Annotated in this window: 102 protein-coding genes, 1 tRNA gene and 2 pseudogenes (1 of these 105 only partly in view); 49 read left to right on the top strand and 56 right to left on the bottom strand. The window is 64.4% G+C overall.

Annotated features, from left to right (window positions below; genetic code table 11):
• Together argB and FJ979_RS19045 are read right to left on the bottom strand one after the other, a co-directional pair.
• On the bottom strand, positions 1 to 866 hold the 5' portion of the coding sequence (argB, locus tag FJ979_RS19050) for an acetylglutamate kinase (RefSeq protein ID WP_140582804.1). The gene continues 28 nt to the left of window position 1, outside the view; the window shows 866 of its 894 coding nt (coding positions 1-866); its start codon is at positions 864 to 866; its stop codon lies off the left edge, out of view.
• 166 nt (positions 867 to 1,032) lie between these two features.
• Positions 1,033 to 2,526 carry an amidase gene (locus FJ979_RS19045; protein WP_140524235.1) on the bottom strand — a complete coding sequence of 498 codons (1,494 nt, stop codon included), beginning with the start codon at positions 2,524 to 2,526 and terminating at the stop codon, positions 1,033 to 1,035.
• Positions 2,527 to 2,672: 146 nt separating this feature from the next.
• Between FJ979_RS19045 and FJ979_RS19040 the strand changes: the two genes are divergently transcribed.
• From FJ979_RS19040 to msrB, 4 genes are all read left to right on the top strand, one after another.
• Complete coding sequence (locus tag FJ979_RS19040; RefSeq protein WP_140491478.1) at positions 2,673 to 3,212, top strand: sigma-70 family RNA polymerase sigma factor; 540 nt, start codon at positions 2,673 to 2,675, stop codon at positions 3,210 to 3,212.
• A complete protein-coding gene (locus FJ979_RS19035; protein ID WP_140582802.1) occupies positions 3,209 to 3,907 on the top strand; it encodes an anti-sigma factor in 699 nt (232 codons plus the stop codon). The genes FJ979_RS19040 and FJ979_RS19035 overlap by 4 nt, the downstream gene beginning before the upstream one ends.
• A gap of 222 nt (positions 3,908 to 4,129) precedes the next feature.
• Positions 4,130 to 4,687: a fasciclin domain-containing protein gene (locus tag FJ979_RS19030; RefSeq protein ID WP_140551640.1), complete on the top strand. Its 558-nt coding sequence runs from the start codon at positions 4,130 to 4,132 to the stop codon at positions 4,685 to 4,687.
• 198 nt (positions 4,688 to 4,885) lie between these two features.
• Complete coding sequence (msrB, locus tag FJ979_RS19025; RefSeq protein WP_140491485.1) at positions 4,886 to 5,389, top strand: peptide-methionine (R)-S-oxide reductase MsrB; 504 nt, start codon at positions 4,886 to 4,888, stop codon at positions 5,387 to 5,389.
• Positions 5,390 to 5,556: 167 nt separating this feature from the next.
• Here msrB and FJ979_RS19020 read toward each other — a convergent pair whose 3' ends face one another.
• Entirely contained in the window at positions 5,557 to 7,149 is a 1,593-nt protein-coding gene (locus FJ979_RS19020; RefSeq protein WP_140582799.1) for a DHA2 family efflux MFS transporter permease subunit, read from the bottom strand.
• Positions 7,150 to 7,171: 22 nt separating this feature from the next.
• Entirely contained in the window at positions 7,172 to 8,356 is a 1,185-nt protein-coding gene (locus tag FJ979_RS19015) for an HlyD family secretion protein (protein ID WP_140582796.1), read from the bottom strand.
• Positions 8,357 to 8,483: 127 nt separating this feature from the next.
• Here FJ979_RS19015 and FJ979_RS19010 point away from each other — a divergent pair, with 127 nt between their 5' ends.
• Positions 8,484 to 9,218 carry a TetR/AcrR family transcriptional regulator gene (locus FJ979_RS19010; protein ID WP_140514299.1) on the top strand — a complete coding sequence of 245 codons (735 nt, stop codon included), beginning with the start codon at positions 8,484 to 8,486 and terminating at the stop codon, positions 9,216 to 9,218.
• Between the two features lie 17 nt (positions 9,219 to 9,235).
• Here FJ979_RS19010 and yihA read toward each other — a convergent pair whose 3' ends face one another.
• The 5 genes from yihA to rpmH all read right to left on the bottom strand — a co-directional run bounded on the left by yihA (position 9,236) and on the right by rpmH (position 13,116).
• A complete protein-coding gene (yihA, locus tag FJ979_RS19005) occupies positions 9,236 to 9,895 on the bottom strand; it encodes a ribosome biogenesis GTP-binding protein YihA/YsxC (protein ID WP_140491494.1) in 660 nt (219 codons plus the stop codon).
• Positions 9,892 to 10,530 carry a CatB-related O-acetyltransferase gene (locus FJ979_RS19000; protein WP_140582794.1) on the bottom strand — a complete coding sequence of 213 codons (639 nt, stop codon included), beginning with the start codon at positions 10,528 to 10,530 and terminating at the stop codon, positions 9,892 to 9,894. Before FJ979_RS19000 ends, yihA begins: the two co-directional genes overlap by 4 nt.
• A gap of 248 nt (positions 10,531 to 10,778) precedes the next feature.
• Positions 10,779 to 12,599 (bottom strand): membrane protein insertase YidC, encoded by a 1,821-nt coding sequence (gene yidC, locus FJ979_RS18995; RefSeq protein ID WP_140582791.1) that lies wholly within the window; start codon positions 12,597 to 12,599, stop codon positions 10,779 to 10,781.
• A gap of 14 nt (positions 12,600 to 12,613) precedes the next feature.
• Positions 12,614 to 12,967, bottom strand: a complete 354-nt coding sequence (gene rnpA, locus FJ979_RS18990; protein WP_140491500.1) for a ribonuclease P protein component — start codon at positions 12,965 to 12,967, stop codon at positions 12,614 to 12,616.
• 14 nt (positions 12,968 to 12,981) lie between these two features.
• Positions 12,982 to 13,116 carry a 50S ribosomal protein L34 gene (gene rpmH / locus FJ979_RS18985; protein ID WP_008833937.1) on the bottom strand — a complete coding sequence of 45 codons (135 nt, stop codon included), beginning with the start codon at positions 13,114 to 13,116 and terminating at the stop codon, positions 12,982 to 12,984.
• A gap of 301 nt (positions 13,117 to 13,417) precedes the next feature.
• Here rpmH and FJ979_RS18975 point away from each other — a divergent pair, with 301 nt between their 5' ends.
• Together FJ979_RS18975 and FJ979_RS18970 are read left to right on the top strand one after the other, a co-directional pair.
• Positions 13,418 to 14,905 (top strand): HAMP domain-containing sensor histidine kinase, encoded by a 1,488-nt coding sequence (locus FJ979_RS18975; RefSeq protein WP_140551653.1) that lies wholly within the window; start codon positions 13,418 to 13,420, stop codon positions 14,903 to 14,905.
• Between the two features lie 225 nt (positions 14,906 to 15,130).
• A tRNA-Arg gene (locus FJ979_RS18970) sits at positions 15,131 to 15,207 on the top strand.
• Between the two features lie 270 nt (positions 15,208 to 15,477).
• Here the strand turns inward: FJ979_RS18970 and FJ979_RS18965 are convergent.
• Both FJ979_RS18965 and FJ979_RS18960 read right to left on the bottom strand, forming a co-directional pair.
• On the bottom strand, positions 15,478 to 17,061 hold the full coding sequence (locus tag FJ979_RS18965) for an MDR family MFS transporter (RefSeq protein ID WP_140583047.1): 1,584 nt from the start codon (positions 17,059 to 17,061) through the stop codon (positions 15,478 to 15,480).
• Between the two features lie 131 nt (positions 17,062 to 17,192).
• Entirely contained in the window at positions 17,193 to 18,347 is a 1,155-nt protein-coding gene (locus FJ979_RS18960) for an HlyD family secretion protein (protein ID WP_140582789.1), read from the bottom strand.
• 121 nt (positions 18,348 to 18,468) lie between these two features.
• On the opposite strand from FJ979_RS18960, the gene FJ979_RS18955 reads away from it, so the two are divergent.
• From FJ979_RS18955 to FJ979_RS18935, 4 genes are all read left to right on the top strand, one after another.
• Positions 18,469 to 19,380 (top strand): LysR family transcriptional regulator, encoded by a 912-nt coding sequence (locus FJ979_RS18955; protein ID WP_140524242.1) that lies wholly within the window; start codon positions 18,469 to 18,471, stop codon positions 19,378 to 19,380.
• Positions 19,381 to 19,670: 290 nt separating this feature from the next.
• Positions 19,671 to 19,910 carry a hypothetical protein gene (locus FJ979_RS18945; RefSeq protein WP_140582786.1) on the top strand — a complete coding sequence of 80 codons (240 nt, stop codon included), beginning with the start codon at positions 19,671 to 19,673 and terminating at the stop codon, positions 19,908 to 19,910.
• Positions 19,911 to 20,004: 94 nt separating this feature from the next.
• Positions 20,005 to 20,277 carry a DUF1127 domain-containing protein gene (locus tag FJ979_RS18940; protein ID WP_224684808.1) on the top strand — a complete coding sequence of 91 codons (273 nt, stop codon included), beginning with the start codon at positions 20,005 to 20,007 and terminating at the stop codon, positions 20,275 to 20,277.
• A gap of 73 nt (positions 20,278 to 20,350) precedes the next feature.
• Positions 20,351 to 20,644, top strand: a complete 294-nt coding sequence (locus FJ979_RS18935) for a muconolactone Delta-isomerase family protein (protein ID WP_140514283.1) — start codon at positions 20,351 to 20,353, stop codon at positions 20,642 to 20,644.
• Positions 20,645 to 20,741: 97 nt separating this feature from the next.
• Here FJ979_RS18935 and FJ979_RS18930 read toward each other — a convergent pair whose 3' ends face one another.
• From FJ979_RS18930 to FJ979_RS18890, 9 genes and pseudogenes are all read right to left on the bottom strand, one after another.
• Positions 20,742 to 21,359 (bottom strand): hypothetical protein, encoded by a 618-nt coding sequence (locus tag FJ979_RS18930; protein ID WP_224684807.1) that lies wholly within the window; start codon positions 21,357 to 21,359, stop codon positions 20,742 to 20,744.
• Between the two features lie 138 nt (positions 21,360 to 21,497).
• Complete coding sequence (locus FJ979_RS18925; protein WP_140514279.1) at positions 21,498 to 21,872, bottom strand: avidin/streptavidin family protein; 375 nt, start codon at positions 21,870 to 21,872, stop codon at positions 21,498 to 21,500.
• Positions 21,873 to 22,026: 154 nt separating this feature from the next.
• Positions 22,027 to 23,940: a DUF4396 domain-containing protein gene (locus tag FJ979_RS18920; RefSeq protein WP_140559080.1), complete on the bottom strand. Its 1,914-nt coding sequence runs from the start codon at positions 23,938 to 23,940 to the stop codon at positions 22,027 to 22,029.
• Positions 23,941 to 24,177: 237 nt separating this feature from the next.
• Positions 24,178 to 24,759 carry a DUF308 domain-containing protein gene (locus FJ979_RS18915; RefSeq protein WP_140582783.1) on the bottom strand — a complete coding sequence of 194 codons (582 nt, stop codon included), beginning with the start codon at positions 24,757 to 24,759 and terminating at the stop codon, positions 24,178 to 24,180.
• A gap of 311 nt (positions 24,760 to 25,070) precedes the next feature.
• Entirely contained in the window at positions 25,071 to 25,694 is a 624-nt protein-coding gene (locus tag FJ979_RS18910; RefSeq protein WP_140582781.1) for a hypothetical protein, read from the bottom strand.
• 95 nt (positions 25,695 to 25,789) lie between these two features.
• Complete coding sequence (locus FJ979_RS18905) at positions 25,790 to 26,371, bottom strand: TetR/AcrR family transcriptional regulator (protein ID WP_140559083.1); 582 nt, start codon at positions 26,369 to 26,371, stop codon at positions 25,790 to 25,792.
• A gap of 160 nt (positions 26,372 to 26,531) precedes the next feature.
• Positions 26,532 to 27,596, bottom strand: a complete 1,065-nt coding sequence (gene arsB / locus FJ979_RS18900; protein WP_181168539.1) for an ACR3 family arsenite efflux transporter — start codon at positions 27,594 to 27,596, stop codon at positions 26,532 to 26,534.
• Between the two features lie 65 nt (positions 27,597 to 27,661).
• Positions 27,662 to 27,739 (bottom strand): annotated as a pseudogene (locus FJ979_RS33125) (arsenate reductase ArsC); the annotation flags it as partial.
• Positions 27,740 to 27,753: 14 nt separating this feature from the next.
• On the bottom strand, positions 27,754 to 28,086 hold the full coding sequence (locus tag FJ979_RS18890; protein WP_140524254.1) for a metalloregulator ArsR/SmtB family transcription factor: 333 nt from the start codon (positions 28,084 to 28,086) through the stop codon (positions 27,754 to 27,756).
• Between the two features lie 287 nt (positions 28,087 to 28,373).
• Between FJ979_RS18890 and FJ979_RS18885 the strand changes: the two genes are divergently transcribed.
• Positions 28,374 to 29,351, top strand: a complete 978-nt coding sequence (locus FJ979_RS18885; RefSeq protein ID WP_140582778.1) for an alpha/beta hydrolase — start codon at positions 28,374 to 28,376, stop codon at positions 29,349 to 29,351.
• 27 nt (positions 29,352 to 29,378) lie between these two features.
• On the top strand, positions 29,379 to 29,810 hold the full coding sequence (locus FJ979_RS18880; RefSeq protein WP_140514275.1) for a nuclear transport factor 2 family protein: 432 nt from the start codon (positions 29,379 to 29,381) through the stop codon (positions 29,808 to 29,810).
• A 61-nt stretch (positions 29,811 to 29,871) separates the two neighbouring features.
• Here the strand turns inward: FJ979_RS18880 and FJ979_RS18875 are convergent, their stop codons facing one another.
• Positions 29,872 to 30,765 (bottom strand): LysR family transcriptional regulator, encoded by an 894-nt coding sequence (locus FJ979_RS18875; protein ID WP_140524258.1) that lies wholly within the window; start codon positions 30,763 to 30,765, stop codon positions 29,872 to 29,874.
• Positions 30,766 to 30,932: 167 nt separating this feature from the next.
• Between FJ979_RS18875 and FJ979_RS18870 the strand changes: the two genes are divergently transcribed.
• From FJ979_RS18870 to FJ979_RS18850, 5 genes are all read left to right on the top strand, one after another.
• Positions 30,933 to 32,123, top strand: a complete 1,191-nt coding sequence (locus tag FJ979_RS18870) for an MFS transporter (RefSeq protein WP_140582776.1) — start codon at positions 30,933 to 30,935, stop codon at positions 32,121 to 32,123.
• A 113-nt stretch (positions 32,124 to 32,236) separates the two neighbouring features.
• Positions 32,237 to 32,587: a cyclophilin-like fold protein gene (locus tag FJ979_RS18865; RefSeq protein ID WP_318013179.1), complete on the top strand. Its 351-nt coding sequence runs from the start codon at positions 32,237 to 32,239 to the stop codon at positions 32,585 to 32,587.
• A 16-nt stretch (positions 32,588 to 32,603) separates the two neighbouring features.
• On the top strand, positions 32,604 to 33,620 hold the full coding sequence (locus FJ979_RS18860; RefSeq protein WP_140582774.1) for a zinc-dependent alcohol dehydrogenase family protein: 1,017 nt from the start codon (positions 32,604 to 32,606) through the stop codon (positions 33,618 to 33,620).
• A 56-nt stretch (positions 33,621 to 33,676) separates the two neighbouring features.
• Positions 33,677 to 34,123 carry a cupin domain-containing protein gene (locus FJ979_RS18855; protein ID WP_140554655.1) on the top strand — a complete coding sequence of 149 codons (447 nt, stop codon included), beginning with the start codon at positions 33,677 to 33,679 and terminating at the stop codon, positions 34,121 to 34,123.
• Positions 34,124 to 34,186: 63 nt separating this feature from the next.
• Positions 34,187 to 34,927: a carboxymuconolactone decarboxylase family protein gene (locus FJ979_RS18850; protein ID WP_347439604.1), complete on the top strand. Its 741-nt coding sequence runs from the start codon at positions 34,187 to 34,189 to the stop codon at positions 34,925 to 34,927.
• Between the two features lie 146 nt (positions 34,928 to 35,073).
• Here FJ979_RS18850 and FJ979_RS18845 read toward each other — a convergent pair whose 3' ends face one another.
• Entirely contained in the window at positions 35,074 to 35,631 is a 558-nt protein-coding gene (locus tag FJ979_RS18845) for a TMEM175 family protein (RefSeq protein ID WP_246675692.1), read from the bottom strand.
• 141 nt (positions 35,632 to 35,772) lie between these two features.
• Complete coding sequence (locus FJ979_RS18840; RefSeq protein WP_181168535.1) at positions 35,773 to 36,474, bottom strand: GntR family transcriptional regulator; 702 nt, start codon at positions 36,472 to 36,474, stop codon at positions 35,773 to 35,775.
• 218 nt (positions 36,475 to 36,692) lie between these two features.
• Here FJ979_RS18840 and FJ979_RS18835 point away from each other — a divergent pair, with 218 nt between their 5' ends.
• From FJ979_RS18835 to ggt, 5 genes are all read left to right on the top strand, one after another.
• Positions 36,693 to 37,733 carry an ABC transporter substrate-binding protein gene (locus FJ979_RS18835; protein ID WP_140582765.1) on the top strand — a complete coding sequence of 347 codons (1,041 nt, stop codon included), beginning with the start codon at positions 36,693 to 36,695 and terminating at the stop codon, positions 37,731 to 37,733.
• 69 nt (positions 37,734 to 37,802) lie between these two features.
• Complete coding sequence (locus FJ979_RS18830; protein ID WP_140582762.1) at positions 37,803 to 38,885, top strand: ABC transporter ATP-binding protein; 1,083 nt, start codon at positions 37,803 to 37,805, stop codon at positions 38,883 to 38,885.
• Complete coding sequence (locus tag FJ979_RS18825; RefSeq protein ID WP_140582759.1) at positions 38,885 to 39,811, top strand: ABC transporter permease; 927 nt, start codon at positions 38,885 to 38,887, stop codon at positions 39,809 to 39,811. The genes FJ979_RS18830 and FJ979_RS18825 overlap by 1 nt, the downstream gene beginning before the upstream one ends.
• Complete coding sequence (locus tag FJ979_RS18820; RefSeq protein WP_140559092.1) at positions 39,808 to 40,608, top strand: ABC transporter permease; 801 nt, start codon at positions 39,808 to 39,810, stop codon at positions 40,606 to 40,608. The genes FJ979_RS18825 and FJ979_RS18820 overlap by 4 nt, the downstream gene beginning before the upstream one ends.
• A 48-nt stretch (positions 40,609 to 40,656) precedes the next feature.
• Positions 40,657 to 42,243 (top strand): gamma-glutamyltransferase, encoded by a 1,587-nt coding sequence (gene ggt, locus FJ979_RS18815; protein ID WP_140563703.1) that lies wholly within the window; start codon positions 40,657 to 40,659, stop codon positions 42,241 to 42,243.
• 85 nt (positions 42,244 to 42,328) lie between these two features.
• Here ggt and FJ979_RS18810 read toward each other — a convergent pair whose 3' ends face one another.
• The 7 genes from FJ979_RS18810 to FJ979_RS18780 form a co-directional block, all read right to left on the bottom strand.
• Entirely contained in the window at positions 42,329 to 44,104 is a 1,776-nt protein-coding gene (locus tag FJ979_RS18810; protein WP_140491551.1) for an ABC transporter ATP-binding protein, read from the bottom strand.
• Between the two features lie 163 nt (positions 44,105 to 44,267).
• Positions 44,268 to 45,212 carry an acetamidase/formamidase family protein gene (locus FJ979_RS18805; protein ID WP_140491553.1) on the bottom strand — a complete coding sequence of 315 codons (945 nt, stop codon included), beginning with the start codon at positions 45,210 to 45,212 and terminating at the stop codon, positions 44,268 to 44,270.
• Positions 45,202 to 46,845 (bottom strand): ABC transporter substrate-binding protein, encoded by a 1,644-nt coding sequence (locus FJ979_RS18800; protein ID WP_140524279.1) that lies wholly within the window; start codon positions 46,843 to 46,845, stop codon positions 45,202 to 45,204. Before FJ979_RS18800 ends, FJ979_RS18805 begins: the two co-directional genes overlap by 11 nt.
• A 34-nt stretch (positions 46,846 to 46,879) precedes the next feature.
• A complete protein-coding gene (locus tag FJ979_RS18795; protein ID WP_140491557.1) occupies positions 46,880 to 47,800 on the bottom strand; it encodes an ABC transporter permease in 921 nt (306 codons plus the stop codon).
• Entirely contained in the window at positions 47,797 to 48,663 is an 867-nt protein-coding gene (locus FJ979_RS18790) for an ABC transporter permease (RefSeq protein WP_210241474.1), read from the bottom strand. The genes FJ979_RS18795 and FJ979_RS18790 overlap by 4 nt, the downstream gene beginning before the upstream one ends.
• Positions 48,664 to 48,682: 19 nt before the next feature.
• Positions 48,683 to 49,300 (bottom strand): ANTAR domain-containing protein, encoded by a 618-nt coding sequence (locus tag FJ979_RS18785; RefSeq protein WP_140582754.1) that lies wholly within the window; start codon positions 49,298 to 49,300, stop codon positions 48,683 to 48,685.
• Positions 49,297 to 50,391, bottom strand: a complete 1,095-nt coding sequence (locus tag FJ979_RS18780; RefSeq protein ID WP_140582751.1) for a transporter substrate-binding protein — start codon at positions 50,389 to 50,391, stop codon at positions 49,297 to 49,299. Before FJ979_RS18780 ends, FJ979_RS18785 begins: the two co-directional genes overlap by 4 nt.
• A 348-nt stretch (positions 50,392 to 50,739) precedes the next feature.
• On the opposite strand from FJ979_RS18780, the gene FJ979_RS18775 reads away from it, so the two are divergent.
• The 3 genes and pseudogenes from FJ979_RS18775 (at position 50,740) to FJ979_RS18765 (ending at position 53,392) form a co-directional block, all read left to right on the top strand.
• On the top strand, positions 50,740 to 51,594 hold the full coding sequence (locus tag FJ979_RS18775) for a MetQ/NlpA family lipoprotein (RefSeq protein WP_140491565.1): 855 nt from the start codon (positions 50,740 to 50,742) through the stop codon (positions 51,592 to 51,594).
• 73 nt (positions 51,595 to 51,667) lie between these two features.
• Positions 51,668 to 52,756: a methionine ABC transporter ATP-binding protein gene (locus FJ979_RS18770; protein ID WP_140491567.1), complete on the top strand. Its 1,089-nt coding sequence runs from the start codon at positions 51,668 to 51,670 to the stop codon at positions 52,754 to 52,756.
• Positions 52,737 to 53,392 (top strand): annotated as a pseudogene (locus FJ979_RS18765) (methionine ABC transporter permease). The gene FJ979_RS18770 and the pseudogene FJ979_RS18765 overlap by 20 nt, the downstream one beginning before the upstream one ends.
• Before the next feature lie 9 nt (positions 53,393 to 53,401).
• Here the strand turns inward: FJ979_RS18765 and FJ979_RS18760 are convergent.
• From FJ979_RS18760 to FJ979_RS18745, 4 genes are all read right to left on the bottom strand, one after another.
• Positions 53,402 to 53,977, bottom strand: coding sequence for a Fic family protein (locus FJ979_RS18760; RefSeq protein WP_246679338.1), 576 nt, complete (start codon positions 53,975 to 53,977; stop codon positions 53,402 to 53,404).
• A 4-nt stretch (positions 53,978 to 53,981) separates the two neighbouring features.
• A complete protein-coding gene (locus FJ979_RS18755) occupies positions 53,982 to 54,188 on the bottom strand; it encodes a hypothetical protein (RefSeq protein ID WP_140491571.1) in 207 nt (68 codons plus the stop codon).
• Positions 54,189 to 54,293: 105 nt separating this feature from the next.
• Positions 54,294 to 55,979, bottom strand: a complete 1,686-nt coding sequence (locus FJ979_RS18750; protein WP_140559095.1) for a hydantoinase B/oxoprolinase family protein — start codon at positions 55,977 to 55,979, stop codon at positions 54,294 to 54,296.
• A 1-nt stretch (position 55,980) separates the two neighbouring features.
• Positions 55,981 to 58,065, bottom strand: a complete 2,085-nt coding sequence (locus tag FJ979_RS18745) for a hydantoinase/oxoprolinase family protein (protein WP_140524293.1) — start codon at positions 58,063 to 58,065, stop codon at positions 55,981 to 55,983.
• Positions 58,066 to 58,287: 222 nt separating this feature from the next.
• Between FJ979_RS18745 and FJ979_RS18740 the strand changes: the two genes are divergently transcribed.
• The 5 genes from FJ979_RS18740 to FJ979_RS18715 all read left to right on the top strand — a co-directional run bounded on the left by FJ979_RS18740 (position 58,288) and on the right by FJ979_RS18715 (position 64,886).
• Positions 58,288 to 59,115: a ferredoxin--NADP reductase gene (locus FJ979_RS18740; protein WP_140563719.1), complete on the top strand. Its 828-nt coding sequence runs from the start codon at positions 58,288 to 58,290 to the stop codon at positions 59,113 to 59,115.
• Positions 59,116 to 59,322: 207 nt separating this feature from the next.
• The gene (deoC, locus tag FJ979_RS18735) at positions 59,323 to 60,363 is read left to right on the top strand and encodes a deoxyribose-phosphate aldolase (protein ID WP_140563721.1); all 1,041 of its coding nucleotides are present in this window, start codon (positions 59,323 to 59,325) and stop codon (positions 60,361 to 60,363) included.
• 223 nt (positions 60,364 to 60,586) lie between these two features.
• Entirely contained in the window at positions 60,587 to 62,959 is a 2,373-nt protein-coding gene (locus FJ979_RS18725; protein WP_140524297.1) for an aldehyde dehydrogenase family protein, read from the top strand.
• 179 nt (positions 62,960 to 63,138) lie between these two features.
• On the top strand, positions 63,139 to 63,870 hold the full coding sequence (locus FJ979_RS18720; protein ID WP_140514227.1) for an SDR family oxidoreductase: 732 nt from the start codon (positions 63,139 to 63,141) through the stop codon (positions 63,868 to 63,870).
• Positions 63,871 to 64,040: 170 nt separating this feature from the next.
• Positions 64,041 to 64,886 carry a fumarylacetoacetate hydrolase family protein gene (locus FJ979_RS18715; RefSeq protein WP_140514225.1) on the top strand — a complete coding sequence of 282 codons (846 nt, stop codon included), beginning with the start codon at positions 64,041 to 64,043 and terminating at the stop codon, positions 64,884 to 64,886.
• 186 nt (positions 64,887 to 65,072) lie between these two features.
• Here FJ979_RS18715 and FJ979_RS18710 read toward each other — a convergent pair whose 3' ends face one another.
• From FJ979_RS18710 to FJ979_RS18675, 6 genes are all read right to left on the bottom strand, one after another.
• Positions 65,073 to 66,071 carry an ABC transporter ATP-binding protein gene (locus tag FJ979_RS18710; RefSeq protein WP_140514224.1) on the bottom strand — a complete coding sequence of 333 codons (999 nt, stop codon included), beginning with the start codon at positions 66,069 to 66,071 and terminating at the stop codon, positions 65,073 to 65,075.
• Positions 66,072 to 66,297: 226 nt separating this feature from the next.
• Entirely contained in the window at positions 66,298 to 67,359 is a 1,062-nt protein-coding gene (locus tag FJ979_RS18700; protein WP_140524301.1) for a Gfo/Idh/MocA family oxidoreductase, read from the bottom strand.
• 241 nt (positions 67,360 to 67,600) lie between these two features.
• Complete coding sequence (locus FJ979_RS18695) at positions 67,601 to 68,440, bottom strand: carbohydrate ABC transporter permease (RefSeq protein ID WP_140524303.1); 840 nt, start codon at positions 68,438 to 68,440, stop codon at positions 67,601 to 67,603.
• Positions 68,441 to 68,666: 226 nt separating this feature from the next.
• Positions 68,667 to 69,596, bottom strand: a complete 930-nt coding sequence (locus FJ979_RS18685) for a sugar ABC transporter permease (protein WP_140524307.1) — start codon at positions 69,594 to 69,596, stop codon at positions 68,667 to 68,669.
• Between the two features lie 249 nt (positions 69,597 to 69,845).
• Entirely contained in the window at positions 69,846 to 71,105 is a 1,260-nt protein-coding gene (locus tag FJ979_RS18680) for an ABC transporter substrate-binding protein (RefSeq protein ID WP_140491603.1), read from the bottom strand.
• A gap of 117 nt (positions 71,106 to 71,222) precedes the next feature.
• The gene (locus tag FJ979_RS18675; RefSeq protein ID WP_140582749.1) at positions 71,223 to 72,173 is read right to left on the bottom strand and encodes an N-acetylmuramic acid 6-phosphate etherase; all 951 of its coding nucleotides are present in this window, start codon (positions 72,171 to 72,173) and stop codon (positions 71,223 to 71,225) included.
• Between the two features lie 200 nt (positions 72,174 to 72,373).
• On the opposite strand from FJ979_RS18675, the gene FJ979_RS18670 reads away from it, so the two are divergent.
• Genes FJ979_RS18670 through FJ979_RS18650 form a run of 5 tightly spaced genes read left to right on the top strand, consistent with a single transcriptional unit; the run spans position 72,374 to position 77,377 of the window.
• On the top strand, positions 72,374 to 73,252 hold the full coding sequence (locus FJ979_RS18670) for an N-acetylglucosamine kinase (protein WP_140582746.1): 879 nt from the start codon (positions 72,374 to 72,376) through the stop codon (positions 73,250 to 73,252).
• Complete coding sequence (locus FJ979_RS18665; RefSeq protein ID WP_140491609.1) at positions 73,249 to 74,031, top strand: GntR family transcriptional regulator; 783 nt, start codon at positions 73,249 to 73,251, stop codon at positions 74,029 to 74,031. Before FJ979_RS18670 ends, FJ979_RS18665 begins: the two co-directional genes overlap by 4 nt.
• Positions 74,028 to 75,080: an SIS domain-containing protein gene (locus FJ979_RS18660; RefSeq protein WP_140582743.1), complete on the top strand. Its 1,053-nt coding sequence runs from the start codon at positions 74,028 to 74,030 to the stop codon at positions 75,078 to 75,080. Before FJ979_RS18665 ends, FJ979_RS18660 begins: the two co-directional genes overlap by 4 nt.
• Complete coding sequence (gene nagA / locus FJ979_RS18655) at positions 75,077 to 76,255, top strand: N-acetylglucosamine-6-phosphate deacetylase (protein ID WP_140559106.1); 1,179 nt, start codon at positions 75,077 to 75,079, stop codon at positions 76,253 to 76,255. The genes FJ979_RS18660 and nagA overlap by 4 nt, the downstream gene beginning before the upstream one ends.
• 9 nt (positions 76,256 to 76,264) lie before the next feature.
• Positions 76,265 to 77,377 (top strand): NAD(P)/FAD-dependent oxidoreductase, encoded by a 1,113-nt coding sequence (locus tag FJ979_RS18650; RefSeq protein ID WP_140582740.1) that lies wholly within the window; start codon positions 76,265 to 76,267, stop codon positions 77,375 to 77,377.
• Positions 77,378 to 77,455: 78 nt separating this feature from the next.
• Here FJ979_RS18650 and FJ979_RS18645 read toward each other — a convergent pair whose 3' ends face one another.
• The 5 genes from FJ979_RS18645 to FJ979_RS18625 form a co-directional block, all read right to left on the bottom strand.
• Entirely contained in the window at positions 77,456 to 78,985 is a 1,530-nt protein-coding gene (locus FJ979_RS18645; RefSeq protein WP_140582738.1) for a malonyl-CoA synthase, read from the bottom strand.
• A gap of 224 nt (positions 78,986 to 79,209) precedes the next feature.
• A complete protein-coding gene (locus FJ979_RS18640; RefSeq protein WP_140514205.1) occupies positions 79,210 to 79,956 on the bottom strand; it encodes a GntR family transcriptional regulator in 747 nt (248 codons plus the stop codon).
• 417 nt (positions 79,957 to 80,373) lie between these two features.
• The gene (gene rpe / locus FJ979_RS18635) at positions 80,374 to 81,051 is read right to left on the bottom strand and encodes a ribulose-phosphate 3-epimerase (protein ID WP_140582735.1); all 678 of its coding nucleotides are present in this window, start codon (positions 81,049 to 81,051) and stop codon (positions 80,374 to 80,376) included.
• Between the two features lie 201 nt (positions 81,052 to 81,252).
• Entirely contained in the window at positions 81,253 to 85,014 is a 3,762-nt protein-coding gene (locus FJ979_RS18630; RefSeq protein WP_140582733.1) for a hypothetical protein, read from the bottom strand.
• 10 nt (positions 85,015 to 85,024) lie between these two features.
• The gene (locus FJ979_RS18625) at positions 85,025 to 87,253 is read right to left on the bottom strand and encodes a hypothetical protein (protein WP_140582730.1); all 2,229 of its coding nucleotides are present in this window, start codon (positions 87,251 to 87,253) and stop codon (positions 85,025 to 85,027) included.
• A 342-nt stretch (positions 87,254 to 87,595) separates the two neighbouring features.
• Between FJ979_RS18625 and dnaK the strand changes: the two genes are divergently transcribed.
• The 9 genes from dnaK (at position 87,596) to FJ979_RS18580 (ending at position 95,022) form a co-directional block, all read left to right on the top strand.
• Entirely contained in the window at positions 87,596 to 89,512 is a 1,917-nt protein-coding gene (gene dnaK / locus FJ979_RS18620) for a molecular chaperone DnaK (protein WP_140514198.1), read from the top strand.
• Between the two features lie 213 nt (positions 89,513 to 89,725).
• Entirely contained in the window at positions 89,726 to 90,856 is a 1,131-nt protein-coding gene (gene dnaJ / locus FJ979_RS18615; RefSeq protein ID WP_140491627.1) for a molecular chaperone DnaJ, read from the top strand.
• Positions 90,857 to 91,066: 210 nt separating this feature from the next.
• Positions 91,067 to 91,672: a phospholipid N-methyltransferase PmtA gene (pmtA, locus tag FJ979_RS18610; protein ID WP_140582727.1), complete on the top strand. Its 606-nt coding sequence runs from the start codon at positions 91,067 to 91,069 to the stop codon at positions 91,670 to 91,672.
• Positions 91,673 to 91,894: 222 nt separating this feature from the next.
• Positions 91,895 to 92,491: an NADPH-dependent FMN reductase gene (locus tag FJ979_RS18605; protein WP_140582725.1), complete on the top strand. Its 597-nt coding sequence runs from the start codon at positions 91,895 to 91,897 to the stop codon at positions 92,489 to 92,491.
• A complete protein-coding gene (pyrF, locus tag FJ979_RS18600) occupies positions 92,488 to 93,201 on the top strand; it encodes an orotidine-5'-phosphate decarboxylase (RefSeq protein ID WP_181165186.1) in 714 nt (237 codons plus the stop codon). The genes FJ979_RS18605 and pyrF overlap by 4 nt, the downstream gene beginning before the upstream one ends.
• Before the next feature lie 29 nt (positions 93,202 to 93,230).
• Positions 93,231 to 93,518, top strand: coding sequence for a DUF1330 domain-containing protein (locus FJ979_RS18595; protein WP_140582722.1), 288 nt, complete (start codon positions 93,231 to 93,233; stop codon positions 93,516 to 93,518).
• A gap of 276 nt (positions 93,519 to 93,794) precedes the next feature.
• On the top strand, positions 93,795 to 94,115 hold the full coding sequence (locus FJ979_RS18590; RefSeq protein ID WP_140491640.1) for a helix-turn-helix domain-containing protein: 321 nt from the start codon (positions 93,795 to 93,797) through the stop codon (positions 94,113 to 94,115).
• Positions 94,112 to 94,576, top strand: a complete 465-nt coding sequence (locus FJ979_RS18585) for an SRPBCC family protein (RefSeq protein WP_140582720.1) — start codon at positions 94,112 to 94,114, stop codon at positions 94,574 to 94,576. The genes FJ979_RS18590 and FJ979_RS18585 overlap by 4 nt, the downstream gene beginning before the upstream one ends.
• A gap of 29 nt (positions 94,577 to 94,605) precedes the next feature.
• Positions 94,606 to 95,022, top strand: a complete 417-nt coding sequence (locus FJ979_RS18580; protein WP_140563752.1) for a GFA family protein — start codon at positions 94,606 to 94,608, stop codon at positions 95,020 to 95,022.
• 178 nt (positions 95,023 to 95,200) lie between these two features.
• On the opposite strand, the gene FJ979_RS18575 is transcribed toward FJ979_RS18580, so the two are convergent.
• From FJ979_RS18575 to FJ979_RS18545, 7 genes are all read right to left on the bottom strand, one after another.
• Complete coding sequence (locus tag FJ979_RS18575) at positions 95,201 to 96,268, bottom strand: D-alanine:D-lactate ligase-like protein (RefSeq protein WP_140524323.1); 1,068 nt, start codon at positions 96,266 to 96,268, stop codon at positions 95,201 to 95,203.
• A 189-nt stretch (positions 96,269 to 96,457) separates the two neighbouring features.
• Positions 96,458 to 97,339, bottom strand: coding sequence for an SMP-30/gluconolactonase/LRE family protein (locus FJ979_RS18570; RefSeq protein WP_140491648.1), 882 nt, complete (start codon positions 97,337 to 97,339; stop codon positions 96,458 to 96,460).
• Positions 97,336 to 97,980, bottom strand: a complete 645-nt coding sequence (locus tag FJ979_RS18565) for a 2-dehydro-3-deoxy-6-phosphogalactonate aldolase (RefSeq protein ID WP_140582718.1) — start codon at positions 97,978 to 97,980, stop codon at positions 97,336 to 97,338. The genes FJ979_RS18570 and FJ979_RS18565 overlap by 4 nt, the downstream gene beginning before the upstream one ends.
• Positions 97,980 to 98,951, bottom strand: a complete 972-nt coding sequence (locus FJ979_RS18560) for a 2-dehydro-3-deoxygalactonokinase (RefSeq protein ID WP_140491651.1) — start codon at positions 98,949 to 98,951, stop codon at positions 97,980 to 97,982. The genes FJ979_RS18565 and FJ979_RS18560 overlap by 1 nt, the downstream gene beginning before the upstream one ends.
• A complete protein-coding gene (locus FJ979_RS18555) occupies positions 98,948 to 99,715 on the bottom strand; it encodes an SDR family oxidoreductase (protein ID WP_140491653.1) in 768 nt (255 codons plus the stop codon). Before FJ979_RS18555 ends, FJ979_RS18560 begins: the two co-directional genes overlap by 4 nt.
• A 157-nt stretch (positions 99,716 to 99,872) precedes the next feature.
• Entirely contained in the window at positions 99,873 to 101,222 is a 1,350-nt protein-coding gene (locus FJ979_RS18550; RefSeq protein ID WP_140491655.1) for an EAL domain-containing protein, read from the bottom strand.
• Between the two features lie 153 nt (positions 101,223 to 101,375).
• Positions 101,376 to 103,172 (bottom strand): GtrA family protein, encoded by a 1,797-nt coding sequence (locus FJ979_RS18545; RefSeq protein WP_140582715.1) that lies wholly within the window; start codon positions 103,170 to 103,172, stop codon positions 101,376 to 101,378.
• A 162-nt stretch (positions 103,173 to 103,334) separates the two neighbouring features.
• Between FJ979_RS18545 and FJ979_RS18540 the strand changes: the two genes are divergently transcribed.
• The 4 genes from FJ979_RS18540 to FJ979_RS18525 all read left to right on the top strand — a co-directional run bounded on the left by FJ979_RS18540 (position 103,335) and on the right by FJ979_RS18525 (position 107,457).
• Positions 103,335 to 104,345 carry a glycosyltransferase gene (locus FJ979_RS18540; RefSeq protein ID WP_140563762.1) on the top strand — a complete coding sequence of 337 codons (1,011 nt, stop codon included), beginning with the start codon at positions 103,335 to 103,337 and terminating at the stop codon, positions 104,343 to 104,345.
• 4 nt (positions 104,346 to 104,349) lie between these two features.
• On the top strand, positions 104,350 to 104,724 hold the full coding sequence (locus tag FJ979_RS18535; protein WP_140563764.1) for a GtrA family protein: 375 nt from the start codon (positions 104,350 to 104,352) through the stop codon (positions 104,722 to 104,724).
• Positions 104,725 to 104,797: 73 nt separating this feature from the next.
• Positions 104,798 to 105,739: a glutathione synthase gene (gene gshB / locus FJ979_RS18530; RefSeq protein ID WP_140582713.1), complete on the top strand. Its 942-nt coding sequence runs from the start codon at positions 104,798 to 104,800 to the stop codon at positions 105,737 to 105,739.
• A 185-nt stretch (positions 105,740 to 105,924) separates the two neighbouring features.
• Positions 105,925 to 107,457, top strand: coding sequence for a YifB family Mg chelatase-like AAA ATPase (locus tag FJ979_RS18525; RefSeq protein WP_140582710.1), 1,533 nt, complete (start codon positions 105,925 to 105,927; stop codon positions 107,455 to 107,457).
• Between the two features lie 55 nt (positions 107,458 to 107,512).
• On the opposite strand, the gene FJ979_RS18520 is transcribed toward FJ979_RS18525, so the two are convergent.
• The 4 genes from FJ979_RS18520 to FJ979_RS18500 form a co-directional block, all read right to left on the bottom strand.
• Positions 107,513 to 109,684: a malate synthase G gene (locus FJ979_RS18520; protein ID WP_140582708.1), complete on the bottom strand. Its 2,172-nt coding sequence runs from the start codon at positions 109,682 to 109,684 to the stop codon at positions 107,513 to 107,515.
• Positions 109,685 to 110,010: 326 nt separating this feature from the next.
• Complete coding sequence (locus FJ979_RS18510) at positions 110,011 to 112,050, bottom strand: hydantoinase/oxoprolinase family protein (RefSeq protein ID WP_140582705.1); 2,040 nt, start codon at positions 112,048 to 112,050, stop codon at positions 110,011 to 110,013.
• 147 nt (positions 112,051 to 112,197) lie between these two features.
• Positions 112,198 to 112,824, bottom strand: a complete 627-nt coding sequence (locus FJ979_RS18505) for a CDGSH iron-sulfur domain-containing protein (RefSeq protein WP_140491673.1) — start codon at positions 112,822 to 112,824, stop codon at positions 112,198 to 112,200.
• 107 nt (positions 112,825 to 112,931) lie between these two features.
• Entirely contained in the window at positions 112,932 to 113,303 is a 372-nt protein-coding gene (locus FJ979_RS18500) for a hypothetical protein (protein ID WP_140559118.1), read from the bottom strand.
• Positions 113,304 to 113,445 lie beyond the last annotated feature (142 nt).

Below are 113,445 nucleotides of genomic sequence, written 5' to 3'. Positions count from 1 at the left end.
TGCTCGGTGAACAGTTCAAGCAGCACCGAATGCGGCGTCTTGCCGTTGAGGATGACGACGCCTTCGACGCCGCGCTCGATCGCCTCAATGCAGGTCTCGACCTTCGGGATCATGCCGCCCGACACCGTGCCGTCCTTGATCAGCGCCTTGGCCTCGGCGACCGTCAGCTCGTCGATCAGCTTCTTGTCCTTGTCGAGCACGCCCGGCACATCGGTGAGGAACAGAAGACGCGAGGCCTTGCAGGCGCCGGCGATGGCGCCGGCGAAGGTATCGGCATTGATGTTGTAGGTGTGACCATCGCGGCCGGGCGCCACAGGTGCCAGCACCGGGATCATCTCGGAGCGCGCCAGAAGGTCGAGCAGCGTGCGGTCGACCTCGACCGGCTCGCCGACGAAGCCGAGATCGAGCACGCGCTCGATGTTGGAGTCCGGGTCGATCATGGTCTTGCGCGCCTTTTCGGCGAACACCATGTTGCCGTCCTTGCCGCACAGGCCGATCGCCCATTCGCCCTCGGCGTTGATGAGCGCGACGATCTCCTTGTTGATAGAGCCCGCCAGCACCATCTCGACGATCTCGACCGTCTTCTGGTCGGTGACGCGCAGGCCGCCCTCGAATTTGGATTCAATGCCCATCTTGTTGAGCATGGCGCCGATCTGCGGCCCGCCGCCATGGACGACGATCGGGTTGACGCCGGACTGTTTCAACAGCGCGATGTCGCGCGCGAAGGCTTTGCCGAGTTCGCTGTCGCCCATGGCGTGGCCGCCATATTTCACCACCACCGTCTTGTTCTCGTAGCGCTGCATGTAGGGCAGCGCCCGCGACAGCAGGGCGGCCTGCATTTCGGCGGTGGCGGCGATGTCCGTCATCGGCGTGGTTCCCTGGCTTTTGATTTCATGCCTGTCGTTGCCCCAAAACCGCTGCGCATTTTTGGCGACATGCATCAGGTAAAGACGGCGGCGTCTTAGCGGGAATTGACGCGGGCCGCAAACGGCTTTGCTGTCATATTCGGGCGGCTCACGACCTCGTCATCACTTAAGGCACCATAAGCGGCGCCCTGCGGCCAAGCCAACCGGAGATCTTCTCCATCTGCGCGGCCAGGGACAAAAGCGTCTCCTCGTCACCGGGGCGGCCCGCGGCCTGGACGCCGAGCGGCAGGCCGGCTTCGGTGACGTAAACAGGGAGCGCGATGGAAGGCTGGCCGCTGACATTCTGGATCGCCGGCCAGTGAGTGAACCACAGGCTCTTGTCCATCAACTGGCCGAACAGCGGTTCGATCCTGAGCAGCGCCGTGAGGCGAAGCTTGTCGAGCATATTCTCGATGAGCTCGTCGGCACCCTTCGGGTCCATCGCGCCGCAAGCGAGCGGCGGGTGGGCGATAACAGGCATCAGCACGGCGTCGTAACGCGCCGTCTCCGCAATCAGTTGCCGCGAGGCGGCATGCAGCCGCTGCAAGCCGGCATAGGTCTCGCCGGCCGAGACCATTTCGCCCAGTCGGCCGAGCACCCGCGTCGCGCGCTCGATGTCGCCGGTGACGGTGCGGCCGACGCGCACCGCCTCGGCCCGCAACATGCCTGCGACAGCCGAGGCAACCGTTCTGCAGAAATCGGCGAAGAAGTCGCGACCGATGGAGGGCAAATCGATTTCCTCGACGCTGTGGCCGCCCTCGCGGGCGAGCGCCACCGCGGTATCGAGCGCTTTCAGCGTCTCGGCCGAAATCGGCAGGCCAAGCGGAGAGTTCCGGTACATTGCGAGCTTGAGCTTGCCGGGATCGCGGGCGGCAGCCGCGGCGAACGCACCCTTTGGCGGCGGCGCGACATAGGGTGCGAGCGGGTCGGGGCCATGGGTGAGGTCAAGCAGCAGGGCGCAATCGCGCACCGAGCGGGTGACGGCATGGTCGACCACCATGCCGTACCAGCTTTCGCTCACCAATGGCGACAGCGGGACGCGGCCGCGCGAGGTCTTGAGACCGACCAGCCCGGTGCAGGCAGAAGGCACGCGGATCGAGCCGCCGCCATCTGAGGCATGCGCCACCGGCACAACGCCGGCGGCGACCAGTGCCGCAGCGCCGCCGGACGAGCCGCCGCTGGTGTGGCCGGTGTTCCAGGGATTGCGGGTGATGCCGAAGGCTTTTGATTCGGTCATCAGCCGCAGCCCGTGTTCGGGCGATGTCGAGGTGACGATGGGTGTCAGTCCGGCGGCGAGATAGCGTTCGGTCAGCACCGAACTGACCTCGGGCATCCAGGCGGGGATGCGGCTGCCGCCATGCGACGGCACGCCCTTGATGGCGATGCCGAGATCCTTGATGGCGAAGGGCACGCCGGCCAGCGGTAGGGAACGATCGATGCCCTTCGCCCGGCTGCGCGCCGCATCGTAGAGTGTCTCGGCCGTGGCATTGATTTCAGGCCGGCTGGCCTCGGCGCGCGCGATCGCCGCGTCGACCAGTTCGACCGGCGAAACCTCGCCCTTGCGCACCAACGTGGCAAGGCCGGTGGCGTCTTCTTCCCACAGCACTCGTTCGACCGACATGCGCGCTCCCCCGATCCAGGCAAGGTAACCAGCGGCCAATCCGTTGGCAATCGAGCGATGGAACGAGTGCGGCGCGGTGCGGAAAGCTTTGGGTGTACGGAAATTTGCGCCGTTGCAAATACATCGCAATCCCCTAATTTGCCGACATGACGCCACAGGAGATCAGCAATCTGATTGTCCGGACTTCGATGAAGGACCGGGCTTCGTTCGATCTGCTGTACCGGCAGACCAGCGCGAAACTTTTCGGTGTCTGCCTTCGTGTATTGAAGGACCGGGGAGATGCCGAAGAGGCGCTTCAGGAGGTCTTCGTCAAGATATGGACGAAGGCGGACCGTTTCGCCGTCTCGGATCTAAGCCCGATTTCCTGGCTGGTGGCCATCGCGCGCAACCATGCGATCGATCGTATCAGGGCGCGGCGGGAACCTGCCGCCTATATCGATGCCGCGCTCGATGTGGCCGATCCGGCGCCGGGACCGGAGGCCATGACCGTGGCAGGTGGCGAGTCCGAGCGCATCTACCATTGTCTCGAGGAATTGGAGAAGGGCCGGGCAGCGGCTGTCCGGGGCGCCTATCTGAACGGCGAGAGCTATGCCGAACTGGCGGAGCGCCATGGCGTGCCGCTGAACACGATGCGAACCTGGCTGCGGCGCAGCCTGCTGAAGCTCAGAGAGTGTCTGGAAAGATGACGCTGGTAGACGACGACGGACCGGAACGTGGAGGCGACGACCTGTTCGCCGCCGAATACGTTCTTGGCGTCCTGACAGCGGAAGAACGCCAGATTGCGTCCCGCCGCATCGATGGCGACGCCGCATTCGCTCGGCTTGTCGATGCCTGGGAGGCCCATTTTTCGCCCTTGGCCGTCGCCTATCCCGGGACAGAACCTCCGATCAGGGTCAAGGAGGCGATCGATCGCCGGCTGTTCGCCTCGCAGCCTCGCGCCGGCCTATGGTCGAGCCTTGCCTTCTGGCGCGGCCTTGCCGCCGCCGCCATCGCGGCGCTGGCGATCTACATCGCCTTGCCTTTCATCAACCCACCGCTCCAACAACCACAGCTTGTCGCCTCGCTGGCCGCCGAAGGCAGCGACGTCAGATACCTCGTCGTCTATGACGCGGCGCATCATGAAGTCGGCCTGTCGCACGTTTCCGGTGAGCGGGCCTCCGGCAAGGACTTCGAACTGTGGGTGATCGTGGGCAAGAACGCGCCGGTTTCGATGGGCGTCATCCCGGCCGGGAAGGCTGCGCATGTGACGGTTTCGCCGGTCGTGCAGCAGAAACTTGCGCGGGGCGCCGTGCTGGCGGTCAGCCTCGAGCCTTCAGGCGGTTCGCCGACCGGCCAGCCGACGGGACCGGTGGTCGCGGCAGGCGACCTGAAGGGCATCTGATGGCTCCCCGCCCGGACCGTCGCCTTACAAAATAGTGAAGTCTATTTTTGCATGGATAACCGCGGACCAAATTCCCGCAGTTGGATCAGCCTATCCACTGAAATCACCGGGCGTCATTCGGAATAAAAGAATTCTTTCATAGAAAGCGAAACTAAGTTTTGCATGGCCCGTATCTCCTCGCGTTCCCAATGATGGGGAAAACAACCCGAGGAGACTTACATCATGCGTAAACTCGCCACCCTTTTGCTCGCCGGTACGATCGGCCTCTCAGCGCTCGGCACCATCGCCTATGCCGCCAATCCGATGGTCGGGGGCGCACCCATGTACGCCAAGAAGAACATCATCGAGAACGCCGTCAATTCGAAGGACCACACGACGCTGGTCGCTGCCGTCAAAGCAGCGGGCCTGGTCGACACGCTGCAGGGCGCCGGACCCTTTACTGTTTTCGCTCCCACCAACGAGGCCTTTGCAGCACTTCCGGCCGGCACGGTCGAAACGCTGCTCAAGCCCGAGAACAAGGACAAGCTGACCAAGGTCCTGACCTGCCATGTGATCGCGGCGAAAGCGATGGCCGCCGACGTCGCCAAGATGGCCAAGGCCGATGGCGGCGCGCATGTAGTCAAGACCGCCGGCGGCTGCGAGCTGACGCTCAAGGCCGATAAGGGCAAGGTCACCGTCACGGACGAGAACGGCAATGTCGCCCATGTGACGATTGCCGACGTCAGGCAGTCCAATGGCGTCATCCACGTCATCGACAAGGTTCTTTTGCCGAAGATGTAACATACGGCTCGCTGCCGGCGAACAGGCAGCAAGGCTCTCCTGCCGGTGCGCGACTTCGTACACGCGTTGCGCCGGCAGGCGTCCGCTCCGCACTGTGGCTCCATCCAGGAGGCTGGTGCGGGTAACGTTCGGCCCTCAACGGCTTTTGATTTTCAGCCGAGCGTTGAATGTGGCAAACAGATAGCAGGAGGATTGGCCATGAACCGTCGCGACTTTCTCTTGAGCGGCGCCGCCGCCATCGGCGTGGTGGCCGGCACGGCATCTCTGCTGCGCATGGGCGGATCGCAGGATGCACGTGCGGCGGAGACCTTCGAAGTCACCAAGACCGATGCCGAATGGCGCGCGATCCTGTCTCCCGCGGCCTTCGACGTGCTGCGCAAGGAAGGCACCGAATATCCCGGCACCAGCCCATTGCTCAACGAGCACCGCAAGGGCGTCTTCGCCTGCGCCGGCTGCGACCTGCCGGTTTACTCCTCCGAGACGAAGTTCGATTCCGGCACCGGCTGGCCGAGTTTCTGGCAGGAGATCGCCAACGCCGTCGGCAAGACGCAGGACCGGTCGCTCGGCATGACTCGCACCGAAGTCCACTGCCGCCGCTGCGGCGGCCATCTGGGCCATGTCTTCGACGACGGCCCGCCGCCGACCGGGCTGCGTCACTGCATCAACGGCGTGGCGCTGAGCTTCAAGCCCGCCACCGCCTGAGACCATGCGGCCGCGATATGAAAAAACTCCGGGCTTGCGACCCGGAGTTTTTTAGCGGTCAGTCATTTCGGGCGTGGACTGGAGGAGCTTCCCGAAACGGCTGCCCGTGTTTCCTTGCTTCCAGCGCGATTCAGGACGCAAATCGTTTCTCCGGTATTGCCCTGGTGTCAGTGCCCGCCGCCACCACCGCCGGCGGCCGCCGGTTTGCGGATCATCATGGTGAACAGGCCAAGCGTCGCGAACAGCACCGTCAGCATGTAGAACACGTCCATGAAGGACAGCAGCGCCGCCTGCTGCTGGACCATGCCCGACAATTTCGAGATCGCCGCGCTGGCCGCATCCAGGCCGGCGGTCTGCTCGAAATTGAGCGTCATGTTCTGAAGCTTCTGCTGCGCGGCCGCACTTCCCCACTGCACGTGCTCGGAGAGCCTTGCATAGTGGAAGGCGTTGCGGTCGATCAGCACCGTGTTGATCAGGGCGAGGCCGACGGCACCGCCGAGATTGCGGGTCAGGTTGAACAGGCCCGATGCATTCTTCAGCCGCTCGGGCGGCAGCGTGCCGAGCGCGATGTTGTTGATCGGCACCATGCACAGCATCATCGAACAGCCGCGCAGGATCTGCGGGATGAGCAGCTCGTAGAAATCCCAGTCGGCGGTCAAATGCGTCATCCACCATGTTCCGGTGGCAAAGCCGAAGAAGCCGATCATCATCATCAGGCGCGGGTCCATCTTGTTCGACAGGATGCCCGAGACCGGTGCGGTGAAGAACATCGCCAGGCCGCTGACGAACAGCGCCTCGCCGATCATCATGGAATCGTAGCCGCGGATGCGTCCGAGGAACACGGGGTAGAGATAGGTGAGACCGTAAAGCCCGATGCCGATGACGAAGGAGAACAGCGAGCCGAAGGCGAAGTTGATATTGCTGAACGCCTTGAGATCGACGATCGGCTCCTCGGCGGTGAACACCCGCCAGAAGAACAGCACCGCGCCGAAGGTCATGACGACGGCACAGATGAACACCGCCTGATCCTGCAGCCAATCATTGTTCGGGCCTTCCTCGAGCACATATTCCATGCAGCCGAGGAACGCCGCCATGCCGGCAAGGCCCCACCAGTCGAACTTCGAGAACAGCTTGAGGTTGGGCTTGTCGAAATCGATCAGCGACCAGGCCGCCGTCGTCACCAGGATGCCGGGCACGACATTGACGAGGAACAGCCAGTGCCAGGACATTGCGTGGCTGATATAGCCGCCGACGGTCGGGCCGATTGTCGGCGCCAGGGTGGCCACCAGGCCGATCATCGGCGACACGACGGCACGGCGCGACGGCGGGAAGATGGTGAAGGCGGCCGCGAAGACGCTGGGGATCATGCCGCCGCCGATAAAACCCTGGATGGCGCGGTAAACGATCATCTGGTCGATGTTGGTGGCGGTCGCGGCGAGCGCGCTTGCGGCGGTAAAACCCGCCGCCGAAATTGTGAACAGAACGCGCGTCGACAGCATCCGGCTGAGAAAGCCGGATAGGGGGATCATGACCACCTCGGCGATCAGATAGGCCGTCTGCACCCAGGGGATCTCGTCGGAACTGGCGCTCAGGCCAGCCTGGATCTCGGCCAGCGAGGCCGAGACGATCTGGATGTCCAGGATGGCCATGAACATGCCGAACACCATCGCCAGGAAGGCTATGACGCGCCGCGTCGAGATGGTGTCAGGCACAGCCGGCCTCGCCGGCAGCGCTCCTGCGGTCAGGGTTGCGGTAGCCATGGCGTTGCTCCCCGGAGCGCGCTCAGTTGATCGCGGCCGGCGCGGTGCGGCTGTCGACGGCGACAACGACGCTCAAGCCGGCGCGTAATCTGCCGCTCTTCAGCGCATCGGCCGGCACGTCGATGCGGACCGGGACGCGCTGCACCACTTTGGTGAAGTTGCCGGTGGCGTTTTCCGGCGGCAGCAGCGAGAACACGGCACCCGAGGCCGGCGCCAGCGAGGAGACAGTGCCCTCGATGGGCTCGCCGTCGATGGCATCGACCGAAATCCTGACCTTTTCGCCGGGCACCAGCCGGGCAAGCTGGGTCTCCTTGAAGTTGGCGACGATGTAGAGCTTGTTCATCGGCACGATGACGGCGAGCTTCTGGCCGGGGCTCACGAGGTCGCCCTGCTCGACGGAACGGTTGCCGACGACGCCGTCATAGGGCGCCTTGAGCACAGTGAAGGAAAGGTCGCGCGCGGCCTTGTCGCGGTTGAGCTGCAAGGATGCCAGCGTGCTTGCCGATTCAGCGCGCTGCGCCTCCAGCACGCCGATATTGGCTTGTGCTGCGGCGATCTGCGCGTCGGCGCCGACGAGAGCGGCGTTGGCCTGGTCGAGCGCCGTCTGGGCGTCGTCGAGTTGCGCCTGCGTACCGACATGGGTCTTGAGCAGTTGCGCGGCGCGCTGCTGGGCGCGCGCGGCATTGGCCGCCGCGGCCTGGTCGGCGGTCTTGGCGGCCTGCGCCTGCTGCAAGGAGGCCTGCGCCGCCTTGGTCTGCGCATCGATGCGATCGAGCATCCTGGCCAGCGTGGCGATCTGCGCCTCGGCCTGGGCGACCGCTATTTTGTAATCACCGTCATCGACCGTCAGCAGCGGATCGCCGGCCTTGACCTGCTGGTTCTCGCTGACCTTGACCTGATCGACATAGCCGGAGATCTTGGGCGAAATGAAAGCCATGTCGGCCTGGACATAGGCGTCGTCGGTCGAAATCATGAAACGGCCGGTGGTCCAGTAATCATAGCCGTACCAGGCGCCGGCGCCGAGCAGGGCGACGCCGATGATCGGCAGCAGGAAGGAGCGCACGGAACGCTTTTTCTTCGGCGGAGTTTCCGCCAGAGGCGGCGCGGCGACTGGCTGGACGGGAACTTCCGGTGCTTCCGTCGCCGGAGCAACCTTAGCGTTGGGGAAAGGACGGACTTCGGCGGTGGACGGCGCGTTCGAGGACATGACATCTCTCTAAGTTATAATACTGAACCGTTCGGTTCGATCCGGCCGTTGACATAGCGCCTAAAGAGGACCATATCAAGAGGCAATCGAACCGCTTGGTTCGAATTATTTTCGAGGTGTGACTTTAATGGCCGACACAACGCCCGACGTCGAAAACGACAATTGCGGCGACCTGCTGGACGGCTTGCGCCGCGGCCGCCCGGCAGCCGGACAGGATCCGGTCAAGCGCAGCCAGATCATCGATGGCGCCCGCCGGGTCTTTATCGACAAGGGCTTTGAGGCGGCCTCGATGAACGACATCACGCGGGAAGCCGGCGTTTCGAAAGGCACCATCTATGTCTACTTCGCCAACAAGGAAGAGCTGTTCGAGGCGCTGATCGAGGAAGAGCGCGGCACGATCTTCAAGAACATGTATGACGTGCTCGACCGTGCCGACGACCTGCGCGAGACGCTGGTGAAATTCGGCAAGGTCCTGTCCATGAAGATCACCTCGGCCAAGGTCATCCAGGCCCAGCGCACGGTGATCGGCGCCTCCGACAGGATACCCGACATGGGCGCGCGGTTTTACGAACGCGGCCCCAAACGCGGCCACGACAAGGTCGTGACCTTCCTCAATGCCGCCATCGACCGTGGCCTGCTCAAGATCGACGATGTCGACCTTGCCGCCTATCAGTTCACAGAACTCTGCCTGGCCGGTCTTTTCCGGCAGTGCATCTTCGCCTATCGCGCCAAGGCTCCGAACCAGGACGAAATCGACCATATCGTCAGGTCGGGCGTCGACATGTTCCTGAAGGCCTATGGCACCGAAATGCTTGCCGCGGAGGAAAGCCACAAGATGATCGCCCTGGAGGCGAAGGCTTAACCCGGCTTTTTGTGCCGCTAGCCGCCATTGGCCGCGAGCACGATCGCGGCGCGCAGTTCCTCCAGGCCCTCGGCCTTTTCCGATGACGTCGCCAGCACGAAAGGAAACGCCGCCGGTCGCTTCTTGATCTTGGCAAGCGTCTCCTCAATCAGCCGCGGAACGCCGGCGGCCTTGATCTTGTCGGTCTTGGTCAGCACGACCTGGTACGAAACCGCCGCCTTGTCGAGCAGCGACAGCACCTCGTCGTCCTTGGCCTTGATGCCGTGGCGGGCGTCGATCAGCACATAAACCCGCTTCAGCGTGACACGGCCCTTGAGATAGTCGAAGACCAGCTTCGTCCAATCGTCGACCTTTTCCTTGGGCGCGGTGGCATAGCCGTAGCCCGGCATGTCGACCAGCGCCATTGGCGGCAGGTCGGCGCCCTCCCCCGAAAATCCGTCCGGCACGAAATAATTGAGTTCCTGCGTGCGCCCCGGCGTGTTGGAGGTGCGCGCCAGGCCCTTCTGGTTGACCAGAGCGTTGATCAGCGACGACTTGCCGACGTTGGAGCGGCCGGCAAAGGCGATTTCCGGCGGCCCTTCCGGCGGCAGGAACTTCATGGCGGGCACGCCGCGGATGAAGATCCACCCGCGGGTAAACAGGTCCGTGCCGATCGTGGTGCTGTATTGAGCGTTCAAGCTGCTGTCTCCAGAAGAGAAATATCGGCGCCCCTGATGGCATCGAGGTTGCGGCTGATCTTGTCCACCGGCCAGTCCCACCAGGCCACCGCCAGCAGCCGCCGGACCGTCCTGTCGTCGAAACGCATCTTGACGACCTTGGCCGCGTTGCCGGCGACGATGGCATAGGGACGCACGTCGTGCGTGACCACGGACTTCGCCGCGACGATGGCGCCATGGCCGATTTGCACCCCCGGCAGGATCACTGCCTCCATGCCGATCCAGACATCGTTGCCGACCACCGTGTCGCCGCGCACCTCCTTCGACCATGTGGCGGGGTCGAAACCCTTTTCCCAGCCATGGCCGAAAATGTTGAACGGATAGGTCGAAAAACCGGACATGGCGTGGTTGGCGCCGTTCATGATGAAGCGGGCACCTTCGGCGATGGCGCAGAACTTACCGATGATCAGCCTGTCGCCGATGAAGGAATAGTGGTGCAGTACGCATTTCTCGGCGAATTTATCCGGCCCTTCCGGATCGTCATAATAGGTGAAGTCGCCGATCTCGATGTTGGGCGCGCTCACCAGTGCCTTGAGGAAGCCGACGCGCGTGTGCATCGGGATCGGGTGCTTGATGTCGGGATTGGGTCCGGTCATGGCGGTTCGTCCGGGAATTGGCTGGCGGACGCGTCCCGCGTCGGCGCACACCTCGTCAAAGTAGCGTAGTCCGCCGTATAGCACCAATCGCCCCGGGAGCGAGTCTTCGATGGTGGACAAGCGCATTTGCCGGATCGGACGGTGCCGCGCGTTTGCAGTTTCGCCCATCGCGGACGGACGTGGACCGATGCCGGCGCACAAGAAAAAACCCGGACGAGCCGGGTTTTTTGAATCGTGAGCCGGCGCCTCTATTCCGCTGGCGACGGTTTCTTGCGGAACAGCGCTAGCAGATTGTCCCACAGTTCGATCTTGGCGCCCTGGCGCTTCATGATCACGCCTTGCTGGAGGATCGACAGCGTGTTGTTCCAGGCCCAGTAGATGACCAGGCCTGCCGGGAACCCAGCCATCATGAAGGTGAAGATGACGGGCATCCAGGTGAAGATGGCTGCCTGCGTCGGATCCGGCGGCGTCGGGTTCATGCGCATCTGCAGGAACATGGTGACGCCCATGATCAGCGGCCAGACGCCGATCATCAGCATGTGGGGAAGCGTGATCGGGATCAGCCCGAACAGGTTGAAGATCGAGGTCGGATCGGGCGCGGCCAGATCCTGGATCCAGCCGAAGAACGGCGCATGGCGCATCTCGATGGTGATGTAGAGCACCTTGTAGAGCGAGAAGAAGACCGGGATCTGCAGCGCCACCGGCCAGCAGCCGGCGAGCGGATTGATCTTCTCGGTCTTGTACAGCTCCATCATCGCCTGCTGCTGCTTCATCTTGTCGTCCGCGTATTTCTCGCGGATCTCGAGCATCTTGGGCTGCACCTTCTTCATGTTCGCCATTGACGCGTAAGACTTGTTGGCGAGCGGGAAGAAGATGGCCTTGACGATGACGGTGGTGGCGAGGATCGCCAGGCCGAAATTGCCGAGGAATTTGTAGAGCGTGTCGATAAGCCAGAACATCGGCTTGGTGATGAAGTGGAACCAGCCCCAGTCGATCAGCAGGTCGAACCGCTTGATATGGCGGTCTTCGGCATAGGCATTGATCTTGGCGACTTCCTTGGCGCCGGCGAAGACCTCGGTCTCGACGGTTGCCGACTGGCCGGCCTCGACATTGATCGGGTCGGTGAGGAAGTCGGACTGGTAGCGGTGGCGGCCGTCCACGAAATAGCCGAAGCGCGGCTGAAACGGCTGCTTCTCGCTCGGAACCACCGTCACCGCCCAATATTTGTCGGTAATGCCAAGCCAGCCGTCCGTCGACTTGCCCGGCTTGACTTCCTTGTCCTTCTCGATGGACGCGTATTTGTGTTCCTGGAGGCCTTCCGCACCGGTGAAGCCGATCAGGCCTTCATGCAGCACGTAGGTGCTGGCGACTGCCGGCTTGTCGTAGCGCGTGACGCGGCCGTAATTCGACAGCGTAACCGGGGCCGAACCCGAATTGCGCACCTCGTCGGAAACGGTGAACATGTAGTCGCTGTCCACAGAGAAGGTGCGCTTGAAGGTCAGCCCCTTGTCACTGGTGTAAGTCAGCGTCACCGGCGTCGACGGGGTCAGCGTCGGATTGCCTTCGACGTTCCACACCGTATCCGCGCCCGGTACCGTACCCGTCTTGTCGTTGCCGACGAAGCCGATCTCGGCGAAGTAGCCGCTGGGCAACTCCGAAGGGTTGAGCAGTTCGATCTCGGGCGAATTCTTGTCGACGGTTTCGGTGTAGTGCTTGAGCTTGAGGTCGTCGAGACGGGCGCCGGTCAGGTTGATCGAGCCTTCGAGGCTCGGCGTATCGATCTTGACGCGCTTCGAAGCCGCCAGCGCCTGGTCGCGGCTGGCCGCGGTGACGGTGTCTCCGCCGGGCGCGTTGGGGATGGCACCGGGAGCGGTGCCGGCCGGTGCCGGCGTTGCCGCGCCCGGATTGGCTGTCTCTGCCGCCTTCTTCTGCTCTTCCACGCGCTGCTGCTCGACGCGCGCCGCCTCGCGCTGCTGTTCGACGCGCGGGTTCATGTAGAAGACCTGCCACAGGGTCAGGATCAGCACCGACAGCGCGATGGTGATGAAGAAGTTTCGGTTGTTTTCCATCGAGAGCCCTTGGCCTATCGTGTTCCGCGAAGTCGGCGGGAGAGTTCGACCTTCAACTGGCCGAACGGGGCGCGGAGCGCATCATCGCGCCCGACGATGACATAATCATTGCCGGGCATCATGTCATCGGCCGCATGGGTGCGCACGGCCTCTTTCAGCCGCCGCCTGACGCGGTTGCGCACGACCGCGTTGCCGACCTTCTTGGTGACGGTGTAGCCGACGCGCGGCGCGCCGCCGTCGCCGCGGTCGAGGACCTCGACGAGGAAAAACCGCCCGCGACGTTTTTCACCACGGCGGACGGCCAGGAATTCCGCGCGTTTCAGAAGCCGCTTGGGATTTTGTCCCACTGGCTTGCCGGTTGCGGGCAACGATCTTGTCTCGCTCAGGCGCTGAGCCGCTTGCGGCCGCGGTTGCGGCGAGCTGCGACGACGCCGCGACCACCCTTGGTGGCCATGCGGGCACGGAAACCGTGCCGGCGTTTGCGGACGAGTTTTGACGGTTGGTAGGTACGCTTCATTTGTTTTAATACCGCGGGGTGCGGCCCTTCTTGATTCTGTCACTCTGTAACAGGAGCTTTGCCGGGCCGGCTTTGGCGCGATCGAAACCGCGCCGGGACGAATGGCCCGAGCGTGAGCGGGCTTATAGAAAGAAGGGTTTTGGAAGTCAATCCGGTGCCGGGCCGGTGCCGGGCCGGTGTCGCCGGGCCCGGGATGCGCACTTTCGGCGGCAATTATATCTCTCCGACCAAGGGGGAAATTGGCAAAAAAGCCGCAATCGCCTAATCTGGGCTGATCAAGCGATTGTGAAGACAGGACCGCATGAGCGAAACCACGCACGCCGAGGAAGGGACAGGACCAGCGCCAGCCGCCGTCCGCAGCGTACCCTTGTCGCGCGGCCTGTCGACAAAACTGCTGCTGTTGACCATCGTTTTCGTGCTTTTGGCCGAGGTGCTCATCTTCCTGCCCTGGATCGCCAGCTACCGGCTGGCCTGGCTCAAGGAGCGGCTGAGTACCGCCGCGGCCGTATCGATCGTGCTGGTGCAGGGCGAACCGACCTCGCTGTCGCGCACGGCGCAGAACGACGTGCTTATGGCGATCGGCGCCAAGGCGATCGCGGTGCGCGACGGCGGCGTGTCGCGGCTGCTTGTGGTGGCCGATATGCCGCCGCAGGTCGACGAGCACATCGACCTCGCCAGCGTCGGCATGGTCAAGGGCATGACCGGCGCGCTCGACACGCTGTTTTTCGGCGGCAACCGGATGCTGCGCGTCTTCGGGCCGGTCGGCGACAGCGACAAGGAGTTCGAGCTGATCATGCCGGACTACAGCCTGCGCAAGGCGATGCTTATCTATTCGCGCAACGTCGCCTTCGTCTCGCTGCTGATCTCGCTGTTCACGGCCATGCTGGTCTATGCCGCGATCGACCTGATCATGATCGGACCGATCCGCAACATGACTCGCTCCATGCTGTCCTTCTCGCAGGCCCCCGACGACCCCAGCCGGATCATTCATCCCGCCGCTCGCGCCGATGAGATCGGGGTGGCCGAGCGCGAGCTGTCGCAGATGCAGGAGCGGTTACAGAAGATGCTGACCGAGCAGAAGCACCTGGCCGACCTCGGCCTCGCCGTGTCGAAGATCAACCACGACATGCGCAACATCCTGGCCTCGGCGCAGCTCATTTCGGACCGCCTGCGCCAGGTCAAGGATCCGACCGTGCAGGCCTTCGCGCCGAAGCTCCTGCGTGCGCTCGACCGTGCGGTCTCCTACTCGGAAGGCGTGCTTCATTACGGCCGTACGCAGGAGCCGCCGCCTTCGCGCCGGCGCGTGCGGCTGCGCCAGCTGGTCGAGGACGTGCACGGCCTGCTCGACATCGAGGAAGGCATCGAGTTCATCAACGCGGTCGAAAAGGCGTTCGAGGTGGACGCCGATTCCGACCAGTTGTTCCGCGTGCTCACCAATCTGTGCCGCAACGCCGTGCAGGCGATGGCAGCGGACACGGAGAGCGCCGTGGTGCGCCGGCTGGCGGTTTCGGCCGAGCGCATGGGCAGCGTCAGCCGCATCGTCGTGACCGACACCGGTCCCGGCCTGCCGCCGAAGGCGCGTGAGAACCTGTTCGCGGCGTTCCGCGGCTCTGCGCGCAGCGGCGGCACCGGGCTTGGCCTGGCGATCGCGCATGAACTGATCCGCGCGCATGGCGGCACGGTGGAGCTGGTCGAATCGATTGGCGGGCGCACCACCTTCGCCGTCACCATTCCCGACCAGCCGGTGCGGCTCGACCAGGCCCGCAACGGGCTGCGCCGCCCGGCCTGACAGGCTTGGACGCTGTTTCGCCCGCAAACCGGTCCGGCCCCCTTCGCCCTGAATGCCGCTTCGAACAACCCGATTTCCGGCCGGATCCAGCGGATGACGCATCGACGACAAAACTTTTGCCGGATCGGCTTGCTTTTCGCGAATTCAGTCGCTAGGGAACTGCACACATTCGCGGCCGGTCCTCGAGGATCGGATCGCGGGGTCATGGAAAGCATGACCTGATGCGCGCCCGTAGCTCAGCTGGATAGAGCACCAGACTACGAATCTGGGGGTCAGGAGTTCGAATCTCTTCGGGCGCGCCATTTAATCCTATTGAAATCAATAGACTTCCAGGCGTTTCCAGCGCGACGCCACTGGCTTGATTTTCGGAATTCAGCCGGTTTTGGCAAGACGGCGGCAGCCGGTGCCAAAATCGCACTATGGGCTAAAGTGCCCTACTTGGAACGGCACAGTCTCTGCCAAGCATTCGAAATTTGCTGAGTTTCCTGGCGGTGCACGTGACAGACTCACATTCCGGGGCCGCGCTGGCGTAGTTCGGGATTGAAATCATTGTAGTTCTTCTTTCCGATCTTTCAGTGCGCGCCACCCGCCTCGACATGGCCCGGGTTGCGCAACAGCAGCGTGGCGAAGAACGCGACGACAAGGGCTGCTCCGAGTAGATAGAACGCGTCGCTGAAAGCCATGATGAAAGCCTGCTTGCGCACCATCTGTCCGATGGCGATGACGGCCTTGTGCATCGCGGCTGCGCGATCGCCGGCGCCATGCGCCAGGAAGTACCGGGTCAGATGCTCGATGCGCGCGCGAGTGCTCTCTTCGAACAGCGACACCGACCGCACCAGCACGTTGGAGTGGAACTGCTCGCGCTTGGTCAGAAAAGTCTGCAGCATGGCGATGCCGACGGCGCCGCCGAGATTCCGGATCATGTTGAACAATGCGGAGGCAGAGCCGGCGTTCTCCTGTTCGATGCCGGCCGTAGCGACCGCAGCCAGGGGTACCATGACCAGGGCCTGACCGACGGCACGGACGACATTCGGCCAAAAGAACTGCTCCGACGCGTAGGTCGCCGTCATTTCGATGTTCATGAAATTGCTCGCCGCGAACAGCGCAAAGCCGAAGGCGACGATAATGCGCATGTCGAAACGCTTCATCAACTGCGGCACCAGCGGGATTAGCACCAGTTGCGGCAGGCCTGTCCAGGCCAGCACCATGCCGATCTGCTGGGCGTTGTAGCCCTGGATACGCGCGAGATAGACGGGCAGGATGAACACCGCCCCGTAGAGCGCAATTCCGAGCAGGAAGCTGGCCAGGATGGAGAAACCGAAATTCCAGCGGGCGAACAGTCTGAGGTTAAGCAAGGGCCTTTCGCTTCTCAACTCGATCCACAGGAAAAGCGAGAGGCTGACGAGGGCGATCAAGGACAGCCGCACGATGAACGGCGAGCCGAACCAATCGTCCTTGTTGCCCTCCTCGAGCACGGTCTGCAAGGTGCCGAGCCCGATCGCCATGGTGATGATCCCGGCCCAGTCGCCCTGGCGCAGCAGCGAAAGCTGCATCGGCGCCCTTTCGAGGGACATCCACAGCATGCCGACCATCAGCGCGCCGGGGACCAAGTTGACATAGAAGATGAACTGCCAGCCCCAGTTCTCGGTGAGATAGCCACCGATTGTCGGTCCGATGGCCGGTGCGAAGGTCGCCGACAGCGCGAACAGGGCGAATCCGATCGGCTGCTTCGCCTTGGGCAGGAGGGTTATGGTGATGGTGAAGGCGACCGGGATCAGCACGCCGCCGCAAAAGCCCTGCAAAGCACGCAGAACAATCATCTGCTGAAGGTTTTGCGCGAAGGCGCAGGCAACCGAGAAGGCGAGAAACAGGATTGCATTGGCCAGAAGATAAAGGCGGATGGAAAAGACCCGCGACAGCCAGCCAGTGAGAGGAATGACGACGATCTCGGCCACCAGGTAGGCGGTCGATATCCAGCCGCCGTCATCGATGCCCGCGCCGATGGCGCCCTGAATGTCGGCTAGCGATGCGTTGACGATCTGGATGTTGAGGACCGCCATGAAGGCGCCGAGCGTCGAGCCAATGACGGCGATCCAGGTCTTGAGCGGGGCGGAAGAGGCATCGGTCGGCGCCAGGCTCGATGCTTTGGCTGCCATCGGCGCAGGCGTGGGGTTGGCGGTGAAGATCGCGGGCACGGCTGAATTCCTTGTTTGACGAAGCGCGCGTGAGACACTGGCGTGGCGGCCACCATGCGAGGTCTCGGAGAACCTCGCGCAGCCGCTACGAGTTACCAGCCGGCGATGATTCGGCGGCCGCTGTCCGGTTCACCCCGTTCGGCCAGGATGGTTGCCTTCGTGTCGATCGTCGGTTCCGCCGACATGCCGGCGCGCAGCTTGCCGGCGAGCCTGCCGTCGTTGATCGCGATCTTCACCGGGATGCGCTGCACGATCTTGGTGAAATTGCCGGTGGCGTTATCCGGGGGCAGCAGCGCGAACTCGAGACCGCTGGCCGGCGACACACTGTCGACACGGCCCTTGAGTGCCACGCCGGGAAAGCCGTCGACGGCGATCTCGACCGGCTGTCCGCTCTGCACATGAGTGAGCTGTGTTTCCTTGAAATTGGCCACGACATAGACCGCATTCAGCGGCACCACCGCCATGAGCAGCGTGCCGGCCTGCACATACTGGCCGACGCGAAGCGAACGGGCCCCGACAGTGCCGTCGACGGGCGCTGTGATCGTGGTGTAGGAGAGATTGAGTTTCGCCTGACGCAGGGCGGCCTGGCTGCTGTCGCGCTCGGCCTCCGCCTTGCCGCGCTCAGTCGTGAGCACGTCGATTGCTTTGCGGGCAGCAACCAGTGCGGCGCGATCCCTCTGCAGTTGGGCTTCGTTTTCGCCAAGGGACGCCGCGGCCTGCTGGGCGCGTTGGCTGGTGCCGTAGCCGCTTTTCAGCAGGGTTTTATAGCGGTCACCCTCCTGCTGCGCGAATTTGAGCTTCGCCTCGGTTGCGGCGACGTTGGCCTTTTGCTGTTCGACCACCGAATGCTGCAGGCCGATCTGGGCGTCGAGGTTATGCAGCGTCGCTTCGGCTGCTTCGACATTGGCTTGCGCTTGGTCTAGCGCGGTCCTGAAATCGCGATCGTCGATGCGGGCCAGAACCTGGCCCGCCTTGACGTGAGTGTTGTCCTCGACCAGCACCTCGGCGATGTGGCCCGAGATCTTCGGCGCGACAGCCGTATAGTCGGCCTTGACATAGGCATCGTCGGTCGATTGCAGATACTGCCCGACCGTCCAATAGTCATAGCCGTAGAGCGCAGCCGCGGTCAGGCCGGCCACCAGACCCAACCCGATAACGGTGCGTTTGATCATCGTCTTGCGGGACCGCCGCGCGGGTTTTACCTCAACCGGGTATTCCAAGGTGGCGGGGTTGACGCTTACGGTCATCGTAATCTCCTCTCACGGTCGGGCCGAGTGGCCGATTGGTGCAAGGACGATGCAACGGCAATCTTGATGTGATAATCGAGAAAAGAACGGAAGGATCATCCATTAAGAGCGGATAATCGAAATGGACAGGCTCACGAGCTTGACGGTGTTTGGCCGCGTTGTGGAATGCGGAGGCTTTTCCGCGGCGGCCCGACGCCTCAACATGTCGACGACGATGGTCAGCAACCACGTCCAGGCGCTGGAGGAAAGGCTCGGCGTTCGGCTTCTCAATCGCACCACCCGCAAGGTGAGCCTGACCGAGATCGGCCAGGCTTACTATCAGCGTTCCTCGCAGATCCTCGCCGATCTGGAGGAGGCGGACCGCGTCGCGGGAGCACTTCAGGCGACGCCGCAAGGCACGCTTCGCCTTCATTCCAGCATGAGCGTCATCCGTTTTCTGGCGCCGATCGTTTCCGAATTCGTCAACCTTTATCCGGCTGTTTCGGTCGATCTCACCGTCGGCGAAAGAATGGTCGACATGGTGGAGGAGGGCTTCGACCTTGACGTGCGTTCGCTGCCGCTTCCCGATTCAAGCCTGATCGTCCGGCGGCTGACCTCATGGCGCAACATCGTCTGCGGTTCGCCCGGCTATTTCGAACGCCATGGAACACCGCGTCGGCCCGATGACCTCGCACGCCACAATTGCATGCGCCATGCGTCATATCCTTTCGGTAACGAGTGGCGTTTCGAGGACCCCGACGGCGAGCCCGTTTCCGTCCGCGTCGATGGCAACTTATTGACCAACAGCCAGGAGACGCTCAGACGCCTTGCTCTCGACGGCCGCGGTCTGTTCATACCGCCGCCCTTCCTCGTGGCCGACGACCTGAGCGCCGGGCGCCTTGTCCGGGTGCTGGAGGAATATTCAGGAGTCGAGTTCGCGATCAACGCGTTCTATCCGCATCGTCACCATGTCTCGGCCAAGGTCAGGACTTTCATCGATCTGTTGGCCGAGCGCTTTGCCGAACACCGCAGATGGATGGAATTGAAGTACTGAACAGCAGTCCACCGTCCGCGCCGGAAAGTCGGGCTGATACGCCGTCTATGGCCGGCCCACATGCCGGCAAGGGCCGGAGCGATTGCCAGCACCGACATGGCAAAACCCTCGATCCGGGAGGGCCAGCGCTGAGGCCGCGCGCCCGCTCATGATCCTATTATCCGCTCTTGGCGGATGATCCTTTCCAATATTCGAAGATTATCATGAGTGGGTCCAAGATGCATCTTCTTGGCGAACGGGCAAGGACCTGTTCTTGAACCAAGTCCAGAACTCAACCTTAGGAGATTTCCATGAAAAAGATCGCTCTTGCCGCCGCCGCGTTCCTGGCCATCACTGACGCCGCACTCGCCGAGAACCCGAAGGTCGGCGGCTCCGACATCAATGCGATTGCCCGGGAACAGCTCGACAGCACCCACACGTCCTCGATCGCGCATAGTGCAGTCTACGAACTGCTCAATGCGGGCTCCAATGCGGCCATCGCGCGGGATCAGGCGGTCGAGCGTCGCCGGGACCTTTTCGGCAACCGTTAGACACCGGCTCCGGCCGCCGAACCCCCAAAGCAGCGGGCTCATTCGCCGCCTTCGCCTCGGGGTTCGACCGGTCGCGAAAAAAAGGAGAAATGCGATGGACGCAGTCGTCAACGGCGCCGCCTTGGAGCGGGCCGAAACATGGAGTGCACCGCAGCGGCGTGGAGTCGAGGCTCTACAGATTCTGATGGCGCGCGTCGCGGCGGTCTTGGTCTGGGTCGAAGCCGGTATGGAAAGGCGCCGGAGCCGCCGCATGCTGATGGAACTCACGGACTCGCAATTGCAAGACATCGGTCTTTCTCGCGCCGACGTTGCCGGCCGAGACTGGAAAACCGATCCTTTCCGCCCTGTTCCAGCCGATGGTCGCTAAATAACCATGACAGGCATCAAGCACCCGGCGGGACAAACCGGAAAGCCTTACCTTCATCAACAGGAGAAAGAACATGCAGTTCATGGTCTTGACACGTCGGCGGACGGAAAGCTTCAACGACGCGGACTACACGCCCGAGAGACTGGAAGCCGAAGCCGAAGGCGTTCGCCGACTTTTCATGGCGAGCACCGTGCGACAAATCTGGAACCGCGGCGACATGGGCGGCGCTTGTCTTCTCATGGAGGCCGAAACGGAGGAAGAGGTTCGCTCGGTGCTCAATGCCCTTCCGCTGTTCAAAAGCGGCATGCAGGAAACGACCTCCATTGTTCCGCTACGGCCATATAGAGGCTTTGGGCCGCGGCAATAGAAGATGTCACAAGGCATGCATGGCATATGGGACCTCGGCCAAGCGATCCCTGGCTCCGCAGAGCTTCATTCCCCGCGCGTGCCTGGGAAAAGAACCGTCAGTCGTTGCTCGGCCGCCGCCCAAGCCCGCAGGTGGTAGCTGCGCAGCGCGAACACGCTTGCAGCGAAGGCGAGCATCCCGGCTGCCACACCGAGAGCCCGGCGCCGGCTGCCGCTGTGGCGGCTATGCCCGTAAAGACACCTGCAATGGCGCTGCTGATCACGCTCACCATTCCGGCCGTGGTCATGAAATACTGCAACGGCGATGGGCTGAGCCCCTTGTCCACGAGCACCGCCGAGCGATCGTCATGCGTGGAATGAACGAGGTAGCTTTGCATGGCGGGCGCGACTTCGACGTAGTAGTGCCGGATCCGCGCCATTCCACGGGCGTGCACCATGTCCTCGATGGCGACCTGCACGGCGCGGACGAAGGTGACCAGGCCGATGAAGAAAACGCAGGGCAGCAAGATCAGGCTGAACAGCACGAACGGCGTACCCATTTTCGTGACTTGCGCCACGAATGACAGCGCGATCGCCGCGCTTGAGACCGACGTGAGGAACAGATTGGCGCGCTGATTTGCCTCCTGAATGGTGGCCGCGCGGGCGGTCTGCAGCACAAAGTGCTCGGTTGTCATGCATTGCAGGACTACCCGCGCGTCGTTGCCTTCTTCCGCCATCCCATCCGTCCTCCGGTCGGCTCGACCACAGCGCCGCCGAAATCGCTCAGGATCGGCAGGCCGCCTTCAGTCGCGCATATGCGGGCCTGGCGGCCTTCCGTAGCCGCCGATGGAGCCACGCCGGCCCGAGAGGCTGGGTCATTCCACGCGCTCGAACACATCCAGGCTGGTCCCGAAGGCGCGCCATGCCCCAACTCTGACCATCCTGGCAGGCGCCCCTTCCGCCGATGCGGTAAGGGTCTGCCCTGCAACGGTATGCCAAAGCATCTCGAGCTTACTTTCCCGCAGAATACCGGTGTAGCTCACGGCCGCAGGCCCGGCCTTGCCCTGTCCCGCAGCCGTGAAGCCGATTACGTCGCCGCAAGCAGCGCCATGGATCGGAAGTTCCTGACCAAAGAAACTGCTGTCTTCCAACGCCGTCCTGAACGTGCCGCGGATGACGCCTTCCGCATCGTCCTCGATGATGACGGTCGAGCCGTATTGGTTTCGCCAAGTCCCGATCCAATCTGGCATGGTGCACTCCACGAGCGGTTCGGGATCAACGTGCAGGGCCCGCCCGTGTTCCGAGGCTGCCTGCGCCGCTCGGCGTCGAGGCCAACCTCTGGGCAGCCGTCGCCGGGCCGAGTGCGGCGCTGATGCCGCAACAGCGCCAATTCCGGCGCCCGCGTCAGCTGACGTCGATGACGACCATCAGCCCGCCGCCGCCCTTTTGCTCGACATTGTTGTTCGTCGTGTGGTGCGGAATGTGGCAGTGGATGAGCCATTTGCCGGGTCGCCGCGCCGTCCAGACGACATCATAGCGCTGGCCCGGACCGACATTGATGGTGTCGGCGAGGAAGCGGGCCGAAGGGGGAATGGTCTCGCCGTCGCGCGCGACGACCTCGAATGGTCCGCCATGAATGTGCATCGGATGGATGAAGCCGTTGTTGGTGCCGATGAAGCGAACCTTCAGGGTCTCGCCGACCTTCATGCGGATCGTCTCGGTGGAGGGATAGGCCTTGCCGTTGATGGTGAAGAAGTTCGGCATGCCGCCGTCCATCGGCATCGAGGGATAGGTCAGCCCCTCTCGCACCAGCCATTCCTGCAACTCGATGACGTAGTCATGGTCGGCGGCGACCTCATCGGCGGGGTTGGCGGGATCGATGATCAGGGCGCCATAGAGGCCGAGTGCCTGGGTGCGGTCGGGCTTGGCGTGCGGATGGTAGAAATAGGTGCCGTGCTGGGTGGCCGTGAATTCGTAAGAATAGGTCTGCCCCGGCTCGATCGGGGCCTGCGTGATCTCGGCCGGCCCGTCCATCTGGTTGGGCAGGATCAGGCCATGCCAGTGCACGGTCGTTTCCTCAGGCAGATCGTTTGTCACGTTGACCCTGATGCGGTCACCCTGCCGGATGTGGATGCGCGGGCCGGGAATCTGGCCGTTATAGGCATAGGCATCGACCGCGACGTCCGGCAGGATCTGCCAGCGGATCACCGAGGGCCTCAGCTCGAACACCTTCACGCCGTTCTCCATTCGGAACGGCAGATCCTGGTCGCCCTTGGTGGCGAGGTCGTATGAAGCGGTGACGAGGCGCGGATCGGCCGCCGCCATGTCGCGCATGGCGTCGGCCGGGGTGTCGCGGTCCATGATCATGCCCTGCGGCATGATCACCCCGCCGACGTCGCGGGCCGAAAGCCTGAGGTTCAGCCAGTTCGCCGGAGCGGCCATGCCAACACCAAGCGCAATCAGCGACACCACGCCGAGCGCGGCGATCTGCGGCGTGGTCGCGTCCGACCGCGTCTGATGGCCGCCCTTGCTTTTGTGGGAACCCGTGTCGTGGCCATGCTCGCGATGACCATGGCCACCGGCCTGCCGCATTTGCGTCTGCGCATGCTGCCTTCTGGCAGCGGGCTCCTGGTTGTCTTTCCCGGCCTCCGGCGGGCGCTCGGTCATCAGGCCGTGCTTCAACTCGCGCGCAACCAGCCAGACATTGGCGGGGTAGGCAAGCGCGAAACCGGCGATGACGCCGAGCGACATCACGCCCCAGAACAGCAGCTCGGTCGGCTCCATGGCGCGCATGTCGCGGCCCATCATCAGGAAGCTCATGACCGGCGCCATGCCGGCCATCATGAAGTTCATCGAAATGAACTCGGGCAGGAAGCTCTTGCGCACGTTTTCCCAATAGCTGCCGCCCATCATCGATTTCATGAACAGCGACTGGAAGATGAAAAGGCCGAACGCGAAGCCGGCGAGATATTCGACGATGAGATCGAGCCACATCGGCAGGCCGAGCGTGGCGGTGACGACCGCGGCAAGGATGATGCCCGTCGCATCGCCGGCGACACAGTGGATGGTCGAGCCGACGCCCTGCTTCCAGAGCGGACTGGTGAAGGCTTCATGCTCGCCCGGGCGCGGCTCCTTGTCGGCGAGCACGTAAAGCAGCAGCCCGAGCGGGCCCATATAGAGCGTCACCAGGATGAAGCCCCATTTCATCACCACCGGCTCAGGATTGTTGCGGTACTGGTCAACGCCGACATAGAGCGTCGAGGCCAGGGCGAGCACGAACCAGGCGACCAGAAAATAGTCGATCGGTTGGATAAGCATGGATTCGGCCTCTTGCGCCGTCAGATAAAACGGCAGGTTGTGCCCTCCTGCGGATGAACGCGGCCGTGGCCGATACGATCCCGTCTGTTCCTCTCATACGCCGACTGCTCGATCCCGCCGACTTCGAGCCGAGTTGTACTGACCTGACCGGCCCCGATGCGCTGCGGTTCATCTGCTGATCAGGACAACCGTCGATCGCCGGCCACGATCGGATACGCCGTAGGCCGACAATGTGGATCATGCCTGTACGGATGCCACTTTCCGGCGCCGCGAATGCGAGACGGTGAGCCAAAGGGCTGACACGAGGAAATAGAAGGCGCCGAAGCCTGCGATGTTGGCGATCGAGGGCGCTGCGGACATCTGCGCTTGCGCGATGAAGAATGCGCCGGCGACAGCCGATTGGCCTCCGCTCAAGATCATGGCCCATTGGCCTCCGGCGGTTTTCCAGCGCCGGATTGCGGTTCCAAGCTGCAGCAGACCGGAGAAGATTGCCCACACGCCGAAAACGCCGAGAACCCAATTCATGTTCATCGCCAGCGCCATGATGACTGCAAGGGCGACCACCGAACTGATTGCAACGTTGAACGCTTGCGTACGATTGACGGCAAGCCCGCCGTTGCGGGAAGCATCGACATAATTGGCGGCTGCATCCCAGGCAGGATAGGCAACAAGCAAGACAGCCGCGATGGACGCCGACTGCCGGCCGACCGTCAAAGCGGCCACGACCCAGACGACGGAAAAGGCCGCACGGGCGAGGTAATACAGCTTGAGCCACTTGTCCTGGTCATTTGAAACAACTTCACCGCGATCGCGTCTCATTGGATATCCTTCGGGTATGGTTCAATGTGTGTCTGGTGATCTCGGCCACCACAGGTGGCCGAGGCGCTTGTCAAAGAGGGCTGTTTCACCCTCGTAGCCTTCATTTATCCGCCAATTTCGCCCGAGAGCCGGCGCCGAGGTTCAGGCCACAGCCGTCGGCGAATGCGCCGCTTCCGGTGCATGGGAAATGCTGCCGGCGTTTCGGACGAGCGGTAGGCCTTCACTGTCGCGTTCGTCCGCGCCGAACCGCTCAGCGTATCTTTCGCCAGCGCCGTGATGGCCGACAGCCTGCGAACGAGCGGCGACCTGGCTCACATGGGTGGGACCACGCCATTTTTGCCAACGACGACCTGATGACCGATCGTTTCGCTTGCGGCCTTCTCGCCTGCTATGAAGACGACGGCACCCGGGACCAGATCATCCTGAGTTGCCGGAGCGAGGGTCACGACGGGGGTGCCATCCGGGATCGCGATCTTCTTTTCCTTGCCTTGGTAGGACACGGTCACGGTGCGCCCGTCGACGTCCTTGACGGCATCGGCGACTGTTGCGTTGGTCATGCTGCTGTCAGGCCTCAGATCCCACCCGTAGTTTCCCTCACCTGCGCCTTTCAGCGCGGGCGGGAAGATCAGGACTTCCAGCGCGCCGTCACCGCCCTTGTCCTTCGGCAGCGAGGCAATTCCGACGAAGTCGCCTGGCTTGATATCGGCCACCTTCGCAGCAGCGACGGCGGATATCTTCCAGCCATCAGCCAGGACAACGTCAACAGTCTCGCCTTCCCGCGTGGTGACCTTCAGCGTCGAAGCGCTGAAGGTCACCACGCTGCCCCTGATGTGGATCTGCTCGGCCTCCCGGCTTTGAGCCTGAGCGGGCGCCGTGATGGCGAAGGTCGCCGGGATACCGATGACCAAGAGAGCCGAGAGGAGTTTGTGAAACATGGGGAATTCCTTACCTACTAGTTGGTAGTTTACTGCGGCGCATTTGTGGATGCTCTTGTCGGGGCGACCCGTCGCTTAGCCGCCCGGCACTGATATCATTCGGGCTTCAGCCTCCGCAGGGTCGGGTCGAGAATTGTAGCGAAGACGCCAGGCTTTCCGTATGCCCGAGCCGATAGCATCGCGCCATGAACGGTGGCCATGAGCGCCTCTGCCTCCACCCGCGCCGGACCAGAGATTTTCAGGGAGCCTTGCTGTTCGCCGCGTTCGATGACCGACGTCAGCCACGCCGAGAGAAACTGAAAATACGCCCGTACCTCCGAGACGACCTCGTTCGGAAGCGCTGGAAGTTCGCTTGCCAGCAGCGCACATACGCAGAACGGGATGCTTGCATCCTCGATGCATCTGGCCCAATAACCCGCGTAGGCCTGAACGAGTTCGAGCGGTTCAGGCACGCTGCGCTCGAGATCGGCCATGCCGGCTTCGGCGTTCTCGCGGTAACGCGACACAAGCGTACGCACCAGATCGACCTTGCTGGGGAAGTGGTGGTGGATGCTCGCCTTGCGTATGCCGACCACGGCCGCGATGTCTGCGTAGCTGAATCCATTATAACCGCCGGCGATGATCAGCTTTTGTGCGGAGGCCAAAATCTCGTCAGATGTCGTTGAAAAGTTGCTCATGCACCCTGTCTACCTTCTAGTAGGCAGACTGTCAAGCGGACGGATACCCGCGCAATTAACGGGAGTGCGTCGCGCGGCCATCCCGAGCTTTTCCTGCAAAGCAGTCCACCAGCAGGCTGCCCGGCCGGCTGAGGATCAACGGCTATTTCGCATTTTTCGATCAGGGTCGAGCATTAATGTTTTCGGCAACACGGGACACTGCCCGGCCGCCCTCGTACCAGTCTTTGGAGCGGTTCACGATCCAGACCACGGTGAGCATGACCGGCACTTCGATCAGCACGCCGACGACGGTGGCGAGCGCCGCCCCCGACTGAAAGCCGAACAGGCTGATGGCGGCGGCGACCGCCAGTTCGAAGAAATTCGAAGCGCCGATCAGGGCCGAGGGGCCGGCGACGCAATGCTGTTCGCCCGAGACACGGTTGAGTAGGTAAGCGAGCCCTGAATTGAAATAGACCTGGATCAGGATCGGCACGGCCAGCAGCGCGATGATCAGCGGCTGCGCCAGGATCTGCACGCCCTGAAATCCGAACAGCAGCACGAGCGTGGCAAGCAGGGCTATGAGCGAGAGCGGCTGAAGCCGCTCGAGAAATCGCTTCAAGGCGGCTTCGCGGCCCGCGGCGAGCAGCCGCCGACGCAGGAATTGGGCGCCGATGACCGGCACGACGATGTAGAGCGCGACGGAGAGGACGAGGGTATTCCAGGGTACGGTGATGGCCGAGAGGCCGAGCAGCAAGCCGACGATCGGCGCGAAGGCGAAGATCATGATGGTGTCGTTAAGCGCGACCTGGCTCAGCGTGAAATGCGGTTCGCCTTTCGTTAGGTTCGACCACACGAAGACCATCGCCGTGCAGGGCGCGGCCGCCAAGATGATAAGGCCGGCGATATAGCTGTCGATCTGGTCGGCCGGCAGATAAGGCCGAAAGAGATACCCTATGAACAGCCAGCCGAGCGCCGCCATCGAGAACGGCTTCACCGCCCAATTGACGAACAGTGTCACACCGATTCCGCGCCAATGCTCCTTCACGTGGCCGAGCGCGGCGAAGTCGATCTTGACCAGCATCGGCACGATCATCAGCCAGATCAGTGCCGCGACCGGCAGGTTGACCTTGGCAATCTCGGCCTCGCCGACGGCGTGGAAGACGCCTGGCATGAGATGGCCGAGAGCGATGCCGGCGACGATGCACAGCGCCACCCACACGGTCAGGTATTTCTCGACGAAACCAATGCCGCCGCCCGCGCTCAAAGCGTGATCGTTCATGATACTTTCCTTGCTCAGCCGGCTTTCGGAAGGTTGAGTATCGCCTCGGCGATGATCGACCTTGCCGAATTGCCCGTGCAGAGGAAAAGAACGTTGCATGGCTCGCTCATGGCGGATGCCTCTTCTAACACTTGCAGGTGACCGCCTGGATCACGGGCCGACAGAGTTCTGGCGCGCCATTGCAGCAGTCTTCCATGAGGTAGGCGAGCAGATCGCGGAATCCCGTCATGTCGGCAACATAGCGGATTGTGCGACCATCGCGCTCGGCGCGGACGAGGCCGGCATGGTCAAGAACCTTGAGGTGCGCCGACATCGTGTTCTGCACGATGTCGAGGCGGGAAGCGATCTCGCCGGCGGGGGTCCCCCCGGCGCCCGCCTGGACAAGCAGGCGAAAGACCTCGAGCCTTGTATCCTGGCCGAGTGCCGCCAAAGCGAGGAGAGCTGATTTTTTATCCACGTATCCATAAATCCAGAACTAAGGCTTCGTAGTGCCGACATATGACAGCCGGGTGACAATAGGCAAGCGCGCTCATCGCGTTTGAAGCTGGGGCAGAAGTTCGGGAACCGCAAAGCGGGCGCCGACCAAATCTCGGATATTCATTGCCGCGATCACTCCTGAGACTGGCGACAAAAGATGCGTGACCTTCGGGACAGGCATTCGGTTCGCTCAACCCACTCGTTGCGGCGTCCGCCGCCAGCCGTTAAACTTAAACAGAGACTGACACACGAGCGTGAGAAGCAGCCGTGAGCGAGCCGACGCAGCGAGTGGTCGAGACCAACGGCATCCGCCTCAACGTCGCGGAGCAGGGCGATGGCCCTTTGGTGCTCTTGTGCCACGGCTTTCCCGAATCCTGGTATTCCTGGCGCCATCAATTGAGTGCGCTCGCGGCGGCGGGCTTTCACGCCGTCGCCCCCGACATGCGGGGCTATGGCAAGAGCGATCGGCCGGAGGCGGTCGAACAGTATACGCTCTTCCATCTGGTCGGCGACATGGTGGGCCTTCTCGACGCCCTCGAAGCGCCGACCGCCATCATCGCCGGCCACGACTGGGGCGCCGTCGTCGCCTGGCACGCGGCGCTGATGCGCCCGGATCGGTTTCAAGCCGTCATCGGTCTCAGCGTGCCGTTCCGGCCGCGGGCCAAGGTGCGCCCAACCAGCGTGATGCCGCGAACGACGGACTCCCAATTCTACCAGCTCTATTTCCAGCAACCCGGCATTGCAGAAGCCGAGCTGGAGCGGGACCCCCGGACCACGGTGCGGGCCATGCTTTACGCCGCATCGGGGGATGCCTCGGGCACGAGCGGGGGTGGAATCGGCATGGTTCCACATGATGGAGGTTTCCTGCAAGCCGTCGAGGCACCGCCGGGCCTACCGCCCTGGCTCAGCCAAGGCGACCTCGATTTCTACGCCGGCGAGTTCCAGCGCACCGGTTTCGCGGGAGGTCTCAACTGGTACCGCAACATCGACCGGAACTGGGAGCTGATGGCGCCCTTTGCGGGCGCGCGGATCAAGGTTCCCGCCCTCTATATAGCGGGCGACCGCGATCTGGTTGTCGCCTTCCCCGGAATGGATCAGCTGCTGGCCAATCTCGGAAATTTCGTCCCGCAACTCCGCGACAAGTTGATGCTGCCCGGCTGCGGGCACTGGACCCAGCAGGAACGCCCGGACGAGGTCAACGCCGCGATGATCCATTTCCTCCGGAGCTTGCCGGAACGGCGCTGATCCGAGGACACGACCGGAGCGGAAATCATGGAGATGAGCGTAAAGAGATTTTTTGAACGCTATCAGCGGTTTTTCAAGGAGTCGCTTGGCGGCGGCATGGATATGGATGAGGCCGCGTCGCTCTACACGTCGGAGTTCATAGCCGCCTCGCCTGCCGGCGTCGTGACCGGAAAGAACGACGATCAACTCAAGCAAGTCATGGCTCAGGGCTATGCTCACTACCGGGCAATCGGAACGAAAGAGATGCGGATACGCGACATCGGCATCTCGCCGATCGACGAGCATCATTGCGTTGCCCATGTTGCGTGGACCGCGACCTATGCCCGCGAGGGCCAAGCGGACGTCGGGATAGATTTCGACGTTCACTACCTTGTCCGGAAACTCGACGGGGAGCCGAAGATATTCGGATGGGTGGCGGGCGATGAGCAGGCGCTGTTAAGGAAGCACGGCATCATCTGAGGTCCGCCGCTCCCATTCCCGGTTGTGCTCAGCCCCCTCCTCGGCTTCTGTGTGGTGGCCATCATTGGCTGTGTTTTCGAAGCGCGTCGACAATGACCTTGAAGGCCGGCGAGTTCTGGCGACTGCTTGGATAGTATAGGTAATAGCCGGCGAATTTCGGCGCCCAATCGTCGAGCACGAGTTGCAGCCGGCCGGCGGCAACATGCGCCGTGACCAGATCCTCGGGCACATAGGCAAGCCCGTAGCCGGCAATGGCGGCGTCGACCATCGGCAGGGTCGAGTTGAACACGAGTTGGCCATCGACGCGCACACGCAGAGCCTGGCGGGCCTTCTGGAATTCCCAGGCATAGAGGCCACCGGCGCTGGTCATGCGCAGGTTGATGCAATTGTGGCCGATCAGGTCTTGCGGCGCCTTCGGCACGCCACGTCCGGCGATGTAGGCCGGCGAGCCTACGGCAACAAGTCGCCAGTCCGGCCCGATGCGCACGGCGATCATGTCCTTCTCCACGCTTTCGCCAAGCCGCACGCCAGCATCGAAACCATCCTCGACAATGTTGCGCAATCCGTTGTCCCGGCTGAATTCGAGCTTGATGTCGGGATAGTCGGCAAGGACAGGCCGCAGTTTCGGCCAGACCAGCTGCTCGAGCGCATGATCGGAGACGGTGATGCGCACGGTCCCCGAGGGTTTGTCGCGATAGGCCGTCAGCGCCGCGATGTCGGTTTCGATATCGACGATGCGCGGTGCCAGGGATTGACGCAACCGCTCCCCCGCCTCGGTCGTCGAGACACTGCGCGTCGTTCGCGCCAGCAGCCGCAGGCCCAGGCGCGTTTCGAGCCGCTTGATGGTGTGGCTGAGGGTCGATTGAGTAATACCGATCTTGGCGGCGGCCTTGGTGAAACTGCGCTCCTCGGCCACCATCAGGAACCACAGAAGATCGTTGAAGTTTTCGCGCATGGCCTTCTGCCCCGCTGAATACGGCCCGACGTTATTTATGGCCTGCATCGATAAGTTCAAGCGACTTTCAGCCGCTAATCATTCCAATAGTCCGGCGCTATCTCCTGTCGCGAACAGGCCGCCGATGCGTTTTCCGGCGGCCGGCTTTTTGTGCGTGGTGACGGCTGATGGAAACGACTTACGACGACAGGCTGGTGAAGCCTCGGGCAGCATGGGGTGCGGTGTTCTCGATGACGCTTTGCGTCGCCGTCCTCATCGCTTCCGAGTTCATGCCGGTCAGCTTGCTGACGCCGATCGCCGACGGGCTCGGCATCACCGAAGGCCGGGCGGGACAGGCGATCTCGGTCTCCGGCATCTTCGCGGTCGTCACCAGCCTGTTCATCGCCGGCCTGACGCGGCATATCGACCGCAAGCTGGTGCTGACGTCGTTCTCGCTGCTGCTCGCCGTGTCCGGCTTGGTGGTGACCTTTGCGCCCAACTATGCCGTGCTGATGATCGGCCGCGTCTTGCTCGGCATTGCCATCGGCGGTTTCTGGTCGATGTCCACCGCGATCGTGATGCGCCTCGTGCCGGAGGACTCCGTGTCCGAGGGCTTGGCGATGATCAACGCCGGCAACGCCATCGCGGCAACCATATCGGCGCCGCTCGGAAGCCTGCTCGGCGATTATGTCGGCTGGCGCGGCGCGTTCTTCCTCGTGGTGCCGCTGGCCCTCTTTGCCCTTGTCTGGCAAAGCCTCAGCCTGCCTGCGCTGCCGCCACGCGGCCGCAAGGCGTCGGGCAATGTCCTCCGGCTACTGCTGCGCCGTCAGGTCGCGCTCGGCATGGCCTCGATCCTGTTGCTCTTCATGGGCCAGTTCGCGCTCTTCACCTATCTCAGGCCTTTCCTGGAAACCGTGACCGGTGTCGGCGTTTCGGCGCTCTCGGCGATCCTGCTCGTGATGGGACTTGCAGGCGTCGCCGGCACCTGGACCATAGGCCGGCTGCTCAAGACGCGGCTCTACAGCATCGTCATCATCATTCCGCTGGCCATGGCGCTGTTGGCGGTCGCATTGATCATGCTTGGATCGATGCCGGTAGCCGTCACCGCGCTGCTCGTCGGCTGGGGCTTTTTCGGAACTGCGGCGCCGGTCGGCTGGGGCACCTGGCTGAGCCGCGCGCTGCGCGACGATGCCGAAGCCGGCGGCGGCTTGCAGGTCGCCGTCATCCAGTTCGCCATCACGCTCGGCGCGGCGGGCGGCGGCCTGCTGCTGGACACGCTCGGCTGGCGAAGCCCCTTCGCACTCGGTGCGGTGCTGCTTGTGGGATCCGCGCTGGCCGCGGCGGCAGCCGCCCATGATCATGGCAAGGGCGCGCCATGACACGCAGCCACATGACGCGCCGCACCGCGGTTGCCGCCGCACTGGCAGCCGCGTTCGCGCCCTCCGCCGCACCAAGCCAAGCCCGCGGAACGGACGGACAGGAGAAACCGTTGATGAGGATTGCTATTGAAGTGGACGCAATGCGCCTGACGGCATCCCTGTTCGACAATCCGAGCGCGCAGGATTTCGCCGCGATGCTGCCGCTCGACCTGACACTGGAAGACTACGCATCCGTCGAGAAGATCGGCTACCTGCCGCGCAAATTGCGGATCGAGGGCAGCGGCCCGTTCGACAATGAGGCCATCGGCGACATCGCCTACTACGCGCCCTGGGGCAATCTCATCTTCTTTTATGGCCCCTACCGGTATTCGCGCGGCCTGATCCGGCTCGGCCGGCTCGACAGCGGTATCGCACCGCTGCTGCGCGGCGGACGCTTCAACATACGCATAGAACGCCTGACATAGGCTCAAGGAGAAAACCATGCTCGGAACAGTTCTTTACGGTGCCGGCGACATCCGCTGCGAGGAAGTGGCGGAGCCCGAAATCCTTCATCCCACCGACGCCATCCTCAAGCTCTCGGCCACCTGCATCTGCGGCTCCGACCTGTGGCCCTATCGCGGGCTCCAGCCGCTGAACGAACCGATGCATATGGGCCACGAATATTGCGGCGTGGTGGTGGAATTGGGCAGCGCGGTGAGAACGGTGAAGCCCGGCCAGTTCGTCGTCGGCTCGTTCTGCACCTCCGACAACACCTGCCCGCATTGCCGCTTCGGCTTCCCCTCGTCCTGCGAGCAGCGCGAGTTCATGAGCCGGGCGCAGGCGCCGATGCTGCGCGTGCCGCTTGCCGACGGCACGCTGGTCGCCACCCCCGGCATGCCCGAGGACGACCTGATCCCGGGCCTGCTGGCGGCATCGGATGTGCTTGGCACCGGCTGGTATGCCGCCGACGCCGCGCGCGTCGAGCCCGGCGCGACCGCGGTCGTCGTGGGTGACGGCGCGGTCGGGCTGATGGGCGTGCTCGCGGCCAAGCAGATGGGCGCTGAGCGCATCATCGCCATGAGCCGCCACAAGACGCGCCAGGATCTCGCGCTCGAATTCGGCGCCACCGATATCATTTCGGAGCGCGGCGATGACGGCGTGGCGCGGATCAAGGATCTGACCCGCGGCGTCGGCGCGGAATCCGTGCTGGAATGCGTCGGTACGCAGGAATCCATGATGCAGGCGATCAACTGCGCCCGCCCCGGCGGCTCGATCGGCTTCGTCGGCGTGCCGCATGGCGTCCAGCTCGACGGCCAGGGCCTCTTCTTCGCCCAGAAGAGCCTGCTCGGCGGCCCCGCGCCTGTGCGCCGTTTTCTTCCGCATCTGATGGATCTGGTGCTGGAGCGCAAGATCAATCCCGGCAGGGTCTTCGACCTGACCCTGCCACTGGCCGATGTCGCCGAGGGCTATCGCGCCATGGATGAGAGGCGGGCGATCAAGACGCTGCTTCGTCTGTAAGCGCCGCACTGCGTTCAGCCCACAAATGCAGGGGAGCAAATCTTAAGGAGACCAAAATGAAGAAAATCCTGACAGCAGCGGCGGGAATCATGCCCGTGCAAGCGCAGGGCATCGAAATCCGGACAAACGGCAGCACGCCGGCGATGATCGGAGCGGCAGAAAACTTTACCGGGCAAGCGGTCATCACTGCGCTGTTTCCCGCCACCGAGATAACGCGCGCAAGCACAGGGCTGGTGAATTTTGCTCCCGGAGCGCGCACCGTCTGGCACACCCATCCTGCCGGTCAGTTGCTGATCGTCACATCAGGCCAAGGCTGGATTCGCGAAGACGGCAAGGAGGCCCGCGTCATCAATCCAGGCGACGTCGTCTGGATTCCCGCCGGGGTCAAGCACTGGCATGGCGCAACCGCCACCAGCCCGATGGCCCATATCGCGTTGAGCTACATGCATGACGGCAAGAATGTCGACTGGCTGGAGCCTGTCTCCGACGAGCAATACCGCTGACCGTACGCAGGAACGAAAGGCATCATCATGAAACCTTCAACCATTCTCGCACTCGCTTTGTCGATGGGGGCTGCCGACGCTGCGGCGCAGACGGGGTCGCAGACCGGCAGCCTGCCTCCAGAGGATTTGCAGGCCGTCTCGCCCGCCCTTGCGCGCTATGCGACGGACAAGCTTGCCAATGACGTTTGGAAGCGCCCCGGCCTGTCGACGCGCGATCGCAGCATCGTCACCATCGCGGCGGTGGTCACCCGCAACCAGGGCATACTCCTGCCGGAGCAGTTGAGCCTCGCCCTCGACAGTGGCGTGAAGCCGGCCGAGATCTCGGAGATGATCACGCATCTTGCCTTCTATGCCGGGTGGGGCAACGCGATGGCAGCCACGGCGATCGCCAAAGCGGTGTTCGAGGCACGCGGCATCGGGCCGGACCAGCTCCCCAAGGCTGTCGTCGATTTGCTGCCGCTCGACGAAAAGGCGGAGGCCGATCGTGCCGCACGGGTCGAGCAAGGCACGGGACCGGCGTCGCCGGGCCTGGTGCGCGACACGACGGAAGTGCTGTTTCGCGACTTGTGGCTGCGTCCCGACCTCGCGCCGCGCGACCGCAGCCTGGTGACGGTCAGCGCACTGGTCGCCGCCGGGCAGGTGGAGCAGATTCCCTACCATCTCAACAGGGCCATGGATAATGGACTGACGCGCGCCGAGGCCTCGGAGGTGATCAGTCATCTCGCCTATTACGCGGGATGGCCAAACGCTTTCTCGGCAGCCCCGGTCGCACGCTCCGTATTCGAGAAGCGCTCCGCCGACTGACCGTTTTCGGCCGTGACGGCTTCTCCGTTCGAGCAGCGCGAAGTAGCAATGCGGCGAGCATCTGGAGAACTGCCCAGGGCAAATTCAGTGCGGTCTGGCGGATCGAGGCCGAAAGCCGACGCGGGCGGTATGACCTGACATTGCGCTCAGCCGGCGCGCGATCCCGGCGCTTCCGGCCGGAGATAGACCGTCAGGCAGCAGCAACAGATCGCCAGTCCGGCGATCGGGTATTTCAGGGCGACGACCGCCGCCAAGCCGAAAAGGCACAGCGTCACGATCGAGCGGATGCGCATGACCTTGCGCACCTTGAGCGGAACGGTGTCGGCCGGCATCGGGTCGATGAGTTCCCGGATCAGGAGAATGTAGGTCAGGTTCACCAGGAAGAAGACGACCGCGTAGAACGCCACCGGCTGCGGGGCCAGCTCGCTGACCGCCATCCACGCGGTTGCCAGCGGCAGCAGCGACACCGAGAACAGGTGCGCGAAATTGTACCACATCAGGCTGGTCGTCGCCGCCGTGGCATGGCGCAGGAGATGATGGTGGTTCGCCCAGACGATGGCGATGAAGAGATAGCTCACGCCGTAGCTCAGCCATGTCGGCCACAAGGCCAGCAACGCAGTGAAGGTCGGCACCTCCGGTGGGCGCAGGTCAAGCACGAGCACGGTGATAAGGACGGCGAACACGCCATCCGAAAATGCGCTCAATCGCTCAAGCCCTGTTGAGGGAAGCACCTGGAGTGTCCTTGTCGAGGTTCGTCCGGCCTATGGTAGCATCGCCACCCGCAATATCCATGGCTGCCCAGTTGAGATCGCTAACGCGTTGCTTCGCGCCAAGTCCAACCCCGCTCACGACGCCTTGGCCAGAAAGCTCTGGTAATCCGATTTGGCCTGGAGCAGGCGCAGCACGTTCTCGCGCGAGCCGCGCACATGGGCGCGCGCCAGGGCGCCGGCGCGCTTGGCGTCGCCGGCGCAGATCGCCTCAACAATCTCGGCATGCTCGTCGCGGGCGATCTTCCATTCGTCGAGCCACAGCAGTTCCGTCCAGACATAGTGCTGGCACTTGTCGAGGATGCCGCACAGCATGCCGTGCAGCATGGCATTGCCGCTGATTTCGGCGATGACGCGGTGCAGGTCGATGCCGACTTCAAGCTCCTGGAATTTTTCCCTTGTGGTTCGATCCGCAATGGCGGCCAGCCTCTCGCATTCGGCCAGCATGACGCGCAGCCGCGCCTTGTCTTTCTCGGTGGCCGCAGCCGCCGCCAGTTCGGTGGCGTGGCCGTCGAGCAGTTCGCGGATGTCGAAGGCCTCGCGGAACATGTTTATGTCGAACTCGGTGACGGCGTAGCCCTGCCGCGGCCGGCCGGTGACCAACCCGTCGCGCTCGAGGCGGTTGAAGGCCTCGCGCACGGGCGTGCGGCTGACATTCAGCTTTGCCGCAATGTCGCTCTCGGTGACGCGCGCGCCCGGCGGGATCTGGCCGGTCACGATCATTGCCTTGAGCGCGGAATAGACCGAGTCGCGCAGCGTGTTTTTTGTTTCCTTGGCCAAGTTCCGTATCCAGTCTCCGGTCCGTGCCGAAAATCGATGTGTTTCGCGCGTAGCTGTATTCAAAATCGGCGCGTTTTGCCATTCCCCGGCCCCGGGTCGGTGGCCCCAAGGCCCCGCCGAGCGGTGTTGACTTCGCTGATCCCCGAGCTACACTCAAAATTGTATACAAAATCGCATGCGAAATCAAAAACAATGGGAACACCGGTTGGAGAACCGAAATGAACAGCACGAAAAGGATTAGCGTCGTTGCCATAGCGGGCCTCATGGCAGCGGTCACGGCGCCCGCCGTGGCAGGCGACGCCATCACCGTCGCCTCATGGGGCGGCACCTATCAGGAGGCGCAGGCCAAGGCCTTCTTCAAGCCGACCGCCGATGCGCTCGGCATCACCATCAAGGAAGACACCACCAACGGCCTCGACGACGTGCGCCTGCAGGTGACAGGCAACGCGGTGAAGTGGGACATCACCGAGCTCGGCGCCGACGAATGCGCGCGCGGCTCGAAGGAAGGGCTTTTCGAAAAGCTCGACTACAACCTCATCGACAAGAGCGGCATCGATCCCAAGCTCGTGCATGACGACTGGGTCGGCATCTCCTACACCTCCGTGGTACTCGTCTACCGGACCGACGTGTTCGGTGACAAAGGCCCCAAGACCTGGGCCGATTTCTGGAATGTGGAGAAGTTTCCCGGACGGCGCGCACTGAGCAGCAGTCAGGCGACGGAGACGCTTAGCGTTGCAGCCCTCGCCGACGGCATTCCGATCGACAAGGTCTATCCTGTCGACATCGACGGCGCGCTGAAATCGGTCGACAAGATCCGTGGCCATGTCGATGCCTGGTGGACTTCCGGCGCGCAGGCCATGCAACTGGTGAAGGACGGCGAGGTCGACATGGCAAGCATCTGGAACGGCCGCGCCGGCACCTTGAAGAAGGAAGGCGCGCCGGTCAGCTTCTCCTTCGACCAGGGCGTACTCACCGCCGACTGCATGGTCATTCCCAAGGGCGCCAAGAACAAGGAGGTCGCGATGAAGGCGCTGGCGATGTTCGTCAGTCCGCAATTACAGGCCAATCTGCCGCTTTATGTCGACAACGGACCGGTCAACGAGAAGGCGTTCGAGACCGGGAAGATCCCGCCGGAGCGGATCAAGGACATCAACTCGTCGCCTGAGAACGTCAAGAAGCAGGTGCTGCAGGACGCCGAGTTCTGGCGCGACAACCTCGTCGAGGCGACGGAGAAGTTCAACAATCTGATCCAGCAATAGACCGGAAACCCTGACATTGCGGGGCCGCCTGGCCCTGCTTCTTGGAGTCCTGCCCAGGAGAAAACAATCTTGTCCATTGCGCCATCCGCGCTGCCGATCGGCATGCGCGCGATAGAGAAACGTTTTGGCTCCGTATCGGTGCTGCGCGACCTCAATCTCGACGTCGCGGCCGGCGAATTCCTGACGTTGCTCGGCCCTTCCGGCTCCGGAAAGACGACGCTGCTGATGATCCTGGCGGGATTCGTCAGGGCCAATGCCGGCTCAATCAAGGTCGGCGACGAGGAGATCATCACCACGCCGCCGCACAGGCGCAATATCGGCATGGTGTTCCAGAACTATGCCCTGTTCCCGCATATGAACGTCTTCCACAACATCGCCTTTCCGCTGAAGCAGCGCCGCGTTCCGGCCGCCGAGACGGTGGAACGCCTCGAGAAAGCGCTGGAGCTGGTGAAGTTGCAGGGCCTCGGCGAACGGCGCGTCGACCAGCTCTCCGGTGGCCAGCGCCAGCGCGTGGCGCTGGCGCGCGCCATCGTGTTCGAGCCGCGCATCGTGCTGATGGACGAGCCGCTGTCGGCGTTGGACAAGGGCTTGCGCGAGCACATGCAGATCGAACTGCGCGCCCTGCATCGGCGGCTTGGCATGACGACTGTCTATGTCACGCACGACCAGCGCGAGGCGATCACCATGTCGGATCGTATCGCCGTCATGAATGCCGGGCGCATCGAGCAGCTCGACAAGCCCGAAATTCTCTACGCCGCGCCGCGCACCCGGTTCGTCGCCGGCTTCATCGGGGAATCGAATTTCATTCCCGTCGAATGCCGCAGCGGTTCGGTCTGGTACGAGGACAGGCAAATCCACACCGCGGCGCCGGCGCCGGCATCGGGCCAGCAGCTGATGGTGGTGCGGCCGGAAAAGCTGCGGCTGCTGTCAAATGCAGAGCCGGCCAAGGGCGTCAACGTGCTCAGCGCGACGCTCAGTGACGTGATTTATCAGGGCGACAGCTTCGTCTGCTACGCCGTGCTGCGCGACGGCAGGCAGCTGACATTGCGCGACTATTGCCGCAGCGACGTGCTGGCCAGGTTGCCGGCCTCCGGGCAGCCGATCGCGCTTGGCCTCGATGCGCAGGATACGATCCTGGTGGCGGCGGACTGATGAGCGTGCAAACCGCCACGATGGACGAGGCAATTGGCGCCATGACCCAGGACCTGAACGCGCATGCGTTGCGCGCCGATGCGCGGCGCGAGCAGTTTCGGCTGTTGGCGCTGCTGTCGCCAAGCCTGTTCCTCGTCTTTGCCATCATCATCGTGCCGATCGGCTGGCTGTTCTGGCTGTCGCTGTTCGACGAGGCCGGCGTCTTGAGCGCGGCCAACTATGCGCGCTTTTTCGAGCAGACCTCCTACATCAAGACCTTCCTCACCACCTTCAAGGTCGCCTTCATCGTCACCGCCGCTTGCGTGCTGCTGGGCTATCCCTTGGCTTATATGCTGTCGCAATTGCCGCGCCGGGCGGCGTCGATCTGCCTGATCTTCGTCATCCTGCCGTTCTGGACATCGGTGCTGGTGCGCACCTATGCCTGGCTGGTGATCCTGCAGCGCAACGGGCTGATCAACAGCTGGCTGATCGACCTCGGAGTCATCAGCCAGCCGCTGCCGCTGGCCAACAATTTTTCCGGCGTCGTCATCGGCATGACGCATATATTGCTGCCGTTCCTGGTGCTGCCGCTCTACGCCTCGATGAAGACCATCGACACCGACTGCCTGCGCGCCGGGATGAACCTGGGCGCCGGCCCCGTCGCCACCTTCCGGCAGATCTTCTTTCCGCTGTCGCTGCCCGGCCTCGCCTCGGGCGTGGTCATCGTCTTCGTGCTGTGCCTCGGTTTTTTCGTCACGCCGGCGCTGATGGGCGGCGGCAAGGTTGTCATGTGGGCGATGCGCATGGAACAGACCACCAGTCTCTATTCCAACTGGGGCGCCGGCGCGGCGCTCGGCGTCGTGCTGCTCGCGGTCACGCTGGCGCTGCTCGGCCTGTTCCAGTGGCTGCTCGGCGCGCGCGCCACAGGTGTGTGGAGTTCGCGATGAGTGGAGATGTCGGCCTGCCGATCTCGCACCGGCAACGTCTGTGGCTCTATGCGCTGGGCGGCCTCGTGCTGCTGTTCCTGATCGCGCCGTCGGTCATCATCGTCATCATGTCGTTTTCGGATTCGACGCTGCTGCAGTTTCCGCCCCAGCAATGGTCGCTGCGCTGGTACCAGACCTACTTCCAGTCGCCGGAGTGGCGCGACGCGACGGTCGTCTCGGTCAAGGTGGCCGTTATGACAGCGCTGGTGGCGACGCCGCTCGGCACGGCCGCCGCCTACGCCATCAATCGCGGCACGCTGCGCTTCAACGGCAGCATCAACGCACTGATGACGGCATCGCTGATCGTACCTGTGATCCTGATCGGCATCGGCACTTTCTTCCTCTACGCGCGCATCGGGCTGAACAACACGCTGACCGGCCTGGTCATCGCGCATACGGTGCAGGCGCTGCCGCTGGTGGTGCTGACGGTGCTTTCGGGCCTGCGCTCCTACGACATGAACCAGGAGCGCGTGGCGCGCAGCCTGGGCGCCGGACGCGTAGCCGCCTTCTGGCAAGTTACCATGCCGCAGATCCGCTTCTCGATCGTCTCGGGCGCGCTGTTTGCCTTCATCACCTCCTTCGACGAAGTGGTGGTTTCGCTGTTCATCTCGGGCGGCGAGACGACGACCTTGACGCGCCGCATGTTCAACGCCCTGCGCGACCAGATAGACCCGACGATCGCTGCCATCTCGACCTGCCTGATCGTGCTGTCGGTCGTGCTCTTGTCGGTGGCGCAGATCTTCGGCAGACGGCATTGATTTCACCGGACCAATTGGCTTCAAGTGACCAGGAGATATTCGGACAGAATGCGTGATTTCCAGTTTCCCGGCCGCTCGCCGGTCCGTGCCACCGAAGCGATCGCCGCGACCTCGCATCCGCTTTCGACGCTTGCAGCCATCGACATGCTGCGCGCCGGCGGCAATGCCATGGACGCCGCTGTCTGCGCCGCCGCCGTGCAGGGCGTGGTCGAGCCGCAATCGACCGGCATAGGCGGCGACTGCTTTGTCCTCTATTGCCCCGCGGGGCAGGGACACGTGCTGGCTTTCAATGGCTCCGGCCGGGCGCCCGCCAAGGCGACCGTGGACTGGTATCGCGACAAAGGCTTCAGCGAACTTCCCAAACAGGGACCGCATGCCGTGACCGTGCCCGGCGCGATCGACGCCTGGTGCAGGCTGCTGGAAGACCATGGCAGCAAGGACCTTGCAGAGGTGTTGGCGCCGGCGATCAACTATGCCGAGAACGGCTATGTCGTGCATGACCGCGTCGCCTTCGACTGGGCCGAACCGGAGACCGACCTGTCGGCCGACGAGCACGCCGCGCGCATTTTCCTGCCGGGCGGCGAGGCGCCCAGGGCCGGCGACGTGCACCGGCAGCCGGAGCTTGCCGCCACCTTACGCATCATTGCCAGGCATGGCCGCGCCGGGTTCTATGAAGGCACCGTGGCCGACGACATTGTGAGCCGGCTCAGGGCGTTGGGCGGACTGCATTCGCTTGAGGATTTCGCTTCGACCAAGGGCGATTATGTAGCGCCGGTCAGCGTCTCCTATGGCGGCCACGAGATCCACCAGATGCCGCCGAACAATCAGGGGCTGACGGCGCTCGTGATGCTGAATGTGCTGTCGGGGCTCAGGCTCGGCGAGCTCGACCCCGGCGGCGCCGAGCGCCTGCACTTGGAGATCGAAGCGGGGCGGTTGGCCTACCGCGACCGCGACCGTTTCCTCGGCGACCAGGACCATGTGCCGGTGCCGGTAAAAGAGCTTCTGTCGGCCGCCTATGCCGAGCGGCTGCGCGCCGAGATCGACCGCCAGCGTGCCATGACGCACCTGCCGGATGTGCAGCTGCCCGGCAGCGACACGGTCTACATCTCCATCGTCGACCGCGACCGCAACGCGGTCTCCTTCATCAACTCGACCTATTATTCCTTCGGCAGCGGCGTCGTCGGCCCGAAGACCGGCGTGGTGCTGCAGAACCGCGGCTCGAGCTTCCGCCTCGACCCGGCGCATCCGAACGCCATCGCGCCCGGCAAGCGGCCGATGCACACGATCATGCCCGGCATGGCGACGCGAAACGGCCGCGTGGTGATGCCGTTCGGCGTCATGGGCGGCGGCTACCAGCCGTTCGGTCACGTCCATCTTTTGACCAACATGCTCGACTTCGGCATGGATCCGCAGCAGGCGCTCGATGCGCCGCGAGTGTTCTACAATGACGGCATGGTGGAGGCCGAGCGCGGTGTTCCCGCTGATGCGATCGAAGGCCTGCGCCGCCGCGGCCATGCCATCACCCAGCCGCACCATCCGCTCGGCGGCGGCCAGGCGGTGTTGATCGACTGGGAAAAGGGAACGCTGACCGGGGCGTCGGATCCACGCAAGGACGGAATGGCGCTTGGGTATTGATGGGATCGGGACAGCCGTCGCGGCCCGGATTTGGCTGCAGTTGCCGCAGCAAGCGTCGGCGCCGCCCCACATGAGCAGCATACCCTCACCCCGCCACCAGGTGACCGCCTCCGACATCGCTCAGCGCCAGCCTCTGCGGGCTCTCGCCCAGCCTCCGCGTCGCACTCGGTATCTCCTGGTCCAGCCTTGCGAACCGGCTCCTGCGCTTCGCCGGATCGGGCACCGGCACAGCTTCGATCAGCCGCCTGGTGTAAGGGTGGCGCGGGTTGGAGAAAACCTGGTCGCGCGTGCCCATTTCGACGATCTGGCCGAGATACATGACGGCGACGCGGTCGGAGATGTTTTCGACTACGGCCATATCATGGGAGATGAAGAGGTAGGCGACGCCGAATTCGCGCTGCAATTCCTTCAACAGGTCGAGCACGCGCGCCTGCACGGAAACGTCGAGGGCCGAAACGCTTTCGTCGGCGATGATCAGCTTCGGCCTGAGCGCCAGGGCACGGGCGATGCAGACGCGCTGGCGCTGGCCGCCGGAGAATTCGTGGGGATAGAGCTCCATCTGGCCGGCCGACAGGCCGACACGCTCGAATAATGCCGCCACCCGCTCCCTGCGCTCTTCCTTCGAAGCGACGCCATGGATGACCAGCGGCTCGGCGACGAGATCGCCGACGCGCATGCGCGGGTCGAGCGAAGCGTAGGGGTCCTGGAAGATCATCTGCACGTCGCGGCGCACCGCCTTGCGCTCGTCGCGGCCGAGGCCCGACAGGTTGCGTCCGCCGATGACGATGTCGCCGGTATAAGGCACCAGTCCGGCCAGCGCCTTGGCGGTGGTCGACTTGCCGCAGCCGGATTCGCCCACCAGCGCCAGCGTTTCGTTGGGCGCGATCGAAAAGCTGACGCCTTCGACGGCATGGACGCGCCGGTTGACCCGGCCGAAGAAGCCGCCACGCAGGTCGAACCGGACATGCAGATCGGTGACATCGGCGACGTTCGCCGGCGCAACCGGCTCGGCAATCTCTTTCGATTTCTGGCGGCCGGCGCCAGTGCCGATGCGCGGCACGGCGGCGAGCAGCTCGCGTGTGTACTCGGCTTGCGGCCTGGCGAAAATGTCCGATGTCTTGCCTTCCTCGACCATGCGGCCATGCCGCATGATGATGACGCGGTCGGCCATTTCGGCGACCACGCCCATGTCGTGGGTGATGAGGATGACGCTGGTGCCGTGCTGGCGCTGCAGGTCGCGCAGCAGTTCCAGAACCTCGCCCTGCACGGTGACGTCGAGCGCAGTCGTCGGCTCGTCGGCGATCAGCACGTCGGGTTCCAGCGCCAGCGCCATGGCGATCATCACCCGCTGGCGCATACCGCCGGACAGCTCATGCGGAAACTGTTTCAGCCGGCTTTCGGCTTCCGAAATGCGCACTGCCTTCAACGCCTCGCTGGCGCGGCTTCGGGCCTCGGCGGGCGAGAGGCTGGTATGCGCCTCGATGGATTCGGTGAGCTGGCGGCCGATCGACAGCACCGGGTTCAGCGAGGTCATCGGCTCCTGGAAGATCATGGCGATGCGGTCGCCGCGGATGCGGCGCATCCGGCGCTCGTCGAGCGCTGTGAGATCGGTGTCGCCCGCATCCCCGCCAAGAAGGCGGATCGTGCCCGAAGATATGCGCGCGGCGGGCCGCGGCAGTAGTTGCATGATCGCCAGCGCGGTCATCGATTTGCCGGAGCCGGATTCGCCGGCGATGCAGAGCGTCTCGCCGCGTGAAAGCGTCAGAGAGAGGTTGGAGACGACGTCGCGCTCGCCGTCCTCGCCACGCACGGAGACGGAGAGATTGGCGATGTCGAGAATGGTTTCGGTGGCTGATGTCATTGCAGACGCAAACCTGCAAGGGATTTATTCTGTGGCGCCCCCCACCCGGACCTTCGGTCCGACCTCCCCACAAGGGGGAGGTAGGGCGCCAGTTTTTTACTCTCCCCCTTGTGGCGAGGGTCGCTGCGAAGCAGCGGGGTGGGGGTGCAGCGCCGACCGAACATCATTCGAACACGCAGCGCGGGAAGTAGAACGACACCACCCAGTTCGGCATGTCGACGATCTCGCTGATCCTGAGATCGCCACAGACCGAGGCCAGCATATAGGCCTCGACCGGATCGATCTGGTAACGGCCGGCGAGCAGGTCGATCATCTGGGCGACCGCCTCTTTCGCGCCGGTCATCAGGTCCGGGCCGATGCCCGTGGTCACCTCGTAACCCTTGGTGTCGAGGTGGCGCGTCACCGGGCCGGGCGTGGTGAAGCGCGGCATCTTCAGCCTGGCGTCCTTGACAAGGTCGAGCTTGAGCACGACGTCCATCGGGCTTTCGATCGCCGTGCCGCAGACCTCGCCATCGCCCTGCGCGGCATGCGTGTCGCCGACCGAAAACAGCGCGCCGGCCACCTCCACCGGCAGATAGAGCGTTGTGCCGGCGGCGAGGTCGCGAATGTCCAGATTGCCGCCGACGCGGCGGGGCGGCACCACCGAGTGATGGCCCATCTCGCCCGGCGCGTTGCCGATGGTGCCGGCGAAGGGTTTCAGCGGCACGCGGCCGTTCTTGCCGAACAAGGCCGGCTCCAGCGAGGCGGCATCGTATTTCCAGATGTTGAGCGCCGGCTGCTTGAAGTCGTCGGCGAGCAGGCCGAAACCTGGAATGTTCGCCGTCCAGCCGAAGCCGGACGGTTTGAACATCTCGATCGTCACCTTCAGCGCGTCGCCCGGCTCGGCGCCCTCGACGAAAATCGGCCCGGTGACAGGGTTGATCCCGGCGAAGTCGAGCTTGGCGATGTCGGCGACGGTGCTGTCGGGCTTGAGCTGGCCACCGGAGGAATCGAGGCACTGAAACTCGATGGTCGAGCCGGGCGCCACGCGCTGCGCCGGGGCAAAGGAATTGTCCCAGCCGAAATGGTGATGGCGTCCGTGGATGGTGTAGTCGCAGTTATTGCACATCTTTTACGTACACATTGTCGTAGTTGATCGGGATATGGACCGGGTCGACATAGAGGTTGTCGGCGCCGCCCATGCGCGCGGACTTCATGGTGAAGCGCTGCTCGTTGAAGACCGGCGCCCAGGGCGCGTCCTCCATCACCTTGTCGTAGATGGCGCTCCACATCTTGTCGCGCTCGCCTGATTTGGCTGGGTCGACCACCGAGTCGGCCTCGGCCGCCTTGGCGTCGAGGTCCTTGTTGCAATACCACGACCAGTTCCAGCCGCCAGGCACCGCGCCGGCGCAGCCGAGGATCGGACCGTAGAAGTTCGATGGGTCCGGGAAGTCGGCGATCCAGGCCATGCCGCCCGACCAGATCATCGGCGCGCCGGCCTTGTCGCCGCCGGCGGCGATGACGTTTGCCTGGGCGAGCGACTGGATGCTGGCCTTGATGCCGATCGCCGCCAAATCCTGCTGGATCGCCTGCGCGATGCGCGGATTGGGATCGGTGTTCATGGCGAAAAGCTGCGTCTCGAAGCCGTCGGGATGGCCGGCTTCGGCCAGCAGCGCCTTGGCCTTGGCGACGTCATAGGGATAGCCCTTGTACGCCTTGTCGTAGCCCGGCATCGACGGCGGCAGCGGCTGGTTGGCCGGCACGGCGCGGTTGTTGATGATCTGCACGACGCGCGCCTTGTTGATCGCCATGTTGACCGCCTGGCGCACCTTCACATTGTCGAACGGCGCCATGGTGGTGTTCATGGTGACGTAGCCGGTGTGCAGTTGCCCGCCCTCCACGACGCGCGCCTTCTGCTCGGGATCGGCCATCACCTCCTGGAACTTGGCCGGCGGAATGCCGTCGCCGGGCACGTCGATCTCGCCCTTCTGAAGGCGCAGCAGCGCCACGATCGGCTCCTGGCCGATTTCGAAGGTGATCTTGTCCAGATGCGGCAGTCCCTTATGCCAGTAGTCCGCGTTGCGCTCGAAGACGATGCGCTGGCCGAGCGTCCACTCCGCGAGCTTGAAGGCGCCGGTGCCGACCGGATGCTTGCCGAAATCGGCGCCGTATTTCTCGACCTCTTCCTTCGGCACGACATGCGAGAAGTTGATGGCCATGACATGCAGGAAGGTGGCGTCGGGCCGGGTCAGCTCGAACTTGACGGTATAGGGGTCGACCACGGTGACACCCGATAGTGTCTCCGCCTTGCCGGCGGCGACATCGTCATAGCCCTTGATCGAGCCGAAGAAGCCGGCGCCGGGGCTCTGCGTCTTCGGGTTGGTGACGCGGTCGAGCGAGTATTTCACGTCCTCGGCGGTCATTTCGCGGCCATTGTGGAATTTCACACCATGGCGCAGCTTGAAGGTGAAGGTCTTGCCGTCGGGCGAGATCTCGTAGCTTTCGGCGAGATCGGGCTTGAGGTTCGTGGTACCCGGCTCGTAGTCCATCAGCCCGTCGAACAGGCTCTTGATCATCGACCAGTTCTGCCAGTCATAGCCGATCGCCGGGTCGAGGGTCGCGACATCGTCCTTGTAGGTGATGGTGATGGCGCCGCCCTGCTTGGCGTTGGGATCGATAGTGTCCTCGGCGCGGACGCTCGTCATGCCGAGCATCAGCGCCAGCGCCGATGCGGCCACGGTTGATGCGAGAAGCTTTTTCATTGTTATGTTCCCTTTCTCTGTTGGTTTTCTGGTTTCATCTGAGCTTGATGCGGGGATCGATGAACGGGGCGATGATGTCGGCCAAGAGATTGCCGAGCACGATGGCGAAGGCCGACACCAGCGTGACGCCCATGATGATCGGAATGTCGACGCGCTGGATCGCCTGCCAGGCGAGCTGGCCGATGCCTGGCCAGCCGAACACGCTTTCGACCACCACGATGCCGCCCATGAAGATGCCGATGTCGATGCCGATCATGGCGATGACCGGCAGGATGGCATTGGGGAGCGCATGGCGGAACAGGATGGCGCGGCGCGCAAGGCCCTTGGCGCGCGCGGTGCGCACATAATCCTGGCGGAGCACGTCGATCATCGAGGAGCGCATCATGCGCGCGTACCAGCCGGCGCCGAGTATGCCCATGGTGAGCGAAGGCAGCACCAGATGGCGCCAGGTGCCGTAGCCGCCGATCGGGAACCAGCCGAGCCGCACGGCGAACACGTAGAGCAAAAGCAGGCCGACGACGAATTGCGGCGCCGAGACGCCGACGAAGGAGGCGACCATCAGCGTCTGGTCGGTGGCGGTGCCGCGCTTGACGGCGGCGATCAGGCCCATCGAGAGCCCGATCAGCAATTCGCACAGGATGGCGCCGACCATCAGGAGCAGGCTAGCCGGCAGCCGCGAGACGATAAGCTCGGTGACCTCGGAGCGCTGGATGTAGGAGCGGCCGAGATCGCCGCTGGCGAGCTTCGTGAGATAGTGCCAGTACTGGACGACGAAGGGCTGGTCGAGGCCGAGCTGCTGGCGGATGTTCTCGACCGTCTGCGGCGTGGCGCTGCGGCCGGCGATCTGGCGCACCGGGTCGGCAGGCAGCAAATAAAGCAGCGCGAAGGTGATAAGCGAGACGCCGAGCAGGATGAGCAGCGACTGGATCAGGCGGCGGCCGAGATAGGCGATCATGCGCGGCCCCTTTGCGTCGGATCGAGGATGTCGCGCAGCGCGTCGCCGATCAGGTTGAAGGCCAGCGCCAGCGCCAGGATCGCCGCACCCGGGAAGAACACCAGCCAGGGCGCCGCCTGGAAGTAGGTCTGGTTCTCGAAGATGATGTTGCCCCAGGAGGCCGTCGGCGGCTGCACGCCGATGCCCAGGAAGGAGAGCGTCGCTTCCAGCAGCACCGTGGTCGAGATGCCGAGCGTGCCCCAGACGATGATGGTGGGCAGGAGATGCGGCAGGATGTGGCGAAACAGGATGCGCGGCGCGCTCGCCCCGATGGTGCGTTCGGCGTCGATGAACTCGCGTTCGGCGAGCGAGGAGGTTTCGGTATAGATGACACGCGCGGTCTGCACCCAGTTGACCAGCGCGATGACGAGAGCGACGATCCAAAGACTTGGCTCGAACACGGCCGCGAGACAAATGGCGAGCAGCAATGCCGGAAACGCCATCATCAGATCGGTGAAGCGCATGAGAGCACTGCCGATCCAGCCGCGGAAATAACCCGCCGTGACGCCGACCAGCGTGCCGATCAACAGCGCCACGCCATTGGCGGCGATGCCGATGATCAGCGAGGTGCGGGCGCCGTAGAGAATGCGGGTCAACAGGTCACGGCCGAGCAGGTCGGTGCCCAGCCAGAATTTTGCGCCGGGCGGCAAGGGCGAGCCTTCCAGCGTCAGCCCGTCGAACATCTGCTCATTCGGATCATAGCCGGTCAGCCAAGGCGCAAGGATCGCGCCGGCGAGGACGATGGCGACGATAACCAGGCCAAGCACTGCCAGGCGGCGTTTGACCAGCCGGCGCCAGACGCCGGCGCGCGGCTTGACCGGCATGCGTGCGGCCGCCGGGAGGTCAGGCGCGATAGGACTGGTCATCGCCGCCTTCCTCACCCGTTACTTCCTCATTGGTCATTGCCACGATGCGGCGCGCCGCATCCTCGACACTGATCTGCCAGCTCATCGCCAGCGAGCGCAGCTGCGCATAGGCGCGATCGTCATCGGTGCCTTTCGAAAGTGCCGCGACGGCGCGCACGATGGTCTGGCGTTCCGCGACACGCTGACGCAGCGAGGCGATCTCGCCGGCCAAATGTTTTCGCGCCTCGAAACTCTGCCTTGCGATCAGCAGCGCGCTGTAGACGCCGGCGGTGCCGACCGGCTTCAGGAGCTGCGCGTCGGCCTTGTGCGACAGCGCCCATTCGATGCGTCCGGGCGCCTCCGAGCCGATCAGCGCCACCAGCGGCATCGGCGCCTCGCCGGCCTTCCACGGGAATTGCTCGTCGAAACCGAGATCGGCGTCGAAGAACACGAAATCGGCAGCCAGCGCTTCGGGCGGCAGTTCGGGCCAGCAGTCGACGGTGACCAGGCCGATGGCGGACAACTGCCTGGTGATGGCCTGCACGGTCGGGTGCGGGCGATGCAGGATGAATGCCCTGGCGCCGCCGAGATTCGGGATGCGCGATGGCTTGGTCACGACACCACCCTCAGGCGCGGCCGGCCGAATGTTTTGGCCGGGTCATAGCGTGACAGATACGGGTCCGCCGCGACCTCGTGCTGCCGGCTGACGACCTCGAAGAAGCCGTCGGCGATCCGGCCGATGATTACCGGCAGCGTTGCGTGCTGGGAATGAGCGTCGATAGCAATCGGGCCGAGCCGGGTGGAGAAGCGCCGTTCGGCGAAGGCCTTGGAAAATTCCGCCGGACCGGCGTCGGGATCACGCGAGAGCACGTCGGCCATCACTTGCACGGAGGCATAGGCGGAGGCCTCGAAGGACGAGGCGAAGGCCGCCGGGCGAGGCGCGAAATACGGCCCGACCGACAAATGCCCCTTGCCGGTTTCGCCGATCGCCGGCAGCTCACCCTCGGTGAGGTTGCAGGAGATGACCGGGCACACCTCGGGGCTGAAGGCCGAGTCCTCAACGCCCAGGTCGCGGTAGGCCGCCAGGAAGGCGTAGGAGGAGGTGCCGATCAGGTTGTTGAGGACGAAGTTCGGCCGCGTCGCCCGGATCTCGGCGATCAGCCGCGACACGTCGGTCTCGCCTATGCGCAGATAGCGCTCGCCCAGAACCTTGCCGCCGGCATCCGCGATCAGGTCGCGCGCCACGCGGTTCATCTCCCAGCCCCAGATGTAGTTCGAGCCGAGCAGGAAGCCGTTGGCGCCGAAGCGGGGCACGACATGGGCCATCAGCGGCACCAGATGCTGGTTTGGGCAAGCGTGCATGTAGACGACGTGCTCGTTGGCCTCGAAGCCTTCATAGGGGCAGGCGTACCAGAGCATGCCGCCGGCTTTTTCCAGCACCGGAATGGTCTCCTTGCGGCTCCAGGAGGTGACGCAGCCGACCACGTGGCGGGCGCTGCTGGTCTTGAAGATGTCCTCGCACAGCGTCGCATAGCGATCGGCATTGCTCTGCGGGTCACGCTCGACGGGCACCAGTTCGATACCCGAGCCGCGGTCGGCATTGATGTCGGCGATGGCGCGCATGGCGCCCATCCGGCACGCATCGGAGACGAGCTGATAGCTTCCCGAGCGGGAATAGAGGATGCCGATCTCGATACGCCGTTTCAAACAGATCCCCAAAATAACAATGCCCCGCAGCCACCGCCGGAGGGCGAGGCATACGAGGCATTCTTGCCGCCCGGCGATCAGGGCCGGTATTTTCAGCCTAAACTATTCCGTGCCACCACGCAGTCAAGCGGGAAAGTGCAAGCGTTAGTTCAGCCGCGGCGCTGCGGCCCGTTTGGCGCGGCGGCTAGGCTGCCGTGCTCGCCGTTCAGAAAATTTTGAGAGAATATTCCGGGCTTCCGGGCGAACCGGGGAACGCGGTTCTTTGATAATATCCCTAGAGTTTCTGATGATCTGGACAAGGCTTGGCGTTCCGCCGGGCTTGTGACTTCGCAACCGCAGAGATCCATCATGTCCGATTTCAGGAACACCTTGTCGTCTTCCCTCTCGTCATATTTCAACCGCCGCGCGGGTCTTGGCTTGCTTTTCGCTTCGGCGGTCGCGGTCGCCGGGCTGATTGCGCCCAGCGCTTCGTTCGCCGAGGACAAGAAGGCGATCAAGGTCGGCATCATCAGCGGTGAGGACGAGGATGTCTGGCGGGTCGTCGTCGCCCAGGCGGCGCAAAAGGGCCTCAGCATCGAGACCGTGGTGTTCAACGATTACACCCAGCCCAACGAGGCGCTGGAGCGCGGCGAGATCGACGCCAATGCCTTCCAGCACCAGCCCTATCTCGACAACCAGATCAAGACACAGGGCTACCACATCGTGCGCGTCGGCTATACCGGCGTCTGGCCGATCGGCCTCTACTCCAAGAAATATACGAAGATCGCCGACCTGCCCGAGGGCGCGGTGATCGGCGTACCGAACGATCCCTCCAATGAAGGCCGGGCGCTGCGCGTGCTGCAGAACGAGGGCGTGATCAAACTGAAGGACGGCACCGGCATTCTCGCCACCACCGCCGACATCGCGGAAAACCCGAAGAAGGTCGAGATCAAGGAGCTTGACGCCGGCATTGTCGGCCGCTCCGTCGAGGATCTCGATGCCGCCGTGGTCAACACCGACTGGGCGCTGAAGAGCGGCCTGACACCGGAAAACCGTATCGCGCAGGAGCCTATCGCCGACAACCCCTACCGCAACTTCATCGCGGTCAAGGTTGGCAATGAGAACGAGCCCTGGGTGAAGACGCTGGTCGCCTCCTACCAGAACGAGGCGGTGAAAGCCGAGTTCGACAAGGTCTACAAGGGCACCGGCCTCAGCGCCTATTGAGGCTGTTAGTGCATTTGATATGAAAAGGCGGTCCGCGCGGTGCGCGGGCCGCGATCGTATTCGGGATCCGCGCATGAACCAGCATTTCTCAGCAACCGCAGAAGCCATGGAGGGCACAGGCCCACCGCCGCAAGACGTGGTGCGGCTCGTCGACCTGAAGCGTCGCTTCGGCGCGACGGCGGCACTCGACGGCATTTCGCTGACGGCGCGCAAGGGGGAGATCCTCGGCATCATCGGACGCAGCGGCGCCGGCAAATCGACGCTGATCCGCTGCCTGAACGGACTGGAGCGGCCGGATTCCGGCGAGGTTTTCATCGAAGGCCGCGAGATCAGCCGGCTCGGCGAGCGCGACCTGCAGCCGCTGCGGCGGCGCATCGGCATGATCTTCCAGCATTTCAACCTTTTGTCGGCCAAGACCGTCGAGGACAATGTGGCGCTGCCGCTCAAGATCGAGGGCCGCCCGAAGGCGGAGCGGCTGCGCCGCGCCGCCGAACTGCTTGAACTGGTCGGCCTGTCGGAGAAGGCAAAGGCGTATCCGGCATCGCTGTCGGGTGGGCAGAAGCAGCGCGTCGGCATCGCCAGGGCGCTGGCCGCGCGGCCGGCGCTGCTGTTGTCGGATGAAGCCACCTCCGCGCTTGACCCGGAGACGACGCGGTCCATCCTCGCCTTGCTGAGGGACATCAACCGGCAGCTTGGCCTGACCATCCTTTTGATCACCCATGAGATGGAGGTGATCCGCTCGATCGGCGACCGCGTGGCGGTGATCGACGCCGGGCGCTTCGTCGAGCAAGGCCCGGTCTGGTCGGTGTTTGCCGAGCCGCGGTCGCCGATCACGAAAAGCCTGCTTGGCGCCATCCGGCCGCAACTGCCGGCCGAGCTCTTGGCCCGGCTGCTGCCCGCGACCGGCGCGGAGACGATCCTGCGCGTGGATGTGGCCGGGGAGGCCGCGCAAAGCCCGCTCTTGTCCGATCTCGCGACGCTCGTGCCTGGCACGTTCCGCCTCGTCCATGGCGGCATCGACCATATCCAGCAGCAGCCGGTGGGCACACTGTTCCTGTCTGTCCCCGGCAGCGATGCAAGCCATCTCGCGCGAGTGATCGCATTCCTGAAATCGCGCCAGGCGCGGGTGGAGGTGCTTGGCCATGTCGCCGATCCTGTTTGAGCTTCTGCTGCGGTCGATCTGGGAGACGGTGCTGATGACGGCCGCTTCCGGCCTCATCTCGCTGGTTTTCGGCCTGCCGCTTGGTCTCGCCTTGATCGCCACCGAACGCGGCGGCATCGCCGAAGCCTGTGGGTCAACCGCGTGCTCGGCGCAGTCATCAACGGCTTCCGGTCGGTGCCGTTCATCATCCTGTTGGTGGCGCTGATCCCGGTGACGCGGCTGATCGTCGGTACCTCGATCGGCACCTGGGCGGCGATCGTGCCGCTGTCGATCGCCGCCACGCCCTACTACGCGCGCATCGCCGAAGTGTCGCTGCGCGAGGTCGACCATGGCCTGATCGAGGCGGCGCGCGCCATGGGCGGCAACCGCTGGACGATCATCCGCGAGGTGCTGGTGCCGGAAGCGCTGCCAGGCATCGTCGCGGGCTTCACCGTGACGCTGGTGACGCTGGTCGGCGCCTCCGCCATGGCCGGCGCGATCGGCGCCGGCGGCCTCGGAGACCTCGCCATCCGCTACGGCTACCAGCGGTTCGAGACGTCAGTGATGATCGCCGTGGTGATCGTGCTGATCATCCTGGTCTGCGGCATCCAGTGGGTGGGCGACCGGCTGGTGGCGAAGCTGGACCGGAGGGGGTGAGCGGCTGAGCTACGCGATGATGTCTTCGATAAGCGTTTGAAGCGGCGCCTCGGAACCACCGAAGCTGTCAATCATCGCCTGAATAACGCGATCTCGCTCCAGGATATCGGCGTTGAATGTGAAGCCCGCATGTTCAGCAAGCATCGCAAGGAAGGTGAGTTGGGTACGGCCGTTGCCTTCGCGAAAAGGATGAACGGCATTGACCTCCGCAACGATGTGGGCCACGTGCCTCGCAAAACCGAGGCTGTCTAGGTCTGCCAAGGAGTCGGGGTCGCCAAGTTCACGGAACACCCGAACCATCTCGCTGGCGATGTGCTCGGGAGAGCAAAACCAGCTGCCACCCTTGCCGATCCGGATGGTGCGCGGCTGACCGGCCCAAGCATACACGTCTTGGAACAGGTGCCGATGCAGGTGGAGATAGTGACGGTAGTCGAGTTCGCCTGCCGGAAGGGGCTCGTCCGCGCGAGTCAGGAACAAGGCGAGCTCGACCTCATCGAGCTCTGCCTGCTCGCGGATATCAAGCAGATTCATAAGCACGGTCGTGCCGGGGTAGCAGAGTGGATCGAACTCGGCAGCGTAGACCAACGGCCTATTTCTTTTTGCGGATTTCTTCTTTGATCAGCGAGCGCCGCTCGTCACCGGACAACCCTTGCCGCACACTATGGTTGAGTATTTTCGCCATGCGGGACGACAACTTCATACCTTCGACAGCGCTGATTTTCTCGCCATGCGCTCTCGTCAGCACGAAATGACCCGTCTTGGCTGAGCGGCCGGTTCTTGAATTAAGATACTTCATTCGCAAATCATATCATGGACCCGCAGGAGAGGCCAAAACGATTTCCGAGCAAGCCGGACCAGGCCGCGGCCTTACTCCTCCGGGTCGAACAAGGCGCCAGCGAGTTCATGCGGCGCCGAACAAATCCCTGGCCTGTTCAGCCGTATAATAACCAAGCCTGACGTCCTGAGCCACCAGTTCCGGATCGCGCTCACGCGGATCGCCGTAGCCGCCACCACCCGGCGTACCGACGCGGACGCGGTCACCGGCCTTGAGCGCGATGTCCTGCTCCTTGGAGAGGTGCGGCGGCACATGTTCCTTCCCGTCGCGGATGACGGCCACCGTGTTGGGCTCGCCATCCCGGCCGCCGAGCGCGCCTTGCGGGCCGAAGCGGCCATGGTCCATGACAAAGGAGGCGCGGGCTTCTCCACGCAGGATCTCGACCTCGTAGGCAAGGCCAAAGCCGCCGCGATGTTTGCCGGCGCCGCCCGAGCCCTCGCGCAACGCATAGTGACGGTAAAGCACCGGAAAGGCCTGCTCCATGATCTCGACCGGCGGCGACTTGGAGATGCCGATGGTCGAGCAGCCATTGGTCAGCCCGTCATGGCCGGCATTGCCGCCATAGCCGCCACCAGAGATCTGGTACATGACATAGTCGCGGCCGCGCGCCGGATCGTTGCCGCCGAGCGCGAAATTGCCGCTGGAGCCGGCGGGCGCCGCCGTTACCTTGTCGGGCAGCGCCTGCACCATGGCCGCGAACACCGCCTCGGCGATGCGCTGCGACACTTCCGCGGCGCAGCCCGAGACCGGGCGGGGATATCTGGCATCCAGGAAGGTACCCTCCGGCCGCTTGACCTCGAGCGGCTCGAAGGCGCCGGCGCTGATCGGCACATCGGGGAAGATATGGCGCATGGCGAGATAAACCGAGGACAAGGTGGTCGCCAGCACGCTGTTCATCGGCCCCGCGCAGGGCTTTGACGAGCCGGCGAAATCGAAAATCAGGGTGTCGCCCTTCTTCTCGACGGCGAGCGCGATGGTCAGCGGCTCGTTGACCACGCCGTCGGAATCGACGAAGGCCTTCGAGCGGTAGGTCCCGTCGGGAATGGCCGCTATGTTGGCGCGCATCTGCTCGGCGGCGCGGCGGCGCAGTTCTGCGATCGCCTCGACAACAGTTTCGTCTCCGTAACGATCCAGAATTCCATTGAGCCGATCCTGGCCGATCAGCAGTGCGGCAGCCTGCGCCCTGATGTCGCCGATGCGCTGGTCGGCGACGCGGATGTTCGAACAGATGATGGCGTAGATCTCCGGGTCGAGTACGCCTTTCTTGAACAGTTTGACCGGCGGCAGCCGCAAGCCTTCCTGCTCGACCGCCGTCGCCGAAGCCGAGAAGCCGCCGGGCACCGAGCCGCCAATGTCGGGCCAATGGCCGGTGTTGGAAAGCCAGCAGAAAATCTTGCCGTCCCGGTAGACCGGCATGACGAAGCGTACGTCCATCAGATGCGTGCCGCCGAGATAGGGGTCGTTGACGATGTAGATATCGCCCGGCTCCGGAGCCAGGCAGCGGCCGTCGGCAATCATCTCGATCACCGTCCTGGTCGAATATTGCATGACGCCGACGAATACCGGCAGGCCCTGGCTGCCTTGCGCGATCAGCGAGCCGTCGACGGCCGAATAGATGCCGTCGGAGCGGTCATTGGCCTCGGCGATGACAGGTGAGAAGGCGGCGCGGGAAAAGGTCAGGTCCATCTCATCGCAGACCTGCTGCAGGGCTGCCTGGAGAACCGAGAGCGTGATGGCGTCGAGCTTTTGCATCTCAGGCCTCGCCAATGTCGATGATGATGTTGCCGTCGGCGTCCGAGCGGGCACGGTCGCCGGGTTCGAGCACCGTGGTAGCGTCCATCTGTTCGAGGATCGCCGGCCCTTCGATGATCACATCGAGCGGCAGTTCTTCGCGTGCGTATACGGGCGTGTCATGCCAGCGCCCGCTGTACCAGACCGGCCGGATCTCGCGCCGGGCCTCGTCGAGCGTCTTTGCCCGCCCGGCGGGGTCGATCAGCCGCGACAGATCGATCGCCGGCCTGACACCCGTCACCGAGGTGTTCAAGTTGACCAGATTGGCGCGGATTTCCGGCAGCTCGACCTTGAAGCGCGCGAAATAGGCCTTTTCGAACAGCGCCTGCAGCTCCTGCCGGGTCACCGACGAGGACGGCAGCGGCACGTTGATGATGTGGGTCTGGCCGACGAACTGCATGTCGGCGGAATGGGTGACGCGGATGGTCTGCGGTTTCACCGCCTCCTTGGCGATCAGCTCCTCGCCTTCGTTTCGATGCCGTTCCAAAACCCGATGGAGCTGGCTTTCATCAAGAACGCCTACCGGCCGGTTGATGGTGTTGACGAAATCATGGCGCAGATCGGCGACGACGCAGCCGAGCGCATTGGTGATGCCGGGCCGTGCCGGCACCAGCACCCGGGGCAGTCCAAGTTCGCGCGCCAGAGCGGTGGCGTGCAGCGGGCCGGCGCCGCCGAAGGCGAACAGCGCGAAATCGCGCGGATCGTGGCCGCGCGACACCGACACCATGCGGATGGCGCCGGCCATCTTCATGTTGCCGAGCCTGAGCACCGCGCCGGCTGCTTCGACGCCGGACAAGCCCGTCGCCTTGCCGATCCTGTCGGCGAAAATGCCGGTGACACGCTCTGATGTGACCGGATTGTCGACGGCAAGCAGCTTCTTCGACGCCAGCCGGCCGAGCACCAGATTGGCGTCGGTGATGGTCGGCTGCAGGCCGCCGCGGCCGTAGCAGATCGGGCCTGGATTGGCGCCGGCACTTTCCGGGCCGATCTGGATCAGGCCTGCCGCGTCGACGCGCGCGATCGAGCCGCCGCCGGCGCCGACCGTGTGCACCGCCACCATCGGCACATGGATGGGCATGGCGTATTCGATCTCGATCTCGTTCGAAACCGCCGGTTCGGCGTTGCGGATCAGCGCCACGTCGGTCGAGGTGCCGCCCATGTCGTAGGTGACGAGATTTTCGAAGCCGGCGCGCTTGCCCGTGTAGGCGGCGGCGATGACGCCCGAGGCCGGGCCGGACATCACGGTCTTGGCCGATTCACGTGTGACGAAGCGGGCCGAGATCATACCGCCATTGCCGTTCATGATCAGGAAGTCGCGGGCGTAGCCTTTGTCGGCGAGTTCCTTGCGCAGCCGCTCGACATAGCGCTCGAGGATCGGCTGCACCGAAGCGTTGACCGAGGCGGTGACGCCGCGCTCGAATTCGCGCGCTTCCGACAGCAGCGCATGACCCGCGGTGATGTAGTCGTTCGGCCAGAGTTCGGCGGCGATCTCGGCGGCGCGCCGCTCGTGCGAAGGGTTAGCGTAGGAATGCAGGAAGTGGATGACCAGGGATTCGCAGCCGGCATCGATCAGCGCCTTCACCGCCTCGCGCATTTCGGCTTCGTCGAGTGGCATGCGTACCGCTCCCGACGCCTCGACGCGCTCGGACACTTCGAGCCGCAGGTTGCGCGGGATGACCGGAACAAAGGTGCCGGTCATGCCATAGGGCTGCGGCCGCGTGCGCCGGCCGAGCTCGATCACGTCGCGAAAGCCGCGCGTGGTGATCATGCCGGTCTTCGCCAGCCGGCGTTCGAGCACCGCGTTGGTGGTTGTCGTCGTGCCATGCACGATAAGATCGATGCCGTCGATCGGAAAGCCGGTGGTATCGAGTGCCGAAACGACGCCGAAGGCCTGGTTGTCGACGGTCGTGGGCGTCTTGGCGATATGTACCCGCCCGCCATCCTTGCCATCAATCAGAAGCAGATCGGTGAAGGTTCCGCCGACGTCGATGCCGGCGACGACACTGCCCAGGGAATCCGGCGGCTGCACCGAAAAATTCTCTTTCATTGTCGAAACCCGAAATGCTGGGACTACGGATATGTCACAGTTTGGAAAGGTGTTTTACGGCGGCATCTTGACGCAAATATCGTTTGTATACTAATAAATTCCGGACACAAGAGCTTACCGCTTTGGAGTGTGCGAGCAGCACGCCGGAACCTGAACGGTCCGGGCGCGCAGGAATAAGGTTTGGCGCCCGCGTTCGTGAGTTGGGCCAGAAGGTTGGATTTGATGAACACCACATCCGCGTTCAACACCGCCGGCGCCCGCCCGCTGCAATTTCCGATTCCAGCCAATGTCTATGCCGAAACCGTGGTCTCGGTGAAGCACTACACCGACCGGCTGTTCTCGTTCCGCATCACCCGTCCGCAGTCGCTGCGCTTCCGTTCCGGCGAATTCGTCATGATCGGCCTGCCCAATGCCGAGAAGCCGGTGTTCCGCGCCTATTCGGTGGCCAGCCCGGCCTGGGACGAAGAGCTGGAATTCTTTTCCATCAAGGTACCGGACGGCCCCCTGACCTCGGAGTTGCAGAAGATCCAGGTCGGCGACACCGTCATCATGCGCCAGAAGTCGACCGGCACGCTGGTGGTCGACGCGCTGACGCCGGCCAAGCGGCTGTTCATGATCTCCACCGGCACCGGCATCGCGCCCTTCGCCAGCCTGCTGCGTGACCCTGACACTTATGAAAAATTCGAGCAGCTGATCCTGACCCACACCTGCCGTGACAATGCCGAGCTGACCTATGGCCAGGAACTGGTGGCGACGCTCGAAAGCGACCCGCTGATCGGCGAACTGACCGGCGGCCGTGTCACGCTCTACAACTCCACGACCCGCGAGGAGTCGGCGCGCATGGGCCGTATCACCGCGCTCATCGGCTCCGGCAAGTTCTACGCCGACCTCGGCATCGAGAAGCTCAATCCCGAGACCGACCGCATCATGATCTGCGGCTCGATGCATATGCTAAAGGACGTCAAGGAAATGGCCGAGAGCCTCGGTTTCCAGGAAGGCTCGCTCAGCCATCCCTCGACTTTTGTCGTCGAGCGCGCCTTCGTCGGCTGAGGCCTGCTCTTCCCGGCGATCGACCTTTTGACCTTCTGGTCAAAAATTAGCTGCTTTCGCGGCCTTTTTCAGCTATCCCTCGCTTGAGGACTCGTGAAGCGCGGCTTCGCGGGCTATCTTCGTGCGTGTCGCCCAAAAGTGCCGAGCGGTTTGGGAAGACGATACACACCAAGACATAGGCGCAGTCGCTGAGTGAAAGGGCAGGAGATGAGCAGCACAATCCGCGAGGCCGAGGCCAAGGTGATGCCGCTGCCGGCGCGCGCCGCCGCCAACACCGCCCTCCCGCTGGATCATCGCATCGCGCGCAATCCCGGCATGAAGCTCGACCTCGGCTTTCTGGAGTCGGTGCGCAGCGTCAACCGCTCGGCGCTGGAACGGCGCGTCGCCAGCCTGACCAAGCGGCGCTCGATCAAGGCCGACGACCAGGCGGCCTGGCTGCTGCGGGCGATAGCCTGCATGGACCTGACGACGCTCAACTCGAACGACACGGAAGAGCGCGTGCGCCGGCTTTGCGCCAAAGCGATCAATCCGCTGCGCCGCGACATCGCCGAGGGCCTGGGCATTGCGGGCGAACCCATCCGCCCGGCCGCCGTCTGCGTGTATCATCCGTTCGTCGCCACCGCGGTCGACGCCGTGCGCGGCACCGGCATCCATGTCGCCGCCGTCTCCACCGCCTTCCCGCATGGTCTTGCGCCACTGTCGACCCGCCTCCAGGAGATCGAGGCCTCGGTGCGCGACGGCGCCGACGAGATCGACGTCGTCATCCCGCGCGGCCTGGTGTTCGGGGCCAAATGGCGCGAGCTCTACAACGAGATCGTCTCGATGCGCGCTGCCTGCGGCGATGCGCATCTGAAGGTCATTCTCGGCACCGGCGACCTCGCCACGCTGCGGAATGTGATGCTGGCCTCTATGGTGGCAATGATGGCGGGCGCCGATTTCATCAAGACCTCGACCGGCAAGGAAAGCGTCAACGCCACGCTGCCCGTCGGCCTTGCCATGGTGCGCGCCATCAGGGCCTATTTCGAGGAAACCGGCTATCTCATCGGCTTCAAGCCGGCCGGCGGCATTTCTACCGCCAAGGTGTCGCTCGACTGGCTGGTGCTGATGAAGGAAGAACTCGGCCGGCCGTGGCTGGAACCGGATCTGTTCCGCTTCGGCGCCTCGAGCCTGCTGACAGACATCGAGCGGCAACTCGAACATCACCTGACCGGGCACTATTCGGCCAATCACCGCCACGCGATGGCTTGAGTCAGGGCTCGAACGTGGAGCCCTACGGCGCCCCCCTCTGTCCTACCGGACATCTCCCCCACACGGGGGGAGATCACGCGCTTCCTTGTTTTCGTCCATTTTCAACGTCGCAAGGGCAGCGACACGCTGAAACTGCCAATCTCCCCCCTTGTGGGGGAGATGTCCGGCAGGACAGAGGGGGGCGCGACAGAGCGCTTGCCGAGGCAATTATCTGGAGGGCCCCATGAACATTCTCGAACGCTATCACGCCATGGAATACGGTCCGGCGCCGGAAGCCCGCAACGAGGCCGACGCCTGGCTTGCCGCGCGCGATTTTTCCAAGGCATTGTTCATCGACGGCACCTGGAAGGCGGCTGGCGGCGGCAAGACCTTCGAGACCAGCGAGCCTTCTTCCGGCAAGCTGCTGGCCAAGGTCTCGGATGCCGGAGCCGCCGACATCGACGCCGCGGTCGCGGCGGCCACCAAGGCGCTGCCGAAATGGTCGGCCTCCTCGGGCTATACCAGGGCAAAAGTGCTCTATGCCATCGGCCGCGCCATGCAGCGCCACCAGCGCCTGTTCGCGGTGCTTGAGACAATCGACAATGGCAAACCGATCCGTGAGAGCCGCGACATCGATGTGCCATTGGCGATCCGCCACTTCATCCATCACGCCGGCTGGGCGCAGGCGCTGGACAAGGATTTCCCCGGCCACAAGGGCGTCGGCGTCGTCGGCCAGATCATCCCTTGGAACTTTCCGCTGCTGATGCTGGCCTGGAAGATCGCGCCGGCGCTGGCCGCCGGCTGCACGGTGGTGCTGAAGCCGGCCGAGTTCACGCCGCTGACAGCCATCCTGTTCACCGAAATCTGCGAACGCGCCGGCGTGCCGAAAGGCGTCGTCAACATCGTGCAGGGCGGCCCGGAAGCGGGTGCGGCCATCGTCAACCACCCCGGCATCCAGAAGATCGCCTTCACCGGGTCTTCGGAAGTCGGCAAGATCATACGCAAGGCTACCGCCGGCTCGGGCAAGAAGCTGTCGCTGGAGCTTGGCGGCAAGTCGGCCTTCATCGTGTTCGAGGATGCCGATCTCGACAGCGCCGTCGAAGGTCTGGTCGACGGCATCTGGTTCAACCAGGGACAGGTCTGCTGCGCCGGTTCGCGGCTGCTGGTGCAGGAGGGCATCGCCGACGCCTTCATCGCCAAGGTCAAGGTCAGGATGAGCCGGCTGCGCGTCGGCAGCCCACTGGACAAGAACACCGATATCGGCCCGCTGGTCGATCTGACGCAGCTCGATCGCGTCAAGGGCCTGGTCGCCGAGGGCGCAAAACAGGGGGCGGTCTGCTGGCAGCCGGATGCGGCGCTGCCCTCATCCGGCTATTACCATCTGCCGACCCTCGCTACCGGCGTTTCGCCGGCTAATATTCTCGCCCAGGAAGAAGTATTCGGCCCCGTTCTGGCGACCATGACGTTCCGCAACACCGAGGAAGCGATCGAGCTCGCCAACAACACCCGCTATGGCCTTGCCGCTTCGGTGTGGAGCGAAAACGTCAATCTTGCCTTGCACGTCGCGCCGCAATTGAAAGCGGGTGTCGTCTGGGTCAACGGCACCAATATGTTCGACGCCGCCTGCGGCTTTGGCGGCTACCGCGAGAGCGGTTTCGGCCGCGAGGGCGGGCGCGAAGGCATGTTCGAATATCTCACGGCAAAGCTGCCGCTTGGCCCGGTCATCAAGCCGGCGGCAGCCTCGACACAACCGGTCGAGCAGGCCGATGGCACAGCAATCGACCGGACGGCAAAGCTGTTCATCGGCGGCAAACAGGTCCGGCCGGACGGCAACTACTCGCTGGCGGTTGTCACCGCCAAGGGCAAGCTTGCCGGCGAAGTCGGCTTGGGCAACCGCAAGGATATACGCGATGCCGTCTCCGCGGCGCGGGCCTGCAAGAGCTGGCCGGAGGCGACCGCCTACAACCGCTCACAGGTGCTCTACTATCTGGCGGAAAACCTCTCCGGCCGGGCGGAGGAATTCGCTTCACGCCTCGTCCAGCTCACGGGCGCGACCGCCAAGGCGGCACGCGAGGAGGTCGACCAGTCGATCGAGCGGTTGTTTCTCTATGCCGGACTTGCCGACAAGTTCGAGGGGCGCGTGCACCAGCCGCCGGCACGGGCGGTGACGCTGGCATTGCATGAGCCGGTTGGCGTCGTCGGCATCGTCGCGCCCGACAGTCAGCCGCTGCTCGGGTTCATCTCGCTGGTCGCGCCGGCGCTGGCAATGGGCAACACGGTGGTCGCGGTGCCTTCGGAGCGCCATCCGCTGCTCGCCACCGACTTGTATCAGGTCATCGAATATTCCGACGTGCCTGCCGGCGCCATCAACATCGTCACCGGCCGCACGGCCGAACTTGCCGGCGTGCTGGCCAAGCATGACGATGTCGATGGGCTCTGGCTGTTCGCCGATGCCGACACCTGCGCCAAGGCGGAGGTCGAGTCCGTCGGCAACCTCAAACGTATCTGGAGCGGCAATGGCCGTAGCCTTGACTGGGCCTCGGAAGAAGCCGCTGGCGATGCTTTGCTGCGCCGCGCCGTCGAGGTGAAGAACGTCTGGGTGCCCTACGGCGACTGACGTTCCATGCTGTCACAATGGAGATCGGGTTCGGGCTTGACGCTCGGGCTTATGTTCTTTAACGAGAAAAAACATCTTTATCTGTGAACTGACAGAGCAGGCCACATCATGGCCTGTGACTGGCACATGACGCCTTCGCAGGCCGCCGATAAAGGCAGTTAACCCAGGAGGAGAACAGCATGGCGGATCTGGCAGGCAAGGTCGTCGTCATCACGGCAGCGGCGCAAGGCATCGGCAAGGCAAGCGCGCTCGCCTTCGCCAAGGCAGGAGCTACCGTCCATGCCACCGACATCAACGAAACGCTGCTGGCGGAACTCGCCAAGACTGCCGGGATCAAGACACGCAAGGTCGACGTGCTCAATGACGAGGCGGTCAACACCGCCTTCGCCGGGATCGGCCGCGTCGACGTGCTGTTCAACTGCGCCGGTTTCGTCCACTCCGGCTCAATCCTGGAGATGAAGGACAGCGATCTCGATTTCGCTCTCAACCTCAACGTTCGCGCCATGATCCGCACCATCCGCGCCGTGCTGCCCGGCATGCTGGAGCGCGCAGACGGGTCGATCATCAACATGGCCTCGCTGGCGAGTTCGCAGAAGGGCGTGCCGAACCGTTTCGCCTATGGCGTCACCAAGGCTGCGGTGATCGGCCTGACCAAGGCAGTCGCGGCCGACTATGTCGGCAAGGGCATACGCTGCAACGCCATCTGCCCCGGTACGGTCGAGAGCCCGTCGCTGCAGGATCGCATGCACGCGCAGGGCGATTATGAAGCCGCGCGCGCCGCCTTCATCGCGCGCCAGCCGATGGGCCGGCTCGGCACGCCGGAGGAAATCGCCGATCTGGCCGTCTATCTGGCCGGCGCCACCTACACATCCGGGCAGGCCTACAATATCGATGGTGGCTGGTCGATCTGACCGGATCGAGGAGTCTGAAAATCCCGCTCACCGGCGATCACTATATGGTGTCCGCGCTTGCCCTGGATCAGGCCGGTGGTACGGTCCGCCGGCTTGCCCCAACGGGAGCCATTCGTTTCGGTGAAGAGTTTGCAAAAGGCCGCGAGGCCGCAACCAGGAGAAGGGTCTAAATGAAACTGCTGCGCTATGGCGAGGTGGGGAGCGAACGCCCCGGCCTGCTCGATGCGGATGGGACGATCCGCGACCTCTCCGCCCATGTCGCCGACATTGCCGGCACCACGCTTCACCCGGCCTCGCTGGAGATGCTGTCCAAGCTCGACGCAAAGTCGCTGCCGGCGGTTTCCGGCAAGCCGCGGCTCGGTGCCTGCGTTGCCGGCACCGGCAAGTTCATCTGCATCGGCCTCAACTATTCCGACCACGCCGCCGAGACCGGCGCCACCGTGCCGCCGGAGCCGATCATCTTCATGAAGGCCAGCTCGGCCATCGTCGGACCGGACGATGACGTGCTGATCCCGCGCGGCTCGGAAAAGACCGACTGGGAGGTCGAGCTCGGCGTGGTCATCGGCAAAACGGCAAAATATGTCAGCCAGGCCGATGCGCTCGATTATGTCGCCGGCTACTGCGTCGCGCACGATGTCTCCGAGCGCGCCTTCCAGGCCGAGCGCCAGGGCCAATGGACCAAGGGCAAGAGCTGCGACACGTTCGGCCCGACCGGCCCATGGCTGGTGACCAAGGACGAGGTCTCGGATCCGCAGAACCTGAAGATGTGGCTGACCGTCAACGGCAAGACCATGCAGAACGGCTCGACGAAGACCATGGTCTACGGCGTCGCCTATCTTGTGTCCTATCTCAGCCAGTTCATGTCGCTGCATCCCGGCGACATCATTTCGACAGGCACGCCGCCCGGCGTTGGATTGGGCATGAAGCCGCCGGTGTTCTTGAAGGCCGGCGACGTGGTGGAGCTGGGCATCGAAGGGTTGGGCCAGCAGAAGCAGACGTTCAGGGCTGACGCATAACTTTCACAAGTCGCGCCGCCCCTCATCTGGCTGCCGCCATCTTCTCCCCGTAAAACGGGGAGAAGGACGCTGTCGTTGCTGCTTTCGCCAATCGCCGGCGCTGGAGCTATCTTCCTTCTCCCCGTCACTATACGGGGAGAAGGTGCCGGCAGGCGAATGAGGGGCAGCGCCAACTATGTTGCGATACTACTTCAGCACCTTCCCATCCGCGCCAAACCGATAGGTCTTCGCCGGATCCGGCGTTGCATAAAGTGTCGCCCCCGGCTCGGCGTCATAAACACCGAAAATGCGCACGGTGATCAGCCCGGCCTTCTCGCAGTCGAGATAGAGATTGGTGTCGGCGCCGAGGTGCTCGGCATGCACGACCGTGCCTTTCCAGGCGCCGGATTTCGGGTCGACAGTCAGATGCTCCGGCCGCACGCCGATGCTCTTGGCGGTTTCCCCAAGCCTGGCGCCGTCGATGAAGTTCATCTTCGGCGAGCCGATGAAGCCCGCGACAAATTCGTTCGCCGGCGAATTGTAGAGTTCCATCGGTCCGCCGATCTGCTCGATTTTCCCGGCATTGAGCACCACGATCTTGTCTGCCAGCGTCATCGCCTCGACCTGGTCGTGGGTGACGTAGATCATCGTCGCCTTGAGGCGGCGATGCAGCTGCGCGATTTCCAACCGCGTGTTGACGCGCAGTGCCGCGTCGAGATTGGACAAAGGCTCGTCGAACAGGAACAGCTTTGGCTCGCGCACCACGGCGCGGCCGATGGCGACGCGCTGGCGCTGGCCGCCGGAGAGTTCCGCGGGACGCCTTTCCAGATAGGGCTCAAGCGACAGCATGGACGAGGCGATGCCGATGCGGCGCTCGATCTCGGGCGCCGGCGTGCCGGCCTGCTTGAGGCCAAGGCCCATATTGTTCTTCACCGTCAGGTGCGGATAGAGCGCATAGGTCTGGAACACCATGGCGATGCCGCGCTTGGCCGGCGGCGTGGCCGAGACATCCGCGCCATCGATGACCACCCGGCCCGAGGTCGAATCCTCCAGCCCGGCGATCACCCTCAGCAAAGTCGACTTGCCGCAGCCCGAGGGGCCGACGAAGACGACGAATTCGCCATCCGTCACCTCGAGGTCGATGCCCTTCAGCACCTCGACCGGGCCGAAGGCCTTCTTCACATTCTCGATCTTCAGCGAGCCCACGGCAGTCCTCCAAATTGATGAGTGGGCGCCAGGGCGCCTCCCTCTGTCCTGCCGGACATCTCCCCCTCAACTGGGGAGATTGGCAGCTTTGACGCTGAAACACTCTTTTTGACGTTTGTGATCGGCGAAGGCCATGCCGACAGCTGATCTCCCTCCTTGAGGGGGAGATGGCCGGCAGGCCAGAGGGGGGCGCCGTAGACCGCAACCCCTGCCGCTAGCTCCCTTTTCACAATCGCACCGCCTTCCCGCTGCGCACGCTCTCGTCGGCGGCAAGGCAGACGGCGAGCGATTTCACGGCGTCGTCCATATGGCGGGTGAGATCGATATCCTCGCGGATCGCCTTGAGGACAAAAGCCTGTTCGAGATCGCAGAGATCCTGGTGGCCGGGTTCGCCCTCCATCGACAGCATCTCGTCTGGCTTGGCGAACTTGCCGTCCGCGCCGGTTTTCGCACTGTGCAGGCGGATGGTCGACGTCTTGGTGTGAGTGTCGATGTCGTCGGACTTAACGCCTTCCTTCATGACGATCGACACGCAGCCCGTCGGCGAGATGACATCTTTGACAAAGAACGCGGTCTCCGAAATCATCGGTCCCCAGCCGGCCTCGTACCAGCCGACCGAGCCGTCATCGAACAGCACCTGGAGGTGGCCGTAATTGTACATCGTGGGCGCCACCTCCTCGGTCAGCCGCACGCCCATGCCGCGCACCTCGACCGGCCTGGCGTCGGTGATCTGCAGCATGACGTCGAGATAATGCACGCCGCAGTCGACGATCGGCGAGGTCGTGCGCATCAATTGCTTGTGCGTCTCCCAGGTATGGCCAGAGGACTGCTGGTTGAGGTTCATGCGGAAGACATAAGGGCCGCCGAGCTTGCGCGCCTCGGCGATCAGCCTGATCCAGGACGGGTGGTGGCGCAGTATGTAGCCGATCACCAGTTTCCTGCCATTGGCCTTGGCGGCCGCGACGACGCGCCTGGCGTCGGCCACCGTCGTCGCCAGGGGCTTTTCGACGAAGACATGGCAGCCGGCCTCGAACGCCCTCACCGCATAGTCGGCGTGGCTGTCGGAATAAGTGGCTATGCAGGCGACATCGGGCTTTTCGTCGCGCAGCGCATCGTCGAAGGAGCGCCTGATGCCGTAGCCCGACAGCCCATTCGGCAGCGGCACGTCGGAGCGGTTGATCAACGCGGCGATCTCGAAGCCCGGATTGGTGTGATAGGCGAGCGCATGGCTGCGGCCCATATTGCCGAGGCCGGCGACGACGACGCGAAGGGGCGTTTCAGAGTTCACCGAGCTGCTCCAGATATCCTGATTTCTCTTGAGAGGGTGTCACCCCACCCGGCGCTACGCGCCGACCTCCCCATCGAGGGGAGGTAGGACGTCGGCGTGACCCCCGCCACGCTCAAAGAGGCTTCTCCGAAACGTGTCCCTTGGCCGTCGTGAATGAAGCCGTGACCTTCGACCTCCCCATCATGGGGAGGTCGGCGCGAAGCGCCGGGTGGGGTGAAGGCTCCAACAGAGATTTGTCCGCTCACTTGACGGCTCCTGACGTGATGCCGCGGATCAGCTGCCGCGAGAAGATGACGTAGAGGATCAGCACCGGCATGATCGCCAGCGAGAGCGCGGCCAGGATGGCGTTCCAGTTGGTGACGAACTGGCCGAGAAAGAGCTGCGCGCCGAGCGTCACCGTCTTGGTCTCTTCCGACGGCGCCAGGATCAGCGGGAACCACAGATCGTTCCAGATCGGGATCATGGTGAAGACGGCGACTGTCGCCATCGATGGCCGCACCAGCGGCAGCACCAGCCGGAAGAAGATGGTGTATTCCGACAGGCCGTCGATGCGGCCGGCGTTCTTCAGATCGTCCGACACCTGCCTCATGAATTCCGACAGAATGAAGACGGCCAGCGGCAGGCCTTGCGCGGTGTAGACCAGGATCAGCGCCGTCAGCGTGTTGACCAGCCCGCTCGCCACCATCAATTGCAGGATGGCGACGGTGGCCAGCCGGATCGGGATCATGATGCCCAGCGCCAGATAGAGGCCCATCAGCGTATTGCCGCGAAAACGGTATTCCGACAGGGCGAATGCCGCCATGGCGCCGAACAGCAGCACGAAGAACAGCGAGGCGACGGTGACGACGAGGCTGTTCTGGAAATAGTGGATGAAATCGCCCTGGCCGATCACCGTGGTATAGCCGATCAGGTCGAAGGTCTTTGGCGTCGGCGGTGTCAGCGGCGCGCCGAATATGCCGGCGCGGGATTTGAACGAATTCATGATGACCAGGATCACCGGGAACAGCGCGATCGCCGTGTAGGTCAGCAGGATCGCATGAGCGCCGATCGTGCGGGGCAGCGAACGGGTGGCGGTGCTCATTGGATGGTCTCCTGAGGAGCTACTTTGCCGAGGAACAGCACCCAGCCACCCCCCTCTGGCCTGCCGGCCATCTCCCCCGCAAGGGGGGAGATTGGCAGCTTTGGCGCCGACACATCTCCTGCATCGCTGGTGGCTGGCGAAGGCCGTGACAACAGCTGATCTCCCCCCTTGCGGGGGAGATGTCCGGCAGGACAGAGGGGGGTGCTCGAGCTCGACATATCGCCCCCTAAAACTGATATCGACGCAGGCGCGTCTGGATGAGGAAGAGGTAGACGCAGACACCGCCGAGGATGATCAGGAACATGATCGTGGCGATGGTCGCGCCCATGTTGGGGTCGCCGACCTGCAGCTGGAAGCCGAAGAATGCGCGGTAGAGGAAGGTGCCGAGAATGTCGGTCGAATAATTCGGCCCGGCGAGCGCGCCCTGCGCGGTGTAGATCAGGTCGAAGGCGTTGAAATTGCCGACGAAGGTCAGGATCGAGATGATGCCGATCGAGGGCAGGATCAGCGGCAGCTTGATCTTCCAGAACTGCGACAGGCCGGTGATGCCATCGCATTCCGCCGCCTCTATGACCTCATTGGGGATCGACAGCAGCGCGGCGTAGATCAGCATCATGGGGATGCCGACGAACTGCCACACCGAGACCAGGCTAAGCGCGGTCAGCGCATACTGCTCCTTGCCGAGCCATGGCGTGAACAGGCTTTTAAGGCCGACCAGGTCCATCATGTGCGGTGCCACGCCCCATAGCGGCGACAGGATGAGCTTCCAGGCGAAGCCGACGATGACGAAGGACAGGATGGTCGGCACGAAGATCGCCGTGCGGTAGAAGGCCGAAAAGCGCAGCCTGGGGCTGGACAGAAGTGCGGCCAGCAGTACGCCGATCGGGTTCTGCACCAGCATGTGGATGATGAAGAACCAGACATTGTTGCGCAGCGCGTTCCAGAAATTCACCGACCAGTTTGGATCGCCGAACAGGGTGCGGAAGTTTGCCAGCCCGACGAAGACCTGGGATTGCTCGATGTTGCGGAACAGCGACAGCTGCAAAGTGCCGGCGAGCGGCAGGATCATGATCGCCGTATAGACGAGCACCGCCGGCGCCAGGAAGACGGCGATATGCCAGCGGATCGGTCTTTTCGGTCGTGCTTGTGCGGCCATGAGTTCGGTCCCCACCGATCAGGTCTGGGAAAATGCTTTCGACAACAGCGGTGCCCCTCATCCTTACCCTCTCCCGGTGAAGAACGGAGAGAGGAGGTCGCCAGCGTTGCGGCAACTCCCTTTCTCACCGTCACTGTACGGGGAGAAGGTGCCGGCAGGCGGATAAGGGGCGGCGCCGTCCTTCGCAGTCGATGCTATCGAAAAACGCTGGGCCGTCCACTTGGAACGGCCCAGCTCATTGCCCGAGCCTTACTTGGCGGGCTTGTACCAACTGTCGAGGCCGTCCTGCAGCTTCTTGGCAGCGGCTTCCGGCGTATCGGTGCCGTTGATGACATTGGCCGATTCGACCCAGGTCTCGTTCTCGAGGTTCGGCGTGCCGCGCGACAGGATCTGGTAGGTCGAGCGGATCGTCGACTTGCACTTGCCGCGCCAGGAGACGAATTCCTGCGCCAGCGGGTCTTCCATCTTCACCGGCGAGGAGTTCAGGCTGAAGAAGCCCGGCAGCGCGTTGGCGTAGATGGTGGCGAAATCCGGCGAGGCCACCCAGGACAAGAAGGTCTTGGCCGCATCCGCATGCTTGGAGCCCGCATTCAGGCCCATGCCGATATCGGTATGGTCGGAGATGTAGCAGGTATCGCCGGCCTTCTCGACCGGCGGCGGGAAGGCACCCATCTTGAACTGGGCCTGAGTGTTGAACAGGCCGATTTCCCACGAGCCGGCCGGGTAAATGGCGGCGCGGCCGAGCGTGAACAGGTTCTGGCTGTCCGGATAGGTCTGCGCCTCGAAGCCGTCGCCGAGATAGGGCTTCCACTTGGCCAGTTCCTCATAGGGCGCGACCCAGTCCTTGTCGGTCAGCTTCTGCTCGCCCTTGATGAGGGCCGCGCGGCCTTCCTCGCCCTTCCAGTAGTTGGGGCCGATGTTCTGGTAGCCCATGGTCGCGGCTTCCCAGAGATCCTTGGTGCCCATCGCCATCGGGATGTAAGTGCCGTCGGCCTTGATCTTGTCGAGCGCGGCGAAGAACTCGTCACGGGTCTCCGGCACCTTGATGCCGAGCTTGTCGAAGGCGTCCTTGTTGTAGATGAAGCCATGGATGACCGACGCCATCGGCACGCAGAAGGTCGCCTTGCCGTCGTCGGTCTGCCAGGCGGACTTGGCCACCGGCGAGAAGTTGTCCATGCCCGGCAGCGAGGAGAGGTCCGCGAGATTGCCCTTCTTGAACAGCTCGAGCGACTTGTCGAACGGGCGGCAGGTGATCAGGTCGCCCGCCGAACCGGCGGCGAGCTTGGCGCCGAGAGCCGCGTCATATTCGGTCGGCGCCGAGGGCGCGAACACCACCTTGATGCCGGGGTTCTTGGCTTCGAAAGCCGGGATCAGCTTGTCCTTCCAGATGGCAAGGTCGTCGCCGCGCCAGCTTTCGATGTTGAGCGTTACGTCCTCGGCGTAAGCCACCCCGGCGGAGCCGAGAATGCTGGTGCCCAGAAGCAGTGCCGTCAGTAGTTTCGTTGTCATGCTCAGTCTCCCTGTTGACCTTTTTCAGGTTCGGTTTTGATGAGAACAGAGGCGTTGCGCCCCTTGCTCCCCTCGCAAGCCTGTTTCACCCCGATGGACACCGGGATGAAACAGGCTCTATTTCTTTGTTCGAGCATGATCTTTTCCGAAAAGCGGTCTCCACTTTTCGGGATCATGCCCCAGCGCGGAAAGGGCCGGCCGCAGCTTCTGGCCGGCCTCTTCCAGTATCTTCTGCGCCGTGTCGGCGCTGTCGGCGCCGGCGGCAAGCAGAATGGCGGTCTTGACCGCACCGCCGCTCTTTTCGAGCAGGCGGGCCGCGTCGTCGCGGCTGCCGCCGCTGATGGCCGCGACGATCCGCGCCGCGCGGTCGCGCAGCTTGCTGTTGTCGGCCATGAGATTGACCATGTAGCCGTCATGGACATGGCCGAGATGGATGGCGGCGAGCGTCGACAGCATATTGAGGGCGATCTTCTGGGCCGTGCCGGCGCCCATGCGCGTCGAGCCGGCGATCACTTCCGGCGGCGTTTCGAGCAGGATGGCGGTTCCAGACAGACGCAGCAGAGCCGAGTCCCGGTTGTTGGCGATGCCGATGGTGGCTGCACCGCGACGGGCGGCTTCCTCGATCGCCCGCAGTGCATAGGGCGTCGTACCACTGGCCGAGATTGCGATCAGGCAGTCGCCCTTGCCAATGCCGGCGTTGGCGACCGCTGTCGCGGCCTCCTCTTTATCGTCTTCGGGGCCGCCGGCCAGCGTTCTGAAGGCCTCATCGCCGCCGGCGATCAGGATGGCGATGCGGTCGCGACGGATGCCGAAGGTGCCAGGCAGTTCCAGCGCATCGGCAAGCGCCATCAGGCCGGAGCTGCCGGCCGCGGCATAGGCGAGCTTGCCGCCGCCCTTCAGGCTACCGGTGATGATCTCGGCCGCTTCGGCGATGGAGGGAATGGCGTTGCGCACAATCTTCGCCGCCTCGACCTGCGCATCGGCCAGCGAAGCAAGGATCGCTTCGGGAGCCTGGATATCCAGCCCCTCAGCATTCCTGTGCAGCGCTTCGGTGCGCGTTTCGGCCATCCCAATTCCTCCAATTCGGAAAACAATACCAAAAAAATACCACTTGTCCACACGCATTAACGAATTCGCCGCACCGAAATCGCTGGCGCAGGTAAATGGCCAAGTTTTCCAGTGAAATACGCTCTAATCTTTTTTGCAGCGGAAATTAACCCTTGGCTATTGGTATTTTATTGGTATTATCGGCCTGGAGGAGAAATCACGTGAAATTCGTGCTTGGCATCGATGGCGGCGGCACCAGCTGCAGGGCGGCCCTGGCAATGGCGGACGGCACGGTGCTCGGCCGCGCCAAAAGCGGCGCCGCCAACATCCGCACCGACCTGACCGGCGCCCGGTCGAACATCGTCGAGGCGGCGCGGCAAGCCTTTGTCGCGGCTGGCCAGGATTCGGACCTGATCCCGCAAACACCGGCCATTCTCGGCCTCGCCGGCGCCAATGTCGGCACCTACCGGCAGCAGCTCGAGGCGATCCTGCCGTTCAGCACCAGCCGCGTCGAAACCGATGCCGAAATCGCGCTGGAAGGCGCGGTCGGTTCCGGCGACGGCGCCATGGCGATCCTCGGCACCGGCACCGCCTATATGGCGCGCAAGAACGGCAAGTCGCGTGCCATCGGCGGCTGGGGCTTCCAGGTCGGCGACCAGGGCAGCGGCGCCCGCATCGGCCGCGACCTGCTCGAACAGACCCTGCTTGCCCATGATGGCGTGCGCGCGCGCACGCCGCTGACCGATAGCATGATGGCCGTGTTCCGCGACAATCCGGAGGATGTGGTCGAATTCACCACCAATGCCAAGCCCGGCGATTTCGGCGGCTTCGCCCCCAAAGTGTTCGAACATGCCGAAAAAGGCGACGCGGTCGCCAACTGGATCCTCGACAAGGCAGTCGCCGATGTCGAGGCCTCGCTCCGCGCGCTGGAATTGGCGGACGACGCGCCGCTCTGCCTGCTCGGCGGGCTGGCGCCGCTCTACGCGCCGCGCCTGTCTGCACGCTACCGGGCGCTGCTTCGGGAGCCGCTCGACGATGCGCTCGGCGGCGCCGTGCAGATGGCGGTCCGCCTGTTCGCGCCGAGGGGAGCGGCTCGATGAGCGACGCCGCCGACCAGATCTTCGCCGCGCTGAAACAGTCCTCGCAAAGCGGTGCGCCGCTCTACCTACAACTGCGCAAAAGCATTGAGGATGCCGTCAATCGCGGCCTGATCGGGCCCGGCGACGCGCTGCCTTCCGAGCGCGACATCGCCATCAAGGCCGATATTTCGCGTGTCACCGTGCGTAAGGCGGTGCAGGACCTCGTCAAGGGCGGCATCCTGGTCCAGCGCCACGGCTCCGGCACCTTCGTGGCGCCGCGCATGGAGCGGGTCGAGCAGTCGCTGTCGCGGCTGACCTCCTTCACCGAGGACATGGCGCGGCGCGGCATGGTTGTGCGCTCGGCCTGGCTCGACCGCGGCCTTTACGCGCCCTCGCCCGACGAGATGATGGTGCTTGGCCTGTCGTCGAACGAATTGGTGGCGCGCGTGGCGCGCCTGCGCATAGCCAACGACACGCCGCTGGCGATCGAGCGCGCCTCGCTGTCGGCCAGCGTGCTGCCGGACCCCGCTGGAATTGGCTCCTCGCTCTACGCAGCCCTGGAATTGACCGGCAACAGGCCGGTGCGCGCGGTGCAGCGCATCTCGGCCGCCAATCTCGGCGACGGCGACGCGCGCCTGCTCGAAGTGCCGCCGGGCATTGCCGGCCTGCACATCGAGCGTATTTCCTATCTGGCGAGCGGCAAGGTGATCGAGTTCACCCGCTCCATCTACAGGGGCGACGCTTATGATTTCGTCGCCGAACTGCGGCTGACAGGGCCGAGCGAAGAGGGCCGACCATGACGACCGAGCCGAACAAATCGACGGAGCCGACCCATATGCGGCGCGAGATCGAGGAGATCCCGCAAGCCGTCGCCCGCCTGCTCGACGGTTCCGGTGCCGTACTTTCCGAAGCCGGCCGCGGCATTCGCGAGCGCGACCCGCATTTCGTCGTCACTGTGGCGCGCGGCTCCTCCGACCATGCCGCTACTTTTATGAAGTACGCGGTCGAACTCACCGCCGGTCTTGCGGTGGCTTCGGTCGGCCCTTCCATCGCTTCGATCTATGGCCGCAAGCTCAGGCTCGGCGGCTCCGCGTGCCTGGCCATCTCGCAGTCGGGCAAGAGCCCCGACATCGTCGCCATGGCCGAAACCGCACGGGCAGGTGGCGCGCTGACCATCGCCGTCACCAACACCGCCGATTCACCGCTGGCGCGCGCCTCGGACCATGCGATCGACATCCTGGCCGGGCCCGAGCGCAGCGTCGCGGCGACCAAGACCTTCGTCAATTCCGCTGTCGCCGGCCTTGCTCTGATGGCGCATTCCACCGGCGACGAAGCGCTTCTCAAGGCGCTTGCCCGCTTGCCCGAGCATTTCGGCAAGGCGATCGCCTGTGACTGGATGAGCGTGCTCGTCGAAACGATCGAAAAGCAGAAGTCGCTGTTCATCCTCGGCCGCGGCCCATCCGCGGCGATGGCCAACGAAGCGGCGCTGAAATTCAAGGAAACCTGCGGCATGCATGCCGAGGCCTACAGTGCTGCCGAAGTCATGCATGGCCCGCTGGCGCTGATCGGCCCCGATTTTCCGGTGCTGGCGCTGGCCGCGCGCGACGCGTCCGACCCGTCCGTAGCCGAAGCCGCCGACAGCCTGGCGGCCAAGGGGGCGCCGGTCTTCGTCACCTCGATGCTGGCGAACAAGGCCATACGCCTGCCGCATGTCGCCACCGGCCATCCACTGACCGATCCGCTGACGCTGATCGTGTCCTTCTACGTGTTCGTCGAGGCCCTTGCGCGCCACCGCGGCCTCGATCCGGACACGCCGCGCAACCTTCGCAAGGTGACGGAGACCGTATGAGCGACCGTTTCGCCCTGACTGGCGCCCGTATTTTCGACGGCGACGACTGGCATGACGGTCATGCCCTCGTCGTGCGCGACGGTCTGGTCGAGGCCATCCTGCCCACCGGCGCGCTTGCCGCGGATATGCGCCGCGTCGACACCGGCGGCGGCATGCTGACGCCGGGCTTCGTCGACATCCAGGTCAATGGCGGCGGCGGCGTCATGCTCAACGATCACCCCGATGTCGCCTCGATCGAGACCATCTGCCGGGCGCATGCGCCGTTCGGCACCACGGCGCTGCTGCCGACGCTGATCACCGATACGGCTGATATCACCGCCGCGGCGATTGCCGCTGGCGAGGCGTCGGCACTGCGGAAAGTGCCGGGGTTCCTCGGGCTGCATCTGGAAGGTCCGCATCTGTCGATCGCCCGCAAGGGCGCGCATGACCCGGCGCTGATCCGGCCGATGACGGACAAGGACGAGGCGATGCTGATCGCGGCGAGAGCCAAGCTCCCGGTGCTGCTCACCACGATCGCGCCCGAATCCGTCGAGGCGACCCGCGTGACGGCCTTGGCCAAGGCCGGCATCATCGTCAGCCTCGGCCATTCCGACAGCGGCTACGCCACGGCCAAAGCATTCAGCGAGGCCGGCGCCAGCGTGGTCACGCATCTGTTCAACGCCATGAGCCAGATCGGCAACCGGGAGCCGGGACTGGCCGGCGCCGCCATCGACATCGGCGGCCTGTCCGCGGGACTGATCGCCGACGGCATCCATGTCGATCCCGCCACCATCGCAATAGCGCTGCGGGCCAAAGAGGGGCCGGGCAGGATCGTGCTGGTCACCGACGCCATGGCGACGATCGGCACCGACATGACCTCCTTCACGCTCAACGGCCGCACCATCTACCGCAAGGACGGCAGCCTGCGGCTTGCCGATGGAACGCTGGCCGGCGCGGATCTCGACATGATCTCGGCTGTGCGTTTCACCCATCGCAGCGTGGGCGTGGAGCTTTCCGAGGCCTTGCGCATGGCCTCTCTCTATCCGGCGCAGGCGATCGGCCAGTCGCACCGGCTCGGCCGCTTCGCCAAGGGCACCGCCGCCGACATCGTTGCGCTTTCGGACGATCTCGACATCAAAAGGGTCTGGATCGGCGGCGACAAGGTTTTTTCGACCAGCGCCGGCGGGCAACGGTGAAAGCCGGCAATGCCTGACGTCGATTGCGTCGTCGCCGGAGCCGGCGTCGTCGGGCTCGCCATCGCCAGGGCGTTCGCCCTGTCGGGCCGCGAAGTGCTGGTGGTCGAAAAGGCCGCTTCGATCGGCACCGTCACCAGTTCGCGCAATTCGGAAGTCGTTCATGCCGGGCTCTATTACGCGCCCGGAAGCCTGAAGGCGCGTTTCTGCGTCGAAGGACGCGAACGGCTCTATACCTATTGCCGCGAGCGCGGCATCGGCCATCGACGCACCGGCAAGCTGATCGTCGCCGTCGGACCGGGCCAACTGCCTCGGCTCAATGCAATCCGGGCCAATGCGGAACAATGCGGCGTCGACGACCTCGATTTGCTGACCGCCGCGCAAGCAGAAAGCCTCGAACCGGCGCTGAGCTGCGCCGGGGCGCTGCTGTCGCCGTCGACGGGCATCGTCGACAGCCAGGGGCTGATGCTGTCGCTGCGCGGCGACGCGGAGGCGGCCGGTGCGTCGTTCGCCTTCCTGACCGCCGTCGCAGCGGCGACGGTCGAGGCCGACGGGATTCGTATCACCACGCGCGATGGCGACGGCGAGACGTTCGCGTTGAAAGCCGGCGCTTTCGTCAACGCCGCAGGGCTCGACGCGCAGGCGCTGGCCGGCCGCATCGAAGGGTTCCCGCAAGAGCTCGTGCCGCCGCTCTGGCTGGCGCGCGGCAACTACTTTTCGCTTTCGGGCCGCTCGCCATTCTCGCGGCTGATCTATCCAGTGCCGGTCAATGGCGGCCTGGGCGTGCATCTGACCCTCGATCTCGGCGGCAGCGCCCGCTTCGGCCCAGACGTCGAATGGATCGGCCAGGCGGACTATACGGTGGATCCCGGCCGCAGCGCGGTCTTCTATGACGAGATCCGGCGCTATTGGCCGGATCTGAGGGACGGCGCCCTGCTGCCGGCCTATGCCGGGATCAGGCCGAAACTGTCGGGCCCGAACCAGCCGGCGGCCGACTTCATGGTGCAGGGGCCGGCCGACCACGGCGCGGGCCGGATCGTCAACCTGTTCGGCATAGAGAGCCCGGGCCTGACGGCAAGCCTGGCGCTGGCCGAGCATGTCGTCGGTCTCTTGTTCCCCCGATAGTGCCCAGGCGACCGCACGAAACTGTCGCGATGCCTCCCGTCCAAACAAGCGGGATGAGGTATCCTTGCCTGGATCGACTTAGCTGGCGGGACTGCTTATGGAAAAAAGGTCCTTGTAGGTATCGCGCAGCAGATTCTTCTGCACCTTGCCCATGGTGTTGCGCGGCAATTCGTCGACGAAGACCACGCGCTTGGGATGCTTGTATTTCGCCACGCGCGCGGCAATGGCATTGAGTATCTCGGCAGCGGTGACGGTCGAAGCCGGCAAGCGAACCACGACGGCCGTTACGCCTTCGCCGAAATCGGGATGGGCAACGCCGATGACGGCACTTTCCAGGACGCCGTCAAGCGCGTCGATCTCGCTCTCGAGCTCCTTGGGATAGATGTTGTAGCCGCCCGAGATGATCAGGTCCTTGCCGCGGCCGACGATGTGGACATAACCGTCGGGGTCGATCATGCCGAGATCGCCTGTGATGAAGAAGCCGTCGTCGCGGAATTCCGCTTTGGTCTTTTCCGGCATGCGCCAGTAGCCGGAGAAGACATTCGGCCCCTTGACCTCGATCATGCCGACCTCGCTTTGGGCAAGCGGCCTGCCAGTGTCGGGGTCGGCGATGCGCAACGACACGCCGGGCAAGGGAAAGCCGACGGTGCCGGCGCGGCGCTCGCCATCATAGGGGTTCGAGGTGTTCATGTTGGTCTCGGTCATGCCGTAGCGCTCGAGAATGGCGTGGCCTGTGCGCTCGCGCCAGGCCCTGTGCGTCTCGGCCAGCAGCGGCGCCGAGCCGGAAACGAACAGGCGGATGTTTCTTGCCGCCTCGCGGGTCAGCCCGTCCTGCTGCAAGAGCCGGACATAGAAGGTCGGCACGCCCATCAGCGCCGTGGCGTCCGGCAAGAGCGCGACGACGCGCCCTGCGTCGAATTTCTGCTCGAACAGCATCGAGGCGCCGGCCATCAGGATGACGTTGGTGGCGACGAACAGCCCATGGGTGTGGAAGATGGGCAGTGCGTGGATCAGCACATCGTCCGATGTGAAGCGCCAATAGTCGACCAGCACGCGCGCATTCGAGGCGAGGTTCTCGTGGCTGAGCATGGCCCCTTTCGAGCGGCCGGTCGTTCCCGACGTGTAGAGGATCGCCGCAAGATCGTCGGGACCGCGCGCGACGTCGTGGAAGTCGGGCGATTGCCGCGACGCCTGGTCCGCCAGCGATCCTTCGCTCTTGCCGTCGAGGGTGACGGCAAGAGCTCCGCATTTTTGCGCCAGGGCGTCGATGCCGGCTACCCGTGCCGGATCGCAGACGACCAGCCGGGGCTCGGCGTCGCCGAAGAAATAGGCGAGTTCGGCCAGCGTATAGGCGGTGTTGAGCGGCAGGAAGACGGCGCCGGCACGCAGGCAGGCGAGGTACAGCAGCATAGCTTCCGGGCTCTTCTCGACCTGCACCGCGACCCGGTCGCCGGGCTCGACGCCAAGTTGCAAAAGCGCGTGCGCCAGTTGCGCCGAGCGCGCCAGCATGTCGCCATAGGTCAGCACGCGGCCGTCATCCGTCCGCATCAACAGGCGTCCGGGCTTCGGCATCCGGGACCGGAAAATGTCGAACAGATGATTGCTCATGAGGTCTTCCTGCGTCTGGCGGCGAAAGGCATGCATCCGGACGGAGCCGGGCCTGTCTTCCGGTTCGGCCGCTTGCACGGCGCCAGACTGTTGGTGGTTCTTGCCGACCCGTCAAGCCCGCAAGGGCGGCTCCACGCGGCGGCCATGATCATGTCGCCGGGCGAAAGCGGAAGGCTTTGGCGGTAAAAGGCTGGGGCGGCAAAGGCTTGGGGCGCGATGCGGCGCTAACGTGGCGTGCGCTCGGCCCTGGCGCTGGCCGGCTCTGATGCTTCGACCTGCTTGAAGCGCTCCATGCACATCGCTGCCGTCAGGCGATAGTGATTGAGCAGGGCTTCGACCGCGGCGTCGGCATTACCGTCCAGCGCATTTTCCGCGATCAGGCGGTGCTCTGCAAAATCGTCGCGCTGGATGCCTTCGCCGTTACTGGCCATTCGGCGGTAGCGGTAGGCGTGATCGGAAAGCTGGTCGCAAAACCCCACCAGCCATCGCGACCGGCAGGCCGAGATCAGCGCACGGTGGAAAGTGCGGTGCAGTCTCTCCCAGTCCGGATTGAGCGACGACAGATCCGTTGGCATGAGACGTGAGGTGCGCCCCAACCGATGCAACGCCAGAACCAGCTGTTCTTCCCATTCGGCGGTGCGGTGGGCGATGGATTCGCGAAGCGCCCGTTCCTCGAGCCAGCAACGGGTACGCGTCAATTCCTCGAGCTCTGCCGCGCTGACCGGCATGATGAAGAAGCCTCGCTGGTCATGCCGACCGAGAAGCCCTTCCGAGGCCAGGCGATTGAGAGCCTCACGAACCGGGGAAGCGCCGGCGCCATATTTGGAAACAACCCACTCAACCCGCAGCTTGCTCTCGGTTTCAAAGGCGCCCCGCAGAAGATCGGCACGGAGTTGATGATAGACAGTGCTGGCGAGCGTACTCTTCGAGCCTGTGCCGTCGTCATTCAGATTGGCAGCTGCGTATGTCAAAATCGGCTCCTTGTCCCCAAATCTGGTCCTGGGCAATTCGAGTCCGAGAAACAGTTCCCTTTCCGTACACGTACCCTACCGCGCGCGCCTCGACGCGCTCAAGCGGGAGATCGCGTCATTGTACTTTAGAACAAAGAAATATGCACGATCCTATATCTGGTCGAACGAAATCGTGTTCGGCTACAACCGGCGGAAATTTAACGTGTTTATATGCAGGATCACCTGTTCTTCCGTGCCTCCGCGCGAACCTCTTTTCTGTCGCGCGCAAAAGACACCGAACAGTGGGACCGAATCAGGCCTTTTATCCTGCCCATGGCTTTTGTCGCGGGGCCAGCCGCAGCGAAGCGCGCAGTGCAGGCCCCCGGGGATGACCACGTGGGGAGATCCTGGCCTCCATCGGTTCCTTGTGCGGTGCTTTTAGCCGGCTGCCTTGTCGGCCGCCGTCCTGATCGCCCCGATATTTGCCCGGTACGCTTCCACGCTGCCGCCCTTGAAGATGGCGGCGCCGGCCACCAGCACATCGGCGCCGGCGGCGGTCACCAGCGGCGCGGTTTCGGGCGACACGCCGCCGTCGATCTCGATGCGGATCGGCCGGCCGCCGATCAGCGCCTTGACCCGCCTCACCTTGTCGACGATTGCCGGAATGAAGGCCTGGCCCCCGAAACCCGGGTTGACGGTCATGATCAGGATCAGGTCGAGCCTGTCGAGCACGTATTCGATCGCACTTTCCGGCGTTGCCGGATTGAGCGAAACGCCGGCCTTCTTGCCGAGATTCCTGATCGTCTGCAACGAGCGGTCGAGATGCGGCCCGGCCTCGGCATGCACCGTCATGCCGTCGCAACCGGCCTCGGCGAAGGCTGCCAGATAGGGATCGGCCGGCGCAATCATCAAATGGCAGTCGAAGAAAGCCTTGGTGCGATCGCGGATCGCCTTGATCACCGGCGGGCCGAAGGTGATGTTGGGGACGAAATGGCCGTCCATCACATCGAGATGGATCCAGTCGGCGCCGGCTGCCGTGACGGCTTCGACCTCGTCGCCCAGCTTCGAAAAGTCCGAAGCCAGCACCGAAGGTGCGATCAAGGTTTTTTTCGTCATGATGACGGGGCCTTTCCGAGCGCCTTTTTCATCTGATCACTGCCTAAAGCGCAGCCGCTGACTTGTCGAGGGTGCGAGCTTGGCGGTTCCACAGCTGGGGTAGTGCGGCGTCCTCTTCGTGTTGCAGCTTCAGCCTGCCCGGCCACGAAGAACCCCGCCGGATTGCTCCGGCGGGGTTTCCGATGTGCCTTCAGGCGATGGTTACTGCTGCTGGAGATCCAGGATTCTGTTTGGAGCCGTATCCTGCCGCTGTTCGGACTGCGGCCTGCGCCGTGGCAGAACCTGCTGCAGCAGCAGTCCCGGGTTGAGTTCCAGCGAGGGCAGCCCGCGCACCGGCCTGCAGTTTGGATAACGGCCGATCATGCCTTCCGGGCAACGCCGCCTGAAGATCGGCTGGCACTGGCCGTTGACCATTTGCGAGCCCGGCGCGCATTCGCTCTCTTGCCTGGACCGGCGGCATGCGCCGTCGATCACCTGGGTTCCACGCGGACAGACGCACTCGCCGCGCTTGTTGTGGATCTGGCCGCGAATGTCGCACTGCTCCACATCGGGCTGCTTGCGCCGGCACACTCCATTGCGCAGCTCGGTCCCCCTCGGGCAGACGCAGTCGCCATTGGCGTCGTGGACCTGGCCGCGGATGGTGCATTGCTCAGGCTCCGGCTGGAGAGCCCGGCAGGCTCCCTTGCGCAGTTCGGTCCCTCGTGGGCAGACGCATTCGCCTTCCGCGCCGTGGACCTGACCACGGATGGTGCACTGCTCAGGCTTCGGCCTGTCGCGTACGCAGGCGTTGGCATCCCGGTCGAGATGCGTGCCCCTGGGACAGGTGCAGCCATGGCCGTTCGATGTCGGCACCGAGCCCGGTATCGCGCAGCCCGGCCTGGATATCGTGACGCAGGCGCCATTCTCCAACTCGGTCCCGCGCGGACAGACGCAGCGTCCGTCCTCTGTGCGGACCTGGCCCTTGAGCAGCACGCAACGCTTTGGCTCCTTCGGCGGGATGATGACGCCGCCGGACGAGCACTGGCCGTTGCGATAGGTGGTGCCTTGCGGGCAGACGCACCGGCCGGCGTCGTTCATGACGAAGCCTGCCGAGCATTCCTTCTTCGTCTCATGCCTGATGGCGAAGGGATGGCAGGCATAGGCCTTGTCGCGATTGCCCTGGGTATTGGCCTGGTCGCGGGAAAGCACATCTCCGCCGCCCTGCACCCGCGTGTCGGGAGAGAGCACGCCGACGCAGTTCTGGCCGTTGACGCTGCCTTGCAGATTGGCCAGGCGGCCGTCGTCGGGGATGACCACGGTGACGTGGTGGACGCGGCTTTCGCCAGCGCCAAGCGTCAGGTCTGCGATGCAGGACGCAGGCAAGGCCGCCGGTTCCGGCGAGCAGCCGAAGGCCGGCTCGATCGAGGTGATCGCGACGCCTTCCAGCCGGCCGAGGCCTTCGACGCCGATCGCATCGCCGATGCGGACAGGGCCGGAAAATTCCGCCGAGCCGTCGTTGGTGATGGTGATCTCGAACGAGCAGGGTTCTCCGGGCCGGCACTCGCGGTCGCCGGTCTTCTCGACGCGGATGGACGAGACCCCGCCGCCCTTGGCGCAGGCCCGGCCGACCGGATGGACGACGTCCTCGCCCTGCGCCGGGCCGTAGGAGCCCCGCGCGCAATTCTCGAACTCGCCGTTGGCCGAAACCGTCACGTCGAAGTGCCTGCTGGTTCCGGGTGTCATGACGGCGCCTGGAATCTGGCACGCCAGCGTGTCGGCCGGAACCGGCCCGCATGCCCATTCCGCGCCGTCTGATGTGACGGTCTGGATCTGGACGGGCGCGCCGCCCGCCACCAAAGTGGCGGCATCGTTGACCCGCACCGGACCGGTGGGGGCAGCCGTGCCGGCATTGCTGACGGTGATGCGGCAGGAGACGAAAGCGGCACCCGCCAGCGAACCGCCGCATGTCTTGGTGATACGCAGGACAGGCTGGCCGCCATTGGGACGAGGGATGCGTTGCTTGGCGCAGGCCCGGTTGTTGGTGAGGTCGGTTTCGCCGGGGATCGGTTTCACCTCGGCGCAATTCTCGACCGTGTCCGATCGGTAGCCGGCCGGCACCACCGCCTTGACGACGATCGCCGTCAAAGCGCCCGGCGGCAGCGAGATGCCGGCATTGTCGCAACGGAACTGGCCGGGGCCGTTCGGACCGCATGTCCAGGGTGGGCTCGGGCCAAAGGTCGAGGAGGCCGGCGCGCCCCCGGGATAGGTGTCGACCACGGTCAGCGGCCCATTATAGGTCGAGGTGCCGTTGTTGATGATGTCGATGACGAAGCTGCACACGCCATCGGCGGTGCAGGCTTCCGCGCGGGCACGCTTTTTCAGGATCAGGTCGGCCTTCTTCTCGACCGGCGGCCGGCAGTCGCGATCGCGATCGCCACGCCGGCAGATCGGGATCGAGGCGCAGCCACGGTCGTTGGCCTGGCTGCCGAACAGCGGCTTGCCGCTGGCGGCATAGTTATAGGTGGCACAGTTGCGCAAGCTGCTGCCTTGCCAGCCGCCAGCCGGCTTGAAGCCGAACTCCAGGTCGATGAAAGCCCCCGGATTGAGCGTGGTCACCGGATGGGTGCACATCATCGGGGTGGCGCGGGGCACACAGGTCCAGGGCGGATTGGGTCCCGAATCGAGCGTCGAGCCCGCCGGCAGCGTCACCTCGTCGAGCACGATCTTGCCGTTGTAGGGCGCGTCGCCGACATTGGTGACCCGGATGCTGAAGTCGCAGCCGCCGCCCATCGTGCAGCGCGTGACATCGGCGCGTTTCTCGACCTTCAGGTCCGGTTCCCTGTCCTTGGGCGGACATCTCTGGTCGCGCGGGATGACGATGTCGTTGGTCTGCGTGCAGCAGAGCCCCCAACCCTCTTTCGGCCCGGCATAGGTCTCGATGCCGGTGACGACGAGGTGGATGACGTCGCCGGGCGAGGCGCCGACGATCTTCCAGTTCAGCACACCGCCGCCGGCCGGCACCTTCTGTGTGTCGGGGACGATGGTGATGCCTGGCGTGGCGGTCGAAAGCTGCACCCACCTGCCGCCCATCTCGGGGCCGACAGGCATATGGTAGATGAACGCGCCGCCGCCGGGCACGCAGTCGACCGTGCCGCGCTCCACCTTGAAGCATTCCTTGCCCGGAGGCGGCGGTGGTGGCGGATTGCACTTGGTCAGGTCGATCCGGATCGAGGTTTTTTCGCCGGTGAGAAAATTGCCGTCGTCCGGCTTGCCGGGATCCTGCGACGGGATGATGGTTCCCGTGCCGGTGCCGACGGTGACTTTGACCAGGCCCTGATTGTCGACCGTCGCCGGCGCGGGGAACGCCGCGTGGTCGATCCGGGCGGTGATGCGGAAAGTGATGACGCGTTCGCCCAGTGCGCCCGAGCCGTCGAGGTCGGAAGCGGAAATCCGGAAATCCGAAACCGTTGCCGTGTCGTTGGGGCCGGCCGAATTGCTGATGACGGCGCCAGGCAGAGGTCCGCCCGACGCATCGGTGCCGTCACCGGAGACCTGCATGTCGACGATCTGCAAGCCAGGCGGGAGCTGGTCCTTGAAGTCGAGCCGGACCCTGCGCAGCGAAGCCGCCAGGCTCGGGCTGGCGAAGCCTTGCGGGGCGCCGCGCAGGCCGAAGCTCAACGTGTAGAAGACATAGTCGCAGCTTCGCTGGCCGCCGGTCTTGGTGAAGAACGGCACGGCTCGTCCGGGCTCCGGATTGATGATGCGCAGATTGTCGAGCTTGAATTCCTTATCCGGGCTGGCGGCCTGGACGGTCTTGGCCGGAGCCGTGTCTTCGGCAAGTGCCGGCAGCGCCGGCAGCATGGCGACCGCGATACCGGCCGCCACCAGCCAGCGCGCAGCGCGCCTGGCAAAAGACAGGCGCCTCGTGTTCTTGACCGTTGCCTTGTCGGCGACGCCAAGCAGGGAGAGTGCGAGATTGTTCATCGTCCCCTCCTCAACGGTCGCAGCTGACGGCTGGCGTTCTGAGCGGCAAGGTCATCTTGCAGCAAGGGTAGTAGCCGCCCTTGTCCTTGTCGGACTTCCTGTAGAAGCAGAGTCCGACATCGACCGTGTCGCCCGGATCGTGGCCGGTGATGCCGATCGTGTATGGCTTGCCAGGCACATGCGACATGGGCGAGGTCACCCCGACGCCTGGCGTCCTGGATTGGGCTTTGATCGAATCGCCCCCGAGGCCGGCATGGTCATGGAGATAAAGGTCCGCCTCGAGCCCGCGCGGTGTGCAGAAATACCTGACATCGTCGACATCGAGACAAGGGGGCAGGTTGCCGGGCGGTTGGAAGTCCGGCGGATAGAACGGTGGCAGATAGCCGCCCGGGATTTCCTCATAATAGCCGGCGCGGCCCTCGCAGGGATGCCAGACGGCGACGTCGCCGACATGGCCTTCCACTTCCGGGTCCTCGAAATAGCCGTCGAAGTCGACGAACCGGGAGCCGAAAGGCGGCACATTGGCCGGCTTGACCAGCTCCCTGGGCGTGATCTGCACGCCATGCACGGCGAGCGGCCCGCCAGCGGCGAGCCGCTCGGCAAGAGCCGGATTGTCGCGCAATTTATCGCCGGTGTTGACCAGCGTCCGGGTGCAGGCCGACGTGTCGAGATCGCCCTCGGCGTCGTAGCCATATTGCAGGTCCAGCCCGCCGGCCGACTGCCTGAAACCTTGCGGGAAGCCGACGGCATATTCCTGCGGCGCTTCCACCCAGACCGATTCCGTTGCCGGATCGTCCGGGTTTTCGCTGAAGTAGCGGATGACCTCGCCCTTGCCGGAATCGGCGAGCTGGCTGTAGTCGTAGCGGTTCTCGACCGGGCCGCGCTGGGCCAGGTACATGAAGCCGCTATCGTCGAAGGCGATGTCGGTGACGGCGTAGTCCTTGTCGGCCTTGACCGTCAGCTCCCAACGGGGATCGCCGGCGAAGCGGCCGTCGCGGGCAATGCCCACCGACCAGATCTCGGCCTTCTCGCCGACGGAATAATAGAGCCGGCCGCCATGATAGGCGACGGCCCAGACACGGCGCTCGTCCTGGGTGTAGCCCCAGGTCTCGGGGTCTTCCGTGTCGAAGGCCGCGCCCTGTATGTCCATGACGGCGCCATCGTCGGTGACCGGAGCCAGGCCATGCGCCGGGCGCCCGGCGACGCCATGGTCGAACGTGTCGACCAGCGCGCCATTGGCGTCGATGCGATGGATCAGACCGGTATCGAGGTCGGAGGCGAAGACTTGGCGGTGGATGGGGTCGAAGGTGAGATTGCCGATGCCGGGCCCGCTGTTGGTGTCGATGTCGGCGAATTTGGCGACCTGGCCGGTGATGCCGTCGACCTTCCAGATGGTGCCCGGCCGGCCGCCGTTCTCGGTGCCGAACTGGCCCTCCATGAAGGCAGCGCCTGCCATGCCGCGGTGCTGCCGCTCCGGACGGCCGTCATCGTCGGCGTCAGGCGTGACGATGCGGATGCCGTGCAGCGAGGTGGCGCCGGCATAGAGATTGGGAACGCCTGACGGGGCGCCATCGCGCATGCCGTCATCATAAGTGAGGCCGAACACCTGGCCGATCTGGCCTGATGTCACCTCGAAAGGCGGCGGCGTGTAGACGAGCTGGCCGGAGGCCGGCCCGCCCAGGCTTGAAACGTCGAAAACGCGCAAGGTGGCGCGCGCCGTGTCGATGAAGGTCTCGTCAATCGGATCGACGCCGGGCGGCAGGCCCCCCTTTTCGGAATCTGAAGAGTCGAAATCGGGAATGACGGTGCCGGAAAATCCGGTGACCGCCATCGAGCCGGGATAGATGATCCGGGTTTCCTGCGCCCGCGCGGGGCCGCCAAGCCATAGGCCGGCGGTCAGCGCCAGGACAAGAAAGGCGCTGGCGGCCTTCGCCACGCCGCCCAAACGGCCGGCACGAGAGGGCGCGAACCGGCGGTGATCGCGAGACATGGAACTCCCCCCGAAGTCTAAGGGAGAACCAACCGATCCTGCCGCGCAAACCAGCGCAAGGCGCGGCGTTCCAGCACGTTCGTCCCCGATCGAATTGTCTGCTTTCCTCATAATTACGATACGCCTGCTCCTGTGCAGGGTCAACGGAACCAGCGGAAAGCCAAGCGCATCGACCCTGTCGCGAAGACGATGGTCGCGCCGAGCTCCTGTTGGTCGGGGAGGCCATGGCGTCCCTGGGGTGCTGGTCATGGTGGCTCCCTTTCCCGTGGCCGCATCATGCGGCGCCTGAGCGTCAGTCGCACGCGGAGGCGGAAAGGTTCACTGTGGGGCCCGGCTATTCTTTCAGACGCCGCGAAGCGGGCGGACGCGATGCCTCGGGCGCAGGCGTAATCGGGCCGTTTCGCCATCCGCTGTCGAGGATGGTGGAAGCCTTGCGCAGAATGCTTGCGCCCGATGCCGCCTGTTCTTATATACGCGCCAAGCCGTCCAGCGCCGCAACAGCGGTTGCCGAACGGGATTTCTTGTGAACAGGGGCTTTCGTCGGAACGCCTTACGGGTCCTGAGAGCCTGCTTAGCGGAGAGACTAGAAAAATGGCAAAAGTAATCGGTATCGATCTCGGCACCACCAACTCCTGCATCGCCATCATGGACGGCAAGGAGCCGAAGGTGATCGAGAATGCGGAAGGCGCGCGCACGACGCCTTCCATCGTCGCCATCTCGGGCGACGGCGAACGTCTCGTCGGCCAGCCGGCCAAGCGCCAGGCGGTCACCAATCCTGAAAACACCATCTTCGCGGTCAAGCGCCTGATCGGCCGCCGCTATGACGATCCGGTGACGGAAAAGGACAAGAAGCTTGTCCCCTACAAGATCGTCAAGGGCGACAATGGCGATGCCTGGGTCGAGGCCGGCGGCAAGAAGCAGTCGCCCAGCCAGATCTCGGCCATGATCCTGCAGAAGATGAAGGAAACGGCGGAAGCCTATCTCGGCGAGAAGGTCGAGAAGGCGGTCATCACCGTTCCCGCCTATTTCAATGACGCCCAGCGCCAGGCGACCAAGGACGCCGGCAAGATCGCCGGCCTCGAAGTGCTGCGCATCATCAACGAGCCGACCGCGGCTGCCCTCGCCTACGGCCTCGACAAGAAGGACGGCAAGACCATCGCCGTCTATGACCTTGGCGGCGGCACGTTCGACATTTCGGTGCTCGAGATCGGTGACGGCGTGTTCGAGGTGAAGTCGACCAATGGCGACACCTTCCTCGGCGGCGAGGATTTCGACATGCGCCTCGTCGAGTATCTGGCGGCCGAGTTCAAGAAGGAACAGGGCATCGACCTGAAGAACGACAAGCTTGCCTTGCAGCGCCTCAAGGAGGCTGCCGAGAAGGCCAAGATCGAGCTGTCGTCGACGACGCAGACCGAGATCAACCTGCCGTTCATCACCGCCGACGCCACCGGGCCCAAGCACCTGACGCTGAAGCTGACGCGCGCCAAGTTCGAAAGCCTGGTCGAAGACCTCGTCCAGCGCACCATCGACCCGTGCAAGGCGGCGCTCAAGGATGCCGGCCTGAAGGCGGGCGAGATCGACGAAGTGGTGCTGGTCGGCGGCATGACCCGCATGCCCAAGATCCAGGAAATCGTGAAGCAGTTCTTCGGCAAGGAGCCGCACAAGGGCGTCAACCCCGATGAGGTCGTCGCACTCGGCGCCGCCATCCAGGCCGGCGTGCTGCAGGGCGATGTCAAGGACGTGCTGCTGCTCGACGTGACCCCGCTGTCGCTCGGCATCGAGACGCTGGGCGGCGTGTTCACCCGGCTTATCGAGCGCAACACGACGATTCCAACGAAGAAGAGCCAGGTGTTCTCGACGGCTGAGGATTCGCAGTCGGCCGTGACCATCCGGGTCTTCCAGGGCGAGCGCGAAATGGCCGCCGACAACAAGGCGCTCGGCCAGTTCGACCTGGTCGGCATTCCGCCGGCCCCGCGCGGCGTGCCGCAGATCGAGGTCACCTTCGACATCGACGCCAACGGTATCGTCAATGTTTCGGCCAAGGACAAGGGCACCGGCAAGGAGCACCAAATCCGCATCCAGGCCTCGGGTGGCCTTTCGGACGCCGACATCGAGAAGATGGTGAAGGATGCCGAAGCCAATGCCGACGCCGACAAGAAGCGGCGCGCGCTGGTCGAGGCCCGCAACCAGGCCGAGGCGCTGGTGCATTCCTCGGAGAAGTCGCTGAAGGAATATGGCGACAAGGTCTCGGAAGCCGACCGCACGGCGATATCGGACGCGATCGCGGCGCTGAAGACCGCTACCGAGGGTGACGACGCAGCGGAAATCGAAGCCAAGAGCCAAGCGCTCGCGGAGGCTTCGATGAAGCTCGGCCAGGCCATGTACGAGGCCTCGCAGAAGGAAGCGGCGGAAGCCGACGCCAAGGCGGACGCCGCCAAGGACTCGGATGTGGTCGATGCCGATTTCGAGGAAATCGACGAGGACGACGACAAGAAGAAGTCGGCCTGAACCGGCTGACGGCAAGATAAAGCGGAAAGCCCGGCGCAAAGCCGGGCTTTTTTGCAACCCTGGCAGAAAAAGTGCGGAAAAAATCGTCGAAAAGCACGAACAGCTCCGCGCCGGCCCTAGCATCCGGGCTGCGCCGATCCTAAATCGTGGCAACGTGCCGGCAAACGACGCAACACTGCATGAAGACGTTGAGCATCCGGACAGCGGGAAAAAATGAAAGCTGATTTCTACGAAACGCTGGGCGTGCACAAGGGTGCCGACGACAAGGAACTGAAGAGCGCTTTCCGCAAGCTCGCCATGCAGTTCCACCCCGACCGCAATCCGGGCGACCATGCCTGCGAGCACAAGTTCAAGGAAATCAACGAAGCCTACGAGACGCTGAAGGATCCGCAGAAGCGCGCGGCCTATGACCGTTTCGGTCACGCGGCCTTCGAGCAGGGCGGCATGAACGGCGGCGCACACGGCTTCGGCGCCGGCGGCTTCGCCGACATTTTCGAGGACATTTTCGGCGACATGATGGGTGGCCGCCAGCGCCGCTCTTCCGGCGGCCGCGAGCGCGGCGCCGACCTGCGCTACAACATGGAAATCTCACTGGAAGAGGCCTTTGCCGGCAAGACCGCGCAGATCCGCGTGCCGGCCTCGATCTCCTGTTCGGAATGCTCGGGAACCGGCGCCAAGCCCGGAACCCAGCCGGTCACGTGCTCGATGTGCAACGGCCACGGCAAGGTGCGCGCCACGCAAGGCTTCTTCTCCATCGAGCGCACCTGCCCGCAATGCCAGGGCCGCGGCCAGACGATCAAGGATCCGTGCCCGAAATGCGCCGGCCAGGGCCGCGTCACCGAGGAGCGGTCGCTGTCGGTCAACATCCCAGCCGGCATCGAGGACGGCACCCGTATCCGGCTTGCCAATGAGGGCGAAGCCGGCTTGCGCGGCGGGCCGTCGGGCGACCTCTACATCTTCCTCGCGGTCAAGCCGCACGAATTCTTCCAGCGCGACGGCGCCGACCTCTACTGCAAGGTGCCGATCTCGATGACGACTGCCGCCCTTGGCGGCTCGTTCGAGGTGACGACGCTGGACGGAACGCAGACCAAGGTGAAGGTGCCGGAGGGCACCCAGAACGGCCGCCAGTTCCGCCTCAAGGGCAAGGGCATGCCGGTGCTGCGCCAGCCCAATGTCGGCGACCTCTACATCCAGACGGCGGTCGAGACGCCGCAGAACCTGTCGCGCCGCCAACGCGAGCTGCTGGAGGAATTCGAACAGCTCTCCTCACAGGACAATTCCCCCCAGTCGAGCGGCTTTTTCGCCCGCATGAAGGACTTTTTCGAGTCGTTCGGCGAGCGTTGATCGACGGCCTGTGCGCGTGTGGCTTGCCTTGCCGGTGTCGGCGCTGCGCCTCACCTGCCGGGCGGCCAACACGCGCCGTGAAAACCGCAGTAGGCGCGCATTTTTAGACGCGACGAAAACTATCTTATCCACGACATAGGCATGACCCTGCCTTGCCTTGGGCGGCTTAGGTGTTAAGTAGCTCTCAGGGGAGCGCTGAGGAGAGCTTGCATGACACGTGGTCCGGGACTGCGGAAGGCGCTTGCCGAAAAGTTCGACGACGAGCTGAAGTTCTTCAAGGGCTGGATCGACAAGCCGAAGACGGTCGGCTCGATCGTGCCGACCAGCTCCATCACCGCTCGCAAGATGGCTTCGATCGTCGACCCGAAGTCCGGCCTGCCCGTGCTCGAGGTCGGCCCCGGCACCGGCGTCATCACCCGCGCCATACTGGCCCAGGGCGTGAAGCCTGAAAACCTCTACGCGGTCGAATATTCCACCGATTTCGTGCGCCATCTGCGCCGGCTCTATCCCGGCGTCAACGTCATCGAGGGCGACGCCTTCAATCTCAACGCCACGCTTGGCGACAAGAGCGGGATGATGTTCGATTCGGTGGTCTCGGGCGTGCCGCTGCTCAACTTCCCGGTCGCCCAGCGCATCGCCTATATCGAAAGCCTGCTTGACCGCATTCCGGCCGGCCGGCCGATCGTGCAGCTGACCTACGGCCCGATGTCGCCGATCCCGCCCGGCCGCGGCGACTATACGGTCAAGCATTTCGACTTCATCATCCGCAACATCCCGCCGACGCAGCTGTGGATCTACCGGCGCGAGGCGCATTAGGGGTTGCGAAGCCGACCGTGAATGTCTTCGAAAGTCGTCATCCTGCGGCTTGTCCCGAGGATCTGCCGCATAGCGGTATCAGATGCGGTGGGCATTGGGACGAAAATGTCTGACTTGGATGCGTTGGCAGATCCTCGGGGCAAGCCCGGGGATGACGCTTTGTCTGATCTGCATTGATTTGAGCGGGCTCTGGCTGTACCTGTCCGGGAACAAGGTTGGCCAATGGCAGTGATCCCAAAAATCCTCGTCTTTGCCGGCTCGGTCCGGGCCGGGGCCTTCAGTGGCAGGACCGCCGACGTGGCGCAGAAGGAACTTGCGGTGCAAGGCGCCGAGGTCACTCGCATCTCGCTTGGCGACTATCCCTTGCCGATCATGGATGAGGATCTGGAGAAGGAAAAAGGCGTTCCCGAAAACGCCCTGAAACTTGCCCGGATGATCATTGCCCATGACGGGCTGCTGATCGCCACGCCCGAGTATAACGGCTCCATTCCGCCGCTGCTCAAGAACACGATCGACTGGGTGAGCCGGGTGCGCAGGGATGGCGGCCGTGCGGTGAGGCCGTTTGCCGGCAAGGTCGCCGGCCTTAGTTCGTCTTCCAGCGGACACTTCGCCGGGATACGCTGCATCAATCATCTGCGCGCCGTGCTGGTGCGTTGCCAGATGGAGGTGGTGACGCCGGAATGCTCGGTGCCGGAAGGCGGCAACGCCTTCGACGAGGACGGGCGTTTCAAGGACGAACGACTGCACCGAACCATGGAGCACCTATGCCGCACGCTGATCGAAACCTCGCGCATGCTGTCGACCCGGGTCGAGCCGTGATCGCCAACGCCATGCAGACCGACACAATGCGCGAAAGGCTGATCGTCGGCCTCGACGTGCCGAGCTTGAAAGAGGCCGAGAAGGCGGTCCGCGAACTCGACGGCGTCGTCTCCTTCTACAAGATCGGCTATCAGCTCGCCTTCGCCGGCGGGCTCGATTTCGCCAGGGAGCTCGCCAGCGCGGGCAAGAAGATCTTTCTCGACATGAAGCTGCTCGACATCGACAACACTGTGGCCAAGGGGGTCGAGAACATCGTCAAGATGGGCATGACCATGCTGACGCTGCATGCCTACCCGAAGACCATGCGGGCGGCGGTCGAGGCGGCGAGAGGCAGCGAGCTTTGCCTGCTTGCCGTCACCGTGCTGACCTCGATGGACGAACAGGACGTGATCGACGCGGGCTACGAATACGACCCGCACACGCTGGTGCTGAGGCGCGCGGAACAGGCGCTGCATGCCGGCATGGGCGGCATCGTCTGCTCGGCCGCGGAAACAGAGGCGGTGCGCCGCATCGTCGGGCCCGACATGGCGGTGGTAACGCCAGGCATACGCCCCGCCGGCAGCGACCATGGCGACCAGAAGCGCGTGATGACGCCGGCGGATGCCATCCGCAGCGGCTCCAGCCATCTGGTCGTCGGGCGCCCGATCGTCGCCGCGGCGGACAGACGCGCGGCGGCTGAAGCCATCCTCGACGAAATGCGCTCGGCATAATTTCCAACGAACGGCTTCGGAGAAGAGGGATGCCCAAGGGATACTGGATCGCCCGCGTCGATGTGCGCGACGCGGAAGGCTACAAGGATTATGTCGCCGCCGCCAAGCCGGCCTTCGAGCGCTTCGGCGCGAAATTCCTGGCGCGCGGCGGCGAGCATGAGAAGGCAGAAGGGGCCGGCCGCGCGCGCAACGTCGTCATCGAGTTCGAGACGCTTGCCGCCGCGCATGACTGCTACCATTCACCTGAATACCAGCGCGCCGCCGCCATTCGCCAGAAGGTCGCCGACGGCGAGATCGTGCTGGTCAAGGGCGTCTGAGGCTATCCCGGCCGGCATCAGTGCCGGCCGCGGCCTTTGCACGAGTCCTGAGGTTCACATCCCGCAGCCTGGCCCAGCAGGCGGCGCCCCGACCGGTTGTCTTTGAGTGACAACCGGCACAGTCGTTCGACAACGGCCACGACATGGCTGACGCATAATCCCTTTAGCAATCGCGTCCGAACAGCCCTTACACGGGGTAATTTTGATGCCGGCCGATCGCGGGTTGACATGCAGGTATTTACCTGCATATTATGGCTTCACATCAGAGTGAACCCGATGGACGCGGACAAGGTTTTCAAGGCGCTGGGCGACCCGACGCGCAGAAGGCTGCTTGATCTTCTGTGCGAGAAGAACGGGCAGACGCTGGGCCAGCTTTGCGAACATCTCGATATGGCCAGGCAATCCGCCACCCAACACATCGACCTGCTGGAGGCGGCCAATCTGGTGAGCACGGTCAAACGCGGCCGCGAGAAGCTGCATTTCATCAATCCCGTGCCGCTGCACGAGGTCTACGAGCGCTGGGTGCGCAAATTCGAACGCCAGCGGCTCAGCCTGCTGCATGACCTGAAACAGGAACTCGAAGGAGAAGACAAATGACCGCAGAGACGACCAGCTTTGTCTACGTGACCTACATCCGCTCGACGCCGCAAAAAGTGTTCGAGGCCATAACCAGGCCCGACATCGCACGGCGTTACTGGGGCCACGAGAACGTCTCGGACTGGAAGGCGGGATCGAAATGGGAACATATCCGCGCCAATGACGAGCGCACCGTCGAACTGGTCGGCAAGGTCGTCGAGATCTCGCCGCCGACCCGTCTCGTGATGACCTGGGCAAACGCTTCGCAGGCCGACGATGCGTCGAAATACAGCCGGGTGACGTTCGCCATCGAGGAATACGACACGATGGTGCGGCTGACCGTCAGCCATGACGAGCTCGAAGCCGGCAGCGGCATGGCGAAGGGCGTCAGCCAGGGATGGCCGGCGGTGCTGTCCAGCATGAAATCCTTCCTGGAGACCGGCAGTGGCATCGACATTTTCGCCAAGCCGAAATCGGCCTGACCAGCAAATCCGACTGTGGGAAAACGATAATGACCAAACGCTACACCGGCGGATGCGCCTGCGGTGCGATCCGCTATGAAACGAGCAGCGAACCCATCTTCGAGAACCACTGCCAATGCCACGAATGCCAGAAGCGAAGCGGCACGGGTCACAGCTCCTATCTGACCTTCCCCCGGCGAGCCGATGTGACGATAACGGGCGAAGCGAACACCTGGCGGGTGGCTGGCGACAGCGGCAACGAAAAGATCCACGCCTTCTGCCCGACCTGTGGAACGCCGGTCTACCTGACGCAAGTCGCGATGCCGGACCTGATAGCGGTCCACGCGACCAGCCTTGATGATCCCGGCCAGTTCAATCCGCAGGTGGTCACATATGCCATCCGCGGCCATGCCTGGGACATGATCGACCCATCGTTGCAGACCTTCGAGCGAATGCCGCAGGGATAATTCCGCCGGACGTCCATTTTCGCCGAGTAAGGTTGGATTTGCCGTCGCGCCGCTTAGAGCAGTTCACCGTTTCACGGGAAGCGGCGAGCCGCTCTATCTCTTTGTTTTTGCGCAATTCCCAAGGGAAAGCGCTACGCGCTTTTGCGGGGAAAACCGCACACACTTTTGTTGGATTGCTCTAGGCGCGACGATTCGGCCCGATTAGCCGGCTGGCGGCGGTTTCGGCCATGGCGTCGGCGAGCTCCAGGTTCCATTGCGACCGGCAATAGGCGCGGAAATCGAAGCAGGGCAGGCCGGGGCAGACTTCGAATTCTATGAGGTGAACGGTGTCGTCGGGCTCGATGCGGAGATCGATGGAGAACACGTCGCGCAGGCCGAGCCCGCTCATCAGCCGTTCGGCGATCGCGCGGACTTTTGCATCGGCGACCGGCTGGCTTTCGGCGACCGCAAGCAGCAGCGGCTCAGCGTATTTCCCTGCTGTCCTCGCCGCCTCGCCGGTCTCGCCGTAAAGCGCCAGGCTGTCCTCCATGGTCTGGAAATCGCCGCCGGACTCGACGAAGGCGACGCCGAGCGCTTCGACGCCGGTGTCCGGCGTCAGACCCAGGAAACTGGCGCGCGCGTTGCGGCCGGCGACATAGGGCTGGACGACGACGTCGTCGCGATAGGCGGCGAAAACACGCCGGCTAAGCTCCAGCGCGTGGCCGAGATCGCCGCAGCGCGACTCCGGCCAGATGCCGATCTTGGCGCCGAGCCGGTTCGGCTTGACGAACCAGCCGGCGGCGGAAACCGGCGGCTCGACCAGCCATTGTCCGTTGCGCGCCAGGCCGGCCCGCGGCACAGGCAGGCCGAGCGCGCCGAGCACGGCGCCGGAGCGAAACTTGTCCTGGCAGAGCGCGAACAGCGAATCCTCGGCGCCGATCGCCTTCAGGCCGTTCAGCCTGGCAAGCGCAGGCGCCGCGCCGCCCCGGAAATAGGCGATGCCGTCGGTCAGCGTCCAGACCAGCGTGGCCGCCGGGTCGGCCTTGGCGAGCATATCGGCGGCATCGTCCAGCTCCACCGCCGCGAAGCCGAGATCGCGTCGTTTGAAGGCAGAAGCGAGGGCGTCGAACTCATGCGCGAGATCGGTCGATTGCGCCAGGTAAGAAGCGATTTCGGCGGCACGCTCCGGCGGGTGGCCATCGGCGAGGAGCCGCTCGAGGCAGGCCTTTTCCGGCTCGTGGACGAGGATCAGCCTTAGGCTGGACATGACATGATTCCCAATGGTGCAATTCCACACCATCGCATGGCGAAGACGCCAGGCTTTCGCGAAACCGACGCGGGCCGGACGCCTGCGTGACAGCCGGCTGAATGATCCCGTCAGACGCGGTGCATCGGGTACCGAGACTCAAGTCGGGCCGAGCCGAAAAGGCCGGCGTCACCTGAATATAGAGATGCCCTAGGCGATCAGCACGCGCGGCTCGAACCGGCCATTGACCTCGATGTCGAGGAGGAAGGTCATGCCGGCCTGAGGGTCGAGCTGACGCTGCTTGTCGTCCTTGCCGTGCCAGGCCGATGTAACCGCCAGCCGGCTGGCGTTCTTGCCGACAAAGGCCGGGCAGGAAGGCTGCGTCACCGGCATGGCGATCGTGCGCACCAGCTTGCCGTCCGGGGCGTAGCCCTTAACCACCTTGCCGCCCCAGACGGCATTCCACAGGATGCCGTCGCGGTCGAGCACGGAGCCGTCGACGAAGCCCTTGGCCGACCGGTGATCAACGAACACTTTCGGCTCGCCCGCCGGCAGGCCGGTCGCCGGATCGCAAGCGACGCGCATCAACAGGCCGGTCGAGGTGTCGGTGTAATAAGCGAGCGCGCCGTCCGCGGAAAAACAGATCGAGTTCGACACGGTGATGTCGGAGAACAGCTTGCGCAATTCGCCCTTGAAGAACCAGTAGATCGCGCCGGCGCCCTTCTCCTCGCCCTTGCCCATCGTGCCGGTCCAAAGGGCGCCGCAGGGATGGACGCGGGAATCGTTGGAACGGGTGACCGGATTGTCGGCCTCGACAGGTGTGTGCAGCGTCATCCTGCCGGTGGCGACGTCGCGGACAAAAAGCCCGGTTTCGGTGGCGATCAGCTGGCGCTTGTCGTCGATGATGGCGATAGCGCTGGCCATCCGGCCAAGCTCGTGCACCTGGGCCGCGCCGCCGGACAGGCGCTTTTCCAGGAGATGGCCCTTGACTATGTCGAACCAGTAGAGCGTGTCTGTGGCGGGGTCGTAGCTCGGCCCCTCGCCGAGCTGGCAGACATGGTCGGAAAAAACCGAAACAATCGCTTCGCTCATCCTGCGTCTCCGCCGAACACCGCGTCCCAGGCCGTCACCGCCGCCTGGGCCCGCGCGGCCACGTCGTCGACGCTCATGCCCGGCTTGAACAGGCTGGAACCAAGCCCGAAAACCGTGACGCCGGCAGCCTTGTAGCCGACAAAGTCCTTCTCCGAGACGCCGCCGACCGCGCCGACCAATGTCGAAGCCGGCAGCACCGCGCGGATGGCGGAAATGCCCGACGCGCCGAGCACGCTGGCCGGGAAGAATTTCAACGCCGAGGCGCCGAGCCGGATCGCTAGGAAAGCCTCCGTGGGCGTGAACACGCCGGGCATGGTGACCATGCCGTATTGCAGCGCGCGTTCCATCACCTCGGCATCGATGTTGGGACTGACCAGCAGCCGGCCGCCGGCTTCGTGCAAGCCATCGACATCGGCCGGCGTCAGCACCGTGCCGGCGCCGACCAGCGCGGCCGGCGGCAGCGCCTTGAGGATGGCGGCGATGGACGCGAACGGATCGGGTGAATTGAGCGGCACCTCGATCGCCTCGATGCCGGCATCGAAGACCGCCTGGCCGATCGCCACCGCCTCGGCAGGCTTGAGGCCGCGCAGGATGGCGACCAGCCCGCGCTTGAGCTTCGGGAACGCAGCGGTCTGGTTCATCAGGCAACTCCGGTTCTGGCGATCATGCCGTTTTCGCGCGCCGCCTCGACCAGGCCGGCACGCACCGCCTCATCCGCGTCGACGGTCCGCACGCCAAGCCCGGCAAGGCCGAGCGCCTGCCGATAAAGCGCCGCAAGCGCGCCGGAGGCAATCAGCACCACCGATGTGGCGCCCGCGGCCTGGCGGCGCCTCGCCGAGGCGATCTCGCCGCCGATCAGCAGGCCCGACAGGCAGGCCGCGGCATCGTCGGCCTTCATGTCCTGGAGCAGACCGGCGGCGCGGATCGAGAACAGTTTTGCGGTGACGTCGCCACCTTCGGTCAACGCCGCACCACACCAGCGGCGGAAGAAAGGGTTCTGCGGGTCGACCGGCTTGGGATGCTCGCCGAGCGAATGGCGCAGGATCGAATGCGCGGCCAGCACCGAGAACAGCTCGCCGGTCGGCCATGTGCCGAAGCCGGCAACGGCGCCGTCCTCGACCAGAACCCATTTCGAATGGGTGCCCGGCATGCAGACGATTTCACGCCCCTTTGCCGGCAAACCGGCGCCGGCAAGCTGTGTCTCCTCGCCGCGCATGACGTCTGGCGCATCGGCCAGGCGTTGGGCAAGGCCGGGCACGATACGAATGTCGCGGCTCTCCCCCGGGATGCGGGCCGCGCCGGCCAGGATGGCGCCGATCGGCGCCGGCACGGTGACATAGGGCGCTTCGAGCCAGCCCTGGCGCGAGCCTGCCATGCCGCAGATGATGACGGGCAGCGTTTCCGGCGCGCCCATGGCGGCGAGATGACCCTCGAGAACCCGGGAAAAGCCCTTCTCGCGCGCGGTGATCAGTCCGTCGTCGCCGCGACGCTCGGCAAGCACCTTGCCGCCGCCGTCGATCAGCCAGGCACGAAGCCGGGTCGTGCCCCAATCGAGCGCCGCGACCGCCGGCACATTGCCGACAAATCGGGGGCCGGCAAACCCGGGGCTCACAGGAAACCTCCGTCGACGATCAGCATTTGCGCGGTCAGCATGCGCGAGGCGTCCGAGGCCAGGAACAGCACGGTGCCGACCAAATCGTCCGGCCGCATGACGTCCTTGATGCACTGCTTGGCGACATGAGAGGCAAGCGCCTGCTCCGTCACCCAGCGTTCCTGCTGCCGTTCCGTGATGACCCAGCCGGGCGCGACGGCGTTGACGCGGATACGGTCGGGCCCGAGCTTGCCGGCCAAACCCTTGGTGAGGCCGAGTATGCCCGCCTTGGCGGCGGTGTAGGCCGGCATGTCGGGGTGGTTGATCAGGTAGGAGGTCGAGGTGAAATTGATGATCGAGCCGCCGCCGGCCCGCTTCATGCCCGGCGCCACCGCCTGCGCGGTGAAGAAATGCGGTCTGAGGTTGATCGCCTGGTTGTTGTCCCAAAACTCCACCGTCACGTCTTCGACGGCGTGGCGTTCGTCCCAGGCGGCATTGTTGACCAGCACGGTGACGTCGCCATGCGCTTCGGCCGCCTTCGCGGCAGACGCCCGGAGCGCTTCGATGTCGCGCAGATCGGACTTGAGGTAGAGCGGCCGGCGGCCGAGCTCTTTCTCGATGCGGTCGGCAAGCGCGGTGCTGGGCTTGTCGGCGATGTCGATGAAGGCGACCTTGGCGCCCTGGCGCATGAAACCCTCGGTCAATGCCGCGCCAATGCCGGAGCCGCCGCCGGTGATCAGCACCGAAGCGCCTTCGAGGTCGGCAAAACGTGCCGATGGCATCATGGTTTTCGTCTCCCGGGTTGACCGGCGCGCATCCTAGCCAGACCGATCCGGCGGGCAAGGGCGAAAAGACGGATTTTGAGGCTTATGTCTGACAAAAAGCCTGGAGACCACGCACAGGCACGGCCGGTCCTCGATCGAGGACCGGTCAATCGCCCGGTCAGATTGCCTTGGCGCGCAAGGCGCCGCGGAAGGAATCGCGGAGATAGCCGAGCGTGGCGTCGGCATCGGCCGGCTTGCCGAACAGATAGCCCTGCCCACCGGCGCAGCCGAACTGGACGAGGCGGTCGGCCTGCGCCTCTTCCTCGATGCCTTCGGCGACGACATCCATGCCGAGCCCTTCGCACATTGCGAGAATGGCGCGGATGATGTGCTCCGACGGGCGGTCATCGAGAATGGAGGAGACGAAGGCGCGGTCGATCTTCAACTTGTCGAAATGGAATTCGCGCAGCCGCCCGAGCGAGGACTGGCCGGTGCCGAAATCGTCGAGCGAGACGCGGATGCCGACGCGGCGCAGGTCCTCGACGATCTGCGCGGCCGAGGCCGGATCGTTCATCAGGCCGGTCTCGGTAATCTCGATCTCCAGCCGGCGCGGATCGAAGCCCGTACGGTCGAGGATCGCCAATATGTGCAGGCCGGTGTTCTGGTCGACGAGTTGCGAGGGCGACAGGTTGAAGGACAGGAACAGGTCCTTCGGCCAACTCCTCGCCGCCTCGGTCGCCTTGCGCAGCACTAGCTGCGACAGCGGGCCGATGATGCCGCGCTCCTCGGCGATCGGAATGAAGACGGTCGGCGGCACCGAGCCGAGATCGCGGTCGGTCCAGCGCGCCAGCGTCTCGAAGCCGATGGTGCGGCGCGTGGTGAGGTCGACGATCGGCTGGAAATGCGGCTCCACCTCGCCGGCCGAGACGGCGCGGCGCAGCGCCTGCTCGATGCGGGTGACGCGCTTGGCCGCCTCTTCCATTTCGCGGGTATAGACGACGACCCGGCCGCGGCCGGATCGCTTGGCATGGTAAAGCGCCGTTTCGGCCTTGTTGATGAGGATCTCGGTGGTCTCGTCGCCGGAATAGAACAGCGAACAGCCGACGGAGGCCGACAGCCTCGCCGTGCGTTCGCCGACATCATACGGGGCCGACAGGATTTCGATCAGCATGCGCGACTTTTCGGCGGCCGCCTCCTCGCTGAACACCAGCGGATAGAGGAAGGCGAATTCGTCGGCGCCGATGCGGCAGACGGTGGAATGGCCGTCCATCGAGGCGCGCAGGCGCATCGCCACCTGGATCAGGATGTCGTCGCCGGCCTTGTGGCCGAACAGATCGTTGATCGGCTTGAATCCATCAAGGTCGAGAATGCCGACGGTGAAGGGCGCGGGATCGTCGGCACGGTCGCTGATTAGGCGATCGACCTTGTCGAAGAAGCGGCGATGGTTGCCAAGCCCGGTCAACGGATCGGTGAATGCCAGATCCGTGCTCTCCCTGTTTGCCTGACCGGTGCCAAACGAAGTTTGCATCGGTGTCCCTGTTTCTCGAAGTCGGAATTTATTTCCGAGACTGGCAGCAAACCCTTTAGGAAACGTATCGGGAAAATCGATTTTTCGCCGCTAGAGCGCGTTGCCCTCCGCAAAGCCGCCCGGGCTCAAGGGCGCCGTCGCTCAGGCGGATTCTCAACCGGCGGTGCGAACGCGATAGAGCTCCAGCGGCGCGCCCTGGGTCTCCGCCACCGGTTCCAGCCAATCCGGCACGCTGCCATGCATCAGCCCGGCCAGAAAGCCGTCAGGCGCCTTGGTTGCGAGAAGCCTGGTTTCGGGATTGCCGCGGCAGAGCGCGACAATCCCGACGCGATGGTTTGCCACGACGGCTTTCGCGTCAGTGGCCGAGCCCAGCAAGGCATCGAATACGAGCAGGTTTCCGGCGACGTTGCGGTGGTAGGGCCCAGCGAGCGCGCGATGACCGGTAAAGGCCAGGATCGGCGAGCCGAGATTGGAGATGGCCAGCACCGTGGTGTCAGGCATGCGGGCGAGCGCGGCGAACGAGGCCTTGCTGTTGCAAGGTGCATCGATGCCGGCATTGGTGACGGCCGCACCGGTCTGGAAGGCGCTCGATGCCGCCTCGGCAGCGCTGGACCAAACCGCATTGACCGAGATCAGCCAGGCTGCGGCCATACGGAGCACGGAGCCACCGGACGGACTGTTTTCGGCGCGCTGCCGCCATTTGGCGATCCAGGCGCAAAGCGGGATCACCGCGAAGGCGATGGAGAAGGTCGAGCCTCGGACCTCCCAGGCGCTGACCAGGAAAGCCACCACCAGCAGCGCGCCGACGAGACTGTCCTGCCGCCGCCAGCCGCCCTTGCCGAGACGCAGCGCCATCAGGACGATCGCCACCAGCGGCGTCGCGAAGCGCGCCACCGCTCTGGCCGGATCGGCCGCGACGAGCTGGAATATCGACTGCGCTTCGTCGATATGACCGAGCCACATCTGCTGGAGGCGCGGGTCGAGGCCGGCATAGGGGGCAGCCAGGCATTGCGGGAACAGAAACATCACGACAAGGATAAGCACGAACGCCAGCAGGCCGAGCGAGACCAGGCGACGGCCGTACGTCGCATTGGCGGCGCCCCATGAGGCGATGACCGCAAGGCCGGCGCCGGCAAGCGCGGCAACCACGAAGTGCACGGTCGAGAAGGTGTCGCACTGCGTCTGCCCCCATGCCGACGCCGGTATGGTAGTGATGAAAACAAGGGCCGAGACGGCGGTGACGCCCAAGCCAAAATCCCTGGCGATCAGCCTTTCGCCGCCACCGCTGACGAGGAACAGCAGGGCGACGATGGCGCCCAGGGTTCCAGCATAGGGGGCGCTTTCCATGCCGATCGCCAATGCCAGGGTGGCGCACGCGCCGGCAAACAGGGCGGCGGTCCGGTGGCGAGGGGCTTCAAGCAGCAAAGCCAGGCCGGCCAAGGTCAGCATCAGCTGGACATTGTGGTGATCGAGCGCGCCGGGCGAGAAGATTCCGAGATAATACAAGGCCGCTCCGCCGACCACCGCGGCGGGCAGGACCGCGTGCTCGCCGGCGAAAGCGCGCGCGGCGCGCATGATGGAGAACAGCGCGAGCCAGAATTGCAGGAGAGGCCAAAGCACCTGCACGACCTGCTCGCCCAAAGCGGCACTGCCCGTCAGGGCCGACAGGGCAAGCATGCCGAGCGCCAGCGGGGCGTCGAGCAGCCGCGACCAGTGCATGACGAAGCCACCCTCCAGCCCCATCCTGTACTGGTGCAGGTCGAACCAGCCCTGGCCGGCCAGGAGGTCGCGAACCTCCACCAGTTGCAGCAGGCTGTCATTGTCGCCGGCCGGGTTGGCCAGTTGCGGGAATCCGGCATAGAGATCGAGCGCCAGCAGCAGCAAGGCGGCAAGCAACGCAAACGCTATGTCGGACTTCCAGGTGGAAGCGCCGTTGCTGGCTGTGCTCATCCCATCGCCCCTGGCAGGAATGCCGGGCTTTTTCGGCCAATCGACACTCGTAAAGTCGGCCTTAAACCTAGCCTTAACGGCTTCAATAAATAGTAAAACCGCCTGAACGCGCCTGACTTTCGGCGCGAACCGCGCGTGGCGGCGAGGCACCCGGAGAGGAAAATGCCGCAAGAGCTTCGCTACGAACCCGCCATCGCCGTGCTGCTGCCTTGCTACAACGAGGAATTGACGATCGCCGAGGTGGTGCGGCGCTTCCGCGAGACGCTGCCTTTGGCGACGGTCTATGTCTACGACAACAATTCGCGCGACCTGACCGCGCTCAGGGCCCGCGCCGCCGGCGCCATCGTGGTGCGCGAACCGCGCCAGGGCAAGGGCAATGTGGTGCGGCGCATGTTCGCCGACATCGACGCCGACATTTACCTGATGGCCGACGGCGACGGCACCTATGCGCCGGAAGACGCGCCGCAATTGATCAACACGCTTCTGACCGAGCGCTCCGACATGGCGGTGGGCACCCGGCGCGGCGTCACCGACGATGCCGGCAGGACCGGCCATGCCTTCGGCAACCGCGTCTTCAACAGCCTCTATAAAGGGCTGTTCGGCAGCGATTTCACCGACATCTTCTCGGGCTACCGCGTCTTCACCCGGCGCTTCGTCAAGAGCTTCCCGGCCGTCTCCGGCGGCTTCGAGATCGAGACCGAAATGTCGGTTCATGCTTCGCAGCTCAAATTGCCCGTCAGCGAGATCGCGCTCGATTACGGCAAGCGGCCGGACGGCTCGTCATCGAAGCTTTCGACCTTTCGCGACGGCGCCAGGATCCTGTGGATGTTCGCCATGCTGATGAAGGAAACGCAACCGCTACGTTTCTTCGGCGCCTTCGCCCTGGTCTTCCTGGTGTCGAGCCTGTTCCTGATGGCGCCTGTGCTGGTCGAATTCGCCGAGACCGGGCTGGTGCCGCGCATGCCGACATGGGTGCTGTCGGTCGGCCTGCTCTTGCTCTCGATGCTGGCTGGTGTGACTGGGGTGATCCTCGACTCGGTGTCGCGCGGCCGCGCCGAACAGAAGCGCATCTTCTACCTGTCGATGCCTTCGGGCCGCATAGAGCGGCGCGAGCGCGCCAACGAGCCGACTGCCGCGAAGGCCGGCCCAGGCAAGACGCCTCGCGCCGCATGAAGCGGTGAGCCGTCTCGTCCGCTTCGTCTTTGCCGGCGGCATCGGCTTCGTCGCCGACGCGGCCGCCCTCTGGTTGCTGCTTGCGGTCACGCCGCTCGGCCCTTTCAGCGCCCGCATGCTGTCCATCGGCTTTGCACTCTGTGTCACCTGGCAGACAAACCGGCATCTGACCTTCTCGCCGTCGAGCCGCGGCTTGGTGCGGGAAGGCGCGCGCTATGGCAGCGTCGGCATCGCCACCAGCATCGCCAACTATCTGGTCTACTGCGCCATCCTTGTCGTCCTGCCGACAACCCCGCCATTGGCCGCCCTTGCTTTCGCTTCGCTGGCCGCCATGGGGCTGTCCTTTCTCGGCTATTCCAGGCTGGTCTTCGACCGCTAGCGGCGTGGCCCGATTGGCAGAAGGCGCCGGGACCCCTATATCGCTCTCTCATCGACCGTGCTGGGGACCTGCCATGAAGCTGAAAATCGCCGTCCAGATGGACCACATCTCCACCGTGTCGATCGCCGGAGACACTTCGTTCGCGCTGTCGCTGGAGGCGCAGCGGCGCGGCCATCAGCTCTACCACTACACGCCCGACCGGCTGTCGCTGCGCGACGGCAAGGTGTTCGCCCGCATCGAGGAGATGCAGGTACGCGACGAGAAGGGCAGCCACTATTCGCTGGGGGAGAAGGTGCGCACCGACCTGTCGGAGATAGACGTGATCCTGCTGAGACAGGATCCGCCCTTCGACATGAACTACATCACCACCACGCACATACTGGAGCGCATCCACCCCAGGACGCTGGTGGTCAACGACCCGGCCTGGGTGCGCAACAGCCCGGAAAAGATCTTCGTCACCGAGTTTTCCGACCTGATGCCGGAAACGCTGATCACCAAGGATCCCCAGGAGGTCGCCGCCTTCCGCAAGGAATTCGGCGACATCATCGTCAAGCCGCTCTACGGCAATGGCGGAGCGGGCATCTTCCACCTGCTGGAGGCCGACCGCAACCTCGCCTCGCTGCTCGAAATGTTCGGCCAGTTGTTCCGTGAGCCCTACATCGTGCAGCGCTACCTCAAGGACGTGCGCAAGGGCGACAAGCGCATCATCCTGATTGACGGCGAGCCGGTCGGGGCCATCAACCGGGTGCCGGCCGAGCACGATTCCCGCTCCAACATGCATGTCGGCGGCCGCGCCGAGAAGACCGAGCTGACCGAGCGCGAACGCGAGATCTGCGCCCGCATCGGGCCGGCACTGAGGGAACGTGGCTTCATCCTCGTCGGCATCGACGTCATCGGCGACTACATGACCGAGATCAACGTGACCTCGCCGACCGGCGTGCGTGAAGTCAAACGCTTCGGCGGCGCCGATATCGCCAGCCTGTTCTGGGACGCGGTGGAGGCCAAGCGGAAGTAACCGTTTTCATTTCGTATTAACCATGTTCCGTTTTTGCAACCGGAGACAATCGCGCTGCAACTTCAGCGATTGCGCGTTCCTGTAATGTTCTTGATTTAGCCGAGGAATTGTGATTGTCTCCGGGCCAGGCCCTTCGCGGCCTGATTGCAAAAGGCTTGGGGCAAGCCCAGATCCGGGGGCAAAACATGGTGGCGCGGGTTCGCACGGTTGCTTTCCAGGGCATCGAGGCCGTTCCGGTCGACGTGCAGGTTATGATAGCGCCCGGCAAGGTCAACATGCACATCGTCGGCCTGGCCGACAAGGCGGTGGCCGAAAGCCGCGAACGGGTGCAGGCGGCACTCCATGCTTCCGGCCTGTCGATGCCGTCCAAGAAGGTCACGGTCAATCTTGCGCCGGCAGACCTGCCCAAGGAGGGCAGCCATTACGATTTGCCGATCGCGCTCGGCCTGATGGCGGCCCTTGGCGCCATTCCGGGCGACATGCTGGCCGGCTATGTCGTGCTTGGCGAATTGTCGCTCGACGGCACCATCGCGGCGGTCGCCGGCGCCCTGCCGGCGGCGATCGGCGCGAATTCCGAAGGCAAGGGCCTGATCTGCCCCTTCGCCTGCGGCCCGGAAGCCGCCTGGGCCGGGAAGGACTTTGACATACTCGCGCCGCGCAGCCTGATCGCCATCGCCAATCATTTTCGCGGCACGCAGGTGCTGTCGCGCCCCGAAGCCGGTATCCATGCCGCGGCGCGCGACCTGCCCGATCTTGCCGATATCAAGGGCCAGGAAACCGCCAAGCGAGCGCTGGAGGTGGCGGCGGCCGGCGGGCACAACCTGCTGATGGTCGGCCCGCCCGGATCGGGAAAATCGATGCTGGCGCAGCGGCTGCCGTCGATCCTACCGCCGCTGGCGCCGAAGGAATTGCTCGAAGTGTCGATGATCGCCTCCGTCGCCGGCGAGCTCGGCGAAGGCAAGCTGACCGACCGGCGGCCGTTCCGCGCGCCGCACCATTCGGCCTCGATGGCGGCGATGGTCGGCGGCGGCATCCGGGCGCGGCCGGGCGAAGTGTCGCTTGCGCACCACGGCGTGCTGTTCCTCGACGAATTTCCCGAATTCACGCCGCAGACGCTCGACGCGTTGCGCCAGCCATTGGAGACCGGCGACTGCATGATCGCGCGCGCCAACCACCGCGTCACCTATCCGGCGCGTATCCAGCTTGTGGCGGCGATGAACCCGTGCCGATGCGGCATGGCCGGCGAGCCCGGCTATCGCTGCCTGCGCGGCGATCGCTGCCGCACCGACTACCAGGCGCGCATCTCGGGCCCGCTGCTCGACCGCATCGATCTCAGGATCGAGGTGCCGGCGGTCTCGGCCAGCGACCTGATCCGGCCCGACCGGGCGGAGAAGAGCGCCGACGTGGCGCTGCGCGTGGCGCGTGCCCGCACCCTCCAGCGCGAGCGCTTCGAACGGCTCGGCGTCACCAGCGCCACCACAAACGCGCATTGCGCGCCGGCGGTCATCGAGGAGATCGCCATGCCTGACGCATCGGGCCTGTCGCTGCTCAAGGACGCCAGCGAAAAGCTCGGCTTCTCGGCGCGGGCCTATCACCGCGTGCTGAAGGTGGCGAGAACACTGGCCGATCTCGACGCCAGCGAGACCGTCGGCCGCATTCACTTGGCCGAAGCGATCTCCTACCGGATGAGTTCGGAGCGGGTGGCACAGGCGGCGTAGCGCGCTCTCGCTCGAGAGGAGGGGAACGAAACGCCGGCGGCTCCAAATCTCCGGTTCAGGCCGCTCCCTTCGCCTTCAGTTCCAGCCTCCGCGCGTGCAGCACCGGCTCGGTGTAGCCGTTGGGCTGGATGCGGCCCTTGAAGACGAGGTCGCAGGCGGCCTGGAAGGCGACGGAGCCGTCGAAATCGGCGGCCATCGGCCGGTAGAGCGGGTCGCCTTGGTTCTGCTGGTCGACGATATCAGCCATGCGCTTCATCGTTTCCATTACCTGGTCGGCCGTGCAGACGCCATGATGCAGCCAGTTGGCGATGTGTTGCGAGGAGATGCGCAGCGTGGCGCGGTCCTCCATCAGGCCGACATCGTTGATATCTGGCACTTTCGAGCAGCCGACGCCCTGGTCGATCCAGCGCACGACATAGCCCAGAATGCCTTGCGCATTGTTGTCGAGCTCCGCCTGGATATCGGCCGGCGACCAGTTGGGCCGCACCGCGACCGGCACCGACAGGATGTCGTCGAGCTTGGCCTTCGGCCGGCTCTTCAGCGCCGCCTGGACGGCGTGGACATCGACCTTGTGATAATGGGTGGCGTGCAGCGTCGCCGCCGTGGGCGAAGGCACCCAGGCGGTGTTGGCGCCGGCCTTGGGGTGGGCGATCTTCTCGGTGAGCATCGCCGCCATCAAATCGGGCATCGCCCACATGCCCTTACCGATCTGGGCATGGCCGGCAAGCCCGCATTCCAGCCCGGTGTCGACATTCCAGGCCTCGTAGGCGGAAATCCAGGCGGCCTGCTTCATGTCGCCCTTGCGGATCATCGGGCCGGCTTCCATCGAGGTGTGGATCTCGTCGCCGGTGCGGTCGAGGAAGCCTGTGTTGATGAACACGACGCGCTCCCTGGCGGCGCGGATCGCCTCCTTGAGGTTGACGGTGGTGCGCCGCTCCTCGTCCATGATGCCCATCTTGATGGTATTCTGGTCCATACCGAGCAGGGCCTCGACGCGATCGAAGATCTCGACGGCGAAGGCGACTTCCTCGGGCCCATGCATCTTGGGGTTCACGACATACATCGAGCCCGCGCGGGAATTGGCGCGGCGGCCGTTCGGCCCGACATCGTGCAGCGCGATCAGCGCGGTCATCGCCGTGTCCATGATGCCTTCCGGCACCTCGTTGCCGTCGCGGTCCGTTATCGCCGGATTGGTCATGAGGTGGCCGACATTCCTGACCAGCATCAGCGAGCGGCCGGGCAGCGTCACCGTGCCACCATTGGGCGAGGTATAGGACCGATCGGGGTTGAGCTTGCGGACAAAGGTCCGGCCGCCCTTGGTGATCTCTTCGGCCAGGTCGCCCTTCATCAGGCCGAGCCAGTTGCGGTACACGACGACCTTGTCCTGCGCATCCACCGCCGCGACCGAATCCTCGCAGTCCTGGATGGTGGTCAGCGCCGATTCCAGGATGATGTCGGCGATGCCGGCCGGATCGGTGCGGCCGATCTGGTTGTCGCGGTCGATCAATATCTCGATATGCAGGCCGTTGCTGACCAGCAGCACGGCTTGCGGGTTGGCGGCATCGCCGCGATAGGCGACGAACTGCCTGACATCGGCAAGGGTGGTCGAGCCGGCGCCGGCGCTGAGCCGCAGCGCGCCATTGGCCAGCGAAAGGCCGTTGACGCCGGCCCATTTGCCCGATGTGAGCGGCACCGACTGGTCGAGAAAGTCCTTGGCCCAGGCGACGACTTTCGCACCACGCGCGGGGTTGAAGCCGTTGCCCTTCCCGGCGCCGTCTGTCTCGGGAATCGCGTCGGTGCCGTAAAGCGCATCATAGAGCGAGCCCCAGCGCGCATTGGCGGCGTTGAGCGCATAGCGCGCATTCATCACCGGCACCACAAGCTGCGGCCCGGCGACGACGGCGATCTCGGGATCAACCTTTTCGGTCGTCACCGAGAAGACCGGGCCTTCGGGGACGAGATAGCCGATCTCCTTCAGGAAGGTTTTGTAGGCTTCCATGTCGACCGGCGCGCCATTGGCGCGATACCAGTCATCGAGCTTTTCCTGGATAGCGTCGCGCTTTGCCAGCAGTGCCCGGTTCTTCGGCGCGAGGTCGTGGACGATGGCCGAAAAGCCGTTCCAGAATTTGTCCGGGTCGATGCCGGTGCCCGGAGCGGCCTCGTTGACAACGAAGTCATGAAGTTCGCGGGCGATCCGCAATCCGGCGATTTCGACGCGATCGGTCATCAGGCTGCTCCAGATGAAAGGCTTTCGCGGGCCTTTGGCATGTTGGGAGTGCAGGGTCAATTCAGCTTAGGGTGAAGGCAAGGCAGGTAGGCGCGGTTTTTAGGCTTGGTGCCGGCGGCGACGCTGCCAATCTCCCCCCAAGTGGGGGAGATGCCCGGCAGGGCAGAGGGGGGCGCGAAGGAATGCCGACCTCGGCAAGTTTCGGTATTTCGTGCAGTCGGTCGACGTCGAGTATGAGCGGGCGCTGCTCCGAGACGCTGGCGGGACAGCGCCCCCCTCTGGCCTGCCGGCCATCTCCCCCACAAGGGGGGAGATTACACCCTCCATCACACCGCGATCCGTGGCCTGCCCGAAGCCACCGCCACCACATGTGCCTCGATGAACATACGCTGGGCTTCGACGGTGGAGACGCGGAATTCGGTTGCGACGTCGATCTCGGCGCTGTCAGTGCCGGCATCCCTGGCGCGCTGCGCAGCGATGCTGCGCACATCGGCCTCGGCGGCCGCGATCGCCGCCGCCTCGTCGAGGAAATCGCGCACGGTTTCGCCCGAGGCAAGACGGAACAGACCTTCCTTGGGTTGGCTGACGCGCGCCTCCGCCGATACCCGGACCTGGCCGACAACGGCGCCGAGCGCGTTGGCGACATCGGTGTCATCAGGCACCACGCAGTCATTGCCGACCAATGGCGGCAGTCCGGCATAGTGCAGCGGCGCGGAGGCACCGAGGCCGATCACCGGCCGGTCGAGCGCGACGCTCAGGCGCGCAATGCCGGGATGCGCGTCGACGGCGCGCTGCACCAGCGCATGCGCGACGGTGGACGCACCGTCGAGCCCGTCCTCGGCGAAGGCGGTTTGGAGGATATATTCGGCCGACCAGCGCGTCAGCGCCGCCAGCACGCGCTCCGAAATCGCCTCGGGAGAGGCCGCGATCGCCTGGCCGCGGCCGTCGCGCTTGCGGGCAAACAGCTCTGCGCCGAGGCGAGCGGCGGCAGCATCCCAGTTCGCCTGCTTGCCAAGCACATGCGCCGCATCCGACGGCGTGAAACCTGAAATGTGCACCAGCCCGCGCGACACCAGGCGGTTCAGGGTAGCGTTCTGGGCATTCGAGGTCAAAAGCCTGTCGAGGGGCAAGGGCATTGCGCCGATCGCTTCATAGAGCCTTGCTTCCGGAGCGGTCAGCCCGGCGGCAAGACGGTCGGGCACGCCGGTGCGCACCGCGAAGCGGCCGTCCATGCGGCCGGTGTTCGGCGCGCGCAGCTGGCGCTCGAGTTCCGCCAGGACGGCCTCGCGATGCACCATGCCGGCCAGCGCCAGCGGCACCAGCCGGCGCGGTCCGAGCAGGAGCCTGGGGTTGAGAGCGCCGTCTTCCAACGCCACTTCGGAATCGCCGCCGAGGCCGAAGGTGCGCATAGCGACGGCCTCGACCATGGTGCGGAAGCCGCCGACGGTGGCGCCTTCCGGATCGAGCCGCGGCCGGCCCTTGTCGAGCACCGCAACGTCGGTGGTGGTGCCGCCGATGTCGGAAACCACCGCGTTTTCCAATCCGGTCATGTGGTGCGCGCCGACCAGGCTGGCGGCCGGGCCGGAGAGAATGGTCTCGATCGGCCGCTGGCGGGCGAACGCCGCCGACACCAGCGCACCGTCGCCGCGCACCACCATCAGGGGCGCCGCGATGCCGCGCGCCTCGAGAAAGCCTTCGGTCGCCGCCACCAGCCGGTCGATCATCGAGATCAGCCGGGCGTTGAGCAGCGTCGTCAGCGCCCGGCGCGGGCCGCCGAGCTTGGCCGACAATTCATGGCTCGCGGTGACCGGCAGGCCGGTTTTCTCCCGGATCAGCTCGCGGGCGGCGATCTCGTGCGCCGGGTTGCGGGTGGCGAAATAGGCGCAGACGGCAAAGCCCGAGACCGAGCCGCCGAGTCCGGGCAGCGCCGCCTCGAGGCCGGACAGATCGAGCTTGGCGGTATTGCCGTGCACATCGTGGCCGCCGGGGCAGAACACGACCGGATCGGTGCCCAATGCCGCCTTCAGCCCATCGCGGGCAAGGTCCGCCTCGGAAAAGCCGATCATCACCAGCGCGACGCGGCCACCCTGGCCCTCGACCAGCGCGTTGGTGGCAAGCGTCGTCGACATGGAGACAAGCTTGATGGCGGCTGGATCGGTCACCGCTTTTTCCAGAACCGCGTCGACGGCGCCGGAAATGCCGACGGCGAGATCGTGCCTGGTGGTCAGAGCCTTGGCCTTGGCCAGCACCTTTCCCTTGTTCGGCCCGCTCTGCGGGCCTTCGGTTTCGGACCACAGCACGGCATCGGTGTAGGTGCCGCCGGTGTCGATGCCGAGGAAAAGAGGTTTTGGCTTGGTCTTGGTCATGTCTGATGATGGCCCGAGCAGATAGGAAAATGCTTCTCGCCCTTAACCTATAGCGGCCGGACGATAAAGCTGAGAGCGCTGGGCCACGGGAGGAGTTCGATCTCCCCTACGAGGGGGGAGATTGGCAGCTTCAATGGCAGGGTCAACCTACCCCACGAACCCAACCTTTTTATGCGACCCATCGCAATACGGCTTGTTCGCCGAATGGCCGCAGCGGCATAGAAAGGCGCGTTGCGTGCGGTCGACCGTGTGGCCGGTGCCGGTGACGATTTCGACATTGCCTTCGAGCTTGAGCGGCCCGTCTTTCGTCGGCGTAACCTTGAGTGGCCCGTCGCGCGCGTCCAGCGCCGGCGTGTCCTTCAGCGCCGGCTCGCCGGTGGCGGCAAACCCTGATTTGTTGTGGCTGCCGTCGCAGAACGGCTTGTTCTGCGACGCGCCGCAGCGGCAGAGCGTAGCGCGGTGTAACGTCTCGCCGTCGAGCATAATCTCGGCGTGGACGGCCAGCGGGCCGTTTTCCCTGATGCGCACGGTGTTGACCACCGGCGGCCTTTCCTGCGGCCCGCCATCCTTCCTGACATAGGTGATGGCGCCTGACGGGCAGCTTTCGGCAATGGCGACGATCTTCTCGACGCTGGCCGCGTCGGGATGGATCCACTCTCCCGGCGCGTTCGGCACGAAGACATGCGGATCGCCCAGCACGCAATTGCGCGAATGGATGCAGCGCCGGCCGGCAAAGCCGACGTCTATCTTCTCGCCCTCGACCGGACCTGCCATCGCCTTGCTCCTGTTGCCTGACGCACGCCGCCTGGATGCGGCGTGCTTTGGGTGCTGTTCTTGCAGGCTATGCCCCAGGCAGGAAAAGCGTCAAGCTGGCAAGCCGGTCAGGGAACCAGTTCGATCTCCTCGGTCTCGCCGCCGCTGCAGGTATAGCAGCAATCGTCGCATTTTTCCTTGTCGCCGGGGCCGACGCCCCAATAGGTGCCTTCGTCGCCGTCGACCCAGGCGCCGTAGCAGATCGATTCGCCCTCGTCGCAGGAGACCGGCAATTGCCTGGTCTCGCCGTCATCGAGGTAGAAATCCTTGCCGTTGCCCGGCCACACATAGTCGCGGTCCTGGCTGTAGAGCTCGAGGCGCATGGCATTGGGATGGCTGTTCTTGATGGCGAAGGTGACGTCGCCGGCATGGGCCGACGGCACCAGCAGTATGGCAAGAGACAGCGCGGCCAGCGAGCGGCGCGCATAGGCGTAGAACATGATATCCCCCAAAAATAAACGGCCCACCCGGCCGCCTTGCGGGCATTGCACGGGGCGAGCGATCGCTAGAGCGTTTCATATCTTGACGGAAGCGTAGCCTGCGTTTTCGAAGTAGTTCCTGCATTCGGCTGCCTCGATTGTT

It is taken from the genome of Mesorhizobium sp. B1-1-6 (assembly GCF_006443035.1).
Taxonomy (GTDB): Bacteria; Pseudomonadota; Alphaproteobacteria; order Rhizobiales; family Rhizobiaceae; genus Mesorhizobium.
Note: the sequence above shows the minus strand (reverse complement) of the source record. Positions and strands in the feature narration are given on the sequence as shown.

What these genes read in the sequence shown, in the direction of transcription:
- FJ979_RS18820 (WP_140559092.1), top strand. Translation starts at nt 39,808, where the DNA reads ATGAGTGGAGATGTCGGCCTGCCGATCTCGCACCGGCAACGTCTGTGG.
- FJ979_RS18695 (WP_140524303.1), bottom strand. Translation starts at nt 68,440, where the DNA reads ATGAGCACCGCCACCCGTTCGCTGCCCCGCACGATCGGCGCTCATGCG.
- FJ979_RS18630 (WP_140582733.1), bottom strand. Translation starts at nt 85,014, where the DNA reads ATGAACAATCTCGCACTCTCCCTGCTTGGCGTCGCCGACAAGGCAACG.
- rpmH (WP_008833937.1), bottom strand. Translation starts at nt 13,116, where the DNA reads ATGAAGCGTACCTACCAACCGTCAAAACTCGTCCGCAAACGCCGGCAC.
- FJ979_RS18955 (WP_140524242.1), top strand. Translation starts at nt 18,469, where the DNA reads ATGGACAGGCTCACGAGCTTGACGGTGTTTGGCCGCGTTGTGGAATGC.
- ggt (WP_140563703.1), top strand. Translation starts at nt 40,657, where the DNA reads ATGCGTGATTTCCAGTTTCCCGGCCGCTCGCCGGTCCGTGCCACCGAA.
- FJ979_RS18720 (WP_140514227.1), top strand. Translation starts at nt 63,139, where the DNA reads ATGGCGGATCTGGCAGGCAAGGTCGTCGTCATCACGGCAGCGGCGCAA.
- FJ979_RS18505 (WP_140491673.1), bottom strand. Translation starts at nt 112,824, where the DNA reads ATGGCAGGTCCGGTCGAGGGCGAGAAGATAGACGTCGGCTTTGCCGGC.
- FJ979_RS18835 (WP_140582765.1), top strand. Translation starts at nt 36,693, where the DNA reads ATGAACAGCACGAAAAGGATTAGCGTCGTTGCCATAGCGGGCCTCATG.
- FJ979_RS18850 (WP_347439604.1), top strand. Translation starts at nt 34,187, where the DNA reads ATGGGGGCTGCCGACGCTGCGGCGCAGACGGGGTCGCAGACCGGCAGC.
- FJ979_RS18645 (WP_140582738.1), bottom strand. Translation starts at nt 78,985, where the DNA reads ATGAGCAATCATCTGTTCGACATTTTCCGGTCCCGGATGCCGAAGCCC.
- FJ979_RS18545 (WP_140582715.1), bottom strand. Translation starts at nt 103,172, where the DNA reads ATGAGCACAGCCAGCAACGGCGCTTCCACCTGGAAGTCCGACATAGCG.
- FJ979_RS18725 (WP_140524297.1), top strand. Translation starts at nt 60,587, where the DNA reads ATGAACATTCTCGAACGCTATCACGCCATGGAATACGGTCCGGCGCCG.
- FJ979_RS18945 (WP_140582786.1), top strand. Translation starts at nt 19,671, where the DNA reads ATGAAAAAGATCGCTCTTGCCGCCGCCGCGTTCCTGGCCATCACTGAC.
- FJ979_RS19015 (WP_140582796.1), bottom strand. Translation starts at nt 8,356, where the DNA reads ATGTCCTCGAACGCGCCGTCCACCGCCGAAGTCCGTCCTTTCCCCAAC.
- FJ979_RS18800 (WP_140524279.1), bottom strand. Translation starts at nt 46,845, where the DNA reads ATGAAAAAGCTTCTCGCATCAACCGTGGCCGCATCGGCGCTGGCGCTG.
- FJ979_RS18915 (WP_140582783.1), bottom strand. Translation starts at nt 24,759, where the DNA reads ATGAGACGCGATCGCGGTGAAGTTGTTTCAAATGACCAGGACAAGTGG.
- FJ979_RS18880 (WP_140514275.1), top strand. Translation starts at nt 29,379, where the DNA reads ATGGAGATGAGCGTAAAGAGATTTTTTGAACGCTATCAGCGGTTTTTC.
- FJ979_RS18685 (WP_140524307.1), bottom strand. Translation starts at nt 69,596, where the DNA reads ATGGCCGCACAAGCACGACCGAAAAGACCGATCCGCTGGCATATCGCC.
- FJ979_RS18740 (WP_140563719.1), top strand. Translation starts at nt 58,288, where the DNA reads ATGAACACCACATCCGCGTTCAACACCGCCGGCGCCCGCCCGCTGCAA.
- deoC (WP_140563721.1), top strand. Translation starts at nt 59,323, where the DNA reads ATGAGCAGCACAATCCGCGAGGCCGAGGCCAAGGTGATGCCGCTGCCG.
- nagA (WP_140559106.1), top strand. Translation starts at nt 75,077, where the DNA reads ATGAGCGACCGTTTCGCCCTGACTGGCGCCCGTATTTTCGACGGCGAC.
- FJ979_RS18930 (WP_224684807.1), bottom strand. Translation starts at nt 21,359, where the DNA reads ATGGCGGAAGAAGGCAACGACGCGCGGGTAGTCCTGCAATGCATGACA.
- FJ979_RS18525 (WP_140582710.1), top strand. Translation starts at nt 105,925, where the DNA reads ATGGTGGCGCGGGTTCGCACGGTTGCTTTCCAGGGCATCGAGGCCGTT.
- FJ979_RS18910 (WP_140582781.1), bottom strand. Translation starts at nt 25,694, where the DNA reads ATGTTTCACAAACTCCTCTCGGCTCTCTTGGTCATCGGTATCCCGGCG.
- FJ979_RS19020 (WP_140582799.1), bottom strand. Translation starts at nt 7,149, where the DNA reads ATGGCTACCGCAACCCTGACCGCAGGAGCGCTGCCGGCGAGGCCGGCT.
- FJ979_RS18715 (WP_140514225.1), top strand. Translation starts at nt 64,041, where the DNA reads ATGAAACTGCTGCGCTATGGCGAGGTGGGGAGCGAACGCCCCGGCCTG.
- FJ979_RS19010 (WP_140514299.1), top strand. Translation starts at nt 8,484, where the DNA reads ATGGCCGACACAACGCCCGACGTCGAAAACGACAATTGCGGCGACCTG.
- yidC (WP_140582791.1), bottom strand. Translation starts at nt 12,599, where the DNA reads ATGGAAAACAACCGAAACTTCTTCATCACCATCGCGCTGTCGGTGCTG.
- FJ979_RS18940 (WP_224684808.1), top strand. Translation starts at nt 20,005, where the DNA reads ATGGACGCAGTCGTCAACGGCGCCGCCTTGGAGCGGGCCGAAACATGG.
- FJ979_RS18650 (WP_140582740.1), top strand. Translation starts at nt 76,265, where the DNA reads ATGCCTGACGTCGATTGCGTCGTCGCCGGAGCCGGCGTCGTCGGGCTC.
- FJ979_RS18585 (WP_140582720.1), top strand. Translation starts at nt 94,112, where the DNA reads ATGACCGCAGAGACGACCAGCTTTGTCTACGTGACCTACATCCGCTCG.
- FJ979_RS18935 (WP_140514283.1), top strand. Translation starts at nt 20,351, where the DNA reads ATGCAGTTCATGGTCTTGACACGTCGGCGGACGGAAAGCTTCAACGAC.
- dnaJ (WP_140491627.1), top strand. Translation starts at nt 89,726, where the DNA reads ATGAAAGCTGATTTCTACGAAACGCTGGGCGTGCACAAGGGTGCCGAC.
- FJ979_RS18810 (WP_140491551.1), bottom strand. Translation starts at nt 44,104, where the DNA reads ATGACATCAGCCACCGAAACCATTCTCGACATCGCCAATCTCTCCGTC.
- FJ979_RS18975 (WP_140551653.1), top strand. Translation starts at nt 13,418, where the DNA reads ATGAGCGAAACCACGCACGCCGAGGAAGGGACAGGACCAGCGCCAGCC.
- FJ979_RS18965 (WP_140583047.1), bottom strand. Translation starts at nt 17,061, where the DNA reads ATGGCAGCCAAAGCATCGAGCCTGGCGCCGACCGATGCCTCTTCCGCC.
- FJ979_RS19035 (WP_140582802.1), top strand. Translation starts at nt 3,209, where the DNA reads ATGACGCTGGTAGACGACGACGGACCGGAACGTGGAGGCGACGACCTG.
- FJ979_RS18565 (WP_140582718.1), bottom strand. Translation starts at nt 97,980, where the DNA reads ATGAACCAGACCGCTGCGTTCCCGAAGCTCAAGCGCGGGCTGGTCGCC.
- FJ979_RS18865 (WP_318013179.1), top strand. Translation starts at nt 32,237, where the DNA reads ATGAGGATTGCTATTGAAGTGGACGCAATGCGCCTGACGGCATCCCTG.
- FJ979_RS18570 (WP_140491648.1), bottom strand. Translation starts at nt 97,339, where the DNA reads ATGAGCGAAGCGATTGTTTCGGTTTTTTCCGACCATGTCTGCCAGCTC.
- FJ979_RS18745 (WP_140524293.1), bottom strand. Translation starts at nt 58,065, where the DNA reads ATGAAAGAGAATTTTTCGGTGCAGCCGCCGGATTCCCTGGGCAGTGTC.
- FJ979_RS18870 (WP_140582776.1), top strand. Translation starts at nt 30,933, where the DNA reads ATGGAAACGACTTACGACGACAGGCTGGTGAAGCCTCGGGCAGCATGG.
- FJ979_RS18680 (WP_140491603.1), bottom strand. Translation starts at nt 71,105, where the DNA reads ATGACAACGAAACTACTGACGGCACTGCTTCTGGGCACCAGCATTCTC.
- FJ979_RS18770 (WP_140491567.1), top strand. Translation starts at nt 51,668, where the DNA reads ATGAACCAGCATTTCTCAGCAACCGCAGAAGCCATGGAGGGCACAGGC.
- FJ979_RS18500 (WP_140559118.1), bottom strand. Translation starts at nt 113,303, where the DNA reads ATGTTCTACGCCTATGCGCGCCGCTCGCTGGCCGCGCTGTCTCTTGCC.
- FJ979_RS19000 (WP_140582794.1), bottom strand. Translation starts at nt 10,530, where the DNA reads ATGACCGGACCCAATCCCGACATCAAGCACCCGATCCCGATGCACACG.
- FJ979_RS18540 (WP_140563762.1), top strand. Translation starts at nt 103,335, where the DNA reads ATGCCGCAAGAGCTTCGCTACGAACCCGCCATCGCCGTGCTGCTGCCT.
- FJ979_RS18605 (WP_140582725.1), top strand. Translation starts at nt 91,895, where the DNA reads ATGGCAGTGATCCCAAAAATCCTCGTCTTTGCCGGCTCGGTCCGGGCC.
- gshB (WP_140582713.1), top strand. Translation starts at nt 104,798, where the DNA reads ATGAAGCTGAAAATCGCCGTCCAGATGGACCACATCTCCACCGTGTCG.
- FJ979_RS18775 (WP_140491565.1), top strand. Translation starts at nt 50,740, where the DNA reads ATGTCCGATTTCAGGAACACCTTGTCGTCTTCCCTCTCGTCATATTTC.
- FJ979_RS18555 (WP_140491653.1), bottom strand. Translation starts at nt 99,715, where the DNA reads ATGATGCCATCGGCACGTTTTGCCGACCTCGAAGGCGCTTCGGTGCTG.
- FJ979_RS18625 (WP_140582730.1), bottom strand. Translation starts at nt 87,253, where the DNA reads ATGACCAGCACCCCAGGGACGCCATGGCCTCCCCGACCAACAGGAGCT.
- pmtA (WP_140582727.1), top strand. Translation starts at nt 91,067, where the DNA reads ATGACACGTGGTCCGGGACTGCGGAAGGCGCTTGCCGAAAAGTTCGAC.
- FJ979_RS18960 (WP_140582789.1), bottom strand. Translation starts at nt 18,347, where the DNA reads ATGACCGTAAGCGTCAACCCCGCCACCTTGGAATACCCGGTTGAGGTA.
- FJ979_RS18925 (WP_140514279.1), bottom strand. Translation starts at nt 21,872, where the DNA reads ATGCCAGATTGGATCGGGACTTGGCGAAACCAATACGGCTCGACCGTC.
- FJ979_RS18795 (WP_140491557.1), bottom strand. Translation starts at nt 47,800, where the DNA reads ATGATCGCCTATCTCGGCCGCCGCCTGATCCAGTCGCTGCTCATCCTG.
- FJ979_RS18520 (WP_140582708.1), bottom strand. Translation starts at nt 109,684, where the DNA reads ATGACCGATCGCGTCGAAATCGCCGGATTGCGGATCGCCCGCGAACTT.
- FJ979_RS18550 (WP_140491655.1), bottom strand. Translation starts at nt 101,222, where the DNA reads ATGCAAACTTCGTTTGGCACCGGTCAGGCAAACAGGGAGAGCACGGAT.
- FJ979_RS18575 (WP_140524323.1), bottom strand. Translation starts at nt 96,268, where the DNA reads ATGTCCAGCCTAAGGCTGATCCTCGTCCACGAGCCGGAAAAGGCCTGC.
- FJ979_RS18805 (WP_140491553.1), bottom strand. Translation starts at nt 45,212, where the DNA reads ATGTGCAATAACTGCGACTACACCATCCACGGACGCCATCACCATTTC.
- FJ979_RS18510 (WP_140582705.1), bottom strand. Translation starts at nt 112,050, where the DNA reads ATGACCAAGACCAAGCCAAAACCTCTTTTCCTCGGCATCGACACCGGC.
- FJ979_RS18665 (WP_140491609.1), top strand. Translation starts at nt 73,249, where the DNA reads ATGAGCGACGCCGCCGACCAGATCTTCGCCGCGCTGAAACAGTCCTCG.
- FJ979_RS18790 (WP_210241474.1), bottom strand. Translation starts at nt 48,663, where the DNA reads ATGCCGGTCAAGCCGCGCGCCGGCGTCTGGCGCCGGCTGGTCAAACGC.
- FJ979_RS18595 (WP_140582722.1), top strand. Translation starts at nt 93,231, where the DNA reads ATGCCCAAGGGATACTGGATCGCCCGCGTCGATGTGCGCGACGCGGAA.
- FJ979_RS18860 (WP_140582774.1), top strand. Translation starts at nt 32,604, where the DNA reads ATGCTCGGAACAGTTCTTTACGGTGCCGGCGACATCCGCTGCGAGGAA.
- FJ979_RS18920 (WP_140559080.1), bottom strand. Translation starts at nt 23,940, where the DNA reads ATGCTTATCCAACCGATCGACTATTTTCTGGTCGCCTGGTTCGTGCTC.
- FJ979_RS18875 (WP_140524258.1), bottom strand. Translation starts at nt 30,765, where the DNA reads ATGCGCGAAAACTTCAACGATCTTCTGTGGTTCCTGATGGTGGCCGAG.
- FJ979_RS18580 (WP_140563752.1), top strand. Translation starts at nt 94,606, where the DNA reads ATGACCAAACGCTACACCGGCGGATGCGCCTGCGGTGCGATCCGCTAT.
- FJ979_RS18590 (WP_140491640.1), top strand. Translation starts at nt 93,795, where the DNA reads ATGGACGCGGACAAGGTTTTCAAGGCGCTGGGCGACCCGACGCGCAGA.
- dnaK (WP_140514198.1), top strand. Translation starts at nt 87,596, where the DNA reads ATGGCAAAAGTAATCGGTATCGATCTCGGCACCACCAACTCCTGCATC.
- FJ979_RS19040 (WP_140491478.1), top strand. Translation starts at nt 2,673, where the DNA reads ATGACGCCACAGGAGATCAGCAATCTGATTGTCCGGACTTCGATGAAG.
- msrB (WP_140491485.1), top strand. Translation starts at nt 4,886, where the DNA reads ATGAACCGTCGCGACTTTCTCTTGAGCGGCGCCGCCGCCATCGGCGTG.
- FJ979_RS18905 (WP_140559083.1), bottom strand. Translation starts at nt 26,371, where the DNA reads ATGAGCAACTTTTCAACGACATCTGACGAGATTTTGGCCTCCGCACAA.
- FJ979_RS18750 (WP_140559095.1), bottom strand. Translation starts at nt 55,979, where the DNA reads ATGCAAAAGCTCGACGCCATCACGCTCTCGGTTCTCCAGGCAGCCCTG.
- FJ979_RS18855 (WP_140554655.1), top strand. Translation starts at nt 33,677, where the DNA reads ATGAAGAAAATCCTGACAGCAGCGGCGGGAATCATGCCCGTGCAAGCG.
- rpe (WP_140582735.1), bottom strand. Translation starts at nt 81,051, where the DNA reads ATGACGAAAAAAACCTTGATCGCACCTTCGGTGCTGGCTTCGGACTTT.
- FJ979_RS18825 (WP_140582759.1), top strand. Translation starts at nt 38,885, where the DNA reads ATGAGCGTGCAAACCGCCACGATGGACGAGGCAATTGGCGCCATGACC.
- FJ979_RS18660 (WP_140582743.1), top strand. Translation starts at nt 74,028, where the DNA reads ATGACGACCGAGCCGAACAAATCGACGGAGCCGACCCATATGCGGCGC.
- FJ979_RS18675 (WP_140582749.1), bottom strand. Translation starts at nt 72,173, where the DNA reads ATGGCCGAAACGCGCACCGAAGCGCTGCACAGGAATGCTGAGGGGCTG.
- FJ979_RS19045 (WP_140524235.1), bottom strand. Translation starts at nt 2,526, where the DNA reads ATGTCGGTCGAACGAGTGCTGTGGGAAGAAGACGCCACCGGCCTTGCC.
- FJ979_RS19030 (WP_140551640.1), top strand. Translation starts at nt 4,130, where the DNA reads ATGCGTAAACTCGCCACCCTTTTGCTCGCCGGTACGATCGGCCTCTCA.
- FJ979_RS18755 (WP_140491571.1), bottom strand. Translation starts at nt 54,188, where the DNA reads ATGAAGTATCTTAATTCAAGAACCGGCCGCTCAGCCAAGACGGGTCAT.